Source organism: Tunturiibacter gelidiferens (assembly GCF_051013345.1).
GTDB classification, from domain to species: Bacteria; Acidobacteriota; Terriglobia; order Terriglobales; family Acidobacteriaceae; genus Edaphobacter; species Edaphobacter gelidiferens_A.
This window is the reverse complement of record NZ_CP132939.1, coordinates 2,404,686-2,520,028: the sequence shown is the minus strand read 5'-3', so window position 1 is coordinate 2,520,028 and position 115,343 is coordinate 2,404,686. Positions and strand designations below refer to the sequence as shown.

The window sequence follows — 115,343 nt, the reverse complement described above, 5'->3', positions numbered from 1 at the left end:
CCAACCCAAAATCACAGTTAAACCAATTGAATTCAATAGATTAAAACAGTATCTCACGATTAGTTATCTTCTGCTTATCTGGTTGTTTCAGCAGAGCCCAATCGGTTGTGGTTCAGGCTTTTCCGGGCGATATAGGACGGTCAGATCCGCCCCGAATCTGCATGTAGGGCACGGGTCTACGTGCGGCTCCGAGACCGAGCAGGGTTTGAAAAGCGGCCATAGGTGTCTGGCGGCGACTGTGACGGAAAACGAACTCATCTAGGTAAACCTGGAGTTGCTCGCGACTCACGCCGTGATAGGTCCCGATCAACCACTGTTGCAGGTTCCCAATGGACCGATCAGCCAGTGGCACCACCGATTCGAGCCTTCGCGAAGGTCGCTTTACCGGGGGCTGGATATGGGGAACATGCCGGAATCCCACTTGTTCAAAACGGGTGAAGCTTTTGAGCCCGTCCGCGTAGATGGTCGAACCGGAAGCCACACTTTGTTGGACAAACGCATTAAAGGTGTACGCGTCTGAGGAACGCACCTTTTTTGCTGCTGAGTATTTGTGATGGACTCTGTTTATGAGCGGAGAGTTTGGAGCAGTGGTTGGTCGTCGTGGCCGAGCGGAGATAGAGCGGCTGGCAAGTTTGTATGGGACGAGGACGAAGTGAGTTCTGCGGGAGTCACGGCATGGCGTTGAGCACGCTGAACCGCCATCTGAAGAAGCAGCAGAATCGGCAGAACCAGGCTGGAAGCAATGGCGTCGCGCAAGGTCGTTTGGTAGCGGTGGAACTGGCCTCTGCTGTGACTACAGTTTCTGCCGGTGAGTACCCCGGCGCGTTGACGGTGTTATTGTCCAACCGTCGCCGAGTAGAAGTCAGTCGCGGCTTCGATGCTGCGACGCTGGCTCAACTGGTGACTGTGCTTGAGAGGTTGTAGTCGGTGTTCGGCCTGGGCGCGGCGACGCGGATTTATCTTGCGCCGGGCGCAACCGACATGCGCAAGGGGTTCAACGGCCTGTATGGTCTGGTGCGCGATCAACTATTGTGCGATCCCTTGAGCGGCCACCTCTTTCTATTTTCCAATTCGCAGCGCAATCGTTTGAAGGTTCTTTTCTGGGATACGACCGGCCTGTGGGTGTGCGCGAAAAAGCTCGAGAAAGGCCGATTTCACTGGCCCAAGGCGGGCGGCACGCAAGGCAAAATTGTACTAAGTCACGAGGAGTTTGCGATGCTGCTGGGTGGAATCGACCTTGCGCAGACGCAGCGTCGGCGATGGTATCGCAAGCCCGTCGTCGAGGAATCAGGAAGCTCACAAATTCCCGCATAAACACTGCACAAAATGATTGTACTCAATACACAGGTCTGTTAATCCATAGACATAGTGAATGCGCCCTTCCATTCTGCGACGCCGTCAAATCCGACAACTCCTATCGCTCCATCCGACGCAGAGATCATCGAACAGCTGAAGCAGCAGTTGGATGCCACAACGCGGCACCTGAATGTGACGTCGCAGCGGCTGCAACTTTCTGAGCTTCGAGTCCAGTTGCTGGAAGATAAGCTGCGCCAGCAGCGGATCGTGAAGTACGGGCCGGGCAGCGAGAAGTTGACCAACCAGCAGTTGGAACTGTTGGAGCTGGAGCCCGGGGTCAGCAATCTGGAAGTCGCGGCAGAGGGCGAACGCGAGGTGCTGCCAGCAACGCCAGACAAGAAGAAACGCAGGCATCCTGGCTGTCAGACGTTGCCTGCGAATCTTCCTCGCGTGGAGCGAGTGATTGCCTGCACGTCCGAGCAGTGCGTGTGCGGTGGCTGCGGGCGATCGACAGCGGTGATCGGCTACGAAGAGAGCGAGCCGTTGGATGTTGAGCCGGTGAAGTATTTCGCGCTGGTGACCAGGCGCGAGAAGCGCGCATGCAAGTCCTGCGAAGAACGCGGCGTAATTGCCGCACCGCTGCCGCCTCGGATCATCGAGAAGAGCCTGGTCAGCGATCAGGTGATCATCGATGCAATCATCAGCAAATACTCGAATCACTGTCCGCTGTATCGTCAGAGCGTGATCTTGCTGCGCGATGCAGGCATCGACATCAGACGCGCAACCATCGATGGCTGGGTGATGCGCGTCGGGGAGTTACTGATGCCTCTGGTCGCGGTCATAGGCCGCGAGTTAGTCAGGGCCCGGCTATCTGTGGCAATACGGCACTCCGGGCGGCGCAGCAATCTTCGAGTTCCGCATGGGGCGCGGGCGCGAAGGGCCTATATGCTTTCTGGAAAACTTCGCAGGCATTTTACAGACCGACGCTTATGCGGCTTACGACCGTGTCGGCGGACCAAAGATGGTGCATGCCGCATGTTGGGCGCACTTAAGAAGACGCTTTGTAGAGGCGATCAAGCTCAATCAGCAGGATGTCGCCTCGACACGAATCGTGGCGCAGATGGCGAAGCTGTTTGCCATCGATGCCCAGGCACGCGACGAAAACATGAACTTCGCTGCCCGTCACGCGCTGCGCATGGAACGGGCTGCGTCGGTGCTCAGCGAGCTCAAGGCGCAGATCGAGGCTGCCAGCCGAACGGCACTCTCATCGAGCCCACTCGGCAAGGCATCTTCCTACAGCCTTCGGCTGTGGCACAAGCTCACTCGCTTCCTCGACTATGCAGAGCTGGAGCAGAGCAACAACCTTGCGGAGAACTCCATGCGCCCGGTGGCGATTGGCCGTCGCAACTGGACCCACATCGGTCACGAGAAGGCCGGACCACGCGTCGCAGCAATCCTCTCCATCGTCGAAACCTGCCGCCGACTCAAGATCCCGGCCCGTCAGTACCTAGCCGCTGTCCTGCCAGGGCTCGCCAACCTATCCATCCAGAGACTTCCACAACTCACTCCCACCGCATGGGACGCTAGCAATCTGTAACTGTCAATGTGGTTTTGCCTGACGGATACGGATCACCAGCATTCTGAGTGCTGACATCCCACTCACTGGCAGGATTTCCCGTCAGGCAATTTTCGGCAACGGTCCCATTCGTTGGATTGCTGCATTGGGAATGCAATTGCTCGACAGAACTGAACAACACGACCATCATCACTCCGAGGAATTGGAGGATTTATGTTGAAGTCATTAGAATTGCCTCGAGTCGGCCTTGGCTTCCTTAAGAAGTTGGTCGTAGCCCGAATTGAGCTTAGTTAAATTCCCTACAATAGCGATATCGATCGGCCAAACTTACTTTCCGTGCTCTCTATAGTGTTTTGTAAGTGGAATACATTTCATAAAAACTTGGTGTTCCGGTATCCAGTTTCTGAACACTCTTTCAACCGCGATGCGGGCAGTGCGACGCAACCTTCCTAAACAAGGCATGTAGACAGACATCAAAGGTTTCGTTCCTGTACAGGCAGGTCGTCGATACCTTCCTTAAACTCCTGGGAGGCAACGGAACCAGAACTAAAATAGGCCGACCAGTCAGCGGGACGTGGAGATAGCACGACTTCATTCCCCTGCTTGCGAATGAAGACCTCGGAGGTAGCGAACTGAAACTCTTTCGCAAGCCGGACTGCCTGACTACGATTGTTCAGAAATCTTGGCTGTACGCTTGGCCCAAAACCCAAAAACTAAGCCGCTATGAAGTTGAGAGATCGCCGCCTGCCGTGGTTCTCTGGAACGAGAGAGGAGAGTCTGGAGATGGCGAAGCGAGGACACGGCGAAGAGGAGATTCTGCGAGTGTTGCGGGAGGCGGAGTCTGGGGACACGGTGGTCGAGGTCTGCCGCAAGCATGGGATCAGTCAGCAGACGTTTTACCTGTGGAAGAGAAGTATGCGGGGTTGGGATTGGAGGACCTGCGACAGTTGCGCGATGAGAACGCGAAGCTGAAGCGCCTGGTGGCGGACCTGAGTCTGCACCGGCATATCCTTCAGGAGATCGTCGCAAAAAAACTATAAGGCCTCGTGCGCGACGCGAGCTGGCGGAGTGGGCGCAAGCTGCTGCCCATTCCTTGAGCCAGCGGCGGGCGGCAAGGCTGATTCCGATCGAGCGGATGACCTTGCGCTACACCCATCATCGCGATCCGCAGGAGGCCTTGCGCGTTCGTCTGCGAGAGTTGTCCGGGAGTCGTGTGCGCTACGGTACCGGCGGCTGACGGTGCTGCTCAAGCGCGAGGGCTGGCAGGTGAACGCGAAGCGGATCTACCGGCTGTACCTCGAGGAGGGATTGATCGTGCGTACGCAGAAGCGAAGAGAACGGGCGCAACGGCAACGCGTTCCGCTCGGGCGGGCAGCGCGTCCCAACCAGAAGTGGAGCATGGATTTCGTCGCGCAGAGACTGCCGGACGGACGCTGGCTTCGCGTGCTGACGGTCATCGAGCAGTTCACACGGGAGTGCCTGACGCTGTTCGCCGACAAGGCCCTCAGCGGCGAGAAGGTGGCCGCGGCGTTGGACAAGATCGTCATCCTGCGAAGCACTCCAGAGTCGATCACCGTCGACAACGGGACCGAGTTCGCAAGCAAGGCGATGGACCTCTGGGCCTACAAGAACGGCGTGCATCTGGACTTCATCCGGCTTGGCAAGCCGGTCGAGAACGGCTATATCGAATCGTTCAACGGCAAGCTGCGGGACGAGTGCCTGAACCTGGAGATCTTCTTCACCCTGGCCGACGCTCGTCGATCGCGCTTGCCAGTGGCTCGGATGGGGTCAATTAAGTGTTGATGGATCGGGACACTATAACCCGGTCTGGAGCGAGGACCCTGGGGTAAGGCGACAGCCTGAACGGTGGCATGACCAAGGATCATCCTCCCGACTCTGAGCGGGGATAGGGATGTAACTCTACGGTCATGCGAAGGATGGATGCAAACCAACCAAGCGATTGTGTATGCCGGGAGCAGGCTTAGGCGAAAGCGGGGAAGGGAAGGTCCCTCAGAAGTGCCGGCCTTGAAGCCGTACTGGGGAAAACCCACCGTACGGAATTTTAGAGAGGACGGAGGAAACAGCGGCATCATGCGAAGGCCGCTCAGCGTCTCCGTCCTACTCGGCCATTTAAGGGAGTCCCTCCAAGAAACTCCAACGCGTGAGCCGCCGAGCACACCGGGAGGAGAATCCAAATGGACGAGTATTGACCCCAGCAGGTAAAGCCGCGGGCGTGGCGGTCGGCACGGTGTTCCCGCACCGCCTGCTCGAACTCGTGGCGGGAAAACAGTTGCAACATCTGGCTGAAAATGCTCGATACTCGTGTCAAATGCGCACCTTTTCCGCGCCAGGAAAGTATCGACAAAGGTACATCTTAATACGGTCATAGACCTAGAACGATATCCGGGTATGTCTCAAGGAGTACACCCTCGAGCCGCGTCTGCGGTTTGACGTGCGTGTGTCACTGGGCCAACGAACAGATTAGCGTCCGAGGCAGGAATTCCCAGCTGGCTGAAAAACACCTCGGACATATTGAAATCAGTGTGGACAAGGATCTGTGCTACCCCTCTCTCACTTTGATGGCATTCAGGACTGGAGCGACTTTCATGAAGTTTGGACGGGCACCGACCACGTGAAGCACCTTCACAGTCACCCTCCAATCACAGAAGTTAACGTTAACTGTTCGACTTATTTATGCCGCCACAATGACGTCGCTCCAAACCACTCACGCGCAGACAGAATGCTTCCAGAAGATCTACGCTCCTATCCCAACAGAGTTGGCGCACTGCGCTACCGCCTGCCTTCGCGATCCGTATCCTCGCCTGGTCATCTTCAAGAAGCTGGCAGAGATTGTGAGTTAGTGCTTCCGCGTCTTTCGGCGGCGAAAGGAGGCCAGAAACATCATGTTCCACGTACTCTCGAATTCCGCCATTATCGGTGGACACGATCGCGCAGCCGCACGCGGCAGCCTCGGTTGCTGGGAGTGACCAGCCTTCGGATAAACTTGGGTTGAGGAAAATGGATGAAGCGTTGAGGATCTGCGACACAATGAAGTTCTGCGGTGGATTGCGATTGAACTCAATCCATTTCGGAATCGATGAGTCTGGGCGGTCGGTACTAAAGAACACAGCTTCTAGGTCGCTAAATTTCTCCTTTGCACGGACTAGAGCTCTTATGCCGTCCTCGGACGCCTTTACTTTAGATCGTGAGAAGGCCATAGCCACCCGGCGCGGTCGGTTCTGAATGCTTTTAGTAATGTGGTACTGCGAATGATCGATTGCATTGGGAATGTAAGTTAGCCTGCCCGATCCTAGTTGCTCTCCCAACTCTTTCAGCCATCTGGCGATTACAATCTTGTCAATGGGTAACCGCCAGGTTGCATCGACCATCTCTTTATTCCCGCGCCAGGTTTCATACCCTTGGATCAGGTAACAATGTGTTCCCTTGCGAGATCCGCACTTTTGGATCGACGCGACCGTGTCCCAGCCTGTGGCGAAGAGTACATCGGCGTCTGGGATGTGCTTTTCATGAGAATTGGGCACAAGAAGCATCGTTACCCGTTGATCAATTGGGTGCCACCTAATGGATGGGTGCGAGAATAGTCCACGGACTCTGGTTAGTTGGGAGCGAATAAGCTGTCGAGTTGTAATCGGCTCGGGCGGTCGATAATTGAGATAGAGAGGGTGAACAATAGCCACGGTATGCCCCCGCCGCACAAGTCTGTTTCCGTATTCATAGACGACCTTCGCCCCACCCGAAGGGGCTGACGGCCAAGAGGGCAATAGAAAGGAGATGCGCATGCTCACGAATCCAGCGGAAACACCTGGTCAGACTGGGTAGCCTTAGTACAAACAGGAGAGAAATACTGGTCGCGATCGCGACGAAGGTTTATTGCGGCAGCAAGCACGCTGAGATGACTGCCCACGCACAAGTCCGGATGAAACCGACGAAGGGATTCGGCGCTCAGCTCGGATCTTATCGCGAGCCACGATTCCCGATCTTGGACCAGGGAGCTCATAGCATCAACTAGCTGCTCCCGATTGCCTTGTTGTTTGTAGCAGGCGTGCCGAATCGCGTTCCAATTCACCGAAAGAGGATCACCAAGAGGATTGCCGATGAGGTATCCACGTTTTCCACCGTTCCCGACCTGCTCACGGGCGCCGCCGACGTCGCTGAGCACCACTGGTAGACCTGCGTAGAGTGCCTCCATCGATGCAAGGGACCAGCCTTCAAAAAAGAATCAAGCACAAACCCGTCGGCCAAAGCAAGCAATTCTGCGGGCTTTGGGCTGTAGTTACGCAGGTGAATACGTTCCCGGGCGCGCAAGCTCGCACGCAACCGCAGAATTTGGGCCAAATAGACAGGATCGTCTGCAGCACCGGCGATGAGAAGGTGGGCTTCGGGGTGTCGCGTGGCCACGTCATCGAACGCCACGACCAGTCCGTAGGTGTTCTTCTGCAGGGAATGCCGCGCGAGACATAGGAAAATGTACTCACTCTCGATGCCCCACCGCGTCCGGGCGGCATGCCGGTCTGGCGGCGTGCGATGGCAATCGTCCACGCCGTTCGGGATAGTCAGCACCCGGTCGGCGGGAAACCCCGGATTCACGGTCAAGTATTGTTGCCGAAGCAATTCGCTGACAGCTACGATCGCAGTGAGTAGGCGCCCACGCTCGGCGACGCTCGCCGGATTTGCGTCGAACAGTGAATGCATGCCGTGCAGGGTCTCAACACAAGGAATTGAGAACTGTCTCGCCGCACACAACACCCACATCGGGACGCCATGAACACTTACAACGTCCGGTTTCCAGCGTCGCAGCCAATCGGTGCCAGAACTCTCGCCGAGTTGAACGGTCTCGACTCCAGTTGCAAGCAACTGGCGACCCAGCCTCCCCGTGGGTGCGCCCCCGGGGCCGCCTTCTGGCGAAGCGTGCAAAACTGCTACAGTGACTCCGGCTCGTGCCAAACGCGTGGCGAGAAAGAACACTACTTCGTCCATCCCGCCGGTGTCGAGGCACGAGGTGGCGAGGAGGTATTTCATCCCAATTTCCCTGTGTATCGGCTCTGGGCTGCCCCCCGCAGAGCAGCTCTCGGTTCCGCTCGTACTTCCAACGACGAGCACCCCTGCACACCGTTTTCCTCTCTGTCGTACCTGCTGGGGGCATCTATTGTGCTGCCGCAGTTCAAGAACAACGGAGTTGACCAATCCGGAAGTGCAACGCTGGAAACTTCAAATTTCACCGCTTTTCTCAAAATCCTACCCACGGCACGCCGGAGCGGCTTTGGCAAGGGCAGACTGCAGCGCTGGGCAGCTAACACCAGCCCGTCAACGATCCTCAGATACCGCAAACCCCTCAATGTGATCCCCATGACATTCTACAGACCGCCTTGCCGGCTCTTTCCGAGAGCGCTCTGCAGGATGTTCCACACTTGCAGTCCCACTGCTCGTTTGCACTGGAATTTAATCCAGGGCCATGTCATCACAACCTCCCAAGACGTGCCCAGGGCGAAATCGCGCAGCTGCTCCAAAGCCTCGTTGTCATTCTCGTTGAACGCAGAACTGGCAAATCCGACCGCGTCAGAGGCCAGCAACCGGTAGATACGTCTGCGGGTACGGGTGGCATGTTGCAGCTGCGTGCCGACTTCGCGGAAGAAGTAGTCCAATGCAAGCTTTCGCTGCTCAAGATCCGCAAGGTGACTGTAGGAGTTCGACATATTCCCACAATGGCGGCGGTAAACTGCTTGGTAGGCGTTGACAAAGCCCACTGATCCCTGCGCGGCTAAGCGCAACCACATTTCCATGTCGCCAGTGTGGGTCAGCTCAGGCCGGTATCCGCCAACTTTCTTCTGTACACTCGTGCGGACAACAGCCGTCGATGCTCCGACGATGTTAGTAGCGCCACTAAGCCTTATGAATTCGGGCGCTGTTAGAGCCCGGTATTCGGTGCGCTGCGAGAGAACTCCCAGCGGTCTAACAGGAATTGTGTTGATGCCATCATCTCCGAGCTGAATCAAATTACCGAATGTGAAGGTCACTTCTGGATGCTGATCCAAAAGGCGTGATGCCCGCTCAAGCGCCCCGGGGAACAGGTAATCGTCGGCAGAGAGAAGCAGGGTGTACTCAGCAGCTGTCCACTCAATGCCCTCGTTATAGGTGTAGATATGTCCTTTGTTCACGGGGTGACGCAGAAACGTCACCCGGCTATCGATCTTTTCAAGGTCACGACCTATCTCCGGGGTACTATCGGGAGAGGCATCGTCGATAATCAGCACTCGAGTGTTGTCGAGGATCTGGCTGAGAACGCTATTCACGCACTCTCGGAGGAATTGACCATAGCCGTAGCACGGAACGATAACATCGACCGAACTCATTCGCGGGCGTCCTTTGCGGCACATTGACTGCCGTGCGACTTTAGTTTGTTACTCAGCACTTACTCCGGCTCTCTTACGTGCTTATGCCATACGCAGGCCGTGCCGAAATCAGCTAGCGCTGGCAGGCGACGTAACGCGACATCATTTTACCAGCATAGCGATTCGGTCCTGGCCCCACATCCGTACAGCACGCCAGGCAGCCAATCGCACGATGCAATGCACTGCACCAAGTACGCTAGCAGTAATGTATCCGACAGCACCCGATGCTTCCGCCAATGCGGGTCCCAGGTGCGCTCGATCATGCGGAATCCTGTCTGGGGCGCCGTCCTCGGATCCATGATCGACGAGGATAACTTCTTCGATCGCCATGGTTTGCGAAAGAAGGCTCTCCACAACCGCTCTTATACGGTGAGCGCGGTTGAATATAGGTATTGCGTACTTTGACGATCCCCTAGGCATAATGACCGGCACGGCAGAGGGAGGACCAGGAGAAACACGAGCATGGGCCGGCGCAGAGACTGACAACGTGGAAATCATTGCCAGCAAGCACCACCAAACGAGTGCGATTTGATCGAAGTAGGAAATGCCAAAGAACGCCACGACATTGACAAATAATGCCGAACCCAGGAACCAGGCGAGTAGCGCCTTGCCGGTCTCCTTTCTCCAATGCGTAAGCCTGCCCATGGACTTAAAACCCCAAACGATGACGGCAAGAAACACGGCCAAAGGAACAACCCCGGACGTCACACCGATCGCGACATACTGATTCGCATGGTCCCACATATCCGGACCCCATTGCGCAGTACTTCTTGCCCCCAGAAGCCACCATTCTCCGGCATTGCGGATAAATTGATCAACAAGATAGTAACGATGAAAGCCCGACGATCCCCCAATCAAGTCGACTCGTTGGATCAGCGCCCAGACCGGCACCTTCATCAAGATTTGCAGAAGGACAAGCGTTCCTACCAACGCCCAACGCAGGATTCGCATATGCATCCGCATGGGCCACATTGCTAGGGCTAGGATTCCGCATGCATATGCAAGCAGCGGCGTGCTGGATGCGGATGCAATGACAATGACAGTAGCAGACAGAAAGCCTATCGTCGCCATAAAGCGTCTTTTCGGCGCCTGCACCCAGAGAGCGGCAAACAAAGGTACCGAAATGGCGCCGAACGTGCCCGCAAGCAGCGGATGTTGGAAGCAGCCCATAGCTCGAGGCCTCCGAACCGCCCCTCGCGCACGATGAGTGAGGCCCGTTCAAACGCTCTTTCGCCTCCCAACAGGCTGTAGAGGTTACTCCTGTGATCTGTTCATAAGCCATCAGCGTGGCTATGATTGCGCACAGGTAAGCGAGAATCTTAATTGCCAATTGGACATCACCCTCGGTGCGTATCATCGAGCGCATCAGAAAATAGGCGCCGAGCGTCGTGTAAACCGTGCCGCACCGATTGATAATTGCTTCGCTAGAACCGCTCCACAATGTGATGTAGTCGATGGCATCGATAACCGCGAATAAAGTCACCAACGTGTCGAGGCGATTCCAAGCGCTCCCAAGGATCGCCACCCCGGATGTGAGTGCTGTGACGATAACACGGAACCACGACGCAAGGATAAGCCAGCGAAGCATCTGGAAATGAAGTGGACCCATCACGGATACTTGGTCCATGGGAATCAGAATGCTAGCAGTTAAGAAGGGAATAATTATGCGCTTTCGCGGCAAAACAAAAATCAGAATTACAGCGATCACTACCGCGCACCCGACGAGTGGATGAACGTAGCTATGATGTGCAGAAAGGTCCGGATTCATTGGTGTGACCTGCCCCCGATTTCTAACCACCGATAACTGGAGTTTCTCCGTTTTGGTTTTGCTTTGAGATTATGACCTCCCCGGAAAACTCGACCAGTGGAAGCTGGAGTTCTCTCGTAATCTAAGCGGGAGGACGAACGATGAAGAAGAACCGGTACACGGAAGAGCAGATCATCGGGATATTGAAGCGGCATGAAGCCGGGGTGAAGACGGCGGACTTATGCCGGGAGCACGGGATCAGCGCGGCGACGTTCTATAGCTGGAAGTCGAAGTTCGGCGGCATGGATGTCAGTGAAGCGCAGCGGCTGAAGGCGATGGAAGACGAGAACCGTGGTGGCGAGCTGAGTCTTCACGGCGAGGCGCTGAAGGCGGTGATCCGAAAAAACGGCTGGAGCTTGCCAGTCTAAGAGAAGAAGTTGCGTTAGTCTCGGTCGGGTTCCGGCTGAGCGAACGCACGGCCTGCAAGCGGTTGGGTATGGAGCGGTCGAGCTACCGATATGAGCCTCGACCAGACCGCAACATCGCACTGCGCGAGGAGTTGGTGAAGCTGGCGCGGCAGAAGCCTCGCTACGGCTACCGACGGTTGCATGCGTTGCTGAGTCGTCGCGGTCACGAGTTGAAACGTGAAGCGTGTCTACCGGCTCTATGTCGAGGAAGGTTTGGCTGTCCGGCGCAGGAAACGCAAGCGGCTGGTGCGGGATCGAGGTGAGCGCCGGGCAGGGAAGCAAAATTTTATGAGTGCCTTTTGTGACTTGCGCAAGCCTTGATTTCATTGGGTGCACGATTTATCCTCAAACTTACCATCTGTGAAACGTTTGCGAAACCTCCATCGAGCAAGCTCCGTGGTACTCCAAGCCTAAAAGGCCCGTGTACCCTTGCATTCTCTCCATGCAAGGGTACATAGTAGACCCTCAGGGAACTAAAATCTGTGGCCGAAAAGAACGAAAGTCTCGCGAGCGCCTATAACCGCATGTACAGTCAGGCGCACTATTTTCGGTATCATTCCTTCCTATACCGCAAATGCGTTAAATCCATCATCCGAAAAACTGGACTCCGGCGAGGGGCGCACGTGTTAGATGTCGGCTGTGGTCAAGGGGACTTTTCTGGGTTATTCGGGCATCTGGGATTTCAGGTCGTCGGAGTAGATTTTAGTGCGGAAGGCATCCGCCAAGCACAGGCAAAATACGCAGCCGACAACGTGCGATTCGAGGTAGGAGACGGCTTACGGCTCCCGTATCAAGGAAAGTTTGATGCAGTTTTCGTTCGAGCGTTGTCGCTCTATAATGTGCCGGGACTGGAAGGTACCAAAGATGTGACCGATGCCTTGCTCGGCTACCTGAAGCCAGGCGGCGTTTTGATCTTCGCCTATCCGAGCAACCAGTGCCCATGGCGGAAGCGCAGCACATGGATTTGGCATTCGCTTGCCGACACGCGGAGGTGCTTTGTGGGCTACCCTAACGCCAAAGTCTACTACACTATACGAGCACTTCCGCTGCCGTCTTTTCTGGCAGTCCTTGTCAGCAAAATGACGGGGATTGGTGGGGAACTGGTGGCGTTGATCTGCCGTGCAAGTCGCAATGCACATACAGGGCGCGTGCCCCCGAGGGCGGCGACGGGCTTCCGTGATCGTCAGAAGGCTCGATGCGCTGGCGCAACACGACGCTGGTGGGGTGAGGGGGCTTCTTCATTATCGGGCGTAACTCGTTAAGGCGTCCCGTGACGGAAATCAACCTAGGCGAAAACGATTACAATCGCCGGATATAACGGTGAAACTCCTTGCTTCATGTCTTCTGGTCGGTTGAGAAGGATAACCGTACGGTCGATCTGAACGGCGGGCTACAGGCGCAAATGCTCTTCTTGGGCCGGGACGCGAGCAGCCCGCGTCCGGTCGCGGCGGCAATTAAAATCACGAACATCGGGAAAGATAACGTGTTCCTGTTCTTCTATGGGTCGCTGTCGGCGATTGGGATCGAGCGCAGGAACCGCGTCTGATCCGTCCCAACCAGGAGTGGGCGATGGACTTCATCGTCGACGGCCTGGCAACCGGGAGGATGGTCCGCATCCTGAGCGTCGTCGATGCCTACACGCGCGAGTGCCTTGCGCTGGAGGCGGATACCAGCCTCGGTTCGGGACGCGTGACCAAGGTGCTGGAGCGGCTGATCGGAGAACGCGGCAAGCCGGAGATTCTGCGCTTGAACAGCGTACTAACACAGGAAGGAAAAGCTGGAGAGAAGAGAAGGTTCCCTAGCATCCCGTATGGGATGTTCTTGATGACGACTGTACCTCCAAGTGGCTTCCACGAGCAAGGGCTGAGCGTTCGACCATAGCGACACGAGATCTGCCGAGGGTGCGCAGTCTCCACTGTACTCAAAATGAAATCTCAACCAAGTGGAAGGCCGGATCATTATCTACGAGGTCCTCACGGCCTCGACGGCCCAGGTGAAGCGGCTCTTCCACTTGGCGCCGCTGCTTCATAGAAGCAGCGGAAGTCGGTTCCGGTCTTGATGATCCCATGGGCCACGCGAGCCATCTTGGCAGCTACGGCGACATACGCCATGCGCTTGCGGTCGGCACTCAGGGGATCACGCCGGAGATATCGTTCGAACTTGTCTCGGAAGCTGTTCTCACGCAGACGCACGGCCACGGTGGCGGCCATCCAAAAGGCGCAGCGTAGGCGGGCGTTACCGTACTTCGACAGCTTGGTGGTTCCCCGGAACTGGCCCGACTGCTGGGTCGAGAGATCGAGGCCACAGAACTTGAGGAACTGACGATGGTGATTGAAGCGACGCAGGTCACCGGCTTCGGCAAGGATCGTGAGCGCCAGGATGGGACCGATGCCCGGTATCTGCTGGAGACGTCGGAAATCGGCGTTGTCCTTGAGATGACACGCAGCTCGTTGTTCCAGCTGATCACGTAACTGACAGAGTCGGATCATCTCACCGAGCACCACTCGGAACATGGCAACTGCTTCTGAGTCCATCTCAACCGGGATACCGATCGAGGACTGAGCAGTACGGTAGATGTCTTCGAGCAGCCGCTGTTTACTGACCTTGCGTCCGACAACCGTCCACGCTTGCTGGACAAAGTCTTCCATCGAGAGGCGTGCAATCAGAGCAGGCGTGGGGAAGACCTGAAGGAAGACTAAGAGCCACTCAGAACGTGAGGCATGATAGTACCGCTCGATCTCCGGAAAGTAGAGCGGCAGGTAATGGGTCAAGAGCCGATGCTGCGTCCGTGTCTTCTCCAGCGAGATCTGAGCATAGGTCAGCGACAGCTCCTGAAAGTCATGGATCTGGTTCGTGAGCGGGTCATGGTAGTGCTGAGTCACGCCAGTCTTGAGCAGATGAAGCAGGACTTGGGCGTCCTTTGGATCATTCTTGTCCCAGGAGTTATGCATCGCTTCACGGGTACGGGCCACGGCTAAGGAAGCGATCAACTCCAGATGGAATCCTTCGCTCTCAGGAAGTGGGCAAGTGGCCGATGGTAGTTGCCGGTGGCCTCGAAGACGACCCGCACGGGATGCTTCAGGCCATGGAGGTAATCGGCAAAGAGCCGGAACTCGGCCGCAGTGTTGGGCAGAATCAGGCGCTTGCGGTTCTTCCATCCCGGCGCTTCAATCAAGACATCGTGACGCAGCTTGGCGATATTAATGGCTACCAGAACCGCTGGCGTTTGAGTAGGCTGGACAAGGGACATGGCTGGTTCTCTCCTAAGTGAAACTAGGCATACGTTCAGCTTAGGAGCCAGCCATGGCCCAGGAAGTCGGATCTCGGTCGCTACGCTCCCTCGACCCGACTTCCTGCCTTCCTCGGACTCTTCCTTCCAAGTGCTTCGTGTGGTGCTACGGCCCGGAGTTCACTTCGCGGCGCATGCTGGGCTGGGCCGAGGACTGGAAGGTCGGGCTGGTACACATCCAACCCGGCAGGCCAATGCAGAACGGGCACGTCGAGAGCTTCCACGGGCGACTGCGCGATGAGTGTCTGAACGCCAGCTGGTTCCGCACAGTCAACCATGTACGAAGCACCCTGGCTAGCTGGCGGCGCCAGTACAACTGCGAGCGCCCGCACCGCTCGCTCGACTACAGGACGCCGGAGGAGTTCCGGCAGAGAGCAGGCTATGCAGATGTGGAAAGCAGAGAACGCTTCCCACATCCGCACAGCCTCGACTACGACGGCTGCGACATAATCTCAAAGCAAAACCAAAACGGAGAAACTCCAGTTATCAGTGGATGAGAAATCAGGGGCAGACCCCGCTCACTGAACCATCCCCGTCAATTGGGTGGGCGTACTTGGCCGAAGACCCCCAAATTGGAATGCTCCTCTGCTTGAGGTTCGCTGTACTCCATCGGGATCGACATTGTATGGAGAGGGCAGTGTGGTCCATGTATCTGTGTCGTTTGCAAGATGGTAGTCGCCTGACGCCAAGTTGACGAATGGATTGGCACTCGCAACTTGATCGTGAGCTCCCGTCGGCCAGTTCCACGAGACAGAAGCGTAGTTATAGTCGTAGGTGCCGGAAGGGGTGCCGTTGAACGTATCCGTGGCCGCGTTGTAGAACAAGTTGTTCGCAATCTGCCATCCGCTCGTAGACCCGCCGCTAGGGATGGAGAGGCGAACATCACCGTTGATGAACGTATTGTTGTATATCTTCCAGTTGGTCAGATGCGTGGTTCCGGCAGAATCCATAGTCCCAAACGCGCCATTCCCACCACCAGCAGTCGTGCCAATGTTGAAAAAAACATTTCCGTAAATCTGCATGTTGTCTTCAGTAACCCCGTCACCACCAGCCATGACTAATCCGGTTCCTGCATAGCCGTTGAAATAGTTGTAACGAATAGTAAGGTTGTCAGCACCCCATATCGAAAACTGTTCTCCGTGGTGAGCACTGGAACTCCAGTTAGTATCAAAATAGCTATACTCAATAATCCAATTGTTGATATTGTCGCCAGCCGGATGAAATGCATTCTCACTTCCGTGAAAATAACAGTAGGACCACGTATTATTTATCGAAGCAAAGTCATCCGATTCATAAACACCGAACTGCTCAGTGTCCGTTCCCGGTCCCGGTGTCATAATCTCTACATTGCGAAAGGTGTTATTAGTTGCTCCTCTGGTTTGAAAGCCGATCTGAATTGCATAATTAGGGGCTGTTACTCTGAAGCCTAGATTCGATTTAGGCCATTTGGTTGCTCCCGGCGTGATTCCGTCAAGAGTGTAATAACTCTGAGTAAAAATCCAACCATTAGTCCATACTGCTTGGGTGGTCTCAAAGGTAGAGTTCCATCCAGCGATGAGATCATCCCGGTAGGGGTAGCACTAGAGGCTTTGCGAATGGTAATCAGGGTTGTCCCGCTTAGTGCGTCGGCAAACGTATGGCCGCTGCTATAGGTTCCGCCAGCCACAACATACGTATCGCCACGAACCAAGTTTGTCGGTAGCGAAGTGTAGGCATTTGTCCAGTCTGCCCCGGATCCGTTTCCAGATGCTCCAGCTGTGACATAATGATTAGCTGCTACTGCGGAGGTCGGGCTGCCGAAGACGGTTACGGCCGCCAATACCATCAGTGATGGTATGCCAAAGACTTTCTTGATCGAATTCAATATTTCACCCTCACTAAAGATGGAGTAATGGTTTGCCCGGGATTTCCGGACGCCAAAGGACGCAGTTCTGCTAAACGAGCGGGAGGCAGGGTGGGCCGAGGGCCACACTAGATGGCAGAACAAGGTTGTTAGGTGGTTAGTTGTTCGCACAGAAGTGCGAGCAGATTGAAGAATTGTTCAAAGCACCTTAGAGGGGCCCTCCAAATCAGATTCGTTAGACATATGGAGGCAGAAAGCACAACATGGTCAATTAAGCAGAAGCACGTAGGTTGCCAAACCAATAGCTAGCCAACATCGATTGGAGAACAAAGACTTAGAGTACTGATCCCGGTTTAGGGGATCGGACCATTGCGGCGCAATGTGCAAGGTGTTGCGCAAATTCTGCCAGTCGTACTGTAAAAATTGCTAGGTTTTTGACATCGAGCAATTTCGGCGCAAATTGTTTTGAAACAGGGTTGCAGGAGATTTCGAGTTCCCCAATATCGGATTTGGTAGTGATCAACACGGCCATCACGTTAATTGGTGATCTTCAATTGGCGGGATCAATACATCCAAAGTGTTAGACTAGACCCCCGCCCATAATTCGATACCTGACGTTCTGCACAGGAGCGAATGTGAGCGAGTCATACTTCCTCAAAACGTGCTCCAATACAATGAGGCTGAACAGAATCTTGTGGTTGTCGGCCCTGCCATCCTTATGTTCTTGAAGTCGATCGCGGACAAGGGAAGGCCTAAGGTACCGAAAAATCAGCGATTCTTTGCTCGCGAAAACCTCCTCCATCCAAGGAGAGGCGGAATTTCGAAACCATCCGTCAACAACATTCGTAGCAAATCCTTTCTTTTTCCGTTTCAACAGCGACTCAGGAAGGAACTGCCTGGCGACTCGCCGGTGTAGCCACTTTCTAATTCCGTACCGTACTTTAAAGGACCCGTTAAGCCTTTCTACATATTCCACGACCTCCTTGTCAAGATACGGCACGCGCAACTCCAGGCCGTGCGCCATCGAGAGCTTATCAGCGTACAAGAGCAACTCGTCCGGTAATGAGGATCGAATCTCAAGAAACTGCAACCCGCCAAGGTCGTCTACGTCCTTCATGAGAGGCCGCAACTCCCTCCAAACTTGTGGGATTTGGTCGCAACCATCGTGCAGTACACCATCCTGAAACAGGAGCGCAGGGTGACCTCTGGTAATACCGAAAACACTTGTTGGTATCGGGCCAGGGGATCTTCAATTTCCAGCGAATATGCTGACCTGAAAAAGTATTCATTGCGCTTGCCCCACGCCATCATTGCTTTGATTCGTTCCCTAATGGGCTTCGGAAGCGCTCGCCAGTAGGTCCCATACCGAACACCCAAATGACGAAGATACCCCCGAACAACTCATCAGGCCCCTGCCCCACAAGGGCCACCTTTACGTCTTGACGCGCACGCTGGCACACGAAATACATAGGGAGGATCGACGAGGTAGTGACCGGTTCCTCGAGCGCCGAAACCACAGATTCGAGGTTCTGTTCGAATTGTGTCAGGCTCATTTCTATGCCGACATTCGGTGCGCCGAAATGTGCGGCAGTACGAGCCGCGTCTGACAGTTCATCTTCATCGAAATCTTGGCCATATCCAATCGAATACGTTCGCAAGGAACCGTGGGTCCGCGATATCAATGCGAGCAGGAGCGCCGAATCGATCCCACCGCTGAGCAACAGGCCTACAGGAACATCGCTGATCAGATGTCTCTTGACTGCTTGAGTGTAGAGGTCCAGAAGGTCGGCTTCTGCTCGGCGATCACTGGGCATCAGATCAAACGGACGTGGGGCAAACTGCCACCAACGCTTTAGCGTTGGCTCCTGTCCCTCTTCAACTGTTAGAAATGTACCCGCCGGTAATTTATAGATTCCGTCCAAAATCGTATCTGGCGCAGGAACATACCTGTAACGAAGAAACGATTCGATCGCATCAGGATTGACCGAGGCCTTTCGGGGAAGCGCAGCGAGAATGGCTCGAATTTCCGAGCCAAAAAACAGCCGCCCTTCTTCGATAGCGTAGTACACGACCTTGATTCCCATTCGGTCTCGGGCGAGCAGCAATCTCCTGCGCGTAGCGTCCCAGATCGCGAGTCCGAACATCCCATTTAGTTTTCCTAAAACATCGTCAGCCCACTCTGAATATCCATGTACAATTACCTCCGTGTCGGAGTTCGTGTGAAATCTGTACCCCCTGTCCTGAAGCGTCTTGCGCAATTCTTTGAAGTTGTAGATCTCCCCATTGAAAATGACCCACACGGATCCCTCGTTATTCGTCATCGGCTGATGGCCGCCCTCGAGGTCAATTATGGACAATCGGCGGAATCCAAACCCTATATTTCTATCGAGATAAAACCCTTCATCGTCAGGACCACGATGGACCAGAGTATTAGCCATCGGGAATACATCTTCGATAACGACCCTGCGGTCGCTTGAAAAACTAAACTGGCCACAAATTCCGCACATACTTCCTCACAGATTGCCTTCTATATTCTAGAGACGCTTCGCTCACTTCGCTTTTGTTGACCTATGCTTGGAGTTCCTTGCGCCAAGGCCATAGGGCACGCTTAATTTTGCGGTGCTGCTCTGCCCGAAGATATGACACGACTTCGGGTGGCAACAGGGTTTTCTCATTACCAAACTTAGACCGGAAAAAACCTAGCAACCCAAACATGCTTCTTAAACTTGGTCGCGGGAGGCTCAGGCGGTATGCACTACGGAGACAATAGAAGAGGGTGCTGTACCCAAGCCTGTTATACTGAATACCCTCTTTGTAAGAGGCTCTCCATGAGTTCCCATGCGAATTTCCCGTGGGCCGCTGTTCAAACACTGGATTATTTGGGATCTTGCGGACAGACCAGCCGTTCATCCGTGCCGTAATCTCTGCCGCCGCATCGATACCGCCACCTTCCAACGGCATATACCCGCCGATCTCCTCGAAGCACGCTCGACGGAACAATTGGATCGCTCCGCCTACGCTGTCATTCGTGACATCGTCCGTCATGTACCGCGAACCAAAGGGGAGATAAATTGTGCCCCTGCGATGCCCAACTGGGAATCCTCGGCAAATGCAGAAATGATGTTTGCATAGTAATCAGAGCTAATCGTGATGTCGGCGTCGAGATTACCGATCAGATCGTAGGAAATATCCATCAATAAAGAACGGCTAGCATTGAACGCTTCAACTTTACTCGCAAAGCTACGGATATTTGTATGGGAGCGCCGCCTGATGAGCCGTATAAAGTCAAAGTCAATGGAATATCTAGTTACTATTTCTGATGTTTCGTCGGAAGAGTGGTCATCCACAATGACCCACATAATTGGCTTGTGCGTCTGTGCGAGGATGGACGAGATCGTCTTTTCGATGAACCTAGCTTCGTTTTTTGCCGGGGTAACTAGGACGTACCTGAGATTCGGCATAACATGACACCGTCTTTCATTGAGAATCGCTGGAGTACTTATTGATGTATAGGTGCCGCACACAGGCTAGATGCCTTTTAAGCCGCAATCGAGTCTCGCAGTTCCGAGACCTTCTGGCAAAATATAATATAGCGACTACACCCGCCCGCCAGGCATTCGCAAACCAGAGCAGCGCCCAGTAGCACCAGCAGGACAGCAGACCATGATATTTGCGCCAGTATTGGAGATCCGCACGTTGCATCTGAACATAACAGAACAACGACGCCTGTTTGCTACTTCCGCCTCCATAGTGCACTGTCTGCGCTTCGGGAAAGAAGACGATTTTCCAGCCGGCCGCCCGAAAACGACGACACCAGTCAAGATCCTCTCCGTACATCCAGAAACGATCATCGAGTGGACCCACCTGCTGAAGCGCTTCGCGCCGCACCAGCCAGAAGCAACCATTGAGGATTTCGACCTCGCGAATGGCATCGTGTTGAAAATCACCCATCAGGTATCCCGCGAAGGTCCGGGATCGCGTAGCAAACCTGTCTAGTGCGAGCGCTCGGCAGAGCTGGTTCCAGAGCGTGGGTTCCCGCATACATGAGCGTTGAATCGCTCCGTCGGACCCGACAATCTGCGGCCCCATCATGCCCACCTCTCGATGCTCCTCCAGGTATTGCAGCATGTTGCGAAAGCAATCACTTACCACAACTACGTCGGGGTTGATGAGGAAGATGTATTTCCCATGCGTAACTGCTAATGCTAGATTATTTCCTCTCGCGAAACCAAGATTAGCTCCGCTTTCGATGAACACCACATCTGGATAATTGCGCCGAATCATCTCCGAAGTGCCGTCGCTTGAGGCATTATCAACGACGATGATTTCGTGACGATACGAGGACAATTGGTCACGTAGGGAGTCGAGGCAGTCGGCAAGCATCCGCTTGCAATTCCAACTCACGATTAGAATCGAGAGCTCGGCAGTCTTCTGAACTTCTGGATCAGATCTAGTTGACACAGGCATGATTCTCCGCCGCATTCGGAGCGGAAGTCCCTCTGGAGCAAGTCACCAAAGGTACATCGGTCCAGCCAATCCCGGTTCCAGAATGAACACGCAGCAGCAAACCGGGCAATCTTTCGCCCGGAGGCGCATTGTCCTCGAGACGCGGCACTTCTACTCCGTCAATGGTTTCGAATCGAACCGATCGGCGGACTCTGAACCATCGAACTACGTCTCTGGCATTCGCAATCCACGCGCTCCTGTTCCTGATATTGTCCAGAATCCGTATGTACGTTTGTTCCCAATGTCTCTCGGGCGCGATACTCCTATCGTGCCAGTTGATCGATACAACACCGCCGCATTCCTCCACGTGGTTCAGAATGTCATTAATCCGTCGATCGGCATCGCAAGGCTTCAGGTTCAGATACCCGGCGAGGAATAGCGCCGTATCCATGATGTGAAGTGGTAATTCAAGGAGCCGAGTCGCTCCGAGCGGCTTGTACACCTGAGTCGTACCAGATCGAAAGCCCACTGTCTCGTTGTACCCCACTGTGGAGTCGTACTCGGCTCCCGCAAGTTCGAGGTTCTTCGGTGTTTCAGAATCGAAAAATAGCCAATGCATTCGCACGCCAAGTTCCCGAATGCCAGTTGCCCGGCGAATCTCATCGAGTTCCAGTCGACCTTTGATCGGATCATGCCACGCATCCAGTCCGTGAAGCCCAACCTCACACCCTGCGGACACCAGTTCTCGGAGCTGAGTCTCTATGTCGCGAGCACCATACGCCGTAGCGCGGCCTTTCGGAGCTTGGCGAGACCCCATCTGGCCCGGATCGCCCTTGAAAGGAATCACAAAGAACGTCGACTGCATACCTTGTTCATGTTTCAGGTAGCCATCGAATCGGCGCCAAAAGTCATCGGCCAGACCCAACAGAACGAATGGCAGCTTCAGAACCGCCAACCAGTTGTGGAGCATGTTCCTAATCGACATCCGTCCTTGAAGCGAGCGGATTGGAGATCGCACCAGTGCGCGGTACAGGAAACCCAGTAGAGTGCGGCCGCAATGGTGCAACCGAATTGCCGGGTGATCAACGTCGTGCGTCAAACACGCAATCATTCGGGCCCCTTCCGGCACTGACGGGATCTCAATTAGCCTGGCTCCATTGCACACGATGAGTTCACGGAGAACACGAATATGCCATTCGAGAGTCGGCAGAGCTGCGTTACAGATTGGCTGCCCTGTCGTAAGGAGAGTATCGATTTCAAAAAACAAATCATATCCAACGCCCAACGTTGTCTGGGCTCCGCCCTCTCGATATGCGGCCGGTTGCAACGAGTCCGCCTCTCGTATTGAACAGAGGCCGTTGACAGAAAATGTCGTGATTACGCCGTAGATCGGAATCCGCGTGCCTCGATACAAGAGATAACGGCAGTCCTCTCGGGATGATCCGCTGTCCAGTGATCTGACCGATGGACTATGAGCGTCACGGTTGCGAAATATTACGATGAGCCCGGCTGTTACACCTTCTAGATTGCAAGTTTCATCGCAAATCAGAACGTCGTAATGCTTTTGAGACTCGTAGCCCTCCCAAGGAGTCTTGAATAGTTCAAAGAACTCGCGGATCACAGCGAAACGGCTTTTGTCTGCAACTACGCCAATCATTGTCTAAGACTCGACGAACTCACATCTCCCTGGGATGATGTCACTAAACCTTCACTCAACGGTTACACGCGTGAGCCACTTCTTCGACCCCGTTTTTGTTAAGGAGATCACTGACCAAATCAACAAGCCGTCGTCGCTCGATACGCCAATCGTGCTCCCGGTAGACTACTTGGCCACGTTCCGTGATTGCGGAGGCGCCGACGGGATCTGCATGGACTTCCAAAATCTGCGCTGCGAGTTGTTCGGCACTCCCCGCATCGAAAAAGTGAAGAGAACCAGGCGCGAAATAATCCTGAATTCCGGGGTATTGGGAGCAACTACTGGTCTGCCTAGCGCCAGATATTCGAAGATCCGAGTCGGGGTATTAATCTTCGTGAATGCGTTTTGCCCGTTTGGAATCACGCCGACGTCACACCTCTGTATGTCGCTCACCAACTCTTCCAATTTTCTTGGCCCACAAAAGCGCACCGCTTCCTTTAGGCCTTTCTGTACTGCGTATTCCTTTACTTGTTCTAGATACGGAGTCGCCTTCCCGTATACATGCAATTCAGCCGCGGGAAGCGTCTCTCGTACTCGTGCGAGTGCATCTACTGCTAGCTTTAGCCCATTTCTCTCGACAAGAGAGCCATGGTACATAATGACGAAGGGTTCCCGCTGCGTGCGTTCCAGATAAGACGCCGCACTATGAAAAGGAAAGATCTCGTTATCAGGAGAGTTCATGACCACGTCGATCTTGTCGGGCGGGCAGCTCCTGTTGCCGAATAAGCGCTTACATCCGATGTTGACGGTGATCACGAGATCAGCACAGCTCATGCTCCACTTTTCCAGCATCTTGATCATTCGGAGTGCGGGGCTCTTCTCGTCCAAGTCGAAGATTGCCGTCATCAGTTCGGGCATGGGGTCGTGCTGATCCAGAATAACCTTCGCACCAAGCCACTTTGGGAAGAGTGAACAGAACACGAGCATATCGGGCATGTTATGCACATACACGAGATCGTAGCGCCGCTCGAAGGAGCGTCGGGTCAGGATCATAGCAGCAATGAACGTGAAAGCGAGATATTGGTAGATGTATGAAAAGAAACCCCGGCGATGGTGTTTGATCGGGATCCGTGTGATTGTGAGATGATCGATCATCTCACGCCCAGGTGAGCCTTGCTCGGTCTCGCACAGCAGATCTACGCTCATTCCTTCTGTGAGAAGCGCGTCGACTGTACGGCGAGGACGGGGGTCAGCGGGGTAAGGCGAGAATACCACCATGGCTGCGTGTTTCCCAGAGAGCCGAGGATTTGTGGTTCCCCGTCCGACACAAGTCGCACTCATATATCGCTCAGTTGCCAAGACCACCCATTCCCTCATTCCCTAACCTTGCGTGAGTGGATCTAAAACACGTGTACCAGCACGGATAACTGCGGAATCTCTCCCTTTGTCATACTCCCGATGGATCTTCATCATGTTGGAGTTCACAATCGCGCTTAACATCTCTGAGTCGTCGAACTTGCGCAATATCTCAATGTTCGGCATTACACAGTGTCCGCCGATGATGCCCGCAAAATAGTTAACGGGAGGAAAATACTTAATTTCGCTATAAAAGGAGGTTACTTCGTCATAGTCGACGCCCGCTCTGGCACAATATCTCTCTACTTCTTGCGCCCAGCCGATAAGCAGACCGAAGTACGTGGTTTCGGAGAGTTTCGCCAATTCTGTTGTCTCTGGAGAGCCAACTACCTGGACATTTAACCCAATTGATTCAAAATGCCGGACAGCACTCTCAGCTGATTCCGAATTAAGCGCTCCCACGAACTTAGTGTAGGAACGTAAGTCCTTAATCATCTGCGCGTGTTTGCCGCGGATGGGACTGTTCACAACTTCAGTTCCGGTACGGTCGGCAATCGCGCGCGTTGTTCCTACAGCAACGGTGCTATTGATCACTGTGAGACGGGGCTTGAAAAGGTCGATATAGCGAGCAGTTTCGCCGACGAAATCGCTGATTTGGAATGGATAACAAATGTGCATGACCTCTACATATGGAGGCGGTTCTACTAGTGTGACATCCACTCCGGTGACTTCAAAGTGCTCTGATATGAGTTGCATCAGGGGCGCTCCAATTTCACCAAGGCCGATTACAACGACACAATTGCTTGAATTCACAGCGTTCACCTCCTAGTGATGATGCAGCGTAGCGCGGTTTCCGGTAGTTGTTCGAAGCCAGTCACACGTATTCTATTGATTCTCGGGTGGCTGGAGTAAGTGTTGCGAGATCATGATTACTAGCAAAGCCCAGTCCCCAGCTCTGGCATCGTTGTGGGCAGCGACGCTGTTCAGGTTCGTGGCTACGCTGTCGGCAGGGCTATAAGTGCACAAAAACGTCGGTGATCTCTTGAGATGTTAATCGAGAACTAGTCTTGCTTGTGCCTCTAACAATAGCGCGAGACTCGTCGGAGCGATCGTATGCTTGCTTTGGAACATCGCGTAGCCGCCCATAGTGGCCGGTCCGTAGCTCCCTCTCCGCTTCTCGAAGCAGAATCCTATCCACGCCGTTGACACCCAATGGGTGAGGGTCTTGGACTTGATCTCTTTTTTCGGGCATCGACACTGACAGCGTGAAAAACATCTCAATGCCCCATTTCGCCATATCTGCAATGAAGGAACTGCGACTCCAGCACATTGCGTCGGCATCACAAAGCCGAGTTTCGGAATGTGCGGATTGGCTGAAATATTTGTGATCTCTCGCTTGCTATCATCAACGTATACGCCAGACTGGAAGAGTGCCAGGTCAGGCTCATATGCGTCATAGACGCGCTGATAGTCGCAATTGGCCAAAAGCACGGTCGCGTTAAAAAATTGTAAAAGGCACTTGTACTGTTCATGCAAGTGCAGACGTATAAATTCGGCTCTGTTGGGCTGATCCCACCGGAAAAACACTAGAGCCTGTTATTAACTTTGTTCCGGTTGAGTCGAAGGTGTGAGGGAGCGACGTCCATCTCGCGCAAGATGCAGTCATGGCGAGTGGAGGCGGCTATCCAAGTGATGTTGAGGAGTGGGCATTCGTGGCGCCGTACTTGGCGCTGTGCCGCGAAGATGCCCAGCAACGAAAATACAGTCTGCGGGAAGTGTTCAACGGTCTGAGATACGTGGTGCGGACCGGGGTCCAGTGGCGGATGGTGCCCCATGATTTGTCGCCGTGGACAGTCATTTATCAGCAGGCGCAACGGTGGATTCGAGCCCAATGCTTCCAGGTCATGATCGAGGACTTGCGCATGCTGCTGCGGGAGTTCGCCGGGCGCAAGCAGCAACCGACAGCCATGGTGCTGGACAGCCGTACGCTGCAATCGACGCCGGAGTCTGGTGCGCGAGCCGGCAATGACGGAGCCAAACGGCGCAAGGGATCGAAAGTTCATGCGGCGGTGGACACCCTGGGCCATTTGCTGGCCTTGCATGTTACGCCGGCCAACGAGCAAGATCGTGAGCAGGTGGAGAAGCTGGCCGAAGCGGTCCGCAGATCACCGGTGAACATCTGGAGCTGGCGGTTGTTGATCAGGGTTACACCGGAGAGGCCGCACAGCAAGCGGCGGCCTCCCGTGGCATCGAACTGGCGGTGGTCAACATACCTAGGCTAAACGCGGCTTTGTCCTCCTGCCCCGTCGTTGGGTGATCGAGCGCAGCTTCGCGTGGGCCGCACGCTTCATACGCCTCGCCCGCGACTACGAACGGATGGCGCAGACCTTGGCAGGATGGCATTATGTGGCTTTCGTCTGTCTCATGCTCGCTCACCTATACAGATTGCTGACAGAAGTTAATAACAGGCTCTAGCTTTGGCTTGTACTTATCACACATGAGAGCAATCGACCGAACGGCCGTCCTTTGGACGGAGTACGGAGGTTAGTGTCACGAACAATCGTCGAACATGGCCAGGAACGCGCTCTAAGGGAACGAGCCTAAGCAGAACCCGCATGGAGTAGACGGCGCTCGCGATTGTAGCCAACATCCCGATGCCGGTCGCCCACAAAACCGGGACAACGTAGAATCCGCCAAAAACGAGTCCCATCAGCGCGAGAAAGGCTACAGTGTTTTGCGCGTTCTCCCTCGACCACCGAAAGCCCGTCATCCAGCGGGAGATTGGATATATGAGAAACAGATGGAAGACGTAGGATCCAAAGAAGGCAATGCCGGCTCCATTCAATCCAAACCAGCGCAGGCAGAGCCAGGCGAGTGCGATAGCTACGACCGTCCAGGAAAATTCGGCCAGAAAGAATAGCTTCTGATTCCCTTTGGCCACAATGATGAAACCCATTGGCCAGGTAACCACTTGAAGCGCGTTCCCCAGGCAGATCCAGCGCAGAAGTTCTGCTGAGGCTCCGAATTTGGCTGAGTAGAACAGCATAATCACGAGCGGGGCAAAGGTGAGCGTCGCAAGCACACCCGGTCCCGCCAGAAGAAGCCCAATGAGGGTCTGTTCGTTCACCAAGCGGTTGGCTTCGGGGTGGTTGTGGATGCTGGCGGTGAGGCGCGGGTAGAAGTTGGCGCCCATGGCTCCGAGAATGAAACTAACGTATAGTCCGCCTAGCGTCCATGCGGTCTGGTAAAGCCCGGTCGCCTCAAATCCGACCCGGCGTAACACCATGATTCGCACCGCATAGGCAACCCCCATGGTCATCAAACCGCTTGCCATGAATGCTGAGCCCAGCTTTAGAAGGGCGGAAGCCTCCTGCCGAACCTGAGAGAGCGTGACATGTGCGGGCTGAGTATCGATCTTGCGACTGTACCACCAAGACGTTAGAATGCTCATGGCCGCGACTACAACGAGCGAAGGCGCCACACCTTTCTGGCCGAAGAAGTAGACCAGTGGGATGCCGGCGCATAGTCCGAAGAACGCTCCCAAAACGTTCATCTTGGCAAGGTCGGCAATGCGTCGCATGCCCTGGATCAGGGCCCCCTGCCCGCCGGACACGAGGCCGAAGAAAACGGCGATAGACAACAGGGATACAGCCGCCGTGTGTTCTGTGCTGCCAAAGGTTAACTGGGAAATCTGCCGAGAGAACGCCAGCAGCAAAGCCGCGCCGAGCAATCCAAGAATGATGGCTGTCCGTCGAAGAACCGCTGCGGTTTGAGCGATCCGGGCTTTGTCATCCGATCCTGCCGCCTCGGCAATCTGGCGGACGCCGCTGCTGTTGATGCCCATGCCGGCGATGCTCTGAGTAAGGTTCTGAATGGACCCATAGAGACCAAACAGTCCGAAGCCGGCTGGACCAAGCAGCATCGCCATGGCCTTGATGCGTACGATACCAATCACGATATTCGCCACTTGAGAGCCGCCGATCAGCGCGGAAGACTTGAGAATCTCGTGGTAGCTTTCATTCGCTTTCATCGCGATCCGGACCGCACTCGGCGCCGGCCGAGCAGGCGGAGTTTGGAGATCGCTTGGGACAGCGATGCCTGAACAGGTGCAATCAGGAGCTGCCACCTCGCCGTTATCACGGACGGTGATCGGAATCATTTGAGCAGCACGACCAGGAGTGGAGTCAGATATCAAAGCGGGGTGGGCTACAGTCATGTCCTGCTGACGACGGGACTCGAGAGTCTCCTGTGATAGCCAATTCCTTCGAGGCACTCAATAACCCAGTCCTTTTCTTCTTCCGTCATCTCGTGAAAGAGCGGGAGAATGATCGCCGAGTCCGGCAAATATTAGTGTTCGGTAGCAGTTTGCCCCAATCGCAGCGATAGGGCGCTTCGCGGTGGATGGCGATAATGCCGCGTCGCGTCGAGATCCCGCGGTCGAGCAAGCCTTGCACGAGTTGATCGCGATTAATCGGAGCGTCGTTCGTCAGCCGCACCATGTAAGACTGATAGCTGTGGCATGATCCTGCCGGTTCCTGCGGCGGCAGAAGCCATGGAATCGATCTTAGGTGCTCGGTATATCGACGCGCCATACCGCGTCGCCTTGCCAACATCTCATCGAGCTTCTTCAACTGGACAATCCCACCGCAGCCTGTAAGTCTGTCATGCGGTTGTAGCCGACTTCGCCATAGCTCTCGGCCATCACTTTACACAAACCATGGCGCGCCAGGTCCGATAACGACACGCCGTGTGTCGCGTCCGCCTCATGTACGCAGCCAAGCCGTCGTCCGCTGCGGTGATCATGCTGCCCTCGCCCGTCGTCAGCATCTTGCACGGATGAAAGCTGAAGCAACGCAATTTGCGGCGTGCGGCAGCCCAATACGCTCACCAGGTTCGGGCTCACTTGAAGATCATTGCCTACCGTCTTGCACATGGCGCGCATCAGGATGCTCCGTATCATCGCATCAATGCTCTCTCGCCGCTGCGGAATCGCACCTGCCAGTCGCTGGATTCGCTTTTTGTAATAACTTCGTTGTCGAACATCGGCTACCTACTTCGTATAGTCCACCATCAAGATCACACGCTAAACACATGCGCTGCCGCCAACAGCGCTTCAACCACACGCTGCTGCGGGGCAGCCAGGCTGGGATACATCGGTAGGGAAACAATCCTCTCTGCCGCCGCCTCGGTCACTGGAAACGTTCCCGGCCCATACCGCCGCTTCGAATACGCCTTCTGCAAATGGAGAATTCCTTCCTTTCAACGCGTTACCCCGCTCGATGGCAATGGGGGCAAGCCATAGTAGTAATCGCTGCGCCGGCTCCTCGAGCAGTTCAACACCCCACCGATTAGCTTTTTAGAGTCGAGCGCCACAACACCCCTCTGCAATTGTCTCTTTTCAGTAATTCCTTGACGCGTACGAGAATGATGCCTTCCGTCAGTTGTGTCCGCCAAGGGAAGCACCGGAGGTGAATCGACAATGATCCAATCGAACCAATCGCTCAAGCTGATCCATCAGTGCAGACAGTTTCCCCGATTGAAAGAGGTCAAGCGCGTTGGTCGGCACGCCGCATGCCGGCAGAATCCAAAAGTGTGGGCCTTCAAGATGGTAGACACTCGTTACGTGGAAGCGATCATCCTGGAGGTATTGACAAAGGCCCGTATACAGACCAAGCCCGAACATCTGCATGAGAGACGGTCGCCGCAGGTCTGTAGGCAGCTGCTTCCCCGAGCGCTGTCACGGGCTCCACCTCCGATGCGTCAATTTCCACTGCGATCGACTGCGCCATCATATCGACAGATAAAACCAAACGACAGAGATTCTTCTTCCGGAGCAGGATCCCCTCGACTCCTTCGAGCGCTCCTCGCTTGACTCGAACCCGAACGCCGCATTTCAAAAACGGATGCGGCTCTACCCGATACGGTCCGCGAATGATCCGCCGAATTGCCTCAATTTCCTCCTCCGGAATGACCGCGACTTGATCCCCGGTGCACACAATCATATGAATCCCGGGTGTCGTCACGGCTTGCAATCGACGGGTGAGCGCTCCCCGGACGAATACGTAGCAAGGGAAGAGCGGCAGTGAAACTAACTTCTTTCGATCCTTCCAACGCCGCATCGAATCATAGAGGGGCACAAATGCCTCGAATCCCTTGGCAGTCAACCCACATGCTACCGACTTCTCGTGCTGATGGCGCGTAAATAGCGCGCACCACGCTGTGTCTTGCATGTTGATCAGATTACCACTCGATGAAGTCGCCATTTTCCTTCGCTTCCCTTTCCCATGCGAATTGCATCTCATGTTGCCCATCGGGAAGGCATAGCTTCGGTTTGTGGGCTACAGCCCCTTCTTTCCCTTCGGATCGAAGCGGTTTGCCCGATTCTCTCTGGCACCGCGTCCATCCTTGCTTCCAAAACCCGTCGCGACGTTTCGGCTCGCAATTCCAAGCCTTACAAATCACACCAACGATTCGTGTTGATCGAGATATAGTCATCAATAAAACCATCGCTTGCCGGGGACATAACATCGGTCGATTCCACGCAGCGGGTTCAATTCCGCGCACGTGTCACTCTGGTCTGTTGACCCTACTTCTTCGCGAGCAATTTGAATGCCATCTGAACGCTTGGATTGAAGCTCGTCGATACATCTCCAGAAGAGCAATTGGAGGGCTATTTAGACAACCCTGCTACCCCACAACGTCACAAAAGCACATCGAGTGCCGAAAACAATAACAGCAATGGCACTGTTTCCTTGAGAGACTGGTTGCTCGAGGTGCATCGAATTGCGTTATCTCTCCAATGCGTGCCGCCAAAAGATCAGTCATTCGCACAAATCGACCACGGGAGAAGTCTCTGAAGAAGGGTCCTGACAATCGTAGTACTCCACTAACCTATTAGTGGAGCGAATAGCAGGGCAACTTTACATTTAGCAGGCGCCGCGTCCAGAGAGCATCGCTGCTGGTGTCTGCATCACGATCTTGACGTCCAGCCACAGAGACCAGATGTTTGCATACCTAATGTCCATGCGTACCATCTCGTCGAAGGTTGTACGCGATCTTCCTTCGATCTGCCACAAACCAGTCAGTCCTGGCTTTAGCTCTAGTACGCGACGTTTATGCCAAGTCTGGTATCGCTCGTATTCATAGGGAAGCGGGGGCCTCGGCCCCACGAGCGACATATCGTTCATAAGGACATTCACGAACTGTGGAAGTTCATCAAGGCTGCTCTTTCGCAGGAATCGACCGAGAGGGGTTACTCTGGGATCGTTGACCAGCTTGTAGACCCCATTCCCTTGCCCAAGATCTCCGCCACCTGCAATTAGCTTCGTCACATATTCCCGATGTATCTGTGGGTCGTTATCGGCATGCATGGTACGAAATTTGAAAAAGGTGAACTCTCTTCCGAACTGGCCAACCCGTTTTTGAGCAAAGAGAACCGGGCCTTTCGATGTCAATTTCACGAGCAAGGCAATGACAAGAAAAGCCGGAAAAAATACAATCAGCGCGAACAGGCTGCCAAATATATCCATACCCCGCTTGAGGAGGCGCCCACGTCGTTTCGAGCCGCGCTTACTGGAGATATCGGGGTAGAGAGTAACAAGCTCATCTCCATTCGATAGTTTTGCTATCTCCTGCGGGAAGACTCGGAAGACCAGTGTAAGGCGGTGATAGGCCACAGAGTTAACAGCTCGCTGCACCGCAACCGATATCTTTTGAATAATGGTGTCGACGGTTGCCGCGTCGGCTTGGCCAATTTCCGTCATGAGCAAGCCTAATGTGACGTCTTGCTCATACCAACCGAGAACATCGGTCTCCCTCGTATTTGAGGAAATTGCAGCCACCACATTCTGAATGAGCAGGCCACCTAAATCGGTCTGGAAGTCATCGCCGCTTATGAGAACAAGCATGAATTGCTTTCCGGAGCGCTCGCTTCTCCTGCGCTCGAGCCGAAGCATTTGGACGAAGATTGCTTCTTGGATCGGAGCAATCTGCAGCCGTCCCTCATAGGAGGCCGAAGAATCATCTTCGGCGGAAACCTTCTTTATCCGGGGCAAACGTGCAGGTTTCGTAGTAGCCATCCAAACCATCCTCGGTATGTCTCAGCAACTGGTGAAGATCTGACGTAGTGTCGAAACTGGATGACGCCGTCGCGCAAAGAACTGGGGTGTCAAGCGTATACGTATATTCAGCTAATCCCAAAACGACTGTCTCTTCATCAAAATCGGAGGGCACTTCACCGTGTTACGAATGCAAATATGGCGCTATGGCGCACATAGGTCATTTCAGCAGCAAGCGGCTCCACTTTGCTTCGTTCAGCCAACTTGATGCGTGTGAACACATACGCCGGGAAGACTGGAGTTTGAATGCGTACGCGCCGATCTTTCCAACGGCTCTCAGTGACAAAAGTAGGAAGGAATGCTTCGACGGATCTTGATTCGAGTTGTTTCGTTACGACCATTTCGTGACGCGGATGTGTATAGACGGCATACCAACGAGGAACATCGCTCACTTGCCACCGGGATATAGCTCGGCAACGGATTCGCTTGGCAGCTCATTCTTTCTCCTAGCCTTGTCAATCGACAATTGGGCAACGCTTCGCGACGGTGACTTACAGATTGTCACTGTTGAAGTGCCCCAATTCACTTCCAATTTCCGATCAGCACAGCGCCGTTGGAAGTAGCAAAAGACAAAAACACATGAAAGCCGGGGAAACGAGCTGTCAATTCAAATCGGACAATTCCATCCTTATGTTCTAAAGCTTAAGCAATTGGCGTGCCAGCCCACCTTGTTTCCTTCGCACAAATGAGAAACCAGCGCGGCGGCTACAACCGAAAATGTTGCAACCTTAGGAGTGCGATCCGGCAATCTTGGCTAAGTCGAGATATCTATCGGGTTAGCTTGCACGAACAGCACTTTTGAGGCAACGGATGAAGAAAGTGAAGCACCTTGCGCGGTATTGATTTGAAATAGGCGAAGCATTTTGTAATGGAAGAGACCATCCGGGGATAACACGCGGCGACTCTTCCAGACAGACTTGAGCCAAGTCTAATGTTGCACAATAACCACCTGCTCGGAATAGTGAGAAACATCCCTTACAAAGCGTTAAACAGTGTGCAGCGACCTGCATACTTAACCAATGCGTTTCACATGGAAAAAAGTAGGTCCCTTCATTGTCTGCACCATATCCGCTCTACAATGCCGGAATACAGATTGGACGCGTACCGAATCACAGAAGTGACAAAAGCACTCGGCTGACTACTCATTCGTCCCCACTCTCTCCCCGGTTCAGTCTTTAAGATTGCCGTAATAATCGTAGTACGAGCTACCGTTGATAGGAGAGTCATTCACGACTACTCCCCAAAGTTTGGATCCCACTATCTCAAGAGATGGTGCAACCATCGATTTGTCCGTCTTCCCTGAACGTATTACCATAAGTGCCCCGTCGACATACGGTAAAACCTCAGCGACGTCCGCCATGGGAATTACCGGTGCAATATCCAGAATGACCCATCGAAACGTTGCGCGAAGATTAGCCAACAGCGGAGTTAATGACGCAGATGACAGAAACTCCCCAGGCGAGGTCAGCCGTTTTTTGACACCTAATACATATAGCGAACGTCCCGCTATTTGACGAACGGATTGACTAATGGTCCGGTTGCCGGTCAGTACGTCCTCCACGCCATCCTCTTCGAACGCATAACCCAGTGCAGGAGAGATTCCGGGAGCCCTAAAATCTAGATCGACCAGGCAAGTATGATGGCCGGCATCCGCCAGGCACCAAGCGAGATTGACCGAGGTTAGAGTCTTTCCTTCGCCCGGACCTGGGCTCGTAATCAACATTGCCCCTCCGGGTGGATGGAGGGTGCAGAGTCGACGGCGTAGCATTTTATATAGCTCCGCCGCGAGCCCCGTGGGCTCCATCAAGAAGACCAGACGGGACTTTTTGTTTGGTTGGATCGTAATCACCCGGCTCCCTGGGATCAACCGCCGAGGGACGTCATCAACCGGGCCTGCCGTGTTTGTCGTATGTAGCCCTAGAGTGGAACTCATAAAATAGGCCTAACCTTGAGCAGGAAGATTACCAGCGCCGTGCATGCAATTACTGACACTACAAATGTCTGAGCCGCGATTGTCCGTCCACGGAGCAGATCCGCTCTGCTCGTAATCGGCGGGATTGTCCCAAGAACTTGGATCTTCAGTGGAAGCATCCCCCTTACTTCCTCCTCAGATCTGATCGAGCCACTAAGGAAATGGATACTTATAACAGTACCGGCTGGAATCAGGAAAGCCGCTACCAGCAAACCTGCCATGATCGGGAGGCGCTTTGGTCTGACGGGCTTCTCCGGGGTCTTGGCGGGATCCAAGACTGTGAATCGCTCCGCCTGTTGCTCTCGTTCAAGTTCCTCCGACATTCCTGCCGAGAACCTCTTGTCGAGAAGGGACTGATAATTCTGCTTAGATGACTCGTAGTTTCGCGTCAGTTTGACTAATTGGGTCTCGAGAACCGGCACAGAATCCACTTTCCACTGATAAGTTTGCATCTGTTGATTGAGCTCTGCGAGGTGCTGTTTGTGTCGCTGCAGCTCTTTGTCAATCAAAGCGAGCCGCACCTGAGTGTTCGAGTCGTACGAATCTGGCGCGGACGTTGTTACCAGTCGGGCGTCCACGTTCTTAAGCTGCTCCGTGACGGCAATGACGTCAGGATATGTATCCGTGAACTGTCGCTTCAAGTTCCAACGCTCATTTTCCAAACGACGCTTTTCCTGAAGTAGGCGCTCTCGCTCCGTGAGGGGCGCGGTCTGTATTTCCATGGATTTAACTTGGGTTAACAGGATTCGTTCTTGGTCGAGCCGGCTGATGGCATCCATGTTCGATTGCGTTTCAGCCTGCAACCGTGAAAGTGCCTGCAAATTTCCGTTGAGTTCGTCGGGCGTCGCTCCAACGTGCTTCATTTTGAACGCTTCGAGTTGGCTCTCCTGCTCTTCGAGGCCCTCTTTGGCCTGTTGCAATTCGCTTGAGAGAAACTGAGTTGTACCAAGCGCTTGTTGTTGGCGTACTTTGAGATTCCAATCAATAAAACTGGAGGCAAGTTGATTAGTTATCAGCGCTACAAGCATTCGATCATTGTCTTCGTAAGAGATGCTGAAACTACTCAATCCTTGCTCTGGTTCTGGGCTTTGCTTCAGTTCAATCTTGGTCTTCTCGCGCATGCGGTCCAACACTTCTTCTCTTGAATCCTTTTTCCGCAACTCTGGATAGAGATTGTTCTTATCAATAATCTCCTGCAATCTGGAGGAGCTGAGCACTTGTTGTGTCAAAGTGTTCATTCGCGCGTTCGGATCTATCGTCGATGAAACATACTTTTCGGGAATCTTTTGCGGATCTACCAGGATCGTGGTGGTCGCACGATAGACGTTCGGAAGCAGAGATGTGCCAACTATGCTAAGAATGGCAAGCAGGAGCGATGATAGGAACACAATATGGCCGTGCTGCTTCAACGCCCCGAGGCATTGCCTAATCGATACCGACGAATTATCTGAGTATGCTTCTTCCTGCATCTTGTCCTTAAGTTCAACTTGTAACTTTTCACTGGAAGACGCGGCCCGCACCAGGAGTCCACGTGAGTGAGAACAGCCCCAGGTTACGGGTAAATTTAGTTCCATTCGAATCGCCTACGTAGCCACGATAGGTGTACGTAGCACTAAACCCATGCCCGATACGGTAACCGTAAATGCAGCCGAAGTAGGTCTCATGATATGAACTCCCTGTCGCTAATGTGTCACTGCGGGCATAGCCTATGTCGAGGCTCAAGGTGCCGTTAGTCGTTATCCTCCTTTGATATCCGCCAGATACACTCAATTGCGACAACTGTGGTCCCAGATAAGAGGCGGTGGGCTGACGAGACGCCAATAAGTAGATTTGCGATTTGGACGACAACCTTGTACTGAATGCAGCGTTGTAGGAGAATTCCAGCTGATTGCCGCACGCAGACGTATCAAATTGTGGGCCGCCACTCAACGAGAGGGAGGTTCTCTCACCCGCTTGCCACTTGAGACCGATCCCGCCGCCAAAGCTTGCGCAATCGATGAATCCATTGATGTAGGAGCTTTGGCCATAAGCAATCACCCCGAGCTTGGATGACAATTCTCTACCGTAGCCGAAACGCTCGGTCGTTGCAACGCCGTTGTTCTCGCTCATGCCCGTGAAGTGGCTGAATGAGTTCGCCACATGGAACTCAAGTGAATCCCGTTCAGACTTTCTATAGTGGATGTCTAGATCCCCGTTGGCGTATGTTACAGTACCTGCATTCGGGAGATACGAAGCGGAACTGGAACTATTGCCAGGCACCTCTCCTACGGCGACTGATTGCTGGGGTGCAAGTAAGCGGAGTGAGTCTTGTCCATAGGTACCACGTGCGCTCAAATCCCAGCTCCATCGTTCGTTTACGGTCCCCGCAATCGTGGCAGACGCCACATTCATGGTTTCCCGAGAGTAAATGCTGGAACTGTACCCTGTAATCGTCGGTTGGTACTGAAGAAGATACTGCGTCTTGGGAGTGCTTACCTGTATCCCGAAATATGGACTCAGTATATACACCCCCGATGATGCACCGTTCCCCAGGTTGTCAGGGTTGCTGTCCCACCCACCAGCGACGGCCACACCAAGGAGCAAGTGCGTGGGCGTAGTTCTATCCATAGAAATCAACCCCGTCCCATCGAGTGCCGCGGCATACTGCATCTTCTGTTCTCCTCCCCCATTAGAGGCTTGAACTGCATCTTCAGCGTTCACACCAGACGACTCGACGGGAGGGTGGGCGCTCGTACTCGTCTGATCGTCGCTTGACGTCTGAGCAAAAAGTGAGCCAGCAAAAAGCCCAATGGATAGCCCGGCAATGAGGCGAATGCATCCCAATTTGCTCATAGTTCCTTTCCTAAGGAACGATGACTGTATCGCCGGGTTGGAGATCGATGTTCTGGTTGACATCGCCGTGTATAGCGCTGGAGTAGTTGAACTTTAGCCGCTGTAGGTCGCCTTTCGATCCACGAAGTATAAATATCCTTTTGCGATTCGCAAATGTGTTCAGCCCTCCTGCCTGAGCAATCAGCTGAAGAACGGCTATCGGCGCAATCAGGGGTATCCCCGGGTTTAGCAACCTGACCCATCACGTAGACCTGCCTGCTCCGGATATCGACCACGCTGACCGTAACCTGAGCACTCACAACGTAACTACTAAGCCGCGCGCTCAGATCCTGCGCCAGTTGATTCGCAGTCATTCCGGCAGCACGCACATCTCCCAATAGCGGCAATGAAACGAACCCATCTGGGCCGACCGTTGCGGTTTGTGAGAGATCGGCGTTCTTCCACACGTTTACACGAATGATGTCTGCCGCACCAAGGGTGAATTGAGATGTCCCGATAGCAGTCTGCGAATGGGTATTCGATGCCGTATCGGGGTGTTCGGTGTTTGACAGTCGTACAGTATTTGATCCAGCCGCAGCGACGCTTTGCGCCAGATTGTCGGTCGCTGAAAGACCTAACGCTAACAGAATTGCGAATAGTCGGATTGGACTATAGGAACGCATCGTATATGGTTGTCTAACTTCACATCGAGTAAAGAGCAAATAGATGGCCAAAGACAACGAGCCTTTTCAGACATTTGCCACCTGCTAAGCCATGGATATGTCGGTGAATAACGTGTAAGTCTGCAGTCTTTTGCGAAGTGTGCAATTGTTTGTGCGGGTTAAGGAGAGCGTACTCTTCCATGAACAAGTTGCTGGGTCTCCCAGCCTTCTCGCTCGATGACGACGTTTTTGCGGGATGACAAGCTGATAGCGCTCTGATGTTTCTCGCCCTCGGACAAGTCAAGTTCAAGCTTTCACCCTTGGAGTGCCCGGTTCGCTTTGTGCCAGTTGAGATGAGTCAAACTGGTATGGAAGGAGCAATGTATGGCGCGAGGCAAGAAGCATACAGCGGAGCAGATTGTGAACCTGCTGCGGCAGGTTGAGGTTGGAGTATCGAACGGCAAGACGTTGCCGTAGGCGTATAAAGAGGTGGAGATTGTCGAGCAGAACGTACTACCGGTGGCGCAAGGAGTACGGCGGGTGAAGGTGGACCAAGTGCGACGGCTGAAGGAGTTGGAGCAGGAGAACGCGAAGCTTAGTCGGGTGGCGTCGGATTTTAGTCTGGAGAAGTTGGTGTTGAAGGACATCGCCTCGGGAAGCCCTGAGCGACGACGCCGTGCGGTGAGCCATGCGTGTGAGGCGCATGGGATGAGCGAACGGCATGCGTGCCGGGTGCTGAAAACAGCCGAGGCTGACAAACAGCAGGCGGCGTATCAGAATAGCGGCGGGGTGGGAGGCAGCTACGGCAATAGTTTGCTCAGGAGACGTGGCGAGATGGCCGAGCGCCAGCTTCGGCGTTGCTTTGAAACGGATGGCATACGGCGTCGCCAACTGAGGGGACGTGAGAACATCTTGAAGCGCAGCTGGTTCACCTAGGCGCGTTCAGCCTGAGTCTGGCTCTGCGCAAGTTGCTTGGCGCCGGTACATCGCGAGAGTGAAGAACCGCGCCGGTGGGCTGATTTTGCGCCTCTTCTGGTGGCTCACCTGCGGATATCGGACAGATAGCGCAGTGGAGTCCCGCACTCCCGGTATCGCCACCGTTCCCGAAGCCATCCACTCCGTCAACCGCACCGATGGCCTTGCAGGAGTTCAGCGCTTGCACCACGGGCTGCTAAGAGAATGCAAGATCTCGCAAAATGAGTGCAGCAAATTGTAACTGAGTTAGCCCAATGAGAAAAAGGTATTAGCTTGGTTGATTCCGAGTTTAGCGGCCACCGCACTAGGCTCGCCAAAGCAAGGGTGAACTTCCCGGTACGAACGATGGTGTGAAAATTGCAAAGCTGTCATTACTGCGGAACAGACAGCAGCGGAGGCCGTCTTGTCGAGAGTATTTCAGGAATAGTTTGGGAGGAAGGATCGACTGGGAGCCCAACAAGTAGGTTACCCAAAAAGAATGGCTACGGTAATTTCAATCACGCTTTGGTCATTTACGTGCCTAGTCCTTGAATGCTGAGGACATATGTTCGAGATTCAAGGGTACAAACCGGTTGACGCGCTTATCGGCGACTCGCCGACGATCCATAGAATTTGCGCACAACTGCAAAAAGCTGCATTGACCGAAGTTCCAGTTCTCATCACTGGTGAGAGCGGCACCGGAAAGGAGCTGGCTGCAAGACTGTTGCATAATTTGAGCGCGCGTCGTGCCCACAATTTCCTCAAATTCAGTTGCCCAGCAATTCCCAATCAGTTCTTCGAGAGCGAACTCTTCGGACATGAACATGGTGCATTCACCGCCAAAAAATCGAACGCCGGCAAGTATGAGCAGGACGATAAGGGCACACTATTTCTGGACGAGATAGGAGAGCTAGATCTGGGGCTCCAAGCCAAACTCCTGCACGCCTTGCAAGACTTCCGACTGGTGAGATTGGAAACGGTGGATGAACGCGCAATCGACATTCGATTAATCTGCGCCACCAACCGAGATCTTGAGGTTGAGGTAGTCAAGGGTGGATTTCGCACCGACCTGTTCTACCGGATTAACGTACTTAGGATACATATGCCTGCCTTGCGCGATCGCGCCTCTGATGTACCCATCCTAATGAATCATTTCATCAGGATGTACAGCAAGCAGTTCGGGGGAACGCTCCGGAGTTGAGCTCATCCCTTATGAGGGGACTTGAGTCATACCATTGGCCAGGCAACATCCGAGAGCTTGAAAATATGGCAAAACGCTACGTCGTGTTGGGGGGAAGAGCACATCCTCTCTGTTATGAAACAACCCGAAAAGCCCTTCTCTTCAGCACCCGATGTGATTGATTTGACAACTCCTTTGCGAGTCCAGACAAAACGTGCAACCCAACATCTCGAGAGAAAAATCATTCTTGGTGTGCTTGAGGCGCATAAGTGGAATCGCAGAAAGACTGCACGCTCTCTGGATATCAGCTATCGCGCGCTGTTGTACAAGATCAAGCAAGTTGGGTTACCAGTAATCCCGTGTAGCAAGCCCACATTACAAAAGTTGTCATTGCACGATCCTGGAGAGATGCTCGGGATTGATGATTTCAGATAACCCGTACTGGTGAGGGTTTGGCATCCGGCATGCTTCTCTCACCAGTGCTTCTGCAATCCGTCCTTGGATGATATGCAAATCTGGCTTTTGAGTGTGCTGCAGGTTGGTTTTTGGTTTTCTGATCAATACGAGTGTGCAAAGTTTTGTATCAACACGGCACTCCTTGGTTAAGTTTGGACAGTCATGGGAGGAAGCGTGATAAACGTAGGAGTGATCGGTTATGGATATTGGGGACCGAACCTGGTTCGCAATTTGTTTGAAGTTGCAGAGACGCAGGTGGTTGCGGTCAGCGACATGCGTCAGGACCGGCTTGAACAAGTGAAGAACCGTTACCCGTCAGTCGAGGTCACGACGGACTTTCGGCAGCTACTTAGCAACCCGAAGATCGACGCAATTGCGATCGCGACACCGGTTCATACTCACTACGACCTCGCGCTACAAGCTCTGCAGAGCGGCAAACACGTTATGGTCGAAAAGCCGATGACGTCTTCTTCTGAGCAGGCTCTTCGATTGATCGAAGAAGCCGCTCGTCGCAACCTTACGCTTCTGGTGGATCACACCTTCGTCTACACAGGTGCGGTTCGAAAAATCAAAGCCATTGCGGATTCCGGACAACTGGGAGACATCCTCTATTACGATTCCACGCGCATTAACCTGGGCCTGTTCCAGCGTGATGTCGATGTTATTTGGGACCTCGCCGTCCATGACCTTGCGATTATTGACTACATTCTTCCGTCGGCTCCCTGTGCCGTCGCCGCGACCGGAATCAACCATGTATTTGGCGGCACCGAGAATCTGGCGTATATCACAATGTTTTTCGAGGAGAACCTTATCGCTCACGTCAACGTCAACTGGCTATCGCCTGTCAAGGTTCGGCGCACCCTGCTTGGGGGCAGTAAACAGATGATCGTGTACGACGACATGGAGCCTAGCGAGAAAGTCAAGGTCTATGACAAAGGAATCACGGTGAATGGATCTTCGGATTCGCTCTATAAGGCCCTTGTGGGTTACCGCTCCGGCGACATGTTCGCTCCCCAGTTGGACGTGTCGGAGGCTCTCAAAGTAGAGATTCAACATTTTGCGGAGTGCATCAGGACGGGAGTTGAGCCGATTACGGGAGGCCAGGCAGGACTGCGGGTTGTCCGTATTCTGGAGAGCGCCTCTCTCTCCATGAAGCAGCGCGGCAAGCTTGTCCATCTTGCGCCTGAAAGACTTCGATTGAGTCAAGGAGCCGCCTGACGATGAATGAAACTCAATTCAATCGCGATTCGTCCTGGTCAGTCAGCGATGGCTCAATTGCAGCTGAGCTGTCGTCGCTTCCGCAGCTGCCCGAGTTCAGCCGGATCGCTCCGGATGTAAAACTGGGCGACGATGTTCGCATCTTTGGTTTTGTAAATCTTTATGGCTGCTCGATTGGTGATAACAGCAAGATTGGGACGTTCGTCGAGATTCAGAAGAATGCCGAAATAGGAAGAAACGTAAAAATCTCAAGCCACACGTTCATCTGCGAAGGCGTCCAGATTGAAGATGATGTCTTCGTCGGCCATAATGTCTCGTTCATCAACGACAAATATCCCCGCGCCACCAACGCAAACGGCGAGTTGCAAACAGAAGCAGACTGGCAGGTTGTCAGGACGGTAATAAAACGCGGGGCATCGATAGGTACGAGTTGCACAATTCTTTGCGGAGTTACGATCGGAGAATTCGCCATAGTCGGGGCCGGCAGTGTCGTTACTGGTGATGTTCCTGCGAACACTGTTGTTGCAGGCAACCCTGCTCGCATTCTGAGAAAGATGGAGGAAAAATGAAGATCCCTTTTGTAGACCTGAAGTCGTTGCACAGCGAGATCAAGGACGACCTTCGTGAAGTGTTTGATCGCGTCCTAGATAACTCGACTTTCGTGTTAGGACCCGAGGTCCACAGATTCGAGCAGGAATTTGCGGCTTATTGTGGAACGGAATATTGCGTGGCAGTGAATACCGGCACTGCTGCGATCCATCTGGCTCTGGCATCTCTTGGCATCGGTCCCGGAGATGAGGTCATTACAGTTCCACATACCTTCATCGCGACTGCGGAGGCTATAACGGCAGTAGGCGCACGACCTGTCTTTATAGATATTGATCCGATCTCCTTCACAATGGACGCCTCACTTATAGAAGCGGCCATCACAAGCAAGACACGCGCTATCATTCCCGTCGATCTTTATGGCCAGGTCGCGAATATGGACCCTATCTTGGAAATTGCAAATCGTCATGGTATCCCGGTGGTTGAGGACGCCTGTCAAGCTCACGGCGCGGAATACAAAGGCCGTAAAGCAGGTTCATTCGGTGCAGCTGGATGCTTCAGTTTTTATCCCGGCAAAAATCTTGGCGCCTGCGGCGAAGGGGGCCGTGACGACCAATGACGCCGACCTCGCTCAACGCATACGTTTGTGGCGCGATCACGGATCGGCAAAGAGATACGAACATGTCTTTCCAGGGCTCAACATGCGCATGGAAGGAATTCAAGGCGGAATCCTTTCTGTGAAACTCAAGTATCTCGACCGCTGGAATGACCAACGGCGCCAGGCGGCGACAGCGTATGACAAGGCGCTCGCTGATACCGACATCGAGATACCCACCGAGATGGACTATGGCCGCCACGTCTATCATCTCTACGTCGTCCAGTCCGACAACCGCGATGCGCTGCGCCAGCAGTTGACTGAGGCCGGCATCGAATCCGGATTACACTATCCGACACCATTGCATCTTCAAGAGGCCTACCGCTTTCTTGGTTACAAGCACGGTGAATTCCCGGTGACGGAAAAGGTGAAGAGCCGTATCTTCTCGCTTCCGATGTACCCGGGCATCCACTATGAAGCAGTGGAACGGGTTGCGTCCGAACTTCGGGAGAGTTGTTATGTCAGTTGACCGTGAGCACGAAACCGTTTTGGAATCCAGGACGGTGCCCGCCGTTTTTGGAAGTAAGAAGGTTGTGCATGATTCGATCTGGGAGTGGGATTTTGCTGCACACCTAAAGCAAACCCACTCTCCGATTGAACTCCTTGCTTTGTATTCTCGATATCGAAACGAAGAAGGGCCCTTTGAGTCCCAGCTCAGGCGCGTAATATTTCGTGCCATGTGCCGGACAGCCGGACATGCTCTACAGATAGGTCCTGGAGTTGTCGTGAAACATCCAGAAACCATGGAACTTGGAGACGCTGTCTTTATAGGCGCCCAGTCGATGATCCAAGGACGTTTCGACGGAACATGTCGCATCGGCGATCATGTATGGATTGGCCCTCACTCTTACTTCGATGCCCGAAACCTGATTCTTGAAGACTACGTGGGATGGGGACCCGGAGCAAAGGTGCTCGGCTCTTCTCATGTGGGTGACCCGATCGACGTCCCTATCATCGCAACGGAGCTGAGCATCAAGCCCGTCGTGATAGGCTACGGAGCAGATATCGGCACCAATGCAACAATTCTTCCAGGCGTTCATGTCGGAGCTCATTCCATGGTTGGCGCAGGTGCTGTTGTAAATGTAGATGTTTCGGAATACGCCGTCGTGGCAGGAGTGCCTGCGCGAGTGATCCGGCATCGAAAATAGCAGCCTACAGCGCATTTATTGACATGCATCGGATTAGAGCACACGTACTAAGCGGCCAATTGATATAAGGCCAACAGCAATTAGCCGGACACCGGCAAGAGAGGATTGGATGAATTCTGTTCAAGGGACAAAGATACTTATTACAGGCGGGGCAGGATTTGTGGGGAGCACCACCGCCGACCAGCTATTAGACGCTGGGGCAGCTGAAGTACGTGTACTAGACAATTTTATCCGCGGCAACCTGCGGAACCTGGAGAGCGCAAAGAAAAAGGGTAATGTCGTCATCGTCGAAGGTGATATTCGCGACGCTGATACGGTGGATAGCGCGGTGGAAGGCGTCGACTATGTTTTTCACCAGGCTGCACTGCGCATTACTCGATGCGCCGAAGCGCCGCGCGAAGCCATTCAGGTTTTGATCGATGGCGCCTCAAATGTCCTTGAAAGCGCGGTTCGCCACAAAGTCAAAAAGATCGTGGCAGCCTCCTCCGCTTCCGTCTACGGAGATCCTTCCTATCTCCCAATGGACGAAAACCACCCATTTAACAACCGGACCCTCTATGGAGCTGGCAAGATCGCCAACGAGCAAATACTTCGCGCCTATTACGAGATGTTCAAGCTCCCTTACGTTGCGTTTCGCTACTTCAATATCTATGGACCGCGCATGGATATTGATGGGGTCTACACTGAAGTGTTGATCCGTTGGATGGATGCTATTGAGACCGGGGAATCGCCAAAGATCTTTGGGGACGGCTCGCAGTCTATGGATTTCGTATACGTGGAAGACGTCGCGCGTGCCAACGTTGCGGGCCTGGTAGCCGATGTCACCGATGAGGTTTTTAACGTCGGAATGGGGGTCCAGACGACTTTGAATGAACTCTGCCACCTGCTGCTAAAGGTTACTGGATCAGATCTCAAACCCGAATACCACGCGGCGCGGAAAGTAAACAACGTCCAGGCGCGTCGCGCAACCACCCAGAAGGCTGAGAAGATGCTGGGCTTCAGGGCGCATGTGGACCTTGAAACCGGCCTGAAATCACTAATACAGTGGCGTGACCAAACCAAATCGGAACTTACCACTGTAGGTGGGGTGCAAAATGAGTGTTCTCTCTACTCCTGTTACGGCAATGATTCCCGTCGCTCGCCCGTGCATTGGCGTCGAGGAAGAGCGAGCAGTTATTGATGTACTACGCTCGGGCTGGGTGACGCAGGGACCTCGCGTCGCCGAGTTCGAAGAGAAGTTCTCGGACTATATCGGCTGCGATCATTCGGTCGCTGTTTCTTCCTGCACTGCGGCTCTCCACTTGGCGCTATCGTCCAGCGGGATCGGGCCAGGCGACGAGGTCATCTGCCCGAGCCTTTCATTTATCGCTACAGCAAATTCGATCGCCTACACGGGAGCAACCCCGATTTTCGGTGACATCGATCTGGCAACTTACAATCTCGATCCTACCCGGCTCGAAGAGGCCATCTCACCACGCACCAAAGCTATCCTGATAGTGCATCAGATTGGACTCCCGGCAGAAATGAACGAGCTTCTGGCGGTGGCAGCTAAGCACGGTCTGACCGTGATCGAGGATGCTGCGTGCGCCATCGGCTCCGAGTACGACGGAAAGCTGATTGGCAAGCCGCTTGGCACGATGGCGTGCTTCAGCTTTCACCCGAGGAAAATATTGACCACCGGCGAGGGCGGTATGATCACCACGAGCGATGCCAAGCTTGCGGAGCGACTTCGCCGTCTCAGACAACACGCCATGAGCCTGTCGGATGTAGTCCGCCACAATGCAAAGCAGACCAGCTCTGAGACCTATGACGAGGTAGGTTTCAACTTTCGCATGACTGATATGCAGGCGGCGATAGGCATTACACAACTTGGTCGTCTGGGCAATTTCTTGAGGCGTCGGCGCTACTTGGCAGCGCGTTACACTAAAGCTCTTCAGAACCTTCCTTGGCTACAGACACCCATGGTTCCGCTTAACTGCCGCCACAACTACCAGTCCTACATGGTACGTCTGGTCGGAGACTTCGCAGCGAAGCGCGACGCGATTATGCAGGAGTTGCTCCAGAAGAATATCTCAACAAGACGCGCAATCATGGCTACCCATCGTGAACTGCCCTACCGATCAGAGCGTTGGGACCACAGCCTGCCACAAACCAACGTGGCCACCGATACAGGTCTTATTCTTCCACTCTTCCATCAGATGACCGAGTCAGATCAGGACTATATTATCGAAGCGCTCCAAGCGCCCTCGCGCTTGAGTCGGACCGTCAGCCGCCGGGAACCGTAGTGCACACGGTTCTCGGCCAAGTCTCGCAGACGAACTCGCAAGGCCTCCTGCGGATCGCGATGATGCGTGTAGCGCAAGGTCATCCGCTTGATCGGAATCAGCCTTGCCGCCCGCCGCTGGCTCGATGGGATGGCAGCTTGCGTTCACTCCGACAGCGCAGTCGGAGCGCCAACACCGCTGACGTGCGACTCGGATTGCATCAATCGCTGAACGACCTGGACGATACCCATACGAGTCTTGATGAAACTTAGGTTCCACCAGAGGCTCAAGGTATCGGCGAACGACCTCTTGCCTGCACGATGCTGTCGCAGGCATCGTAACTCAGCTTCGGGCGCACATGTCGGATGACCTTGAAGCAGGCCCGAACATACTCCAGCACGGGAGCTGGGTGTGGACTTCACGCGGAAGACGTTCGGGCAGTGGACGGCGGAAGGCTTCGCGGCCACCGGGCGCCCCGCTGAGAGACGGCTTGCGCCTCTTCGATAGCGCTGGCGGCCTGCATGTTTTCCGGTTGCAACTCGAGCTGCTTGATCTGGCGGAGGACCTTCTCGCTCTTCGTCCCGAAGAGCATGCGCTGCAACTTCTCGATCAAGAGCACCAGGCGCTCGATCTCGCTGGCCCGTGACGTGAGCGTTGCGGTGTATCTCTTATGCTGACTCATCACCGGTTCCGAGGTCCTGATGGGCGCTCTCCAGTCGATCCCCTCAAGCAGCAATCGAGAGCTGTGCACGGCTCAGCGAGACCGTTCCACTCGCCGCCTGCGGCCATACGAAGCGTCCTCGCTCAAGCCGCTTGGCCAGCAGACACTAACCCATCGCCATCGAACCAGAGGACCTTCAAAATATCGCCACGTCTGCCTCGAAAGACGAAGACGTGGCCCGATAGTGGCTGCCGTTCGAGCACCGTCTGCACCTGGGCGCTAAGCCCGTGGAAGCCGCGCCGCATGTCCGTCACCTCAGCCGCGATCCAGATCCTCGTCCCTGCCGGAAGAGCGATCACGAGCGCAGCTCTTGAGCACAGCACGAACGATCGCAGCATCAACGCTGCCTTCAAGGCTGATCCGAACTTCACCGGGAAGCTCAATGTGAATCCGCCGGAACTCGACGGAGCCACATCGGTCGGCTCAGGCCTCAGAAGCTCTTCGTCATCAGTTCCGCTGACCGGAAGCAACTTCACCCTACTCTCAGGAGTTGCTCCGAGCTTGCCGTCCCGATACAAACGCCGCGACTGAAACACCTGGTTCGCGTTGACGCCGTACTTCAGTGCAACACGAGCTACCGAAGCACCCGCCTCCAACGTCTCCTCCACGACCCGGCGACGCTCAGCCGCACTGCGACGCCTACGAGGTCCTAACCCCAACCCTCCGCTCAACTCAACGTCAACCATCCAAACATCATCATCACCAAACAAAACAATGCACACGCGGCCAAGACAGGACGTGTTTGCTTCTAAGTTGGTATGGCGACTATCAGCGAACTCGTGCTCAGCGATGATCAGCGTTTAGAACTACGAGCCATAGCTCAGTCTCGTTCTTTGCCCGCGGGATATGTTTTTCGCGCCAAACTGATTCTCCTGCTGGCCGAGGGCGCGTCCTTCGGCACCATTAGTCAGCGATTGCAGACGACCGCACCGACGATCATTCGTTGGAAGCGGCGCTTTCTTCAACGCGGGCTCGATGGTCTAGACACATTCCATCCGGACAGGCCGCAAGCGTGCTGACATCTGCTCTGCGGGGCCGCCTCTGGAAGGAAGCCGATCGATGGCTCCACGCACTGGAGTTGCTGCAAACTGGCGGCGGCGCTGGATGTCAGTAAGGACGCCGTGCATCGCGTCTGGAAAGAGGCTGGCCTGAAGGCGCACCGGCTGGAACGCTATATGGCCACCAATGATCCGGAGTTTGAGCGCAAGGCAGCCGACATCAGACTCTATCTTCGCCCGCCCCAACATGCTGCTGTGTTTCTGCGTCGATGAAAAAGACAGCCATTCAGGCGCTGGATCGACTCGATCCAGTCTCGCCGGGACGCGCCGAACGCACGGTTTCGAGTACTACCGTCACGTCACGCTTCCCTCTATGCCGCGCTGGATGTAAAGTCCGGCAAAGTAACCGGCATGACAGCAAACGGCACACTAGCGCCGACTTCCTGGGCTTTCTTCGGGAAGTCATTTCTTCCCGCCCATCCGCCACAAGATTCACATCATCCTCGATAACCCATCGGCTCACAAGACACAGGCGGTTCCCGTGTTCCTGGAGCCGAACCCGCTGGTCCGCTTTCACTTCACACCCACTTACTCCTCATGGCTCAACCAGGTCGAAATCTGATTCGCCAGAATCGAGCGGGATGTGATCGCTCGCGGTGTCTTTACCTCCGTGAGCGACCTGGCAAGGAAACTGCGCCGCTACATTAACGCCCTATTCGCTAACGCCAAGCCATCCGCTGAAAGTATGCCGATCCCTCACACACCGCATTTCGTAGTAATGAATTCACTCTGACTGCCCACTAGTTCAGTGCACCGGATGGGCTCCGTAGTGCTGGACGAGGGTATCCACGATGTACTTGCCGATAGCGAGCGACGCGGTCGCCGCGGGTGACGGCACGTTACACACATGAACCATGCCATCCGTATAAACAAAGTGGAAGTCGTCGATAAGTTTTCCAGTGATACCCAGGGCCTGGGCTCGAACACCAGAGGCTGCGGGAACCAAGTCCTCTACCGCCAGCGCCGGCATGAGACGTTGTAGCGCTCGAACAAAAGCCGCTTTGCTCCAGGAGCGATGATACTCGCCCAAGGACATCCGCCAATGCTTTGCAGCCATGGTCCAGAAGCCAGGAAACGTAGCGTATTCGAATACGTCACCGAAATCAAATGAATTCTTCAGGTAACCTTCGCGCTTCATAGCCAGCACGGCGTTTGGGCCCGCCTCAATCCCTCCCCCTATACGCCTCGTGAAGTGCACTCCAAGGAATGGAAACTCTGGGTCAGGCACAGGGTAAAGCACTCCCTTCAGATAGTGGCGCTTGGCTGGTACCATCTCGTAGTACTCGCCGCGAAAAGGCACGATCGTCAGATCGAGCTTCGCATTGGCCATGCGGCTGACGCGATCACTCTGAAGACCGGCGCAGTTTATAACCAATTTTGCCTGAATGGGACCACGTGTTGTCTCAACAACTGTATAGCCAAATGAGCGCACTAGCGCAGTAACTTCATGCGACAGGTGAATTGCCCCCACGACTAGTAATCCGCTCTGCATACTTCTTAGCCACCTTGGCATAGTCAACTATGCCCGTGCTCGGTACACGAATCCCGCGAATGCCGGTGGCATAGGGTTCAAATTCACGGATCTCTGTGGCGGTCAGCATTCGCAACCCTTTCAATCCATTCTCGTTCCCGCGCCTGTACAACTCGTCGAGTCGTGGCAGTTCGCGCTCCGACGTAGCGACGATCACTTTGCCGCAGATATCGTAAGGCACTGCGCTTTCCTGACAAAAGCGCAGGAGAGCTTCCGCGCCCTCTACGCAAAGCTTAGCCTTTAAACTTCCTGGCTTGTAATAGATCCCGGAGTGGATGACTCCACTGTTATGGCTTGACTGATGGCCTGCAACTACAGATTCTTTCTCAATGACGGCCAAGGAAATTCCGGGAAAACGGCTGGTGAGCTCAAGGCCTGTTGCCAAGCCGACAATACCGGCACCGATAATTGCGACGTTCAACTGAGAAGAGATGGCGATTTTCTAACCGTGCTCCAGGTCATTGTTGAAATGCCTGCGCTTGCCGACCATAATAGCCAAGCGGTGCTGGGAATTTCTTACCAATCAGCATAGGGCGTGTTCGAGGATGGGTCAACATGGATTTCCAACTGCGCCCGAGGTCGATATTGCTCCTTCCGACCCTCACGGTCCGTAAAGTTACCTAAATGTGAGTTTGTAACCAACCACATATTTGCCTATTCTTGCCAATATTTATCATTTTCGTGTCACCTTGAGTAAATTATTTGTGTGCAAGAGCGCAGCTGCCTTTTTCCCCTCAACAACTTGAGTGGGGTAGCAAAATAATGCAAAGTATGTGAAGACATCTTCCTATTATTTTGCTTGACACTTTTGCGGGGTGGCGATAGATTCCGTGCACTTCAGGAAGCATGGAGCAGGGTTTGGACTTGGCTTTCAGTCAAGCTAGGTAACTCAACCAAGTTACTACCTGAAAGAATTGGAATGAATTTAGCACTATTTTTTGCAATATTTTCTGTTGCAAACTGACTACGGCAGGTGGGTTTCTGCAAAGGGTTCCCGGGCTCCTATAAAGTTATTGTCTTATCACAGTCGCGGATATGTAGAGCGGATGCTGACCAATGTCGGTCAACATCGTCTTATCTTCCGCTTCGCTGGAAGGCCATGGCTTTCATTCGGGTTTTGTTGTGTTGTTGAGGAGTCCCAATGGTCGATACGGTGAAAATTTTAGCAATTAGTGAAGACAGTGACGTACGCAAGCTGATTCTTAGTGCCCTTGAATCTGAAGGCCATAAGGCCATTTGCGTCACTTCTCCTCTGGAGGCGCTCCAACTTCTCCACCGAGGATTGGTGGCAAAGGTCCTCCTGATACATGCGGCGAAGAATAGATCAAAGGACACTCTCTTCGCCCCAGCGCTTCTGCAAAACATCAGCAGCGAAAAACTGTGCATCCTCTCCGAGCCGGGAGATACGTCATGGAACAGCCATGCAGACAAGTGGAAGATAAATACAGTGCTGACAATGCCCCTCCTGAGACAGGATATCGAAAAATTGACTACTCGGCCGAGTGGCGAGACGGCGGCGTTCGCAAGCCCAATGGTCAACCCTTCGGCTAAAGTTCCTCAGTATCATATGGAAGAGTTGGACAATAACCGGTTCTTCATGGCGGCGTCGCCGACCATGATGCAGCTTTACAGGGACATCCGGGTCCTTGCTCCCGTTGACATTCCTGTATTAATCCTGGGTGAAAGCGGAGTTGGCAAGGAAATTGTGGCTATGTTGCTACACAAATACCACGCGAACTCCGAGAAACAGCTCCTCAATATCAACTGCGCTGCACTGCCCATCGAACTGTTAGAAAGCGAACTGTTCGGATACGAGACCGGAGCATTTACCGGCGCAACAAAGTCCAAGCCCGGTATGTTTGAACTTGCAAATAAGGGAACCCTTCTCTTGGACGAAATCGGCGAGATGAGCCCGCAAATGCAGGCCAAGCTCCTTCACGTCCTACAAGATGGATCATTTTGCCGTCTTGGAGCGCGCTCATCATCTCGGGTGGATGTCCGCGTCCTGGCTGCCACGAATATCAATATGCAAGATGCAATCGCGGAAAAACGCTTTCGCGAAGATCTCTATTACCGCCTCAATACTTTGACCATCACTGTTCCACCGCTTCGTGAACGTCGCGAAGAGATACCTCTGCTGATGGAGCAAATGGTTCACAGGGGAGCGTTGGAACTCGGGCAGGCATTTATTTTTTCCGACCGGATTATTGAAGCGGCCCAAGAATACCACTGGCCAGGGAATCTTCGCGAGTTACGTAACTTCGTCACTCGTACACTCATTTTGCAAGACGAAGAATCTGCCTACAATGACTTGCGGGCCAAGACGCGAACCGACAACACAGCTTCCACTAAAAATACTCGTGTGGAGGTCGCATTAAACAGATCGTCCGCCGCTGTAGGCATGAAAGGTGCGGTAAACGAAGTCAAGAATGAGACAGAGATCCGCATGCTCCAGGACGCACTGTCGGCTTCAGGCTGGAATCGGAGAAGGGCTGCAGTGAACCTGAATATCAGTTATCGCGCCCTGCTCTACAAGATTCAGCAGCACGGACTGAGCGCATAGGCGGCCGTCGAAACATCAATTTCAGTCAGACAACAAAGCCTGCTAGAGCCTGTTAGGAACTTCTCATCAAGTTAGATTATTTAGAGTCCCGTGCCCGCCTGCTCCAGTAATGGAACCGGAGATTGCGTAGCTTGAGATGTTTGTATATATGACATCGACCCAATAGGTCGCGGTGGTACGGAAATAAACTCGGTAGGCTGGCGAATTTATATGTGTCTACAAATTGCCAGCTTACCGATAGAGTTGTCCTTGTTGTGAGACCTAAGGAGTTGTCACCGTAATCTGGTTGGATGGACCACTTTCTATTCCACTTGAATCGACGCTCTTTACGGTGTACTCATAGGTAGCGCCACTGACGACGCCGGTGTCCACGTAGCTTGCGCTCGTGTCCCGCGACGAGTTTATCAATTGAAAAGCCCCAGAACCTACCATCCGGTAAATGTTGTAGCCTGCGACCGGATCCGGTGAACTGGCGGGTGCCTTCCAGCTTAGGTCAACTTGATGAGAGCCTGACGTTGCGGTTCCGCCGAGAGCCACCACAGAGGTGCTGCCAGTCGTTGAGTTGCTGCTAATGGTAAGTTTCCCTGTATCCGTTCCAACTGCGGCCGGTTTGAATTGAACTTGAACCGCCACTGACTGATTCGTATTCAGCGTCACAGGAAAGCTGCCACCGATGATGGAGAAGCCCGCGCCGCTGATCGCAGCCGAGTTCACCGTCACCGCAGAGGAACCCGTAGAGGTAAGGGTGACTGATTTTGTAACGGCCGAATTCACGGCCACGTCGCCGAAACTCAAAGAGGTAGCACTTTCCGTGAGTTGCGGACTGGCGCTCGTGCCCGTACCGCTCATGGAGACCACTATTTTGCTGTTAGTGACGGCGTTGCTGTTGATTGTGAACTGGCCGGTCACTGCTCCTGCGGTGACTGGGCTGAATTCAAGCTGAAGCGTCAACGATTGTTTTGGATTTAACGTTACCGGGAAGCTGCCCGCGACGAGTGAGAAGCCTGAGCCGGTCATGGAAGCGGAGCTAATGGTGACTGGAGAGGTGCCCGACGAGGTAAGCGTCGCAGACTTGGTCTCAGTCGAATTTACGGCCACACTGCCGAAGTTCAAAGCCGTTCCGCCTATGGTCAACTGTGGAGACCCAGTCGTTGTCTGTGGGGTAAATACGATATCGACCCAATAGTTCGTCGATTGAAAGGTGGAAGTGGGAAATCCGGTTGTCGAGTAGCGGTAGACCCCATTGCCGCCGTCGACGCCGTTGGCGAGAGCGTGAAGAGGCGCAGCATCAATCCCCGCGCTGGCAAAGGCGTTCGAGGTATCGGAGTAATGGCCTAAAGGCGCAAAGTACGAGGCGATATAAGTGGTGTTTGCCGTCACCGCGATTGGATTGGCGAAGTTGACCTGCTGCCAGCCCGATGCGGTTTCGCCCGTAAACGTCGCGCTGCCCAGGAGCACTCCGGCTTTGGACCAGATATGACCGACGTGTGTGCCGGCGTTCGTCTTTGCCTTATAGAAACGCAGTCCCGTGACTGTGCCGTTGCTGTCTGCTCTGAACTTGACGCCGACCTCGACCGCATTACCATCGTTGCTATCGACTGTCACAGGGACAGAGGTTGGCTTCATGATGGTGAGCTGTGCGCCGGCGGGCGTTGCGAATGCGATGCAGGAGCAGATTGCAAGCAGGAAGAGCCCAAGCCGGTAGCGAGTTGCCGTAGGCTGGAGGTGAGGCAGATTGTACTTTGAAATGGTGGGGGAGGTGGGTGCTGAGTTCTCTACAAAGAGAACAAGGGGCCTAAAAACAGATCTGCTAAGGATCACTATTACCTCATAATTTGACGCAAGATGTATGGTTCTGACAGCAGAGCAAAAAAGAAAGTGAGGATAGTGTTGGTGGGAACTCGTATGGTTGCACGCCGCCCGATTCGGAAGGGCTTATGGGCACAATTGGGATGATTTTGTCTTACTTGGCAACTACCATGATGCTGCCTAGGTCGCCGATTCTCATTCCCCAGCTTTCATACAAGATCAAGAAACTTCATGTTTTACGACGGACAAGACTACACGAAAGCGGGAGAGCGCGAACATCTCACTCCTCACATGTGCAGATTGACATCTCAAAAATCGGCTTTGCAATGACACCCATTGGTTACTAATTGTTACCAATTGGCTGAGCAATGGGTAACACTGTTTATATCAAAGTTATCTTTCCATAGCAACCCAGTCATGCCTACAAGAGTTCCCGGTACGCTTGGCTCGGACGCTAACCGCCTTCTAACCTGCTCACTGTAAGGTATCTTTACTTGCGTCAACGAGCCTTAGCTTACCTCTTGTGGCGCAGATGAGCGCCTTAGCCTGTTTACATCCCGTCCCCAGTTTTTATTCCACTATCGACGAAGGCAGCTGGCCCGGAACAGGCAACTCATACCTTCGCGCTGCGCGACATCGAAGATGTCTCTAACATGTGCTCGTTCCGCAAGGTTTCCGCGGCACGTTCGCCGATGATGATGCAGGAAGCCATGGCATTGCCGGTAGGCACGCGCGGCATGATCGAGCCGTCTGCAATGCGAAGATTTTCGATCCCATAGACCTTCAGTTGACCGTCTACGACCGACATCGAATCGCGCCCCATCTTCGCGGTACACGTCTGATGGTGGTAAGTGGAGGCCTCATCTCGAATGAAGTCTTCCAGTGCAGCTCCTCTCAGGTTGCCAGGCATGACTTCGCGTTTTGTGAAGGGTCGAAGCGCAGCCGAATTGCCAATCTCGCGACAAAGTTCCACGCACGCTACTGCGGCCTTCAGGTCGTCCGGGTGGGACAGCGTATTGGACTCAATCTGTATAGAGTCGTCGGGGTTGGGTCCCGTCAAGCGAATCTGACCGCGACTCTTCGGCCGCACGACGCTTCCATACATTGTCCAAGAAGCCGGTGGTGGATTAAACTTGGCGCCTGTCTCGGCACTGCAGACGGGTACTTCAATCTGACAGGTCTGCAAATCCGGAGTGTCAAGACCAGAATTGCTCTTCCAGAAGAACGTTGCCTCAGCTCCATTGTTGCGAGGAGCGAGCGGTTGCTGATACTCCCAGACACAGCCGAAAGCAGAATGATCCTGAAAGTTCTGTCCCACACCTGGAAGATGCTGGACGACCGGTATGCCTAGACGTTTTAGCTCAGCCTGATCGCCAATGCCAGAAAGCATCAACACCTTTGGCGTGTGCATCGCGCCCAACGACAGGACAACCTCGAGTCCAGCCGTGATGCGTTGGATTTTTCCGTCGAAAGCGATCTCTACACCAGTCGCTCGCTTTCCCTCTAAGGTAAGCCTGGTAACCAATGCGTGCGTGAGCACGGTCAGGTTCGGGCGGTCCATGTAGGGGAAGACATAACTTCGAAAGACGGATAGGCGCTTTCCATCGCGTACGTTCATATCGATAATAGAGGCTCCGCCGCCTCCTTCCATCATTCGTCCATTGTTGCTATCGAAAGTTGGCATCCCGATGGAACGCGCTGCGTCCACCATAGCCGGAGCGATTGGATTCGGGTCAGGCGCGGACTGCACGAAAACCAACCCGCCGGTTCCACGACGCGTGGGGTCTGGTGCTCCCTGCCAGTCTTCCACCCGGCGGTAGATGTTGAGGACGGACTCATAGTTCCATGCCGTCTCGCCGGACTCGGATGCGAAGAAATCCCAATCGTTCTTATGTCCGCGTGCCCAACCCATCACATTGATGCTCGATCCCCCGCCAAGCACCTTGCCCATACCTAGCGGCATGGAACGTCCTTTGAGGTGTGGATTGGGTTGATCCACAAAGTTCCAATCGCGCTCGCTCCCGAGGTTTTCAAACCACCGAGCCGCTTCTATCACGCTTGGCACCTCGTCGCTGCCGCCTGCTTCGGTATCCCGTGTTCGCTTTTATCCGTTCCGTTTCAATTCATCCGGAAATTTCTGCGACGGTGATGCGATCTGCTCCAGAGGAACTCCCTATTCGAATCCGCACCGCAAGCTTTAGAGTTCGCGGGATCGGGCAAGGCTCCGTTGCAAAAAACTGACGAGGCAGAGCAAATGTCAGGTGTTAGAAAGCTGATAGTGGCTGGGGACGGTGCTTTGCGGATTGCGGTCGGGTGACGGGCAATCCGGAAGTTACGCGGTTGTGCCTGTGAACTCAGGCGGGCTCAACCGGTCGATGCAACACTGGCTTGCAGTTTACTCGCCGGAGTTTCAAAGCCCAAAGTTTGTCGCGGGCGTTGATTGAGGCGCAGAGCTACCTTGTTGAGATCGGCTTGAGAGTGGACGGACAAGTCGGTCTTCTTGGGGAAGTACTGTCTTAATAGGCCGTTGGTATTTTCATTGGTGCCGCGCTGCCAGGGGCTCTGCGGAGCACAGAAGTAGACCTTTACATTCGTGTCTACCGTGAAGCTCTTGTGTTTGGCCATCTCGTGGCCTCGGTCCCAGGTCAACGAGCGCCGCAGCGTCGCAGGGAGTTTAAGCACATGCTTGCTCAGCGCGGCGACGACCGTCGTAGTGTCTTTGCTGGGCACTTTGATGAGCATGGTAAAACGCGAGTGTCGTTCCACCAGGGTTGCGATATGACTATTTTTGCTGCCTGCGAGCAGATCCCCCTCCCAATGACCGGGAATAGCGCGGTCTTCAACCTCCGCAGGTCTTTGGCTAATAGAGATGGCATCGACGATCTGACCTCGATACTGTCCCGCAGCGCGCGAGTGCCGTGAGCGACGTATAAGCCGCTTGGACCTGAGGTGCTCAACCAGCTCTTTTTTAGCACTCCGCGGGCCTGGAGGAATAAGCTGCGGTAGATGGTTTCGTGGGACACGCGCAGGCTCTCGTTGTTGGAAGAGTGGACTTTCAGCCATTTCGAAATCTGTTCCGCCGACCAGTCCAGGATCAGTTTACTGGCCACGATCGTCCGCAACTTCTCTTCGATGGCAAGAAGGCACACCTTGGGTCGCAGAGCTGAGTTCCATGCCTGACGGTCGGCTTCGCTGGCTCGATAGAGTGGCCGGCCACCGTGACGCACCACCTCCCGGCTCACTGTCGACACAGGCCGTTGCAACCCGCTTGTTATCTCCCGAATCGACGAACCGGAATGTATGGTCCGCCGCCTTGTCGCAAGTGAAAAGTGAGAGTGACAGGTTGGTCTGCGCAAATGTATGCGGCCTTCGTTGGAGCAGTAGCTCCTGGCCAGGATGGAATGCGCTGCGCTCTTGTCCCCATTAGTAATGCAGCCTTGAAGGGCTTCTTCCGGTTACGGGTTTTTAGAGCGCCGGGTTCGACCGTTGTGCCATCTCATTGTTCGCCAGCAGACCTGGCAGGAAAATATAAGTGCGTAGTAGTAGCTGGGCTGGGGTTGTGGGAATCGCATACGCGATTTCCAAGCCAGGTTTAGCCGGGCGTCATCTGCAGGCCAGAGGAGCTGAACCGCTGCCGGCAAGCAAAGGAGGCCGATAGACTTCGCCCTTCGCAAGCACGGCCCACGCCATGCGCGCCAGCTTGTTCGCCAAAGCGACACCTGCGACGTTGTAGTGAGTGCGCGAAGTAAGCTGTGCCAACCACGCACTCAGGCCAGGAGACTGCTTGTCTCGAAACTGCAGGACTGCTCGTGCCCCTTGTACAAACAACCGTCGCAAATAGGAGTTCCCGCGCTTGCTAATACCGAGTAGCTTTTGCTTGCCGCCAGTTGAGTGCTCGCGCGGAACTAATCCAACCCAGGCTGCGAACTCACGACCCTTGCGAAAAGCTGCCCCGTTGCCAATGGCTGCGATGAGCGCCGTTGCTGTAAGCGGGCCGATACCGGGAATCGCATCGAGACGTCGGCAGACTTCGCTCTCCTGCGCAGTCTTCTCAACCAGCACCTCGGCCTCTTCCAGCCGTATAGCTAACTGATCCAATTCCAGCTTCAGTTGAGCCAACAGCAACCGCACTGAGCCCGACAGCTTCATCGAGGCGTCTTCCAGGAGTCCTGGCAACATGGCATCCAGATGGCACCGTCCCTTCCGCACCGTGATCCCGCGTTCCAGCAGCAAGCCGCGAATCTGATTGACGACTGCCGTGCGACGCATCACCCATCGCTCCCGCACCCGATGCAGGGACTGAAGATCCAACTGATCATCGGTCTTGATCGGCACGAACCGCATCCTGGGTCGACCCACTGCCTCGGCAATCGCCTCGGCATCGATATAGTCGCTCTTGTTCGTCTTCACGTACGGCTTCACATACTGCGCCGGGATTAGCCGAACTTCATGCCCCTGCTCTCGTAAGGCGCGGCCTAGAAAATGGGAACCACCGCAGGCTTCCATGCCGATTCGTTCCACTCGTAGGTTCGCGGTGAAGTGCAGTAGTTGCTTGCGGGAAAACTTCTTGCGCACCACAACCTCGCCGCGCAGGTTAAGGCCAACAAGATGAAATACCGTCTTGCCGAGGTCAATGCCAATCGTGTGTAGTTCCATGGGACGCCTCCTCCGTGTGCCTCTTATATCCCAACTGCTTGCTGGGTAATGGCGGCGGACCATCCCATTAGCAATCCCTCGTGAGATGTCTTCCCGCTCGGCCAGCGTCAGCGTTCGCGGTGAACGCCGACGAGCAGCAGGAACGATAAGTGCGACCGGGTGTTACGTAAAGTCCGCGGCGCCGGGGGCGGTTTCAAATCTGGTGATTGCGAACTTCTATCGAGTTGCGCTGTTTGATGACAGCCTGTGCGACGCAGAGACATCCTTGGCGGTAATGTCCGGATTGCCCGGCAACCGCCCGGAACGCCGATCGCGTGTTCCCTGTTTTTATTTGAGCTGGATCTTCACTTTCCCTTAGTCCACCGTTAAACGCATACAGAAGGAATAAGATTTCCACATTAATTCACTTCAGTTAACGACTTTGACGTTATGTTGCGGGCAACGACCTGCCAAGACGATAGTCTCGCGATCCACAAGCTCCACGGTAAGAGCGAATCTACTTCCCATGCGCATTGAGTCTGTCGATTACACCTTTGAGCGCATCGAGCTTCAGCCCAGCTTCGCCAAGCTTGCCCGCGGCCGTTAGGCGCTGGTAATCGGCAAAGTCTTTGGCAGCCTCAGAGATGAGTACGTTGATATCTGTCGAAGGTTGGGCCGTCCCCTGGGGTGCAAGCACGGCTTGTGCTATCTCGCTCGGGTTCAGCGACGAAACTTCTCCACCAAAAAGAGACCTCAGTGCTGCCTGGAACGTAGTGCCGTATGCAAGCTTGTCCTGCAGCGCGAGCACGACCAGCCGCAACTCCGGCATGGGGCTTTGCTGAGCCTGAAGGTAGATTGGCTCCGCATACAAGAGCGCTCGTCCAGTCGGAATGACCAGCAGGCTTCCGCGCAGCACGTGGGAGCCTTGTTGATTCCACAGCGTCAATTGTCCTGAGAGCTGCGCATTCTGATCGATGCGGGCCTCGATCTGCTGCGGACCATCGATGAGTTTTGTCTTAGGGAAGTCGTAAACTACCGCTGTTCCATAGTCTGGGCCGTCGCATCGGGCGGCAATCCACCCGATCAGGTTATTCCGATTGGCAGGCGTGAAGGGCAGAATCTCTACGAATTCTTCGCCAGTGCCTCCCGGCAGCTTCATCAGTACATAGTTCGGCTGCATCATGTGAGTCGTCTGTTGACCGTTACTGTCGGTCACGGACTCCGTCGCAACCGTCCAGAGGTCCTCGCGATTGAAGAAGACCGCCGGGTTCGTCATGTGGTAAAGGCCATAGACTTCCGATTGCACTTTGAACAGTGCTTCGGGGTAGCGTACATGCCTGCGCAGGTCTGTCGGCATCGCTGAGGCGTCTTTGAAAAGACTCGGAAAGATGTTGCGATAAGTAGCCAGGATAGGGTCTTCAGAGTCGAAGACGTAGAGCGTCGTAGCCCCGTTGTACCCATCCACAACCACCTTGACGCTGTTTCGCATGTAGTTGACCGCGCTATCGCCGAGGTTGTAGTGGGTCGAATACGGATAGTTGTTCGAGACGGTAAACGCATCAATGATCCAGGAAAGCCGGCCATCGTCGCCGACCACCATATAGGGGTCCTGATCGAAGGTAAGGAACGGAGCTACTGCCGCCACGCGTTCGCGGATGTTGCGCCGCATCAGGAGCCGGCTCTGCGAATTGACGTCGTCACTGAACGGCAACTTCCCAAGATCGCCGCGGTCGATCGCCAGGATGACGCGCCGCAAGAACCCGCCCAGCGCGATGCCGCCGGTGCCTTGATAGGACGTGAGATTGTTGTTCTGGCCTTGCGGATAATCAAACTCCTGCTGCCTCGTCTTGACGTACACGTCGGTGTCGGTCAGTTCGCCAAAATAGATCTCGGGGCGCGTTACGTTCAGACCGCGCACCGTGCTCTGGACGGGCATGTTGCTCAACAATAGTGTCGGCAAACCTTCCGCCGTGAACCCATTGACCGGATTCATCGTCACTCCGTAACCGTGGGTGTAGATCAGCTTCTCGTTGATCCAGTTACGACTACTTACCGGGAGCTTTTCGACGTTTAGTTCTCGCGCCGCAAGCATCACCTGGCGCGTCGTGCCATCGAGCTTGTAACGATCGATGTCGATGTCAGGAAAGTCGTAGTAGGTGCGGATCTCCTGGACCTGACGCAGCGTATCCTGCAAGGCATGCCAGTCCCATAGCCGGATGTTCTGAAGAGTGGGCTGGTTGTTCGCCGGGTCAGCTGCTTCGACCGTTGTCTCTGCGGGAAACTCGCGCTCTGCGAAGCGATTGAGTCCGTAAGCCTGCCGGGTCATCTCAATGTTGTGGGCGATAAAAGGTTCTTCCCGAACGAGCTCGTTGGGCTTGACGATGAAGCTGCCAACGTACCAGCCGACTATCCCCAGTACGCCATAGCAGACTACGGCGGGAAGGATCGCAGCCACAATCCATCGTCCGCGTGAATGCCGAATGGCGTTGTAGGCTGAGATAACCGCACCGAGTACAAGAGCAGCGCAGACAATGAGAAGGCCATAGATCGTTACGTGTGCGTCGGTGTAACTAATGCCGTCAAAGATCGTGTGATGTTCAAGCAAGAGCTGGAACCGGTCCACATACACGTTCATAGCGAGGACAAGCAGAAGGAATGCGACCGTAATCGAAAGTCCACGCCACGGTGACGGGGCATAGGTAATCTGTCGCTTGGCAAGGGAGCGGGCACCACTCGTAATGATGAGGAACAGTACAGCGACGGCACAGATCGCAATTGCCAGCGTGAGGAGCCAGTTATTGACGAGCTGCCACGCAGGCAAGGTGAAGAGAAAGAAATTCAGCTGCTCACCAAAGATTGGATCAGCAACGCTGCCCGTCGCATGCGGTGCATACCAGAACAGCGCCAGTGTCGGCCAGTCTGCCATCAACCCCAAGCCGGTCACACACGCAATGACAATGGAGACGCAAAAGGAGATGACGCGGAGGACTGGCTGGACTGACAGGCTTATCGGTTCTCCTGCGATGACGATTGCGTGAGCCCTCGGCAGATCGGCTTCATGAGACCGTCGAATGGCCGAAAACGCACCGTACAGAATCAGGAAGGTGGTCCCAGCAAAAAACACGAAGTCCGCGATCTGCAGCCCTAGCGATTTCCAGAACACCTCGCCGTATCCAAGCGACTGGAACCAGAGAAGGTCAACCCAATACGACAATCCGATCCGTCCACAAAGGAGGACGCCTAAAGCTAAAGCAGCCAGGAAAATGATCCCGCGACGACCCCATATTGAACTTCGATGCTGCGGTGAATCTATGAAATCCGGCAATTTTCCCCCGTACTCGATCGTCATTGGACAAACATTCTGATTGTAGGCTTCTTACAGGTGCGAGCCCGCTCGCAAAACCTTCCTGTCCATAATGTTCATAGAACTTCTGTCACTTCCAGCGAGAGACTCTACTCGTCGCTGACACAGATAAACCTCACGAAAAAAAGCAATCCTTAAATTGTGAATCAGTTGGCGATAACACACCCGAGTCACTCGTTCAGCTGCCTTACGAGCCCTTCTGCGTTACGGGTTGATCGTCGGCAACCCTTCCGTTACGCGCCCGAACGGCCAACGACGGGTAAGGTGCGGGTTGCCCATGATTCGGGCACAAGACAAGAGCGCTCATTTAGGGCTTGCTTGAAGTGGCCTTGGTTGCGGCGGCGTGGCCGCGACGCAACCAAGACACCGTGGAGAGCGGGCGTTTACTGGGCGGTGTATGCGGCAGCCTTAGTGGAGCGAGCGAGGACAGCGGGTTGAAAATCGGGGTTCCCGAAGTTCCACAGGAAAAAGGTGAATATGTCGGTCCAGTCCGAGAGCTGTTGGGCGATGGTATCGGTGATACCGTGGCCCGCGTCGTAATTCACACGGAAGAGGATGGGGTTGGGTCCAGCATTGGCGGCTTGCAGGCGCGAGGCCATTTTGGCACCCTCCCAAGGATCGACTCGGGGATCGTTAGCGCCCGCAGTGACTAGCGTGGCGGGATACTTGGTACCTGGAACCACGTGCTCATACGCGGCCATCTCGAAAAGGCCCTTGAAGCCGTCTGGATCCTTGACTGTGCCGAACTCAGGAATGTTGGCCGGGCCGGTTGCGCTAGTCTCCTCACGTAGCGTGTCGGAGCTAGGCACGCCGTCTACAGCGGCGGCGAAGAGGTCAGGGCGCTCGGTGATGGAGCGGCCGATCAGGATTCCGCCCGCGGACTGGCTCCAGATGCCGAGGTGTGGAGTTGAGGTGTATTTCGCGTCGATAAGGTATTGGGCAGAAGCGATGAAATCGCGCCAGGTGTTTGGCTTGGTGAGCTTTTTGCCGGCGAGGTGCCAGCCTTCGCCGAGTTCGCCGCCACCACGCACGTGGGCGATCGCGAGCACGCCGCCACGCTCCAGCCAGGCCATGTAACGTCGGCTGAAGGCGGGCGTGAATGCGTCTCCGTAGGCGCCATAGCCGATCAGCGCCGTGGGTGCCGTGCCGTCACGAACCAGACCCTTCCTATAGACAATGGAGAGCGGAAGCGGGGTGCCGTCCAGGCCCCTGATCGTGACCTCTTCAGAGACGAGGTCAGTGGGGTCGACAGCATTCGGGACCTTCAGGTGCAGGGCAGTGAGCGAGGCGGTCCTGGAATCGTAGCGGAAGCCGTCGCCGGGCATCGTCCAACTGGTGAGGTCAATGACCGCCCCGGAAACGGAGAGCGCGGTCGCGACAGCGTTGGCGTGTTCGGCGGCAGGCAGCGGGAGGGTGGTCGGCTTGGAGTGGGGCCATACGGCAGACGGAGCACACGGCCAATACCGTTCTGCAGGCACTGGATGTAGAGCGCGTCCGAGGCCGCGTGAAGCACGTTCGTGCCGATGAACCCGCCGGAGAGAACCAGGTCGCTTGCCGGGAGTACGACCTCCGCCGCCTTGAGGTCGGGATGAGCCGCATCTACGCGCAGGATCTTGCCATTAAGGGTGCCGTCAAAGCTGACGAGGTAAAGGTCATCCCCGTGGAGCGCCTCGTCGGTCACCTTGTCGGAGAAGTCGGCGACCTTCTGCCACCCTGTATGGGTCGTGAGGGCAGAGGGCGGCCCAACGTAAATCGAGCTGTCGGGATCGACTCCCGGAGTTACGATCACCAACGCGAACTTCGATCCCGGCACCGTGAGCGCGATCGGGAAGGAGAACTCCGGGACTTCGATGTCGGGCGAGATACCCCGGCCCAGGACGACTGTATCCTGCGCTACCGGCGTGCCCAGAATATGCTGATGAACCATCGGCTTGCGGTACTTGTCGGTAGGCGGAGCATTGGGGGCAAGCTTCTCCAACTGAAGGTAGAAGAGGCTTTTATCGTCGGCGGAAAAGACTGCACCTTCGCAGCGTTCGAAGGTTTCGGGCAGTTCGCGTCCGGTCGCCGTCTCGTAAATATGGGCGGTCTTCTCTTCGGATCCGCCCGAGGATAGATCGGCAGTGACGAACTTGCCGTCGTCGGAGGGCGTGTAGTCGTCGAGCGATACGTGGGACGTGGCGGTCGAGAGCCTCGGCAGGTCGAGAAGCATGTGCTCGGGACCGCCCGAAGCCGTACGGACATAGAGACTAGCCTGATTTTCATCCCGCTTGCGCTTGCGATAGAAAAGGTAAGGGCCTGCGACCTTGACGTCGGTAATGGCAGCCTCTTCGGCGTTCATGTAGCGGGACATCTCGCCCGCAAACGCCTGCCGGCCGGGGATGCTGTCGAGCACCGCTCGGGTATAGTCGGCCTGGCCCCTCATGAAGGCGACGACCTCCGGCGACTTCTGATCTTCCAGATAGCGATAGGGATCAATGACCTGCTGGCCGAAGTAGATATCCGTGACCGGCCGGACCTGCGCTACTGGTGGAGCTGCGATGGACCTGGGAGTCTGCGCCACTGCGTGGAGGGTAAGGAAGAGGATGCCAGCGGACAACAGTGAGGTCAGCCGGCGGGGCCGGATAGGCGAATCGAAGGTCCTGAGCATGGGGAAAGTGTAAGCCTCAGAAGTCTTCGTTCTAAAAATTTAAAGTAAGAACTTGTAAAGCAAGCTTCCCGCCTGGGGGTCTATCCCGAAAAATTATGTCGGACGACGATCTGCTTGTCGAAAGCCGCACCGGACAAGCAATGCGAGTATGAGGTGGTTCCTTTGTTTCATACTGTCGTTGCTTGGAGAGTCTCGTTTCCAAGCTCGTGAGTGGTTTTGACGATCGGTGACGATAGCCGCCCTTGAGTGATCGAATCACGTACAAACTCCCGGGTTCGCAAAGCACGATCCCATGTGCTGATTACAATCAATTCTGCCACTTGATACAGTGTTATGGCTCTTCCGCACATTTGGTGATACTGCTCATTTGCTCGCAAACCCGCTAATCTGTTGCTGATTTCAGACGCCTTATAAGGTCGCAGACTTACAGCTCTGGCGACGGGCTTTGAAGTTTGCGCCTTTTTAGCGATTGCTCGGTCATCTTCACCAAAAGTCAGGAAGAGCCAGTGTTATGCCGCCACACCGTGCAACGTTATGGCTCTTCCGCACATTTGGTGATACTGCTCATTTGCTCGCAAACCCGCTAATCTGTTGCTGATTTCAGACGCCTTATAAGGTCGCAGACTTACAGCTCTGGCGACGGGCTTTGAAGTTTGCGCCTTTTTAGCGATTGCTCGGTCATCTTCACCAAAAGTCAGGAAGAGCCAACGTTATACCGCCGTTGATTTGATGGAAGGCCGAAGCTGACCAGAGTCCCATCCGCGCCGGAGGCGTGCGCGAGAAATTCGAACTTGCTCAAATGTATGGTCCGCCGTCTGACTGCAAGGGAAAAGTTGGTGGATGAAGAAAGTCTGCGTCAATGTATCCGACCTGTTGTGTGGAGAGGTGTCTCCTGGCCATGATGAGATACGCCGCGTACCTGTCCTTCGAAACCCCTCGGCCGTGTAAGGGCCATTTGAGCAAACAGGCTTCAGGTGCGCCGTTTTGACTGTTCTTTCATCCTTACTTGTCCGGTGCAGACCTCGGTGGGAGAACTTGATCTTGATGGTTACTCTTGCCTACGCAGCAGCTGGCTCTTGAACTGCCCGATAGTCCTGGCCACTCGATAGCACCGCCCATGCGATCCGCGCGAGCTTGTTGGCTGCCGCGACGATGAGCACGTTGCGTGGGGCTCTCGTTTCAAGAGCCGTCATCCACGCTCCCATGGGAATCCGCTCTCGCTTGCAGCGTAAGACCACGGCGCGTGCTCCATGGATGAGGATCTTGCGTAAGTAGCGATTGCCTCGCTTACTGATGCCGTAGAGCTTTGCTTTGCCGCCAGTCGAGTACTGCTTCGGCACCAGTCCCATCCAGGCGGCGAACTCGCCCCTTGTGGAACGCAGCGCCGTTGCCGATCGAAGCCACGATCGCTGTTGCGACCAAAGGGCCGATGCCTGGGATCTGCCTGAGCCGTAGGCATGCCGCATCACTGGAAGCGATCAGCTCCACTTCATGGTTCAGATCGACCACCTGCTGCTCAAGATCCTTCCACTCGTTCCAAAGCAGAGCGAGCAGGTTACGCATCCGCGGAGTGAGATCTTCTTCGGCGTTCTCAAGGATCTCAGGCATACGCTCGCGCAGCTTGGCCGGGCTCTTCGCGAACACTAGGCCGCGCTCCAGCAGGAAGGCACGCAACTGGTTGATCACGGACGTTCGTCGTGTGATCAAGCGGTCGCGCACACGATGCAGCGCCTGCAGATCGAGCTGGTCATCTGTCTTGATCGGCACGAAACGCATGTTCTGTCGATCGACAGCCTCCGCGATAGCTTCTGCATCCAGGAAGTCGTTCTTGTTGGACTTCACAAATGGCCTCACGAACTGAGCCGGAATGAGCTTCACGTCATGGCCCTGTTCACGCAGAGCACGACCAAGAAAGTGCGCTCCGGCACATGCCTCCAAGCCGATCAGCGAGCTCTGCAGGTTCGCCGTGAACGTGATCAGCTGCTTCTGGGTGAACTTCTTCTTCAGCAGCACCTTGCCGTTATCGCCGAGCGCCACCAGGTGAAAGGTCGTCTTGCCAAGGTCAATCCCTACCGAACGAATCTGCATATCGATGATCCTCCTTGAACCTGCCTACAAGATCTTCCACCCTACGGTGAAGTTCAAGCGGCGGACCATCTCAGTAACTCCGGCGGGCTCAACTGGTCGATGCAACACTGGCTTGCAGTTTACTCGCCGGAGTTTCAAAGCCCAAAGTTTGTCGCGGGCGTTGATTGAGGCGCAGAGCTACCTTGTTGAGATCGGCTTGAGAGTGGACGGACAAGTCGGTCTTCTTGGGGAAGTACTGTCTTAGTAGGCCGTTGGTATTTTCATTGGTGCCGCGCTGCCAGGGGCTCTGCGGATCACAGAAGTAGACCTTTACATTCGTGTCTACCGTGAAGCTCTTGTGCTTGGCCATCTCGTGCCCCCGGTCCCAGGTCAACGAGCGCCGCAGCGTCGCAGGGAGTTTGAGCACGTGCTTGCTCAGCGCGGCGACGACCGTCGTTGTGTCTTTGCTGGGCACTTTGACCAGCATGGTGAAACACGAATGTCGTTCCACCAGGGTTGCGATATGACTGTTTTTGCTGCCTGCGAGCAGATCGCCCTCCCAATGACCGGGAATAGCGCGGTCTTCAACCTCGGCAGGTCTTTCGCTAATAGAGATGGCATCGACGATCTGACCTCGATACTGTCCCGCAGCCCGCGAGTGCCGTGAGCGACGTATAAGCCGCTTGGACCTGAGGTGCTGAACCAGCTCCTTTTTCAGCACTCCGCGGGCCTGGATGAATAAGCTGCGGTAGATGGTTTCGTGGGACACGCGCAGGCTCTCGTTGTTGGAAGAGTGGACTTTCAGCCATTTCGAAATCTGTTCCGGCGACCAGTCCAGGATCAGTTTACTGGCCACGATCGTCCGCAGCTTCTCTTCGATGGCAAGAAGACACACCTTGGGTCGCAGAGCTGAGTTCCATGCCTGACGGTCGGCTGCGCTGGCTCGATAGAGTGGCCGGCCACCGTGACGCGACACCTCCCGGCTCACTGTCGACACAGCCCGTTGCAACCCGTTGGCTATCTCCCGAATCGACGAACCGGATGCAATCCCTCGTGAGATGTCTTCCCGCTCGGCCAGCGTCAGCGTTCGCGGTGAACGCCGGCGAGCAGCAGGAACGATACCTCCGCGCTGCGTCAACAGGAACCGAATAGAACCATGCCCCTTACCGAAGGCGCGCCCAATCTCATGCAACGACTCGCCCGACTTCCAACGGCGCCACATCTCGATCCGCTGCTCAGTGGAAAGCCTGTTCCGTTTTCCTTGTGCCATAAACACCACCTTTAGAAAATGAATTCATATCAGATGGTGTTGCACCGACCGGTTGAGACCGCCCCCTTAATGAGATGGTCCGCCGCTTGATCTCCACATTGAATTGGGTGATCTTGTTGGCAGGTTCAAGGAGGATCATCGACATGGAGATTCGTTCGGTTGGCATTGATCTCGGCAAGACGACCTTTCACCTCGTAGCCCTCAACGCAGCTGGCAAGGTGCTGTTGAGGAGGAAGTTCACCCAGAAGCAGCTCATTGTATTTACCGCCAACCTGCAGACCTGCCTGATCGGTATGGAGGCTTGTTCGGGTGCTCACTTCCTCGGTCGTGCTCTGAGAGAACAAGGTCACGACGTGAAGCTGATCCCGGCTCAGTTCGTGAAGTCGAACAAGAACGACTTTCTGGATGCGGAAGCCATCGCCGAAGCAGTGGACCGACAGAACATGCGCTTCGTTCCGATCAAGACAGACGACCAGCTCGACCTTCAGGCGATGCACCGTGTGCGTGATCGCCTCGTCGCCCGTCGAACCTCCGTCATCAACCAACTACGGGCCTTCCTGCTCGAGCGTGGCATGGTGTTCGCAAAGACGCCAGCGAAGCTGAAGCTGGCGATGCCAGAGATCCTCGAGAACGCAGATGCGAACCTGACCCTACGCATGCGCAACCTCGTCAGCCTGCTCTGGAGCGAGTGGAAGGATCTGGAGCAGCAGATCGTTGCGATGAACGTGGAGGTTGAACAGATCGCCTCTTCCGATCCAGCCTGCCAGCGACTCAGACAGATCCCGGTATTGGGCCTCTGGTTGCAACCGCGGTCGTAGCGGCGATCGGCAACGGAGCGGCCTTTCATAAGGGCCGGGAGCTCTCCTCCTGGCTGGGACTTGTGCCGCGACAGCACTCGACCGGCGGCAAGGCCAGACTCTTCGGCATCAGCAAGCGCGGCAACAGCTATCTGAGGAAGCTGCTTGTGCATGGTGCCCGATCCGCCGTCCTCCGCGTCAAGCGAGAACGATCGCCGTTCGGTCCCTGGCTCAACGCTCTTGAGCGCCGGTCCCCGGTCAAGGTAGTGATCACAGCCGCAGCTAACAAGCTTGCCCGTATTGCGTGGGCCGTTCTCTCGAGCGGACAGGACTATCGAGCGGTTCCCGACGCAATGACTGCCTAAGCAAGATTAGCCACATTAGCCACCACCGGCATCAAGTTCTCCAACCAAGGTCTGCACTGGATAGCTGAGACGAACGAACAGTTCCCAACGGCGTGCTCGCAACCTGCTCCCGAAAATGGTCTTCCAGCACCGTCCCGTTTATCAGGAAGAGCACGCAGCGCAACTCATCATGGCCAGGAGACACCTCTCCACACAACAGGCTGATTAGATAAGGGCGAAGACTCAAGCCGCTCCCGGTAGACTGTGTTTGGTTTAGAGACCATGGTCAGCGGGAGGAGGAGGTCCGATGATCATAGTAGGTTGTGATTTTCATCCTAGGGAGAGTCTGCACAAGTTCTGCATCGCTTGCCTGATTGATTAATCTGATAGCTGCGAGGAGATTGCGATGAAGCAGCAGAGTCTGTCGAGTCAGGGTGTGTTTGAGAAGTACGGGCGGAAGAGTCGGCGGGAGTTGTTTCTGGACGAGATGGAGCAGGTGGTTCCATGGTCTGCGCTGGAAGCCCTGGTACGACCGCACTATGCGAAGGCGGGCAAGGGACGGCAGCCGGTAGGGTTGGCGATCATGCTGCGGACTTACTTTGTGCAGCAGTGGTTCAATCTGTCGGACCCTGGGGTGGAAGAGGCGTTGTACGAGTCTGCGGCGCTGCGGCGGTTCGTTGGCGTGGACCTTGGGATTGCGCCTGCGCCGGATGAGACGACCATCCTGCGGTTCCGTCATCTGCTGGAGAGGCACGAGCTGGGCGGGTTGATGCTGGATGCGGTGAACGTGCATCTGGATGCCAGGGGCATCCGGATCGCGACGGGCACGATTGTCGATGCGACCATCCTGCATGCGCCTTCGTCGACCCAGAACGCGAGTGGCGAGCGCGACCCGGCGATGCACCAGACCAGGAAGGGCAACCAGTGGTACTTCGGCCTGAAGGCGCATATCGGCGTGGACGCGAGGGAGGGCATCGTCCACTCTGTGGCGACGAGCGCAGCCAGCGTGGCGGACTGCCACATGTTACCGGAACTGCTGCACGGCCAAGAGCGTAAGGTGTGGGGCGACGGCGGCTATCAGGGCCAGACCGACGCCATCCAAGAGGCCGCTCCGAAGGCACAGGACATGACCTGCAAGCGGACGAAGTTCAAAAACTATGTCGACGAGTTACAGAAAAAGAAGAACCGGAGTAAGTCGAGGGTGCGGGCCAAGGTAGAACATCCGTTCCGGATCCTGAAGCGCATCTTCGGCTTCGACAAAGTGAGATACAGAGGCATCGCGAAGAACCATCACCGCCTGTGCGCGAACTTCGCGCTGGTGAACCTGTACCTGCACCGCAAACGTCTGGCAGTCCTTGGGCAGTAGTGCGCCTGGAAGCCCCGGAAAACGGGCGGATGCGCGTTCCAATTAGCCCTCCAACAGCATCAAACCAACCAAAACCCGCGCATCTTCCATGCCCACTCCCTGACCCCAGAAAGTCAGACGCCTACGCAGAGGTTCCCTAGCTTTCAACAAATCGCCATGCTCGATACCGAGACTGGAGCAACCGAAGAACACAAGCTGATGCACACGAGCGGAGAAGCCGAAGGCTTCTATCGGAAGCTGGCTTCGCCCGCGATTGTGGGCATTGAAACCGTAGGAAATGATCAGTGGTTCGTGCAGCTGTTGCAGAAGTTGGGTCACGAGGTCTGTGTCGGAGACGCGGCGCAAATTCGTGCCAGCTACGTGCGGAAGCAGAAAACGGATCGTCGAGATGCAAAACACATACTGCAGCTGCTGGTGGAAGGAAGGTTTCCACGGATCTGGATACCAGACGCCGAGATGCGGGATCATCGCCAGTTGCTGATACACCGTCACAAACTGGTGCAGATACGTACTCGGGTCAAGAACGAATTGCAGCACCTCATGCTGAATTAGGGAATGCAGAAAAAGCAGAAGCTGTGGAGCACGGAGGGCCGGGCGGCGCTCGCGTGCCTACCGCTGGAGCCATGGACAGATCGACGCAGGAAGGACTTACTGAACTTACTGGCGATGTTGGATGCTCAACTCGAGAGCCTCAACGAGGCAGTGACGCGAGTGGCCAAAGGCTATCCAGGTGTGCCTCTCCTGATGAGTCAGCCAGGAGTAGGTGCAGTAACAGCACTTGCCTTTGTGCTGACCCTGGGAGATGTCCATCGCTTTCCACGTGGCAAGCAGGTCGCCAGCTACCTGGGATTGGCCCCTCGAGAGCATTCATCCGGAGCAAAGCAGCGGATGGGTGGGATCAGCAAACAAGGCAACCGGCTCTTGCGATTTCTTCTGGTGGAAGCGGCCAACATCGCGGTACGGATGCCAATCAACGTTCGCGGCTTTTGTACAACTGATCAATAAGGTCAAAGGCCTCCGGGTGCAGAGACACTGATGCGTGGATCGGCTCTCCGATTTCCAGATATGAGCCCCTGGCTGCATCGTACCCGGGCCACTTGGGTTGGTCCGGCACGTTTGGATCTCCGGTCTTTGCAAACTGAATCCAATACTGGCGCATTGCTCGAGCCAAGGCGTCCCCCGATTTATTCCTGGGGATGCCCGGTGTATCAAACAACAGGGTTAGGTCGCTGCCGTGGAACGCTCCCCACCGAGCGCCGCCGGGGCTGTCGAAGCTGAAGGTAGAGTGGTAAAGATAGGCTTTGCTCTTCTTGTTGCTCATCGATTGCGCGAGCCACCGAGCCGGAGCAGTAAAGTCCAGGTCGCTCCCGGCGCGGATGAATTCGGCAGAGGCGTCGCCGGTGCCGGGTGCCGGGTAAACGCGTAAGCCTTCCTCGGCCAGCGGACCGAGAGTGTCTTTGATCCAGCTACGGTACGCATTGGCGGAGAGGTCCGGGTTGAAACTGATCAGGTTTGCCATTTCCCGTTCAGTGCTGCCCACGATAACCGGAATGTCCAGCTCCCGCCCGCGCGCAAATAGCGCAAGCGGTTGATCGGTAACCACCCAGCCATCGACGATGGTGTCCGACGACATGTTCGTATTGATCAGCTTTTCAGCCGGGATGGAGCGCAGTTTGGCGAGCGCGTCGGTACCGTCGGCCCCGAGAGAACGGGCAACTTTTACCCCGGACTCTTCAGCGGACGCCAGATTTCCGTACGAATCATGAAGCCGCGGTTGCGGGTCAAAGGGCACGCCGCTTTGCAGGATTGCTCGATGAAACAGCCCGCGCGCTAACGGAGAAATCATTAAGATGCCTACGTAATAGCCCCCGAGGAATGCCCCCAGATCGTGACGCTATCGGGATCGCCTCCGAATTGTGCGATGTTGCGACGCACCCACTGCAAAGCAGCGATCTGGTCCAGCAGGCCATAGTTGCCGGAGGAGTGGTGTTCCGATTCAGCCGTGAGCGCAGGATGGGAGAGCCATCCCAACGCGCCGATTCGGTAATTGATGGTGACGACCACGACCTGGCCGGTTGCGGCCAGTGCGGCTCCGCCGTCATCGCCGCGGCCAATGGTCCCGCTGCCGCCGTGGATGTAGAACATGACGGGAAGGCGTTGGCTTGAACCAGGATGGGGCGTCATCACGTTCAGATAGAGACAGTCTTCGCTTGTCTTATCCGCGGGCCGAGCTTTGGATGGGTCGCCTCCCAGTTGGCTGAGCAGTCGCTGGCGAATCCTGAACCATGTGTCCGATTGCGGGCAGGCTGGACTGAGTTCCTCTGCTTTGCGAACGCCCGCCCATCGGGCCAGCGGTTGCGGAGGTCTCCATCGGAGATCTCCTACTGGCGGAGCCGCATACGGGATGCCACGGAAAAAATCAAATTGGGATACTCAGGAGATTGAGCTCCTTGGACGATGCCGCCTTCGATTGCAACAACGAGATCGCGTGATGGTGTCTGAGCTGACGCGAGCACGCAAGTGGAAGCACAAGCAAGAGCAATGATTTTGACTAGACGGATCATTTCCGCTCCGTTCGCTCAAGAGACCTGTCCCAAATTTAGGGCCTCAGTATATGCGCGACATGCTGCGCCTGGACGTCGGCCTTAGCGCTCGCCATACGTCAAGCGGGAGGCAGGATGGCCCCGTCCTGTCAGCTGTTCCGTTCGCTCGCAGGCGTGCGTCGTCGCGCCATGTACAGATTCAAACTAAACACTACCCACAATCGCGCCTCCTCGAACGCCTCTCGGCTGCATTGAAGCTTTCGAACTAACATTGTAGAGTGCGGCGTACCGTCTATCTATGCTGATAGACAATGCATCCGTATAGGGCTACGCTTAAGCCTCAAGAGAGAGGCCCAAGATGGTTCTCACGCTTCCACCCTTCTTCCCGCATAGGCGAAATCCTGACGGTTCGTTTGACTCGATTTGCCTGAAGTGCTTGCTCACAATTGCTAGCTCAAGAACTGAAGCTGACCTGGCAAAGCACGACAAGTATCACGTCTGCAATCCTTCCGTCTTGTCCCGACAGGCTTTTGATCGCGCTCGGACGCCGCGCTAACCAATCCAGCTTGGTCCATTTTTCTGAAACGAACCGCATTAGGCGATGATGATGGTAGAAATCAAATTTTCCCACCGCTTCAACCCTGACGGCATGTGGCAGTCAATCTGCCCGGAATGTTATAAAACGGTGGCAGAAAGCCGCGAAGAGGAAGACTTACGGCCAGCCGAAGGTACCCATGTTTGCCTCTCACTAAATGGGCGCTTGGTTCGGATCGACTAGCCTTCTTCGCTTGCGCGCTACGAAGAAGAACCTGCATTTCACCCGCGAACTCAGCAGACCCTGCTCTGAACGCCGCAAAGAACGTGGAGGTTAACGTGCGCTCAGAACTCATCTTTCGCGCCAGGGAAACAGTCGATAACAAGTACAAGCTATGCCAGACAACCTCAAAGGCAACTCGCCGCCTTCACATCGCCGCGAAAAACACCACAGACACCATCAACGATGTCCTTGCACGAATAGCTGGTGGCGATGAGTTTTCGCTACCTGTGATTCCCATTCTTGCGTCGTCGTAGCAAGCGTTTGTTCCAGACGAGCATCACTCAGCTAACCAAGATTCAGTATGGAGTCAAGGCAATGAACTCACTGCGCTTTAGCTGGCCGGCTGGACTTCCAAGGTCGCGCTGCGCTTGAATCAACGTCCGCGAAAAACTTTGGGCTTTGAAACTCCGGCAGCTAGACTGCAAGCAAGTGTTGCGTCGACCGTCTGAGCCGGCACTTCAAATCCACGTCGAGATCCGGCCTGATATCGGTAATGGGACGTCCGATATCGGATGGAAGAACCTTGAAGACAGTATCCGCTGTAGGGGTCATGCGGCGTATACACAGGCCACTATCTACCATCACAATAGGGATCACTGTGCTTTCGAGCAGGTTCTTCAGGTCATTCCCAAGCAGGTGCAAGGTTGAGTTGTTGCTATTCAACTCGTCGTTGACGGTGGTGAGTTCTTCATTGGTGGCTTGCAGCTCCTCTTTCGAGGTCTCCAGCTCTTCGTTGGTGCTTTGCAACTCCTCGTTTGCGGAGAGCATTTCTTCATTTGCAGACTGATAATCTTCACGGAGCGCTTCTTGTGCCCCCAGATGTTCCTTGAGCAGAGCGCGTGCGGCCTGCAATTCACGCTTCTGCTCAAGAAGCGTTCTTCGTGCAAGATCGCTTGCTTTAAAAGGCAGGCGCTGACTCGTTTTGTCATGTGTCTCGATCAGAAGTGTAGCGTCCTCGAAGAGGATGAGATAACACCGTCCCATTCCGGAAGCCGGTTCATTCATGGGAGTCACGGACAGATGCACTACACGCTTTTTGCCATTGTGTTCAAAGGCAACGTTCTTTTTCTTGATTGGAGCAGCCTTTTTCCTGGCTGAAGCAATGGCGGTGCGCAGGGCAATGGCCAACTCTTCACGGACCATATTCAGTATGTTGAGATTCGCACGCCCGGACGCAGGTTCCAGATAAGGACTGGTTCGCCCGCGAAACTGGAGGATTTCGAGGGTCTCGTTGACGATGACGCCTGGCGGAGCACACTCCCTGAGTACGATCCGGTCTGCAAGTTGCTGCAACTCCGCTTCACTCTGGCTGGCGCGGCTGATGGGCTGCGCTTTCGCTACGGGCGATGCAGTGGCCTGAATGGGAGTCCGGCTTGTCTTGAACATCCGCTGCTGACGGTGATTGCCAATCTTTTTGGAATAGATTTTGCTCTTCTTATTGAGTGGCATAAATATCTGCGGATAAGAGGCTGCGCTCTCAGCGTTTCCCAACAGCAGAAAGCCGGATGGATTCAAGGCGTAGTGCAAGGTCGAGATAATCTTTTCCTGCAACTCCGGTTGAACGTAGATCAGGAAATTCCGGCAGGAGATTAGATCGAGGTTTGAAAAAGGTGGGTCCTTGATGACATCCTGGCGTGCAAAGACACAGAGATCCCGGATCGCCTTGTTGACCCGGTATCCGCCTGCCACTTTCGTGAAGTACTTTGCGACCCGCCCAGCTGAGACATTCTTCATAGCGCTGTCGGAGTAGATGCCGGAGCGAGCTTTCGCAACTCCTTCTCATTGAGGTCTGTCCCAAAGATCTGAATGCGGAGACTAGCGGCCCTGGCACCCAGAAACTCAAGCAAGGTAATCGCCAGCGAATACACCTCTTCTCCGCTGGAACAGGGTGTGGATTGCCCGTCATTCAGGAAGCATGCATGTCGTCACTCCTCTCACCTTCGACGAAGGGCATCATGAGACGTCAGTGATCGGATGGACTCAAGAGATTACGGTCGGCTCCCGGACCTTCCAACCCCTGATCCAGAGCCAAAGGGTGAAGAGTAGTTCGCCGAAGGCCGTGATGAAAGTGAAGTCAAGGTTGGCATTCGGAAGAACGTATGGCCCCAAGCCGGCAATCATCCAGCCCACTCCAGCGATGAACAACGCAATCCCCAATATCCACGGAATATAGCCGGAGCGGTAGACCAAATAGCCCAAGAGAACCCGATGAACCCCAAAGATGATCAGGGACACGGACCACTCGTAATGGAACGAATGGAGCTGAAACCAAACCTGTGCCTGCAGCGGGCCGGAGCCGAAGAGGGTGAGGTAATATGGGGTGACGAGGAGATGGTAGACATTCAGCAAGCTAAACACGCTGCAGAGAGCGCCGGCGGCGTACACCAGCTGACACCAGGCCGTAAGCAAGGACAGCGCTCTGTTGACCGGGGCGAGCAGAACATAGAGCGCCCAGGCAATAATGACGTCACCGATGAAGCTCACGATGTAACAGAGTATGGCGACAGCAAAGAGGCCCGGGTGGGCGGAGATGTTCTGCACGGTTTCAGCGGCGTTGTTCGCAGCCACTAGCTTCGGGTAAATGGAAAACTCAGCGTAGCTGACAGGATTGAGCAGGTAGGCGAAGCCGGCAACCAGCGCTGCCTGACGCAAGGTAACGCTATCGTAGGATTTTGCCGCGGATACCGGCTTCATTGGCTTGCTCCTTGCGACAGGTTTGCGGTGAGTGGTGCTTTGGTTGAGTTCGGTAGGAATTGCGCAGTGCCACACCACGAGCAGAATCGCTGATGGTTCGAGACAGTCATGCCGCAGTGAGTGCAGGTCGCGGCGATCGGGTGACGCATGACAAAGTAAAGAAGAAATCCGAGCAAGTGAGGGAACAAGGCTGCGACCAGAACCCAGAGGATTGACCGCATATCGCGCCGCCGAGCGTCCGCAAACACGAACCCGAGACACAGAAGCCAGATAGCGAGCACGATGCCGAGCACCAAGGCAGCGCTGCCATACGCAGACATTGTCCGCAACAGAGCGCCATGGTTAGCGGTCTTGTATCCCGCAACCAACCCGATCAGCAACGCGCAGCCCACAAAGACTGAAGCCCAGAGCTGAACTGTCTTCGGAACAATACTCAAAAAGTGACGGAGTTTCATAGAGTCCTTTCTTCCCGGTTAATGCCGGCTTTCAATAACAAAGGCAATAGCGGAAACAGCAGGAAGATAAACAGCGAGGGCACAATCCAGAAAGCAAGCAGCCCCTGCCGCACCTGCATGCGCTGCATATCGAAGACAGAAGCGATCAGGCCTCCGAATTGCAGATCGACGAATGAGCCGCCCATTGTGAGTACGACGGCGGCAACGCTGATCAACACCCATCGCCGGCGGCTTGGTTGCGCGGCCTGGAGCTGCTGCGCAGGCAGCCTGAGGGACGCGAAAACCCTGGCATTGAGGGTTGGATTTACCTCGAAGGAAAAACCGCCGAGGCCCGCGATAACCCTGTTGCTGGCGCTGAGATACTCCTGGCATGGAGCACAAGTGTCGAGATGCTCGCGAAGAGATTGTTCCCTCTCAGCCGAGATGCTGCCCGCCAGACTCTCGTCGATCATGTGCTGGAAACTTTCGTGGTGGTCAGTGTTCATGCTGTTTCTCCCTCGAACTGCGGCCGCAGCGTTGCCAGCCCTCGATAAATTCTGGAAGCGACGGTAGAGACAGGCGCTCCCACAACTACGGATATCTCCTGTAGGGACAAATCTTCCTGAAAGCGCAGTGCGAGGGCTTCGCGATAGACGGGGTCCAGAGTTTGCAGCGAGCAAGCAAGCCGGTCAGCATCTTCTGTCCGCGCCGCAAGCGTGAATGGCGAAGGCTCATTGGAAGCAGGCGATGGTCGAACGCCACCGTCATCATTTGAGTCCAGACTGAACATCGGCCGCTTACGCATGGCATCGAGAGCAATATTGCGTGCGACCCTGAAGAGCCAGGGCTCAAAGCGGGACTGCCCGTCGTAGGAGGAGCCTCGCTCTAGAACGCGCAGCCACGTCTCCTGGACCAGATCGTCAACCCCGTCGCGTCTGCCCAACAGGTAAATGAGATAGCGAACAAGCCGATATTGGTACTGCTCGACCAGCGCCTCAAGAACAATGACATCTCCCTGGCGCAATCCAAGCGCGATTTGTTGCGTATCGCTCTCCATTGACGCCCTCGAAGTCAGCTCACAATCGAACATACGTGGTGTATACGAACCATGGGGCCGGAATTACGAAAAGGCTCGAATCAGCGGCGATTGGGAAATCAAAACTCGCTTCTTGCCAGTCAAACAGCTTTCTTGGCAGGATGGTCGGCTACACGGAAGCTAATCTGACGAACGCTCAGACCTCGTTATTTTTGGATTGCCCGTGATCCAGGCCCAATCGCCTTTTTAGACACGGAAGGTACCATCACAGCTTGCCGGAGCGTTGGAGTGCAGGGGCGGGCTTGCGTTTGGTTTGGGGATCATTGGCCACGATTTTCCAATGCTGACATCCACGCCTTTGGAGTTGTTCCAAATGTCCGGCGGAACATTTCGACAAAGGCGCTTGGCTGACAATAACCGACCTTGTGGGCTACTTCCTTGATCGAACATCCCGAAACCAATAACTCCACGGCTTTCGTTAACCGGACCTGTCGTCGCCACGATTCAAAGTCGATGCCGATCTCCTTACGAAACACCCTCTGGATCGTTCTGACACTGACACCTACCTCGGAACATAGAACTGCCATCGGCTTCGATTCGGCCGGATTCCGCAATATTGCTTGAGCCACAGCAAGTGCTCTCGCGTCTCGTGGCAGCGTCACAAAGGTGGGCACCGGGGAGGCCTTCTGAAGCTGAGCAATGAGCAGGTCGCGAAGGGCACACTCGTAGCGGTTCCGCACTCGAAGCTGACTGAGGCGTACGGTTTCGACGATAAGCTCTCGTAGCAGCGGAGTCACGTGCAGCACGGCGCACCGCGGGTCCAATCTCGCGGTCAGGCCTGTTCGCAGATAAAGCGTGCGCATCGAAACAGGTCCAGGCATGTGAATCCGATGGTGGGTTCTGGCTGGAATCCACAACGCAAAATGCGGCGGGATCAACCACATGCTCTGATCGGAAGATACTTCCATGAGGCCACTGATTGCGTAAATCAGTTGATCGGACCCGTGCGCGTGTTCGAACACCTCAAACCTGGAAGGGTATTCATAGGCGAGCGTCGCAACAGAAATGCCGCGCTTCGGGTCGTATTCCGTCAAAAGCGTGCTCTGTCTCAATAGAGATATATTATGGCGTAAGGGGACTCTTGCGACAATCGGCGAAGAAGCTCATCATGGTCGCATGTCACAACCGTTCGGACTCGGCAAGTACAACATCATCGGATTCGTCTCCATCGTTGACGTATCCCGCGCAAGAGCTTTCTATCGGGACACGCTTGGCCTACGGCTGGTGATGGAAGAACCGCCGTTCGCGTTGGTCTTTGACGCCAACGGCATCATGCTTCGACTTGGCATGGCTAACGAGATTGCGCCAGCGCATGGTACGGTCCTGGGTTGGCAAGTCCCGGAGATCAGCGCAACCGTCAAAGACTTGGGGCAAGCTGGAGTCAAGTTCGAGCGCTATGGGGGTATGGATCAAGATGAGTTGGGCATCTGGACATCACCTACGGGCGCTAAGGTCGCCTGGTTCAAAGACCCAGACGGAAATACTCTAAGCATCTCAGAACATCCTGAGTTGAAGGGCTGACCTCACAAGAGCTCTGATTCGATTCCTACTGTACTGGTAAGTTCCGGATCGTCGGCAAGCCGGAAGTAACGGGGAATTTTCCTGATCCGCCGGGGCTTCGGTCCCTGTCGAATCGGTTTGTTGTCACCACCTTGCAATTCCGTTTTCTTTGCGGCCTGACCTGCTTTCCCGCTGGCCCGCTCACGTGCGGTCGACGCCGCGGCGTCCATCTCTGCCTTCACCTCCTCCAACGTGTGTTGGAGCCGCAGATTTTCCTCGACGTACGCACCCGAGATTCCTCGCCATTTCGCCGTCCACTTCCTCGGGTGTGCCGCTGAAGCTGAAGGGCGCGCACAATGCGGCGTTTTCATCCTCCCTCTTTCTTGTTTGGATCACGTTAATGCGGATTCTATTCTTGTCTATACGAGCGACTGTCAACATCACCGTCCGCTCCCCAAGAAGCGGCATCAGCTCTATGAACATACGTCCCCCTGTAAGAAACTAGTTCACTCACGTTCGGTGGAGGGCGCCGCAGGGTCCATACGGCGTGGATTCACTTTATTGTTTTTGGCTTGTCAGCTTGATAGCGGTAAGGCCCGGTGAGTTGGCGAGTTACTAGGGAAAAGCTAGTTTTCGCCAAAACTCAGCCCGCAACAATTGACAGATACAATCGCAGTAAGCTGTTTTTGGCTTGGGATGGTGATCCATCGATTTTGCGATCCTTCCGTTTGTCCTGCTGGATCGAACCCTATCCGCAGGTGATCAACAGCATCATCCAGGAACAAGAGGCTTACCCCAACTGGAGGGCACTCTTGGGGTGGACTGGATTCGGCCGACGAGGACTGAGGCTGAGGAACTGCGGTGGATTATCCTGCTTTTGAACAGGCAGCTTAGAAAGAAGCATTCGTATGTCACCTCGTGGTTTTTATTCAGGGACGTCGCGCGTGCACAACCTAAAGCCGCTCTTTAGCCTTCTCTCAAGCGACCTGGCCATCGATCTGGGAACCTCCAACACACTAGTTTATGTTCGTGGCAAGGGCATCGTGGTGAACGAGCCGTCCGTCGTAGCCATTAACAAGAACAGCGGTGAGGTGGAAGCAGTGGGAAGAGAGGCCAAGAAAATGCTGGGCCGTACACCGGGCCACATAGTTGCAATTCGACCGTTGAAAGAGGGGGTCATTGCCGATTTCAAAGTGACCGAGAAGATGTTGAATTACTTTATCCAGAAAGCGCACAATCGCAAAATGTCGGTGCATACACGCATTGTGATTGGTGTGCCCGCGGAGATCACGCAGGTTGAAAGACGCGCGGTCATGGACTCAGCTTACCGCGCGAAAGCCAGCGAGGTCTATCTGGTGGACCAGGCCATGGTGGCGGCGATTGGTGCCGGGCTTCCCACCAGTGAACCCACCGGAAGCATGATCATCGATATTGGGGGAGGTACCACGGATATTGCGGTGATCTCTCTGAGTGGCATCGTCTACGCCCGTTCTTTGCGAATGGCAGGAAACCAAATGGACGAAGCCATCATGACTTACGTGAAGCAAAAATATAACTTGCTGATTGGCGAACGCACCGCCGAGCGGATCAAGATTGAAATAGGGAGTACGTTCCCGCTCGAGAAGCCGCTGACGATGGAAATCAAGGGCCGCAGCCTGATTGAAGGGGTACGCGTTGCCAACACTAACGGCGTAGACACCACCGGCTATCGCGAGACCACCACCATCACCCCCGGCGTCATGGGCAACGATCAGCCCATGATCTCCACCCGCGAATTTTGGTACTCCGCCCAGCTCGGCATCAACCTCATCTCCAAAGTCGACACCCCGCAGAGCGGCAAGCAGGTCTTCACCGTTATAGACCTCACGACCTCCGAGCCCGACCCACTCCTCTTCGAACTCCCCGAAGGCTATAAGATCGTCGATCGCACCAAAGAATAGATACGCCTGAGAATCAAACCTAAATTCGGCGCCCATGAAAGATCCTGTTAATCTGCAAAACTCAAACGCGCGTACGAACCACTACCTGCTGTACGACCGCGCCTGAATCGAACGAGGACAGGTCGAAGCACTCGTTGAGTGCATTAGCGATTTACCACTCATTTGGGGAGCCAGCACGGGCTGAAGAAACGTACGCGCGGATCGCCCTTTTCGAAGCTCCCATGACAACCACCTAAATGCCTTTCTGTTAACTAGGGCAAAGGGTGCAGTTTTGTATTGAAGAGGTACGGATCTTGAAAATCGGTCTGATCGCCTGGCTTCTTATTTAGAACGGGCTCCAGCCGCGCCGATAGAGGCTTTTTCCATTTGGTCGCCAGGGAAGCGACGTCGGAGAAGATGCGTTCCATCTGCTCAACGCTGATGTCACCGGGGAGAGGAATTGTATCCAGACCGGTGCCACAGACAGCCGAATACGCAAGAAGTGAATCGATGTTGTAGGTCGACTCAGCCCATCGTTGTGCCAAAAGCCTATCCTCCATTACCGGCACCATCAGGCCCGAGTATCCGATTTGCTTTTGTGGCACCGCTTTGACTGCGGCGGTAATAATCCGAGCCGCGGTGAGCGTCCCACTGGAGCCGAACTTCGCGCCAGTAAATGCTTCGATGGCGGACCCGATGGACACGTCTCCCAGGGGAGCAGGTGTTGGATCGACTCCAACATATGTCCAGCCCGTTTCTGCGGCGACCTTGTTGCCGATCGCGTCGGCGACGGAGGCATGTTTTGTCAGCGCCGCGGTGAGGTCGACGGTGGCGGCCTCGACATTTCCCTTGTCTTTCGCGAATACGTCATGAACGACATTCGCGCCTTCAAAACCGATAGCGAATTGCTTGCCCGCGCCGGTGTGATACGAGCCAGGAAAGAATGGCGATAGCGGCTTCAGCATGGCAGTGGCGGTGAAGTTGAACGTTCCCTGACTGCGTGGACTATGTTCGCTAACATATTTCACAAGTTCGGCGGTGTGGTGGATTGATTTCCAGTGAATGCCGTCTTCATCGGCGATGATGGTGTTGGCCTCGATGTTTGGCAAGGTCGACAATATCCGCTCCAGCAGATGCATCGTGGCCGGATCATCACTGTCATGCATCATGGCGGGACCCACATTCGGAATAAAGTTCTCCTTTACTGAGATTCGGTCGAGCTGACCAATAAATGACAGCGCCTGGTCCTCAGATAGACCCGAAACGAGCTGAGCGAGAGGTTGTGTGGTGAGCCGTAGAGACTCCACTTCGTAGCCGGAAGCCTCGAACTCAGACTTCACTCTGTGCAGCACAAGGAGAGCATCGGCAATTTGTTGCGGATAGCTGCCTCTATCGAGCCGTACAAATCCGGTGATTGCCCTGACTTTGGGGTTCGAAGACGCGGCGGGATTGGGACTGGCCTGCGCCAATACGTGGACCGACACAAGAAAAAGGACGGCAATGACAGATCGTTTCACTAAAGCCTCCTGACCGTGAAGCAACGAAGTATACCGCACTCAGTCGTTCCGACCCGTCGGGAGTGCATCGATAAAGTCGGAATAACCCGCGAGTAAAGCCGCATCTGGTGAAGGCTTGGGCGCAGCCTACACCGTTCATCCCGGCGCTGAGGTCTCCGACAGCTGCACCTCGTCCGTCAGCGGTGAGTTGGATCTCTCGGTCTACGACCCCAACGGCTTCCTGCGCCTTCAAGGGCAGCAATACCCCCGGCCAGAATAAAGCTAATCTCTGAGTCAAAACCCGTTACAACGCCTTCGGCTCTGGAGATCGCCAATCTCTGCGAAACCTGCCAGGTAACGATCGATGTCGCAACAATTCACGAAACGGCGGACGCTGATGCCTGAGAGAGGTATGGTGGCTAGCATTCTCGGTGAGTGATATGGCGATTTGTCATCAACTGAGCTTGCGTCGGATTACTTCCGAATTGCCGACAACCAGAACTTGGCCGTTCGTCGGGGTGCAGGCCTGAAATCGCATTGGGTGAGATGGTCTGATTGCGCCTACACTGACCACGAGAGCCGTTTGTCCGAACTGACACCCGGTGTGGTCCCGGCGGGCAGTGCCCCTTGGGGGCGACTCGTCGTGCTCACGGTCCTTATGGGCGTGGTAATATCCGGGGTCGTCACCTTCATGTCACGGCCCCTCGTGGAGGCTATGAAATGATGGAGCGGATTGCAGAAGCGTCGCCGTGTCCCAGGGCCAGGATTACCGGGGTCTTTTATTTGTTTTACTTTCTGACGGCGGTATGCGGCGAGTTCTTCCTTAAAGGGCTTGTTGTACATGGCGACGCCGCGGCTACAGCGAACAACATCCTGGCGCACCAGCGTTTGTTTCGGTTGGGTTTAGCAACCGGGCTCATCGCGACCGCGTGCTATGTCACTGTGACGGCTCTCTTCTATGGCCTATTTAAACCTGTGAACAGGACCCTCTCTTTACTTGCAGCGTTCTTTAGCCTCGTGGGATGCGCCATCCTGGCGTTCGCTAGCCTCTTTCGCATCGCTCCGCTTGTCGTCTTGGGAGGCAGTCAGTACTTGAGCGTATTTAACGTGGAACAGTTGCGGGCGCTCGCGTCTCTGTTTCTCGAATTGTATGGTCAGGTCGTCAACATCTGCTTCGTATTTTTCGGAGTCTATTGCCTCCTGATCGGCTACCTCATCATCAGGTCCGCCTTCCTGCCTCGAATTCTGGGTGTGTTGATGGCGTTTGCCGGTTTGGGTTGGGTGGCCTTTCTGCTACCGCCGCTCGCAAACTATCTGCGCCCCTATATTCTGCTCCTCGGCGTCATCGCGGAACTAGCGCTGATGCTATGGCTGCTTGTGATGGGCGTGAACGTTCAACGATGGAAGGAACAGGCCAACGCAGCATGAAAGCCCCGTCTATCGTCGCAGCGGTACGGCTGGGCCTCTGTCGGGAAACCGGACCTGATTCGCATGAACGCCTAATTCCGTAGCTCGCATCAGGAGGAAAGAGTATGAGCGCAGCAGTAATGATGAAACGGATTGCAGAAGCGTCGCCGCGGTTCAAGGCTAGAATGGCCGGTGGCCTTTTTTGCTCCTGTTGCTGACGGCAGCATGCACCGAGTTCTTCTTTCGCGGCAGACTGAGTTTCGCAGCGGACCTCGCTGCGGGCATCATCGAGGTCTCCTGCATGATCGCTGTGACACTGCTCTTCTATGACATCTTTAAGCCGGTGAACAGGCGCCTCTCTTTGCTCGCAGCGGCCTTCAACTTCGTGGCAGTCACGCTTGAGCTTCTTCGATTTCTGCCTCACGGCGTGAACATCGGCCTGGGATTTCACGGATTCTATTGGATCCTGATCGGCTACCTCATCTTCAGGTCGACCTTCCTACCTCGAATTTTGGGCGCACTGCCGGCGATCGCGGGTCTGTGTTGGCTGACCTTTCTGCCACCGCGGCTCGCAAGCTATCTGTCCCCTACAACCTGGCCGCCGTCCTCCTCGTGGAAGGATTGGTGATGCTGTGGCTCCTCGTGATGGGCGTGAACGTTCAACGATGGAAGGAGCAGGCCCGCGCATGAAAGCCGCCTACACCAGATACGGTCCGCCAGACGTTATCGAAATCAGCGACCTCGACAAGCCTGTTCCCAGGGACAATGAGGTCTTGATAAAGGTCCGCGCGGCCTCCGTCAATCCACTCGACTGGAAGACAATGACAGGCGGTCCGTACATCGTTCGTCTACTGCTCGGGCTGTTCACACCGAAGATCAAACAACTCGGCGTTGATGTGGCCGGCCAGGTTGAAGTGGTTGGCAGGAACGTAACCCAGTTCAAACCTGGCGACGCGGTGTTCGGCACATGCCGCGGAGCATTTGCCGAATATGCGTGTACCTGCCAGTCGGCGAAGCTCATGAAATCAGCATTGGTCATGAAGCCGGATAACGTGACGTTTGAGCAAGCCGCTGCTGCACCTGTTGCGGCGCTGACCGCGTTGCAGGGTCTTCGCGACAAGGGGCGGATTAAACCGGGACAAAAGGTCTTGATCAATGGCGCCGCGGGAGGCGTGGGGACGTTCGCCGTGCAGATCGCCAAGTCGTTCGGCACAGATGTCACCGGCGTATGCAGTACGAGGAATGTGGACATGGTCCGGTCCATCGGCGCAGATCGAGTCATCGACTACACACAGGAGGATTTCACCAAGGGCGAGCAACGTTACGACCTGCTTTTCGACAACGTAGGCAATCACTCGCTATCAGCATGCAGGCACGTGCTGAATCCCAAGGGGATATTAATCATGATCGGAGCACCACACGACGTTCGAGTGATCGATCTTCTGGCCCGCTTGATCGGAGCTCTTATGCTCTCCCCGTTCGTGAGCCAGAAGCTGATCACCTTCATCGCGAAATCGAATGAAGAGGATCTGACCATCGTGGGAGAGCTTATGGCAACGGGAAAGGTAACACCGGTCATCGACAGGCGCTACAGCTTGAATGAAATCCCCGAAGCTCTCGAGTATCTGGAGAAAGGACACGCTCGAGGAAAAGTAGCAGTAACTTTGGAACATAACAACGAAACGTAACAACGCATTGCGCAGAACTTAACTGGCCATCGGGCGTGCCCATGCCACCATAGTTTCTCCAGGATGACGGGCCACCCGCACCTTACCGGTCGTCTTCCGATTCAATCGGCCCGGAGGCGTCAGCCGACAGGTTATTGACGAGTTGCCGACCATTCGGTCTAAATCCCATTGTTGCTTCCACGGAGCTGAACGTCCGCCTGCAAAGCGCTTGCTACTGACACATGGGCTCGGATTCAGGGGGGTACACTTGGAATGGCTCCTGATCGGAAACACAAGATCAAGCCAAACCGGGGTTGTAGCGGTGGGAAAATTTGATTTCGAGCATCATTCACTCCAGAATACCCGCCGCTACTTTGCGACTATTGGACTACTACAAAAGCCCCTATAGATTCATCCAGCGTGGCGATATACTCACGGAACATTCCCACGACGCAAAGTAGGTTGGTTCGTATTCCGACTGTTGCAGTTGAATTGCTGAGACGGGTAAGTCTAGCTTCGATGTTTCCGATATCTATCATGGCTGAGGAACGCTTCTGTTGGAGAAGTTGTAGAGGGCTGGGGGTCTGCATGTGGATCACCTTCGGTCAATAGGATGCATGCTACGTGCGCCGAGTTGGCCGTCTTGCTGAAACTGACGGCGAACGTATCCAGTGACGAGCACTGATTCGACACTGATCCATCATTCAGCTTGGAGCGACAACAGGACACTAGCGCATCTTAACAACCGTTGCACGGCAAGCCTAGCGTTATTGTTGAGCAAAGTATGTCTTCTTGCTCGTTCAGGTTCACTGAACTAAGTCAGCCCATCTGAAGTTTTTCCTCTTAGATTAGATTACTGCTAAGGATTCTTGTCGAAAGCGGCGGCTGAGATCCTCGAGCATCTGGGCTTTGGATCGTCCAGCCAAAACCAACTCGGTCTTCTTGATAGTGCGTGGAAGGTAGGATCGCACGGCCGCCGGGTTGAGGCAGATCGGAGCCCGCAACCAGGGATTCCAAAACTCGGGATCGTCTATTCCGGCCGACCAGGATCGCTCCACCATGCACACGAAGCCGTTCTTGCCTTTGACCGCGGTTTCGTAACCATGCTGCCATGATCTCGCTATCCTGTGAAATGGATTCCGGGGCAGCGCTCCGCGCCAGCGTAATCTCGGCACTTCGCTCCATCAGGTATTGGTCAAGCGGGGCCATGCTCGGATACGGTGTTTTGGCGTCCTGTGCTTGCGCCTGCCACGCCGCGGCCACCACGACAACCAGCGCGAAGCTTCTTGATGCAATGGCCCTGAGAGTCTTCCGCTTCATTGATTCCTCCTGAGATAGGGGATTCCTCTTCTGCTCGCGGCCTGCGAGGCTCGCTGAGTGCATGGCGATTATGCACCATCTGAGAACAAAGAACTGCCAACTTCCGGATTGCCGACGATTGAGGAGGCGACTTTGCTCCACACATAAGAACAACCATTTCGCCACTTCAGCGAAAGCTTTGGGCGTGGCCACGTGTCACCGTTTCATGCTGCGCCTCGCCGTGGCCTGTACCGACGAGGCGCAGCACTCCAGCGCAAACAGGTTCGCTTAGCGCTTGACGATCTTCTCCAAGCGCGGATCCGACCATAGAGCAGCAAACTCCTGATCGCTATATACCCGCGCCAGGTCCGGATAGTGGCCCTCCTTTGCCCGACGCAAATATTCAAGAGCGCCGTCGAGATTGCCTTTCTTTCCATACGATTTTGCAATCAGGTAGGAGATTCGGGCGCGTTGCTCGGGGGTGGTGACCTGCGCGACAACTCCGCCATTGTCGCTGTTCAGGATATCGGCATTCAGTTCGAGCGCCCGAGAGTACTCGGTCATCGCCCGGTCCACCTCTCCGAGACCCATCCAGGCCTCCGCGATGTTCAGGTGGGCTGTTGCGTTCGATTCATCGAGAGCCAGCGCCTGCTTCAAGTGGTTGACAGAGGCTTTGTATTTCTTGTCCATCAAATCCAGGACACCGAGATTGTTAAGCGCGGCAACACTACGGGAATCGAGCTTAACCGCCTGCGTCAAATGCTTGCGGGCAGCGCTCTTGTCACCGAGTTGGAATTCTGCAATGGCCAATTTGTCATATAGCATGGAGTTTCTCGTATCGCCCTGGACTGCTGTGTGGTAGTAAGCGACGGCGGATGCGTAATCCTTATGAATGCGCGCCTGGTCTCCCTTTTGCTCAGCCGTCTTCGCAATAGTCGACGACATCGGCACATCCGGAAGAGATTCTGTCCTCGCCTGTACGGCAGCGAAAACCATCAGGTTTGCGACTAAAAGTGCTTTTAGAAGTCCTTGCATTTTGCACCTCTTTTCGATGAGGCGACCCTCCGGAGGTGGGCGAATGATCGTGCCGCTTCGAACAGTTTGCTCATCACTTCGACTCCAGTAGAGGCCCGGCATCTTCCGCTGACAACGCTACGGCCGCTACTACACCGTTTTGCGTCAAGACTAAGTAATGAAAAATGGGCTGCAAAGACGCTAAGCGTCTCCTTTCTGAAGGCTTGCGGGCGACCTGGTGGAAGAGAAGAGAGGAGGTTAAATGCCGTTACAAGGCATGGAGTAGCTCTTATAGATACCGTTAAATCGGCCAGGAACAATGCCCCGTCGCTAACATCGGAGCGGCGCGACAATCTAAGTTGACAGGGAACGGTGATTAAGATGGCGCCGATAAGTCTAGAATCAGTCGACTTAGAGCAAGAGCGCGCAGAACTGAAGTGTGTGCTCGACTCCAGGGAATTCAGTCGTTCTCCCACGCTGGCTCGCATGCTTTCCTATCTGTGCGAGAAGCAGTTCGCCGGAGAGGCCGACAGAATCAAAGAGTATACGATTGCGGTCGAGGTTTTTCGGCGCGGCGATTCGTTTGATCAGGACTCCGATTCAATTGTGCGGGTAGAAGCCAACCGGCTGCGCAAGCGGCTGGCCGAGTACTACGCTCAGAGTGGCTCGACGCGACCTCTAAGAATCACTATTCCGGTTGGGCAGTACGTGCCGCGGTTCGAGACGGCCGGAGCATCCGTTCAGGAGCGCCTGGCGAGCACGTCGCTTCAGCCCGCCAACCCGCTGGGAAATCCGTCGGGCCAACCAGTCAAGTATTTCAAAGGTAAACATTGGACCTGGTGGCTAGCGGCAGCGCTTTCGACGATGTTGGCGGGCACCGTAGGAACCTGGCTTATCTTTCGGCATGAAGCCCGAGTTTCGTCCGTTCAATCCAGGGCGCCAACCGCCACGGAAGGGGCTACCGAGCAGATCGGACCGCCAGCCGGTGAAGAGATTCGAATCCTCGCCGGCACAACACGTAGCTTTGTCGATCACGCCGGCAAGTTATGGAGCGCTGACAAGTGGTTTACAGGAGGCAATGCCGTTAGAAGTTCCGTGCTGCACATTTGGCGTACAGAGGAGCCAGGTTTCTACCGAACCAGCAGGCAGGGACAATTCCGCTACGACATTCCACTCAAGAGAGGAGTTTACGAGCTGCGACTTCATTTTGCGGAAACTGCTTTTGGTCCCGAATCAACAGAAACCGGTGGGGAAGGCAGCCGGCTGATGACGATCCGAGCAAATGGAAAGACGCTGCTCGCCGACTTAGATGTTGTTGCGGATGCCGGCGCCAGCCGAACTGCAGACGTAAAAGTCTTTCCGGATATAAGACCGGGGCCGGACGGAGTTCTCCATTTAGAGTTCGCCGGCGAGGATGGAATGCCGGCGATGGTTTCAGCTATCGAAATTCTGCCAGGAGCACAAGGCCACATGCGGCCCGTTCGTGTTCTGGCACGGCAGTCTCCTTACTACTCCAACGACAGCCACTGGTGGAGTCCGGACGATTATTTCGAAGGTGGGCAGCTGGCAGTGTATGCAGAGCCTGTCACAGGTACCGACGATCCCGAGCTTTACGAAACGGAACGGTGGGGAAACTTCTCCTACGCGATTCCAGCGTCTCCGGGAAGATACTCTATAACGCTCCACTTCGCTGCGCGCCGCGCGCCCTCGGGCGAATCGTCGATCGATGCGGCGCTGAGCAGAATGCAGGTTAGTCGCGTATTCAATGTGTTCTGCAATGGCAAGGCTCTCCTTCAGAATTTCGACTTATCGAAGGAGGCGCATCCATCGGATGTAGTGATCCGAAAGTTTTCCGGCCTCGAGCCGAATGCCCAAGGCAAGTTCCTGCTGGCTTTCGTTCCAGTCAATGGCTACGCATCCGTAAGTGGAATTGAATGTCTTCCCCAATAAGGTCCAACTGCGGCTCGCTGAGGAAACAAGTTGATGTGAATGGAAACACCATCAACATCACGAGTTCCGAGTGGATTGTCGGCAAACCGCACCTTACGCTCGGGGAGGGATTCCCGTGATCCGCCAGGGACCACGTGACGGACCCGAGAAACCTTGCCACAAGCCGACTTACAGGGACTTACTCGCCGATGAATTTTGCGGTGGCCTTGGAGTTCGATTTTCGAACTTTCCTGCTCTTCACCTGACGGTCGGATGTTCGCGGGTACGTTACGTCTGGAAAGTCATCGAAATTTCGCAGTTGCGGTCTTTCTGCTGGCTGTTAAGACGGTCTGGGAACACCGAAGACAAAAACCCGAAAGCCCTGCGGCGAAAATCTGTTCCTCGACCATTCCACGCGGCGTCCGCTGTTCTGAAGCGACGAAGGGCAACGTGCCTTTGTAATTCAGCCTGATCGTCAAATCGAGGTCGTCGTAGCTGACTTTTGCGGTGATGGAACTATCGGTGTGGCCCCCTTCCTCGATCAGGCGCAGCAGTTCGCTTGTGCTGGTTTCGGCGCGCGCGGCATCGGCCGCGTTCAACTGCCATAGCTTGGCTTGCTCGCGAAACTTGGTGTCAAAACGTGAAGGGGTTTTGCCGTCGTCGGGCTCCAATACCATGACATTGGTGCGGCGTTCCCCGATAAGGAAAACCAGATTGAGCAGCACGCAGACCACCACTGCGATCGACAGAATCGAATCAGTGAAGGCGTTCGTCCAAGGGGGTAGCAGAGCGAAAAACTCGGGATACACACGTCGGCTTAGCGCAAAGAGCAGCGAGATGCCGATGATGAACGTGTTGCGCATCGTCATGGGTCGCGACATCACAATCTGGATCCCACCCACCAGCATCGAAGAGCCGTTGAAAACCAACGCGGCGCCGATGATGGGCAATGGCAGTGCGAGGAGTGCGGCGCCGACCTTCGGTACGCATGAGAGCAGCACGAGCCAGCCCGCAATTGCATAGGCGATATATCGACTCGTCGCGCCAGTGACTTTTTGGAGTCCGACAAGGCTCGGCGCGGCACTTATCCCGGGCGTCGCCACGCATCCTCCGGCAACACAGGCGATGCCGTCCGAGAGAACCCCGAGCGGATGCTGTCCAGGTCAGGTCGGCGCCAGGATGCGTCATTGATCCTCTGGCAGGTCGTGATCACACCGATGACGCGCAGGCCCGAGGCCAATGCTGCAATCGCGAACGGCACCATCAGCGACGGTTCAAAGCGGTAGGACAGAAACCGAGGGTCAGGCAGCCCGAACCAGGGCCTCGAATCGATGGTCGCGACGTCTTTGCTCGTCAACATTCCTATCGCGACTGCGACCGCCATCCCCAATGCGAGACCGATCAGGCCGCAGAGCAGACGGGGAAGACCCTTGCCCCACACGCCCAGCCCCACCATCACAGCAAGCGTCAAGGCGGCGGCCCCTATATTGCGGGGAAGATTCGGATCGTGCAGGTTAGAAATTCCAAGAAATCCGCGCACTCCGATGAGGCCCAACTCCACACCTACCGCAATCACAATAAAGCCAGAAACAACCGGAGGGAACACCCTGCGCATCCGGGGCAGCGCCCACGCGAAGATCGCCTCTACAAAGCCCGCGAACGCGATCATTCCGCAAACCAGCCCCAGTCCGCCACGATGCGCCGCCTCAAGAGCCGCTGCGAAGTAAATTGCCGAAACCACCGGCGGCGCCAGGTATCCTGACCCCACCGGACCGAGCCGATGCGCTTGCAGCACCGTAGCCAGCGCAATAGCGATCATGCCCAGCCCCACCGCGTGCGATGCCACGGCGGAGGAAGCTCCTGCCGCTTGGGCGATCAACGCAATGAACACCAAGTAGGGACAGATCACAGCGACATGCTGCGCCCCCAGAAGAATCAGATGCGGAAGTGGAGGACGTTCATCCAATCCGTAAATCAGATCCGGAGGCCGCACACGCTGGTCGCGCCGGGGTGGCTCGGCGGCAACTTTCGGCGACGGATCAACTGACGGCGTGCCCATGAGATTTATCTGTCCTGGACGTACGCTAAGCCGATTAGCTGGAATGACGAAACAACTGTTGCGATTCTTCGGACTCGCACAGATGGGATTTTGAGTAGGCTGGACGCGTCGCTATAGCTCTCCGGGGCGATGCGACCCCTTCAGCTTCACTCGGGCCGGTCGGAACTGACGCGAAGCCATGCTAGCACCACTTCCCCGGCAAAACGCAACCTTTCTCTAAAAGGGGGCTGCAGTGGCAGGGTTTGCGCGCAACCCGGTGGCTTGGTGAGGCCTCGCACTCTGTGCGAGATCTGAATCGAATCGCTTTTGAGTTATGCAAGCCTGTAGCAGGTTGGCCCCACTCAACCCCGTTGTTGGCTTTGTATGAGGTAGCTTCGTTTTCGGTCCCGCTGCACCACGGCGGCTTGCTTACCTTTGGCTTGAGTCGCCGAAATCACTCCATTGGACCAGATAACCTCACTCATTGAAGATTGCTGAATACGGTTAGTCCTCACAAACGCCGTTTGCGACTAGAGCCTTAGCAAGCCGGAGGGCCCGATATCCCCGTCGCCATGTCGACTTTCGGTACTGATCGCCTCCTCGGTGAGTGACTCGGCGGAGATTTTTCACCAACCAATTGACCAAAGGCTTCTTAGGTTCCGAATTGCCTGGAATAGCCGGACGGCTGCGCCGTCACATCAAGTTCTAGACGGCCTTGCGGTGAATCGCTCAGTTCGCTTGCCGATCCGTAACACTTCGGTACCACGTTAAATAGATGTGATTGTTCGCGGGAAATGAGGCGTTCTCCCGCATAAAGACGACTCTGGTACAACAACTTTGGCCCGTTCTTGTTCTTGTAATCGTTCTCTCTTCGCCGGTTCTCACAAGGCGTCGATATCGCCGCCATCTCGCGAGAACCGCAGATGGGATATACTCTCAGCAATTAAAAGGCCCTGAAACGGCCCCTCTTGAATCGAGACATCAATCATGCTCGATAGGGCACGGTTGAAAAAGACTGCATCGGCTCTCATTCCGCCGTTGCTCACGAAAATTGCGGGTTTCGCTGAGGTTCCTAACCTATGACGGTTCTACAGGCGCGGAAGTTCATAATCATGACGACGCTCTCAGTGACTGGCGCGGCATTTGCCTTTCTCTTGCTCGCTTCCGCTACAGGCTATCCGTTAACTTTTGAGCAGAGCCTGCGTATCCTTGAAATCATCCTTCCAGTATTTCTTGGGTATCTGGCTAGCGCTTCGGTTTTCGGTTTCCGGAGCAGGTCCGGATTGGCCGATGTGAGATTCCGCAGTAATGTTGCCGGCATCTCGGGCTTACTCGTTCGAGGCCCCATCGTCATTCTGGGCATTGCGCTCGTCGCAGACTTCGTCGCATTTGGGATATCAAACAGGCCAAACGGAGTTCCTGGAACAGGCATAAGTTTTGACATGTTTGCCGGAAGCATATCGACAATTCTGGGATTGCTCGCCGTAACTACCAACTTTGCCGTCGCCTATCTTTTCGGGAGCGAAGGGTAATGAGCGCCACAGATTGTCATCGCAGCTTGCCAGAGTGGGGCTTCTTGCAGTCGTGATCCAGTTAGAACGGCTGGAGTGACGAAGACCTGACCATGACGCACGGATAAAGCATCTAGCAAAGGATAACTCTCATGCTACCCAGTCATGCCGAACGTCGAGGTCGCGTTGGACTACTGTGGGCGCCTCTATTGTTCTATTGTGCATGTGTGCCGGCCCAGCAATCAGAACGCCCGAATGTTTTCCAGGTGCAATTACCGGAGGATGCTAAAGACATTCTCAACAGTCAAAGCACAGGGTCGCCATCAACCTCGGATTCCCTGCCGCCATTGTTATCGAAATACGGATACAAGATAACATCGGATCACCCTTTTGCCTGTGGCCGATTTGCTGGCCATTCGCTAAAATGCGCCAAAATCATTCCTCAACAACAGGTAACGGACTTACCGGATTATCTGCTGTCAGAACTGCGAACTATTGTGCTCCTGCCGCCTTACCCCGCACCAGTGCCTACCCTAAGCAGGCATTCAGAAGACTTGATCTCCCGGAGCAATGAAACACGGGTTCCTTCAGATGAGCGCACCTATCTGACTACATACAGCAATCGCGAATTGCCCACCGCAAACTTTCGTTGGATGAAACTCAGCGACGTTCTCGAAGGACAAAAAGTCTTAACTGTCTGGCAACGTCTAGCCGCAGAACGTATTGTATTCGAATGCGAAGGCAGAGATTGCAATGAGTTGGTTCACGCTTGGGCTGAGACTTCCGGACTGAGATTGGAAGGGTTGGCAACCTGCGAAGTGCTGCTGACTGAACAACGACACGTAACCCCGCCTACCCGCTGTGAGCCGATTGCGTTGAAAATGCATGATCAATGGTTCATAGTGGGTGCTTACCGATTGGAATATATGTTTTACAACTATGCTGGGAGGCCAGATTTTGTTATAGCGCTTCACTACCTCGATTGGAACAATGGCAGCCAGGTGCCGAACAAGATTGTGCAAGCGATGATGCGTGCACTTTCCAGTCAGCCGCTGGCATTGAGAGTCTCGAGCACCGCCGATGGAGAGATTGTAGGCGTAGCAGATTATAGATTCGATCGTGCACTGCAACAATTTATTCTCGTTACCGTCCGAATCAAGTTCTCAGCGCCGGCGTTGCTCGGCAGAATCCAAGTCGATCCGAAGGTCACGGTAGCGAGCACTCTCTATGTGAGCCGTCAAAACTCGTCAACCAATTCCGATTGGCATCTTCCTTCAGATCAGGAAAATGCAGCCTATGTAGATCGACTCCGCGACAACGTTCATCAACAGCTTGACGGCCTGTGCGACACGCCACATTGGCAACAATCAGAGGGGATGATCGCGGAGTTCTCCTGTCACTGATTCTGGCACAGGCGAATAATCCGGTTCGCCGCAACAGCAAAGCCGATCGGTCGATCGTCAACGCAAGGAACGACAACCCTGACGGCGCACTGCTCTCTTCCCTCCGTCATGAGGGGCTAACTGAGCGCGGTCGGGAGCACAGTTGGCGAAAACAGTCGGATAACCGGCCAACGTCCGTTTATGCCAACAATTGCAAATCGCTTGATCTGGTGCAGGTGAGAGGCGTGTTGTATTATTCTTCAGCCGGTTTCTTCTTACTCCAGCTTGAGCAAGCGTGTTCAGTTTTGCCTTCCATCTGTGGTCCCAGTGACCAATGCGGGGGTTCCTGCAGGGTAGGACGGCAACAGAGTCGACGAATTGGGCAACCGGATAGATGAACCCATGGTAGGCCGCTCTGCACCGCGCCAAGCTGAAGTCGGAATTCTGATCGGACGCATAAGATCGCTGGGTCGTGAAGAACATGACGATCGGCATTGAAGCGCCTCTCACGACCACACCTGAAAATGGGCACCGATTGGCCAGTTAACAGGGCAAATCACTCATTGAAAGTTGGTTACGCGCGAATCTCAGGATTACTCCCCATAAACGCCGCAGGATCCACGAATATTTGAATTTCCGAGCGGCGGTCAAGACAGACGTGGGCACGGCTGCAGCAGCCCACACTGACGGGAGTAAGGTGCGGATAGCCGGTCAGGACTAAGCCGCTGGCGCGGCGGATGGATCGTGGTGGTGTGACGAGAGGAGAACGGCGGGGCTAGCGTTGTTGGTTATAGGAAGGAGGATCCTATGACCCCACTCCGTCGACGCATGCTGGACGATCTCCTGCGGCGCAACTATTCCCCTGATACGATCCGCGGCTACATCCGTGCTGTGCAGCAGTTTGCCGAGTACTTTCACCGTTCGCCCGAACAGATGGGTGGCGAAGAACTGCGCCGCTATCAGCTTTACCTGCTTCACGAGAGGAAGTTTGCGCTCGGCACGGTGGAGAACAACATCTCGGCTCTGCGGTTTCTTTACAAGAAGACGCTGAAGCGGCGCGATTTGGCTTTCGACGATCTGCCTTTTCCCAAGCAGCCGCGCACCTTGCCAACCGTGCTCAGCCAGGACGAGGTGACGCGACTGATCGAGGCGGCGGCGAACCGCATGCATCGCATGCTCCTGATGCTGCTCTACGCCACCGGCATGCGCCGCACCGAAGCGTCTCTGCTGAAGGTGAGCGACATCGACAGCCAGCGCATGGTCATCCACATCCACCGGGGCAAGGGCATGCGCGACCGCGATGTGCCGCTGACGCCGAAGATGCTCGAAGCGCTGCGCGACTACTGGCGCTGGAAGAAGCCCCGCGTCTATCTGTTCCCCAGCAAGAGGAGCGCAGCCGGCAGCGATCAGCCTATCTCCGATAAGACGGTGTGGAACGTCTGCCGGGCGGCGGCCACCCGCGCGGGCATTCAGAAGAAGCTTGGCCCCCATACGCTCCGGCATTGCTTCGCCACGCATCTGCTGGAAGGCGGAGCCGACCTGCGTACCATCCAGTTGCTGATGGGGCATGAGCGACTGGAAGACACGACCATCTATCTGCACCTGTCCCAGCGGCATCTGCATGCCGCCATCAACCCGCTTGACCAACTCACGATCCGCAACATGCAGGAGAAGCGACTGGGATGACGCGGCCACCTTTCGAGGTGGCCGATGTGATCCGTACAGCAGGCAGCAGGTTTCGAGAACGTGCGTCGTTGACATGGCCGCAGGCGAAGGTGCTCGACGCCATCGCCCGTTGCCGCACGGCCGCGCTCGGGGGACATCGCGATCAGTGCTCCAACTGCGGCCATCAGGCCATCTCTTACAACTCATGCCGCAACCGGCACTGCCCCAAGTGCCAGACCAACGCTCGCGAACAGTGGCTCGCCAAGCGCCAGCAGGAGCTGCTGCCCGTGGGCTACTATCACCTGGTCTTCAGTGTGCCGCACGCGCTCGTGCCGCTGATGTGGCAGAACCAGCGGCGGCTCTTCGCTCTGCTGTTCGAAGCCAGCGCAGCCACGCTGCTCGAAGTCGCAGCCGATCCGAAGCATCTCGGCGCTCAAGCCGGTTTACTCGCCGTGCTGCATACCTGGGGACAGACCCTGCAGCCTCACCCGCATGTCCACTGTGTCGTGCCCGGCGGCGGTCTGTCGCCGGATCACAGCCACTGGATCTCTTCGCGCCCTCACTTCTTTCTGCCCGTCAAGGTCCTCAGCCACGTCTTCCGCGGCAAGTTCCTTGCTGGACTACGACGCGCTTTTCATCGCGATCAGTTGCGATTCTACGGCGAGTGCTTGCCGCTGACAGAAGAGAAGAACTTCGCCGCTTTTCTGCGTACTCTGTTCCAGCAGGACTGGGTCGTCTATGCCAAGCCGCCCTTCGGCGGGCCGGAGCACGTCCTTCACTACCTGGCCCGCTATACCCACCGCGTCGCCATCTCCAACCACCGCCTGCTCTCGGTCTCAGATGCCGCGATCAGCTTCCGCTGGAAGGACTACGCGCATGGCAGCAAGCATCGCACCTTGACGCTCTCGCCGGAGGAGTTCCTGCGCCGCTTCCTCCAGCATGTGCTGCCCAGAGGCTTCCCCCGCATCCGCTACTTCGGCTGGCTGACCAACCGCTCCCGTGGAAGTCTGCTTCCGCTCTGCCGCTACCTGCTCCACCAGCCGCCGCCGGCAACAGATGCGCCCTCCTCCACCCAGCCAGCCACATGGCCGTGCCCTCGCTGCCAAGGCCCCATGTATCTTATCGAGCGACTTACTGCCGCTCAGATCTTCTTCGCCGAAACTCGACCTGTAGGTGCCTATGACACGTCCTGACCTCATGTTTAACCGGACCCTTGCACCTGCCTCTGGCGATGCTCCCTGGACGTGTGTTCCACGCCTCGGACAAGGCCGTCTTGCCAGGGCGACCAACCGTACTCTGTCGCCTGCATGCCTATCGGATGCCCACTCTCCATGCCCCCGGCTCGCTATCTGCATCGCTTCTCATCAGCCACTCCAATCAGCAGCGCGATCATCGGTAGCGATCGGCCCGGCGGTGTCCTGACTGTGGCTGATCGGCACGATCCAGGTGCGGCTGACCAGCCCGACTGTAGGCTTCAGTCCCACCACGCCGTTCACTGCTGCGGGGCAGGTGATCGACCCGTCGGTCTCTGTGCCAATCGCGGCTTTCACTTCGCCCGCGGCTACTGCGGCGGCGCTGCCCGCGGAAGAGCCGCACGGATTGCGGTCTAGCGCGTAAGGATTACGGGTCTGACCGCCCACCGCGCTCCAACCCGAGGTCGAGGCGTTGGACCGAATGTTCGCCCATTCGGACAGGTTCGTCTTGCCTAGGATCACAGCGTCGGCTATGCGCAGTCGTGCGACCAGCGGCGCATCACGATGCGTCACGTTGCCGAGCAGGGCCATGCTGCCCGCCGTGGTAGGGAGTGGGCCGTCCGCCTCAATATTGTCCTTAAGCAGGATCGCGTAGCCGTAGAGTAACCCGCGCGCTTTGCGCTGCCGGTCGATGGCGCGAGCCTGATTCAGCGCGGTGGGATCGAGTGAGGATCCACCGCCTGCACTCGCGAGATCGCCGCCTCGGTTGCGGCCTCAGCACTTGGAGCGGAACTTGAAGCAGAATTGGAAGCAGCGGCAAGCACTGCGAGCAATACAGCGATGATCACTCTATCTTCTTCCCTCTCGGTAGTAGTATATGAAGATTTTCGGTAGGTGCACGAAAAAGGCGCCAAGTTCGACCTGCGTCTCTTACAACGGGCTTAATACCTACCAGGAATTGAATGATGATACGAGTTTGTCTACAGTTAATTCCCTAGTGGTCGGCAAACAGGAAGTTATCCAAGCGCCAATTTCTACATGCCGGATTGCCGTCACTCGGGAGTGACCGTAACTTCCTACGACGTATCGAACTAATTCTGACCGGGAAATGTTCATGTGAACGTAATCCATTTAAGTGGGGTTATAGCTTTTGAAGCCTGCATTGGTCATTCCGCGTTGCGCCTCGGGGTTCTTCATGAATGTCTCCCAGACGAAGGCGGATCGCGCGTTTTCAGCCATGAGCATGATAATGCCAGTGTCGATTCCGACGATGTCGGTGTCATACCATTTCTTCAATGGATTGAAGGCATCCACGAAGCCGTAGCGGCTCCAGGCCTGAGGGTAATGGGTTCTGATGTTTTTGAGGACACGGATGGTGGCCTCGGGCAGAAATGGAAGCGAGCCTCCGGGGGCCGCGGGAACCACGGTTCCATCGATTGGACCCATGGCCGGTGGGCCGCCCCAGATTACGTAGCCTTTGTCGGAGTCGGAGGCGGTGATGCCCCAGAGGTCGTCGCTGTAGTCGGGAAAGCTTTTGCCCAATTCGATGCAAAAGCGCCGGTGAACTTCGGTGGCGGTGGTCGAGTTCTGAAAATAATCCGCGTACTTGTCGCGCTTGTGCCGAAAGTCGAACCAGGCCTGGGAGTACTGGTGCACGAAGAGCGGGGCGAAGGAGCCGATGTAGCGCAGGCCGTCATATTCGAAGGTGGTTCGTTTCCAAGCCAACCACGCCTCGGGCCGCAATGGGTGAGAGGAAGAACCCATTCCTAGCAGATAGATCATCATCAGTTCGCTGTAGTAGTCCCACTTGTACGGCAGGAAGCCCATCTCAGGTGTCCAGCCCATGGAGAGCAGGGTGGTGTCTTCTGAGAGCCAGGTCCAGTCCACCCGGTCGAAGATTGCCTGTGCCAGTTCGATCATGTCGCGATCCTGAAAGTGCTGGCGGCAGGTGAGGATGCCGCAGAGCAATAATGCCGTGTCGACAGAAGAGACTTCGGAGTCCCAGATTCTTTCGCCAGTATTGATGTTGGCGAAGTGATAGAAGAATCCGCGGTGCGTCGGCAGCTTCCTCCAAAGAAATACGAGTGTCGCGATGATGCGAAGGCGCGCGTCCTGGTGAGAGATGTAGCCGCGTTTTTCTGCGATGCAGATTGCGGTCAGGCCGAAGCCGGTGGACGCGACGCTTGCGACGACACCGGTGTCGTTTATGTGGACGTTGCAGCGATCTTTGATCAATCCCGTCTGCGGATTGGCTTGCTCCCAGAAGAAGAGGAAGCTGCTGCGTTCAAGGTCGTCCAGAAACTTATCATCCTCAGGCGAAAGGGCGGTTGGAGGAGGAGGTGCTGATTCCTTACCCCGTCTGTCAGTTCGTTGCGCCGGCGCCTGCGCCCAAACAGGAAGCGGTTTCCATTGAGCAAATGGCAGAGCCAATGAGACACCAGCCATCTGGCGCAGCAGCCGGCGCCGGGAAGTTAATTCTCGATGTCATCTGCGCTTTTATCTGCGCTCATTCAAGCCATCCGCATTCGTCCGGGAAACCGATTCTGGCGACACATGTATTGAATAATAGATGCACAAATGCGCCTGTAAGTGCAGTCCCCGGGCAGCACGTTCTCCAGGTTGTGCGTCGAAGTATTTATCGGTGCTGAATGACGGCAAAGAAAGTTGTCTGGACGATCATCGCAGTGGCGGCAGCCGTGGTGCTTGGGTTGTTCCTGCGCACGAACCGGTTGAGATCGATCAACGTGCGGCAATCAATGCCGATTGAAGGAGCAGTGATCCAGCACGATGCCGACACGAAGAAGCAGGTGCCAATAGCAAATGTTGTGATCACAGCATCGGATAGCGTGGCGAGCGCCACGACCCGATCTGAAGCCTCGGGCTATTTCAAGCTGGTCCTGCAAAAGGAGTGTTGTCCGGGAAGCCGATTACGGTCAGCTTCCGGCATCCGTCCTACGAACCACTTGATATGAGTGTGCAGACAGGAAGGTTGGAGATTAAGAATGCGCTTTATGTCGCCGCAATGATTCCGATCCCTCCTAAGACCATGGCTGGACCCAGCCATCCGGAGGCGGTGGTGACCAATATCCGGGTGAGATATACGCTCAATTCCCGGACCGAAACGAATGTGGGCAGCGCAGTCAAGACCTTTCAGGTTGTGAATACGGGAAACGTGCCCTGCAATCATCAGGCTCCGTGTTCACCGGATGGGAAATGGAAGGCCGCTTCTGCTTCGGAATCGCTGGATGCGGGAGCGGACAGTACGTTCAGCAATGTAAGAGCCTCCTGCATCGCGGGGCCGTGTCCGTTTACGCGGATCGATTCAAGCGGTTTTATTCATGGCGGACGCAACATCACTGTTTCGGTCCTGGCCTGGTCGGACACGGCGACCTTCCTGATGGAGGCTGAGGTCTATCACTCGGCAATCGATTCCAATGTCCGGCAGTTGTACCCGGTGATCTTTGGCCGAACTCTGAACTTTACGCTGCCCCCCACTCAGGAGGGCGTGAGCCTTGAGGCGGAGATCGACGGCTCTCCGATGGTATTCCCGCTGGGGCCGGCGCTCAATTTGAGCTGGGCTACATGCACTGTTCGAACTGATACGGCAAAAGAGAAGACCACAGTGTATGGCTGTGAACTTAAGCCGGGATATCGGTTCTGATTCGCGACAGGCGTGAGTGCCACTTGAGATAGTGGATCTGCGAGCTGGATTTTTGAGGGAGCATCGTTGCCATACGCAGACGACGCTGACCTAGTATGAACAAGGTCAGCGTGCATCGATCCACCTGAAGAGTAGATTCCATTCTGATCAGCAATTCACCCGATGGGCGGTGGATTACGGGCGCCCAGAATGGTGGTGCGAGTTCCGCTAAATGCGCATGTGTTGACTGAATTGAACCTGAACTCCCGGATCGTCGGCAAACCGGAAGAAACCGCTATCCGGCAGCGATAATAAGAAAGTGACCTTTATCGGAGTAGTCAATTCAATTGAAGCCATAGAATTGCGCCTCACGCCGTTGCGCAAGCAGTTGGCTGCGCATCCACTGTATCCACGGATTCGCACGCTCGGTCACGTCCGCCTTTTCATGGAGTCGCATGTCTTCGCGGTATGGGACTTTATGAGTCTGCTGAAAGTACTACAGCGGACGCTGACGTGTGTGGATCTACCTTGGGTGCCGACGCCCTTTCCTGTGAGCCGGCGCTTCGTCAACGAGATTGTCCTGGCCGAGGAGAGCGACGAATATCAGGGGCGTCCCATCAGTCATTTCGAGATTTATCTCGAAGCGATGGAGCAGGTGAAGGCAGATACGCGTGCGATTCGCCACATAATAAGCTGCGCTCGGGCGGACGCTGACAGGCTTAGTTTCGAAGGAGTTCCGGTAGCTGCCAAAGAGTTTGTCGAGACTACCTTCGGAGTCATTCACAGGGGCTCGTCTGCTGCCCAGGCCGCGGCCTTCGCGTTTGGCCGCGAGGATGCGATTCCGGACATGTTTCGATCGCTGGTACGTCAGCTAAACCAGGAGATGAGTGGAGAACTCGACCAGTTCGTCTGGTATCTGGAAAGGCATATCGAGGTTGATGGTGACGACCATGGACCGCTGTCGTTGAAGATGGTTGCCGACCTATGTGATGACGACCCTGCACTTTGGGAGGAGGCCTCCCAAGCTGCCGAGGAGGCGCTTCGTGCGCGGCTTAAGTTGTGGGATGGTGTGCTGACGCAGATAGAAGCGAGCTAGTCGGTGTCGAGGCAGGAAAACTGCGAGCTTTGAAGCAGAATAGTCACAGCGAATAGGATTCCTTCCGGATTGCCCGTGACTCAGGAGTTACGCTCTGCACGGTCATCTGTCCGACAAGGCGACTATTCGGCCAAGTCCTCTGCGTTCCATGCTCGATGAGCGCATTGGCGATTTATCACCAAATGAGATTGGCAATGCGATCACTTCCGAGTAGCGACAACACATCCGAAACGAAGCATTCCCTCAGGAAACCGAATAATATTTCGAGGACGGTCCCGTCTCGAGGCGTACCCATGCCAAACCGCAAGCTGAACTCATCTGCCATCGTCAATATCGAGGATCTTCGGCGGCTGGCCGAGCGAAGAGTCCCCAGGTCGGTCTTCGACTATCTCGACGGCGGCGCCGACGCCGAAGTCACGCTGGCGGAAAACTGCCGCGCCTTTCGCGATGCGACATTTCGTCCGCGCAGCGGTGTTGCGGTTTATGACTGCAAGACGACCGTGAGCGTGCTCGGCCACGAACTCGCCTTCCCCGCCATCCTTGCTCCCGTCAGCTACATCCGTCTGATGCACTCAGACGGGGAGGCAGGCGTGGCCCGCGCAGCCGGCCAGGCAGGTACGATCTACACTGTGCCAACAATCTCCGGCCACAAGCTCGAGGACGTAAAGACCGTCTCCACCGGCCCGCTCTGGTACCAGTTGTATCTGCTTGGAGGTCGCCAGGCAGCCGAGGGCGCCATTGACCGGGCACGCCGCGCCGGCTACTCCGCACTGGTGTTAACCGTCGATACTCCCATGGCAGGCAAGCGCGAACGCGACCCGCGCAACGGCATGAAGGAGCTCTTGGCGCCCGCCCTGCTGCCAAAAGCACGCTTCCTTCCTAACATCCTCGCGCATCCCCGTTGGCTTGCTTCCTTCTTGCTCGATGGCGGTGTTCCCAAACTGGAGAATGTTGTGATTCCAGGAAAAGGTCCGATGGACCTGATCGATGTGGGAGCCGCGCTTTCTCACGCAGGAGCGAGCTGGGAAGACCTGCGATGGATACGCGAGATGTGGCCGGGCCCGATTGTGGCCAAGGGGGTTCTTACCGGCGATGATGCCCAGCGTGCTGTAGATGAAGGTGCTGCAGCGGTGGTTGTTTCGAACCACGGCGGACGGCAGTTGGACTCCGTCTCTCCGTCGTTGCATGCACTGCCTGAGATTGTGGAGGCGGTAGGCGGCCAAGTCGAAGTCCTGATGGACGGCGGCGTGCGCCGGGGCAGCGATATCGTTAAGGCGATTTGCCATGGCGCTCACGCGGTGCTGATCGGACGCGCTTACGCCTATGGACTTGCCGCGGCGGGAGAGGCCGGCGTTGCTCGCGCAATCAAGATCCTGAAGGACGATCTCGATCTTACCCTCACCCTGCTCGGATGTCCGTCAATCGATCAGCTCGACGAAACGTATCTCGGCGCCGCACACCGCCGATAAACCACGATTTCAGAGAACGACCCGCAACAGGGCATTCATTGGGCGACATGCGCCAGAATCCGCAAAAGATCTCGCGCAAATTTCGTTTTCGGGGGATGGTGGAGGATGCCAAAGAGCGGGCACGCGGGGACACGGATACTCAGCTTTGCTGAAGGAAGCACATGCCCAAACTCCTGGTTATGGACGAATACGGGCAAACCGGAGGTAATTCTCGACTGGCGAGAACAGAGCAAAGCACTCATCGTGGAGCCATTGGTTCGCGTTCCGGGAGGATGGTCGGCAACCCTTCCGTTACGCGCCCGAACGGCCAACGACGGGTAAAGTGCGGGTTGCCCGTCATACGACCGAAACATGGTCGAGAACGTTATCGAAAGCACACCGTTCTTTGCAGAGGGATTCCACCAAGCCGATCAAGCTGTCGTGGCGCGACTAAGAGCAATGAAGGCGTGGCCAGACTACGAGGCTCTGCCAGTAATTTTTCTATATAGGCACGCAGTTAAGCTTTGCCCTGAAAGGCATCGCGTGGAACGGCGATGAAATCGCAGGTAGGTTGGACAAGCCGTTCTTTGGACGCCTTTAGTTCACTAAAGCTCCGCGAGAGCTCGATGCACCATACTCACGGAAATGGCTCCCTCACCAACCGCCGAAGCAACCCGCTTGACGTTGCCGGAGCGGACATCGCCCACTGCGAATACTCCCGGTAGGCTGCTCTCCAGCATGAAAGGTGGGCGCGAAAGTGGCCAGAGAGGACTTCGATCCGGGTCAACAACCAGTGGCAAATCACGTCCGGTGAGGATAAAGCCCTTCTCATCAAGAGCGACTCGGCCCCGAAGCCAGCTTGTGTTAGGTGAGGCGCCAGCCATGATGAAAAGGTGATGTGCCTTGACCGAACGCACCTCTCCGTTCAGCGTGTTGACCCAACCCACTTTTTCGAGAGCGCTCTCGCCCCCAAGGTCGGCTAGTTCGGAGTTGCACAGCAGTTCGATAGACGGATTTACGGAAATTCGCGCGATGAGATAGTGGGACATCGATTCGGATAACGTGGCCGCTCGCACAAGCATATATACCTTGCGTGCGTGCTGCGAAAGGAAGACTGCAGCTTGACCAGCCGAGTTGCCGCCGCCCACAACAATGACCTCTTCGCCCTGGCACAACTGAGCTTCAAGAAAGGTGGCGCCGTAGTGAATCCCGTGCCCCACGAAGCGGTCCAGGTTCACGGTCGTTGGCTTCTTGTAGTAGGCGCCAGTCGCAATGACAATAGTCCGTGCGAAGAAGACAGTACCATCGTTCATGACGAGTTCGTAGGGGCGATGTTGGCACCTAAGTTGAACAATCGATCGTGCCAACGCCATCTTCGCTCCAAACTTCTGTGCCTGCTTGGTGGCGCTTGTAGCGAGCTCCTGACCGGAGATCCCGGTTGGAAATCCCAGATAATTCTCTATCTTTGAACTGGAGCCCGCCTGCCCCCGGGGGCGTGGCTTTCTATAACGAGAGCATCTATTCCCTCCGAGGCCGCGTATACCGCTGCTGCCAGGCCTGCAGGGCCCGCACCCACGATGATCAGATCGTGAAGCGAACTATTGTCGATATTGTCGTTAAGTCCGAGGGAATCCGCCAGCTGTGAGGTTGACGGATTTCGCAAAACCATCGTCCCGTTGCCAATCACGATCGGGATTTCGGAGACAGCGATTCCAAAGCGGTCGAGAAGGTTCCGATAAGCGTCGTCCACATCCAAGTCGATGTAGGAGAATGGATGACCATTTCGGCTTAGAAATTCCCGAAGGCATAGAGTCTCTGCAGAGTGTCGTGAGCCAATGACGACGACATTGCCCAACTGTCGGTCTATGAGCATAAGCCTTCGCAACATAAACGCACGCAAGAGGATTTCACTCAGACTTGCATCGTGTGCCACAAGAGTGCGAAGGTCTTCGGGTCGAACCTCCAGGATTTCACCTGCTTGTATAACTCGGGCCTGCACTACAGTTCGTTGCCCTGCAATCGAGCCCGCCTCACCGGTGAACATTCCTGGGCGTAAGATCGTGACCAGCCGTTCGCCGTTGATAGTTGGCTGAACGATTTCCAAGCTCACGGATAAGAGGATGAAGCACGGCCTTCCCACTTCTCCCGGCCGATACAGAATCTCGCCAATCTCCACCCGGCGCACCCGTCCGTACGGCCGCGCACGATCTATCTCGACCTCAGTAAGGACCGGCCACATCTGGTTCTCGGCATTGGCCTCAGCGGAGATCCGCTTCTGTTCGCTTAGGAGTCTTGCCTCTTGCAATCCGATAGATGCCTCATTGGCCGCTACGTTCAGAAGAAGGCTTTCGGTCTTCTCAGGAAACCTGTCCGGTTAGAACCCAGGACGATCACCCCGATTTCACCGTGTACGCCCAACTGCGCGGGGACGATCGCAATGCCTTCGACTGCCAATTGGTTACGTAATTGCGGGAGAGACCCTTGAGCGTAGGCAGCCAGTGGGTCGCCGAGCATATTGCGGACTTCCTGGGCCGACAGGTTGATTTTGCTGTCCTCGGCGACTCGGAGGATCTCCACTGGCACCACGCCAAATGCGTCGCTCAACCGCGCGTAAGCGAAATCCAGGGTGAGCATACGGAGGAGTACATCCAGAAGAGTTTGAACAATTTGCGATGGTTCACTGCCGCGCCAGATACCAGGCAGAGCGAGCAGGCTTGTTAGATCGTTGATGCATCGCTGAAGGCGCTTGATCTCCTGGGCTGGATCTTCGAGCTGCACTTCCATGTCAGGCCACCCCAGGTGAGCCGCTCCGACGAGACCGACGCTCGCGAAATTCACGCAGGAATTCGTCTGGCGGCACAAAGAAGGCATTTTTGTGAAGGATGCCGCCGATGACGACCATCGGATGGGTCCGCAAGATGTCAATGATGGCGTCTGCTCCAAACTTGCCGAGATCGTAGGTACAGATAACTGCGTCTTCGTGCCGAAGCCAAACCTCATTTACCCGCGACTCGAACTCAATCACATCATCCACATGCGATCCGCTTTCAACAGCCCAATCCATACGACAACAAATGCGCCTTAGCGGGAATCCTCCGGTGCCATCGTCGCTGACCAACTGCTCGAACGCCGAAATCATGCGATCTGCATCGAAACGGCCTTCCGGAAGGTAGACGTCGGTATCGGTCCGAATCTCCAGCTGTCCGCTTTGCTCCGCAACCGCGGTATCAATGCCCGCGGCCGTCAAGCGTTGCAGGTGGTCCTGACGCTTATCTCGATCAACAATGTGAATTGCTTTATGGCCACACTGGAATCCGTCTTTTATGAATGGAAGCAAGACCCGATACTCTTCGTCAGGGCTGTTGAAGAAAGCGCAGACATGACGCGGTTGGTCGATCTGGGAACCAGCAAAAGGAATGGGGGCCGCGATCTTCTTCATAGCATCTCCCTCGACAGCAACGCCGCAATGCCTCCATCTGCAAAGAAGTATTCGAGGCTGCTCAGGTTGATCAATGTGGTCAATGATAGGCCCAACTTGGCCGCATTGACCACATTGATGTGCGGTACCCTTCAATAACGAAAGCTCGATCGTTATCGTTCACCGATAATCGCCTGCTAGATAGTGCGATCGTAGAGTTGCTGCTGGTAACTCTTGACCCATTCTTCTGACGAAGGAGGAAAGATGTTGAGAAACTTTCCTTCGCGAGAAGGGATCACTTCAATCATCTTTGCGATCATGTCCTTTGGATCGAGTCTGCCCTCTGGTTTACCGAGCAGCCCGTCGACCACTTTCTTGAAGGCATCGCGCTTGATAAAGTTCACGTCATCGTTGAGCCAGCGCAGACCGGCTTCCACCACAGTTTCGTTGAAACCCGTAAGGTAGGGTCCGGGATTGATTGTTTGGACCTGAATTCCGAAGGGTTTCAACTCCTCGTACATCGCTTCAGCGATAGATTGCACGGCATGCTTGCTTGCTGCATACGCGGGAATTGGTGGCACCGTGAGCAGTCCAACAACTGAGGAGGTGAATACTACCTTTCCCTTAATGCCCGTGGCCACCCAGTTCCTCACTACGCGCTGCGTAAAATCCAAAGCCGAGAAGACATTTGTTTCAAAATTCTCCCGCACCAGATCAACGGGAATCTCGGACATGGGTCCTCCCTCGCCGATGCCAGCGTTGTTCACCAGAATGTCGAACTTCAATTTGAGTGCATGTGCCACGTCGTACTTGTCGAGCAAGTCCAACTTCTCGACTTGTAGTGTTTTGAGGCCGAGCGAGCTGGCTTTTTCCCGCATAGCTGTCACTTGTGGCCAGGTCTGAACAGCTGCTATTACACTGTGCCCTTTTTGTGCCAATCCGAGAGCGGTTCCTTCACCAAATCCGGAGCCTGCTCCGGTAATCAATATTTCCTGCATGTGAGTGATCTCCCTTTTCTTTTAGCTAGGCCTTCAATGCTGATTCACCGCTTTGGGCGACTGCATGATCTTGAGCTACCTGGCCTCCGGACACGCCGATGCTTCCGATGATTTGCCCATCGGCGTGCTTAAGGGGATTCCACCGGCAAACGTTACGAGGTTGCCATTGGTGAGCTCGATTCCATGCGCATCTGCCCCTGCTTTGCTGTAGTTGTCAAGCGTCTGCGTTTCCATTTCGAACAAGGCCGATGTCTTCGCTTTCTTAATGGCCACATCGATCACTCCAAGCCATGCTCCATCCATGCGATGAAATGCTTTCAAGTGGCCTCCCGAATCAAGGATTGCGATGCAAACTGAAATTCCGAGTTCGCCCGCTTTCAATATGGAAGCCTTCATGACCCGCTCCGCCTGCTCTGCCGTAATTTGCATGCCCTCGCTCCTTTGGGGTCAACTAGACGACTCGGCGACCATAATAGCAAGGGCGGCTAATACGTAGTTTCAACTTGAAATCCTTTCCACTACTCGTGCGTTCGCGCACGGTAAATTCATGGTTAGCCAGTATTATCTTCGACGAGTAGCAGAAGTATTAACTCTATAAGGACAATTCTCGGCCGGTAGTTCGCTAGTATTCTTCGGGGCTCGCGAGAAAACAACAGGAGCTAAGTATGGCAAGCAAAAAGACAGTCGTTGTAACCGGCGCCTCGCAAGGCATGGGAGCGGCCGTTGTCCGGGCCATAACCGGGGAGGTGCTGCACATGGACGACGGTGCGCACGTGGGCCGCTGGTAAGCGGTAAAGGTTTGCAGCTGACCGGTGCAGATCGTCGGCTGCAGGACCTTGGCATTCAGCTCCCGGTCGCCCCGACGCCGTTTGGTCCTTATGTCGAGACGGTGCAGACGGGCAACCTCCTCTTCTTTAGCGGGATGCTCCCGGTGGTAGACCACAAACCGAAGTATGTTGGTCGACTGGGGAAAGAACTCGATACCGCGGCTGGACGAGATGCCGCCTATACCGCGGCTTTGGGCGTGCTCGCCGCGGCCAAAGAGCATCTGGGCTCGCTCGATCGAGTGACTCGCGTCGTCCGGCTCGGAGTGTTCATCGCAACCTCAGGAGACTTCTTCGATCAGCCCAAAGTCGCGGACGCGGTCTCGGACCTGTTTCGAGATGTCTTCGGCATCGAGAAGATGGCGGTTCGGCTCGTGATCGGCGTTGCCAGCCTTCCACTCGGGATGCCGATAGAGCTTGATGTCATCTTCGAAGTCGCGGAGTAAATCGGAGGATGTATGCATACGAGAAAATCGATCCTTCGAACGCTGGCGACCACAGCGATCGTGTTCTGCATCAGCTTGGGCATGGTTGCCCAGAAAAAGGACAAGGCAATGGAACAGCAGGTATTTTATCGCACAGTAACGGTCGATGGCCTCTCCATTTTCTACAGAGAGGCGGGGCGGAAAGACGCTCCCACCATTCTTTTGCTGCACGGTCTTCCGTCGTCGTCGCGTATGTTTCAGCCACTGCTAAAACGGCTTGCAGATAACTACCACCTGGTTGCGCCCGACTATCCGGGCTATGGACACAGCGACTGGCCCGACCCAAAGCAGTTCGATTACACCTTCGATCATATCGCTGCCGTGATGGACGGTTTTACACAAGCGCTGGGTTTGTCGCACTACACGCTTTACATGCAGGACTACGGTGGGCCGGTTGGCTTTCGCATGGCACTGGCACACCCGGAGCGGGTGCAGGCTCTTATCGTCCAGGATGCAGTCGCTCACAACGAAGGCCTTGGGGCGAACTGGGCAACACGGAGGGCATTCTGGGCGGACAGACCTGCTCATGAAGAAGCACTGCGCAAAAATCTGCTGTCGCTTGCAACCACGAAGACGCGCCATATCGGAGACGATCCTAAGATTGAACTCTATGATCCAGATCTTTGGACCGATGAGTACGCCTTTCTGAACGCGCCGGGGCAGGCGCAGATTCAAAGCGACCTCTTCTATGACTACCGGACGAATGTGGATGCTTATCCAAAGTGGCAGGCGTGGCTACAGAAGACGCATCCAAAACTTTTGGTCCTCTGGGGCAAACACGATCTCTCGTTCGATCTCGGCGAGCCGGATCGATATCGCAAGGACGTGCCGAACGCGAAGGTCTACGTTCTTGAAGCAGGGCACTTCGCGTTGGATACCAAAGCAGATGAGATTACGGAGCTTATAAGAGACTTCATGAAAACATAGAAGTAAACATCGCCGTTCGCACCGCTTTTGCCCATCACTGCGGGGCGGCACTACCTCGCCACAACTTTAAGCACCCTTGCGGGGAGCATTATCTCGGATGCACGAACGTTAACTTCCGAGTTGTCGGCAACCCTTCCATTACGCGCCCGAACGGCCAACGACGGGTAAGGTGCGGGTTGCCCGTTAACCGCCCACAACCCAGAATCTTGGACGCTTCTCCGACGGCGCTACTCGATAGGCGCATAGAGCTTTGTCGCTAACTGGGCTCTACAAGAAAGTGCCCTTCGCAGTGTTGATTCAAATCATCGTGTTACATTTGCTAACACCTCATCCAATCCTTTCGGTCCCCGCATCTTTCTTGCGCCGGATGCCGATGAGCGGCGCAAGAATGCGCTTCGCGCTCTCCCTCCTGACCTTGCGGCCAATCTAGTTCCACGCCCACAACCCAGCAACCCGAGTTGAGTACGGGATCTGGAGGGTTTTCACCTCCTCCGTCCCTGCAACGTTTACCACGGATGGGCTCGTGTAGATCACCGGTACGGTTCTCCGCATGTCGTTTGCTGGCTTGCAGCTGGCATTATGCGAATTCTCGTTCGTTGAAATCCTGTTTGCCTCGCGCCAAAGCGAAAGCCGGTTCGCTCTGGACCGTGCAATCGGCCAGAAACACCGCAATCTAGGTTTGGCGACACACTTGCCTCAACGTGTTACGTAGGGCAATGAAGCAACTCGCCTGAACGAACAGCGAGGGAATCGGGAGCACATCGGCATGAGCACCTTCAGCAACCCGCTCACTGAATATTCTCCTCAGATGGAAGCTTCGGAGTTCTCTTCCGAGATGCAATTCGAGCAGGATGCCGGGAAGGTGTTTAGCGAAAGCGAAGAGCTGGAACTAGCTTCTCGCTTCTTAGAAGTGACAAATGAACAAGAATTCGAATATTTCCTGGGTGATTTGATCGAGCGGGCCGGGATATCACTTGGAAAATTTGTTGATCTTCCCTTGGGCCAATCAGTCGCGAGCGTGCTGAAGATGGCAGCGCGTAAGGTGTTGCCGGCAGCTGCAAGTTCCTATGGGAATGATCTAGCAGGTTCACTCGGTGCGAAGCTTGGCACCGGGCTGGCGGCCATTGCGGGTAACACGCTAGGCCTGGAGTTGGAGGGTTAAGCCCCGAGGACGGCGAACTCGAAGCAACGAAGCAATTCATCAGGTTCGCTGGTCAAACAGTTAAAAACGCGCTTGAAGCAGTTCGTCCCGAGGACTCTACAGTCAGGGCGAAAGCAGCAGCTGTAGAGGCGGCCCGTGCGTATGCTCCTGGCTTGGTGACTATAAGCCAGCCAGCTAATCAATCAGGCGAACCCACGCGCCGGGCCGGACGATGGATTCGCCATCACCACACGATTACGTTGATCGGGGTTTAAGGCACGGACAGGAGAAAAACATGGCGCACAATATCGACCGCACTCAGGTTGGATTCGCGGGGGAGATGGAGAACTATGAATTCCCCTCGGGTGAAACAGTATTCAACGAAAACGAACAGATGAATCTTGCTGCGGAACTGATGGAGGTATCCAGCGAGCAGGAGCTGGAGTATTTCCTGGGTGATCTGTTCAAAAAGGCAGGGTCGGCTGTAGGCAGCTTCATTAATTCCTCGACCGGCCAGGCTCTCGGAGGCTTACTGAAAGGGGCGGCAAAGCAGTTGTTGCCGATGGCCGGGCAAGCCTTGGGCGGCTATCTCGGAGGCCCGACCGGCGCACAGATTGGAGGGCAGCTCGCTCAACAGGCCAGCGGTATGTTCGAGGCTGAAAATGAGGAACATGAGTGGGAAGCCGCAAATACTTTTGTCAAACTCGCGGGTGAAGCCGCCAAGAATGCAGCGAAATCTCCTGCGACCGGAGACCCGCAGGCGATCGCGAGGACTGCACTTATCGAGGCAGCCAAAATACACGCTCCCGAATTTGTCAAGTCATTTGCCAATGGAGCTTCCAGACCCGAAGTAGGAGGCGCGTCTTCGACGGACAAGAAGACGGGGCGCTGGGTGCGACACGGTCAGCGGATCATTCTACTTGGAGTGTAGTCGCCATGCCCATCCCACCGTTTGCGTCATGGATGCTGGAGCAGGAGGCAAGGGCGCTTCTGACTCGTCTCGGTCGGGTGAAGCCCCTTGCCCTGCAGGAATCCATGCTGCCCGCAGCGGGGCTTCTGCCTCAGACAGCAACCGCAATCGAGAATTTCCTTACGAACGGACGACAGCATCTGCGCTTGCTGGTCGACAGCTTTCTGAACTGGCTCAGATCTCCGAAGGCATCGGAGAGCAGCGCTGAACTTGCCCAACGAGAATTCACGATGTTACGGCTCAGGTTCAACGCGGTGATCACACACTTTGACCTGTTTGACAATGTGATCACTCAACGCAGCGAAAGCGAAACCGGAGTTTGGCTGTCTGGTCTGGACGTTCTGTCGGCAGATGCTCTTTATCTTCGTGGCCACTTTTATGAAGCAAAGCCAATCGTTTGTTACCTCGATCGAGGTGTGGGTGCGTCAATACGGCGTGCGCGGACACGCTTACCAGGAGGAGGCTTGAATCCCATCAGCATCATTCGAGTTCCGCGGGAAAGAATGGTGGGGAGTGGTATTGCATCTTCGCTCATACATGAAGTCGGCCACCAAGCGGCTGCACTGCTTGATTTAGTGGAATCGTTTCGGCCTCTGTTGCACGGTCGAGGGCTCGGTAATCGAGTCGAGTCTCTCGCATGGCAACTCTGGGAGAGATGGATCTCGGAAATCGTCGCCGACCTGTGGTCTGTGGCTCGCGTCGGGGTGGGTTCAACAATGGGGTTGATGGGGGTGGTGAGTCTCCCGAGGGCATTCGTTTTTCGCCTGAACCCGGATGATCCACACCCCACTCCTTGGATACGAGTGAAGGTGAGTGCAGCTCTTGGGAAGGCGCTTTATCCTCAACCGATGTGGGATCAACTTACGGATCTATGGGATTCCTATTACCCGGTTGACCGTATACATGAAGATCAACGCCAAGTCCTCTTGTTGTTGGAACGGACGATTCCAGGGCTTGTTGCGATCCTTCTGCACCACCGTCCAGCAGCACTAAACGGCCGCTCGATCGTCGAAGCTCTTGACACGGACGAGTTACAGCCGGCTAGGCTGCGAGCTCTGCTTCAAGGATGGCGGACGATGCCCGACCAAATGTACAAGGCTCGGCCCACCTTAGTCTTCGCAGCATTAGGCCAGGGACGGGCAGACGGAAACATCAGCCCTGAAGAAGAGAGCACAGTTGTCGGGAAAGTGCTGACCCACTGGGCGGTGCGGAGCACCTTGCAAGCGGCGGCGGGTTGTGAAGTAAAACAATCGCTTCCGCTACATGCAGAAACTCCATCTAGCGCGATGGACAGATTACGAGGAAAAGGAGCACACCATGGATAGGCAGGAGACACAAGGGCTAGTCAGCGTCTTTGGACGCGTTACCCATACCGGAGGCACAAGTCACATAAGCGGCGCAGAACTGCAACTGCAGTTCCGCCGCCAAGCAAAAGGGCGGGGCGGGGCGGGTGAGCCCTATGCCCTGACCACCGAAACCGATGCCACAGGCAAGTACGAGTTCGGCAATGAACTGGAGCCGGGCACATACGTAATAAGGTGTAGAGCATTTGGCAAATCGCGTGAGCACGAGGTTCACATCACGAAGGAATCCGTACCCCAAGAAATCAACTTCGACTTGGACCTGGAGCTGCGTCTCACAACTCATGCGTACACCCAAGAAGGGAGACGCTCCTGCCAGTGATCCGAGGAGTAGTCGGGAGGCGTCTGGTTGTTCGTGCTGAATCCGCTATTTCTCCGGAGCATATCGAGTTGATTGAGTGGAGTCATCCTCGGAGTGATGGTTTCGTCCAGCTCAGACCTGATGAAGTGGAGCTCGTATTCGCCCATGCAGCGCCAGTGCGTCTTGAGGTCACTGTGATTGGAATTACCACTCCTTCCGATGTACACCCAAAGGCGACTGCCCACGCGGAGATCACCGTCTCAGACCCTGACATCCAGATGATCGGCGGGCAGGTCGGAGTCACACTGCACCGCACTTCTTCAGATCCAACATTGGATCAGGCCCTCTGGGTGGCTATCCGTGATCGCACCCAAGCCATTTCGTTCAACCGATATCGTGAATTCCTTAATCGTGTTCTTATGTGGGAAGAAGGCGAAATCCTGCCAGAACCCATCGAAAGGCGGATGAGAGATCTTGGAGCTCATCTCCATGGGGTCACGGCATATGACTTTCTCAAATTCGCAACTGAAGCATTCCTTTTACTTGAATGCGGAGTGAGAATCGGCCGCCGTGCGGAGCGCGATCGCTTCGATCCGGGCGAAGGTACAGAACGGTTGGGTGAACCCTTCACTCGCGAACAGATGGCAATGCGGTTGAGAGAATATCTGGGAAATTCTTCACAACTTCCGTATATCACCCGTGTCGTCGAGGCCGCGTTCCCTGCATTGGAAAAGAAAGGTTGGTCTGATCGATTGGTCACCTCACGCATCAATGAGCCTTGTCTAATAGAGCTGTTCCATACTTATTGGCTGGAAGAAGGGATGCTAATGCAGACGATGAACGCTATTGCCCTGCGCTTCCAGAATGTTCGGATGTCATCGGATCGCGATCCACTAACAAACATGGAGC

103 protein-coding genes and 14 pseudogenes (2 of these 117 cut by a window edge) are annotated in these 115,343 nt (G+C 55.2%); 53 read left to right on the top strand and 64 right to left on the bottom strand.

Translation table 11 applies throughout. From position 1 onward, the window contains the following. A pseudogene (locus tag RBB80_RS12415) lies at nt 1–44 on the top strand (IS1595 family transposase); its annotated part reaches 162 nt to the left of the window's first position; the annotation flags it as partial. A 68-nt stretch (nt 45–112) separates the two neighbouring features. Here RBB80_RS12415 and RBB80_RS12410 read toward each other — a convergent pair. Further along, entirely contained in the window at nt 113–568 is a 456-nt protein-coding gene (locus tag RBB80_RS12410) for a transposase (protein WP_433969642.1), read from the bottom strand. Between the two features lie 107 nt (nt 569–675). Between RBB80_RS12410 and RBB80_RS12405 the strand changes: the two genes are divergently transcribed. From RBB80_RS12405 to tnpC, 3 genes and pseudogenes are all read left to right on the top strand, one after another. Beyond that, nucleotides 676–924 (top strand): hypothetical protein, encoded by a 249-nt coding sequence (locus RBB80_RS12405; protein ID WP_433968471.1) that lies wholly within the window; start codon nt 676–678, stop codon nt 922–924. 3 nt (nt 925–927) lie between these two features. Then, entirely contained in the window at nt 928–1,314 is a 387-nt protein-coding gene (gene tnpB, locus RBB80_RS12400; RefSeq protein WP_433968469.1) for an IS66 family insertion sequence element accessory protein TnpB, read from the top strand. Nucleotides 1,315–1,368: 54 nt separating this feature from the next. Beyond that, nucleotides 1,369–2,893, top strand: a pseudogene (gene tnpC / locus RBB80_RS12395) (IS66 family transposase). Nucleotides 2,894–3,345: 452 nt separating this feature from the next. On the opposite strand, the gene RBB80_RS12390 reads toward tnpC, so the two are convergent. Continuing rightward, entirely contained in the window at nt 3,346–3,582 is a 237-nt protein-coding gene (locus RBB80_RS12390) for an antitoxin (RefSeq protein WP_433968468.1), read from the bottom strand. A gap of 13 nt (nt 3,583–3,595) precedes the next feature. Here RBB80_RS12390 and RBB80_RS12385 point away from each other — a divergent pair. From RBB80_RS12385 to RBB80_RS12375, 3 genes and pseudogenes are all read left to right on the top strand, one after another. Further along, nucleotides 3,596–3,745, top strand: a pseudogene (locus RBB80_RS12385) (hypothetical protein); the annotation flags it as partial. 29 nt (nt 3,746–3,774) lie between these two features. Continuing rightward, on the top strand, nt 3,775–3,912 hold the full coding sequence (locus RBB80_RS12380; protein WP_433970158.1) for a hypothetical protein: 138 nt from the start codon (nt 3,775–3,777) through the stop codon (nt 3,910–3,912). Between the two features lie 199 nt (nt 3,913–4,111). Next, on the top strand, nt 4,112–4,675 hold the full coding sequence (locus RBB80_RS12375; protein ID WP_433968467.1) for a DDE-type integrase/transposase/recombinase: 564 nt from the start codon (nt 4,112–4,114) through the stop codon (nt 4,673–4,675). Between the two features lie 301 nt (nt 4,676–4,976). Here the strand turns inward: RBB80_RS12375 and RBB80_RS12370 are convergent, their stop codons facing one another. The 5 genes from RBB80_RS12370 to RBB80_RS12350 form a co-directional block, all read right to left on the bottom strand. Further along, nucleotides 4,977–5,201 carry a DUF4372 domain-containing protein gene (locus RBB80_RS12370; protein ID WP_433968465.1) on the bottom strand — a complete coding sequence of 75 codons (225 nt, stop codon included), beginning with the start codon at nt 5,199–5,201 and terminating at the stop codon, nt 4,977–4,979. A 346-nt stretch (nt 5,202–5,547) separates the two neighbouring features. Further along, entirely contained in the window at nt 5,548–6,423 is an 876-nt protein-coding gene (locus RBB80_RS12365) for a glycosyltransferase family 4 protein (RefSeq protein WP_433968463.1), read from the bottom strand. Between the two features lie 532 nt (nt 6,424–6,955). Beyond that, entirely contained in the window at nt 6,956–7,870 is a 915-nt protein-coding gene (locus RBB80_RS12360) for a glycosyltransferase family 4 protein (RefSeq protein ID WP_433969640.1), read from the bottom strand. 377 nt (nt 7,871–8,247) lie between these two features. Continuing rightward, on the bottom strand, nt 8,248–9,243 hold the full coding sequence (locus RBB80_RS12355; protein WP_433968461.1) for a glycosyltransferase family 2 protein: 996 nt from the start codon (nt 9,241–9,243) through the stop codon (nt 8,248–8,250). A gap of 141 nt (nt 9,244–9,384) precedes the next feature. Further along, nucleotides 9,385–10,452, bottom strand: coding sequence for a glycosyltransferase (locus RBB80_RS12350; protein WP_433968459.1), 1,068 nt, complete (start codon nt 10,450–10,452; stop codon nt 9,385–9,387). Between the two features lie 738 nt (nt 10,453–11,190). On the opposite strand from RBB80_RS12350, the gene RBB80_RS12345 reads away from it, so the two are divergent. The 4 genes from RBB80_RS12345 to RBB80_RS12330 all read left to right on the top strand — a co-directional run bounded on the left by RBB80_RS12345 (nt 11,191) and on the right by RBB80_RS12330 (nt 13,377). Next, entirely contained in the window at nt 11,191–11,457 is a 267-nt protein-coding gene (locus RBB80_RS12345; RefSeq protein WP_433968457.1) for a transposase, read from the top strand. A gap of 521 nt (nt 11,458–11,978) precedes the next feature. Further along, nucleotides 11,979–12,758: a class I SAM-dependent methyltransferase gene (locus tag RBB80_RS12340; protein ID WP_433968455.1), complete on the top strand. Its 780-nt coding sequence runs from the start codon at nt 11,979–11,981 to the stop codon at nt 12,756–12,758. 68 nt (nt 12,759–12,826) lie between these two features. Beyond that, complete coding sequence (locus RBB80_RS12335) at nt 12,827–13,042, top strand: hypothetical protein (protein WP_433968453.1); 216 nt, start codon at nt 12,827–12,829, stop codon at nt 13,040–13,042. Continuing rightward, a complete protein-coding gene (locus RBB80_RS12330; protein ID WP_433969639.1) occupies nt 13,039–13,377 on the top strand; it encodes a DDE-type integrase/transposase/recombinase in 339 nt (112 codons plus the stop codon). Before RBB80_RS12335 ends, RBB80_RS12330 begins: the two co-directional genes overlap by 4 nt. Nucleotides 13,378–13,469: 92 nt before the next feature. Here the strand turns inward: RBB80_RS12330 and RBB80_RS12325 are convergent. Further along, nucleotides 13,470–14,746, bottom strand: a pseudogene (locus RBB80_RS12325) (IS110 family transposase). Nucleotides 14,747–14,799: 53 nt separating this feature from the next. On the opposite strand from RBB80_RS12325, the gene RBB80_RS12320 reads away from it, so the two are divergent. Next, nucleotides 14,800–15,282: an integrase core domain-containing protein gene (locus RBB80_RS12320; RefSeq protein ID WP_433968452.1), complete on the top strand. Its 483-nt coding sequence runs from the start codon at nt 14,800–14,802 to the stop codon at nt 15,280–15,282. Nucleotides 15,283–15,303: 21 nt separating this feature from the next. Here RBB80_RS12320 and RBB80_RS12315 read toward each other — a convergent pair whose 3' ends face one another. From RBB80_RS12315 to RBB80_RS12280, 8 genes are all read right to left on the bottom strand, one after another. Then, on the bottom strand, nt 15,304–16,122 hold the full coding sequence (locus RBB80_RS12315; protein WP_433968450.1) for a hypothetical protein: 819 nt from the start codon (nt 16,120–16,122) through the stop codon (nt 15,304–15,306). 1,086 nt (nt 16,123–17,208) lie between these two features. Then, complete coding sequence (locus RBB80_RS12310; RefSeq protein ID WP_433968448.1) at nt 17,209–17,745, bottom strand: asparagine synthase-related protein; 537 nt, start codon at nt 17,743–17,745, stop codon at nt 17,209–17,211. A gap of 190 nt (nt 17,746–17,935) precedes the next feature. Next, nucleotides 17,936–19,135 carry an asparagine synthase (glutamine-hydrolyzing) gene (gene asnB / locus RBB80_RS12305; RefSeq protein ID WP_433968446.1) on the bottom strand — a complete coding sequence of 400 codons (1,200 nt, stop codon included), beginning with the start codon at nt 19,133–19,135 and terminating at the stop codon, nt 17,936–17,938. A 534-nt stretch (nt 19,136–19,669) separates the two neighbouring features. Next, on the bottom strand, nt 19,670–20,089 hold the full coding sequence (locus tag RBB80_RS12300) for a glycosyltransferase family 2 protein (protein ID WP_433968445.1): 420 nt from the start codon (nt 20,087–20,089) through the stop codon (nt 19,670–19,672). A gap of 16 nt (nt 20,090–20,105) precedes the next feature. Next, nucleotides 20,106–21,095, bottom strand: a complete 990-nt coding sequence (locus tag RBB80_RS12295; RefSeq protein ID WP_433968444.1) for a glycosyltransferase family 2 protein — start codon at nt 21,093–21,095, stop codon at nt 20,106–20,108. Further along, nucleotides 21,079–22,059, bottom strand: a complete 981-nt coding sequence (locus RBB80_RS12290) for a hypothetical protein (protein ID WP_433968443.1) — start codon at nt 22,057–22,059, stop codon at nt 21,079–21,081. The genes RBB80_RS12295 and RBB80_RS12290 overlap by 17 nt, the downstream gene beginning before the upstream one ends. An 837-nt stretch (nt 22,060–22,896) precedes the next feature. Then, nucleotides 22,897–23,988, bottom strand: coding sequence for a glycosyltransferase family 4 protein (locus tag RBB80_RS12285; protein WP_433968442.1), 1,092 nt, complete (start codon nt 23,986–23,988; stop codon nt 22,897–22,899). Between the two features lie 102 nt (nt 23,989–24,090). Next, the gene (locus RBB80_RS12280) at nt 24,091–24,879 is read right to left on the bottom strand and encodes a hypothetical protein (RefSeq protein ID WP_433968441.1); all 789 of its coding nucleotides are present in this window, start codon (nt 24,877–24,879) and stop codon (nt 24,091–24,093) included. An 851-nt stretch (nt 24,880–25,730) separates the two neighbouring features. Between RBB80_RS12280 and RBB80_RS12275 the strand changes: the two are divergent. Then, nucleotides 25,731–26,541: pseudogene (locus RBB80_RS12275) on the top strand (IS5 family transposase). 16 nt (nt 26,542–26,557) lie between these two features. Here RBB80_RS12275 and RBB80_RS12270 read toward each other — a convergent pair. The 12 genes and pseudogenes from RBB80_RS12270 to RBB80_RS12215 form a co-directional block, all read right to left on the bottom strand. Next, nucleotides 26,558–28,096, bottom strand: a complete 1,539-nt coding sequence (locus RBB80_RS12270) for an O-antigen translocase (protein ID WP_433968440.1) — start codon at nt 28,094–28,096, stop codon at nt 26,558–26,560. Nucleotides 28,097–28,367: 271 nt separating this feature from the next. Continuing rightward, nucleotides 28,368–28,658 (bottom strand): DegT/DnrJ/EryC1/StrS family aminotransferase, encoded by a 291-nt coding sequence (locus tag RBB80_RS12265; protein ID WP_433969637.1) that lies wholly within the window; start codon nt 28,656–28,658, stop codon nt 28,368–28,370. A 35-nt stretch (nt 28,659–28,693) separates the two neighbouring features. Beyond that, on the bottom strand, nt 28,694–29,008 hold the full coding sequence (locus RBB80_RS12260; protein ID WP_433968439.1) for a hypothetical protein: 315 nt from the start codon (nt 29,006–29,008) through the stop codon (nt 28,694–28,696). A gap of 134 nt (nt 29,009–29,142) precedes the next feature. Further along, the gene (locus tag RBB80_RS12255; protein ID WP_433968437.1) at nt 29,143–29,307 is read right to left on the bottom strand and encodes a DegT/DnrJ/EryC1/StrS family aminotransferase; all 165 of its coding nucleotides are present in this window, start codon (nt 29,305–29,307) and stop codon (nt 29,143–29,145) included. Nucleotides 29,308–29,699: 392 nt separating this feature from the next. After that, entirely contained in the window at nt 29,700–30,296 is a 597-nt protein-coding gene (locus RBB80_RS12250) for a UpxY family transcription antiterminator (protein ID WP_433969636.1), read from the bottom strand. 696 nt (nt 30,297–30,992) lie between these two features. Continuing rightward, complete coding sequence (locus RBB80_RS12245) at nt 30,993–32,144, bottom strand: sugar transferase (protein ID WP_433968435.1); 1,152 nt, start codon at nt 32,142–32,144, stop codon at nt 30,993–30,995. A gap of 155 nt (nt 32,145–32,299) precedes the next feature. Continuing rightward, a complete protein-coding gene (locus RBB80_RS12240) occupies nt 32,300–32,575 on the bottom strand; it encodes a transcription termination/antitermination NusG family protein (RefSeq protein WP_433968434.1) in 276 nt (91 codons plus the stop codon). Nucleotides 32,576–33,351: 776 nt separating this feature from the next. After that, complete coding sequence (locus RBB80_RS12235) at nt 33,352–33,906, bottom strand: tyrosine-protein kinase family protein (RefSeq protein ID WP_433968432.1); 555 nt, start codon at nt 33,904–33,906, stop codon at nt 33,352–33,354. A gap of 206 nt (nt 33,907–34,112) precedes the next feature. Next, nucleotides 34,113–35,624: a GumC family protein gene (locus tag RBB80_RS12230; protein ID WP_433968431.1), complete on the bottom strand. Its 1,512-nt coding sequence runs from the start codon at nt 35,622–35,624 to the stop codon at nt 34,113–34,115. 28 nt (nt 35,625–35,652) lie between these two features. After that, entirely contained in the window at nt 35,653–36,987 is a 1,335-nt protein-coding gene (locus tag RBB80_RS12225) for a hypothetical protein (protein WP_433968430.1), read from the bottom strand. A 10-nt stretch (nt 36,988–36,997) separates the two neighbouring features. Then, complete coding sequence (locus tag RBB80_RS12220) at nt 36,998–37,219, bottom strand: hypothetical protein (RefSeq protein WP_433968428.1); 222 nt, start codon at nt 37,217–37,219, stop codon at nt 36,998–37,000. 52 nt (nt 37,220–37,271) lie between these two features. Then, nucleotides 37,272–37,649: pseudogene (locus RBB80_RS12215) on the bottom strand (polysaccharide biosynthesis/export family protein); the annotation flags it as partial. Between the two features lie 363 nt (nt 37,650–38,012). Here RBB80_RS12215 and RBB80_RS12210 point away from each other — a divergent pair. From RBB80_RS12210 to RBB80_RS12165, 10 genes and pseudogenes are all read left to right on the top strand, one after another. Then, a pseudogene (locus RBB80_RS12210) lies at nt 38,013–38,366 on the top strand (transposase); the annotation flags it as partial. A gap of 256 nt (nt 38,367–38,622) precedes the next feature. Then, a complete protein-coding gene (locus RBB80_RS12205; protein ID WP_433968427.1) occupies nt 38,623–38,844 on the top strand; it encodes a hypothetical protein in 222 nt (73 codons plus the stop codon). Nucleotides 38,845–39,147: 303 nt separating this feature from the next. Next, the gene (locus RBB80_RS12200; RefSeq protein WP_433968426.1) at nt 39,148–39,783 is read left to right on the top strand and encodes a sigma 54-interacting transcriptional regulator; all 636 of its coding nucleotides are present in this window, start codon (nt 39,148–39,150) and stop codon (nt 39,781–39,783) included. 114 nt (nt 39,784–39,897) lie between these two features. Further along, nucleotides 39,898–40,197: a helix-turn-helix domain-containing protein gene (locus RBB80_RS12195; protein WP_433968425.1), complete on the top strand. Its 300-nt coding sequence runs from the start codon at nt 39,898–39,900 to the stop codon at nt 40,195–40,197. A gap of 195 nt (nt 40,198–40,392) precedes the next feature. Further along, nucleotides 40,393–41,436, top strand: coding sequence for a Gfo/Idh/MocA family protein (locus RBB80_RS12190; RefSeq protein WP_433968424.1), 1,044 nt, complete (start codon nt 40,393–40,395; stop codon nt 41,434–41,436). Nucleotides 41,437–41,438: 2 nt separating this feature from the next. After that, nucleotides 41,439–42,005 carry an acyltransferase gene (locus tag RBB80_RS12185; RefSeq protein ID WP_433968423.1) on the top strand — a complete coding sequence of 189 codons (567 nt, stop codon included), beginning with the start codon at nt 41,439–41,441 and terminating at the stop codon, nt 42,003–42,005. Next, nucleotides 42,002–43,106, top strand: a pseudogene (locus tag RBB80_RS12180) (DegT/DnrJ/EryC1/StrS family aminotransferase). Before RBB80_RS12185 ends, RBB80_RS12180 begins: the two are co-directional and overlap by 4 nt. Then, the gene (locus RBB80_RS12175; RefSeq protein ID WP_433968422.1) at nt 43,096–43,785 is read left to right on the top strand and encodes an acyltransferase; all 690 of its coding nucleotides are present in this window, start codon (nt 43,096–43,098) and stop codon (nt 43,783–43,785) included. The pseudogene RBB80_RS12180 and the gene RBB80_RS12175 overlap by 11 nt, the downstream one beginning before the upstream one ends. Before the next feature lie 109 nt (nt 43,786–43,894). Next, nucleotides 43,895–44,965: an NAD-dependent epimerase/dehydratase family protein gene (locus RBB80_RS12170; protein ID WP_433968421.1), complete on the top strand. Its 1,071-nt coding sequence runs from the start codon at nt 43,895–43,897 to the stop codon at nt 44,963–44,965. Continuing rightward, a complete protein-coding gene (locus RBB80_RS12165; RefSeq protein ID WP_433968420.1) occupies nt 44,910–46,070 on the top strand; it encodes a DegT/DnrJ/EryC1/StrS family aminotransferase in 1,161 nt (386 codons plus the stop codon). Before RBB80_RS12170 ends, RBB80_RS12165 begins: the two co-directional genes overlap by 56 nt. Nucleotides 46,071–46,467: 397 nt before the next feature. On the opposite strand, the gene RBB80_RS12160 is transcribed toward RBB80_RS12165, so the two are convergent. The 3 genes from RBB80_RS12160 to tnpB (RBB80_RS12150) are packed head-to-tail and all read right to left on the bottom strand — an operon-like array spanning nt 46,468 to nt 47,456. Then, a complete protein-coding gene (locus tag RBB80_RS12160) occupies nt 46,468–46,731 on the bottom strand; it encodes a transposase domain-containing protein (protein WP_433968419.1) in 264 nt (87 codons plus the stop codon). Between the two features lie 43 nt (nt 46,732–46,774). Then, nucleotides 46,775–46,870: an IS66 family insertion sequence element accessory protein TnpB gene (tnpB, locus tag RBB80_RS12155; protein WP_433969634.1), complete on the bottom strand. Its 96-nt coding sequence runs from the start codon at nt 46,868–46,870 to the stop codon at nt 46,775–46,777. Then, nucleotides 46,854–47,456, bottom strand: coding sequence for an IS66 family insertion sequence element accessory protein TnpB (tnpB, locus tag RBB80_RS12150; RefSeq protein WP_433968418.1), 603 nt, complete (start codon nt 47,454–47,456; stop codon nt 46,854–46,856). The genes tnpB (RBB80_RS12155) and tnpB (RBB80_RS12150) overlap by 17 nt, the downstream gene beginning before the upstream one ends. 72 nt (nt 47,457–47,528) lie before the next feature. Here tnpB (RBB80_RS12150) and RBB80_RS12145 point away from each other — a divergent pair, with 72 nt between their 5' ends. The 3 genes from RBB80_RS12145 to RBB80_RS12135 all read left to right on the top strand — a co-directional run bounded on the left by RBB80_RS12145 (nt 47,529) and on the right by RBB80_RS12135 (nt 48,390). Continuing rightward, nucleotides 47,529–47,789 carry a helix-turn-helix domain-containing protein gene (locus RBB80_RS12145; RefSeq protein WP_433968417.1) on the top strand — a complete coding sequence of 87 codons (261 nt, stop codon included), beginning with the start codon at nt 47,529–47,531 and terminating at the stop codon, nt 47,787–47,789. A 102-nt stretch (nt 47,790–47,891) separates the two neighbouring features. Continuing rightward, the gene (locus tag RBB80_RS12140; RefSeq protein ID WP_433968416.1) at nt 47,892–48,041 is read left to right on the top strand and encodes a hypothetical protein; all 150 of its coding nucleotides are present in this window, start codon (nt 47,892–47,894) and stop codon (nt 48,039–48,041) included. A 205-nt stretch (nt 48,042–48,246) separates the two neighbouring features. Next, the gene (locus RBB80_RS12135) at nt 48,247–48,390 is read left to right on the top strand and encodes a transposase (RefSeq protein ID WP_433969632.1); all 144 of its coding nucleotides are present in this window, start codon (nt 48,247–48,249) and stop codon (nt 48,388–48,390) included. Between the two features lie 183 nt (nt 48,391–48,573). Here the strand turns inward: RBB80_RS12135 and lhgO are convergent. Further along, nucleotides 48,574–49,744, bottom strand: a pseudogene (gene lhgO, locus RBB80_RS12130) (L-2-hydroxyglutarate oxidase). Between lhgO and RBB80_RS12125 the strand changes: the two are divergent. Further along, nucleotides 49,661–49,891, top strand: coding sequence for a hypothetical protein (locus tag RBB80_RS12125; protein WP_433970156.1), 231 nt, complete (start codon nt 49,661–49,663; stop codon nt 49,889–49,891). The pseudogene lhgO and the gene RBB80_RS12125 overlap by 84 nt on opposite strands. 609 nt (nt 49,892–50,500) lie before the next feature. Continuing rightward, a complete protein-coding gene (locus tag RBB80_RS12120) occupies nt 50,501–51,922 on the top strand; it encodes a sigma 54-interacting transcriptional regulator (protein WP_433968414.1) in 1,422 nt (473 codons plus the stop codon). Between the two features lie 261 nt (nt 51,923–52,183). On the opposite strand, the gene RBB80_RS12115 is transcribed toward RBB80_RS12120, so the two are convergent. The 9 genes and pseudogenes from RBB80_RS12115 to RBB80_RS12075 all read right to left on the bottom strand — a co-directional run bounded on the left by RBB80_RS12115 (nt 52,184) and on the right by RBB80_RS12075 (nt 67,714). After that, nucleotides 52,184–53,743: a DUF4082 domain-containing protein gene (locus RBB80_RS12115; RefSeq protein WP_433968413.1), complete on the bottom strand. Its 1,560-nt coding sequence runs from the start codon at nt 53,741–53,743 to the stop codon at nt 52,184–52,186. 601 nt (nt 53,744–54,344) lie between these two features. Further along, nucleotides 54,345–55,787 (bottom strand): GMC family oxidoreductase, encoded by a 1,443-nt coding sequence (locus RBB80_RS12110; protein ID WP_433968412.1) that lies wholly within the window; start codon nt 55,785–55,787, stop codon nt 54,345–54,347. A 308-nt stretch (nt 55,788–56,095) separates the two neighbouring features. Next, nucleotides 56,096–56,794, bottom strand: coding sequence for an IS30 family transposase (locus RBB80_RS12105; protein ID WP_433968411.1), 699 nt, complete (start codon nt 56,792–56,794; stop codon nt 56,096–56,098). A 540-nt stretch (nt 56,795–57,334) separates the two neighbouring features. Beyond that, the gene (locus RBB80_RS12100; protein WP_433968409.1) at nt 57,335–58,387 is read right to left on the bottom strand and encodes an IS110 family transposase; all 1,053 of its coding nucleotides are present in this window, start codon (nt 58,385–58,387) and stop codon (nt 57,335–57,337) included. Between the two features lie 496 nt (nt 58,388–58,883). Continuing rightward, complete coding sequence (locus RBB80_RS12095; protein WP_433968408.1) at nt 58,884–61,715, bottom strand: UPF0182 family membrane protein; 2,832 nt, start codon at nt 61,713–61,715, stop codon at nt 58,884–58,886. 398 nt (nt 61,716–62,113) lie between these two features. Beyond that, nucleotides 62,114–63,055 carry a prolyl oligopeptidase family serine peptidase gene (locus RBB80_RS12090; protein ID WP_433968406.1) on the bottom strand — a complete coding sequence of 314 codons (942 nt, stop codon included), beginning with the start codon at nt 63,053–63,055 and terminating at the stop codon, nt 62,114–62,116. Continuing rightward, nucleotides 62,995–64,377: a hypothetical protein gene (locus RBB80_RS12085; protein ID WP_433968405.1), complete on the bottom strand. Its 1,383-nt coding sequence runs from the start codon at nt 64,375–64,377 to the stop codon at nt 62,995–62,997. Before RBB80_RS12085 ends, RBB80_RS12090 begins: the two co-directional genes overlap by 61 nt. Before the next feature lie 1,058 nt (nt 64,378–65,435). Further along, a pseudogene (locus tag RBB80_RS12080) lies at nt 65,436–66,465 on the bottom strand (IS110 family transposase). 88 nt (nt 66,466–66,553) lie between these two features. After that, nucleotides 66,554–67,714, bottom strand: a complete 1,161-nt coding sequence (locus RBB80_RS12075; protein WP_433968403.1) for an IS30 family transposase — start codon at nt 67,712–67,714, stop codon at nt 66,554–66,556. A gap of 143 nt (nt 67,715–67,857) precedes the next feature. Here RBB80_RS12075 and RBB80_RS12070 point away from each other — a divergent pair. From RBB80_RS12070 to RBB80_RS12055, 4 genes and pseudogenes are all read left to right on the top strand, one after another. Next, nucleotides 67,858–68,876: pseudogene (locus tag RBB80_RS12070) on the top strand (IS110 family transposase). A gap of 385 nt (nt 68,877–69,261) precedes the next feature. Then, nucleotides 69,262–70,221, top strand: coding sequence for an IS5 family transposase (locus RBB80_RS12065; protein WP_433964127.1), 960 nt, complete (start codon nt 69,262–69,264; stop codon nt 70,219–70,221). A gap of 156 nt (nt 70,222–70,377) precedes the next feature. After that, nucleotides 70,378–70,773 (top strand): IS110 family transposase, encoded by a 396-nt coding sequence (locus RBB80_RS12060; protein ID WP_433968401.1) that lies wholly within the window; start codon nt 70,378–70,380, stop codon nt 70,771–70,773. A 3-nt stretch (nt 70,774–70,776) separates the two neighbouring features. Next, a complete protein-coding gene (locus RBB80_RS12055) occupies nt 70,777–71,226 on the top strand; it encodes a transposase (RefSeq protein ID WP_433968400.1) in 450 nt (149 codons plus the stop codon). Here RBB80_RS12055 and RBB80_RS12050 read toward each other — a convergent pair. After that, nucleotides 71,192–72,627 (bottom strand): annotated as a pseudogene (locus RBB80_RS12050) (carboxylesterase/lipase family protein). The gene RBB80_RS12055 and the pseudogene RBB80_RS12050 overlap by 35 nt on opposite strands. 1,010 nt (nt 72,628–73,637) lie before the next feature. On the opposite strand from RBB80_RS12050, the gene RBB80_RS12045 reads away from it, so the two are divergent. Further along, nucleotides 73,638–73,835: a DNA-directed RNA polymerase subunit omega gene (locus tag RBB80_RS12045; RefSeq protein ID WP_433968399.1), complete on the top strand. Its 198-nt coding sequence runs from the start codon at nt 73,638–73,640 to the stop codon at nt 73,833–73,835. 160 nt (nt 73,836–73,995) lie between these two features. Here the strand turns inward: RBB80_RS12045 and RBB80_RS12040 are convergent, their stop codons facing one another. The 7 genes and pseudogenes from RBB80_RS12040 to RBB80_RS12010 form a co-directional block, all read right to left on the bottom strand. Then, a complete protein-coding gene (locus tag RBB80_RS12040; RefSeq protein WP_433969631.1) occupies nt 73,996–74,349 on the bottom strand; it encodes a PAS domain-containing protein in 354 nt (117 codons plus the stop codon). Between the two features lie 729 nt (nt 74,350–75,078). Beyond that, a pseudogene (locus RBB80_RS12035) lies at nt 75,079–75,449 on the bottom strand (CheR family methyltransferase); the annotation flags it as partial. 112 nt (nt 75,450–75,561) lie between these two features. Further along, on the bottom strand, nt 75,562–76,275 hold the full coding sequence (locus RBB80_RS12030) for a DUF4386 domain-containing protein (RefSeq protein ID WP_433968397.1): 714 nt from the start codon (nt 76,273–76,275) through the stop codon (nt 75,562–75,564). After that, entirely contained in the window at nt 76,272–76,730 is a 459-nt protein-coding gene (locus RBB80_RS12025; RefSeq protein WP_433968396.1) for a zinc ribbon domain-containing protein, read from the bottom strand. Before RBB80_RS12025 ends, RBB80_RS12030 begins: the two co-directional genes overlap by 4 nt. Further along, the gene (locus RBB80_RS12020) at nt 76,727–77,215 is read right to left on the bottom strand and encodes a zf-HC2 domain-containing protein (protein ID WP_433968394.1); all 489 of its coding nucleotides are present in this window, start codon (nt 77,213–77,215) and stop codon (nt 76,727–76,729) included. The genes RBB80_RS12025 and RBB80_RS12020 overlap by 4 nt, the downstream gene beginning before the upstream one ends. Then, the gene (locus tag RBB80_RS12015) at nt 77,212–77,766 is read right to left on the bottom strand and encodes an RNA polymerase sigma factor (RefSeq protein ID WP_433968392.1); all 555 of its coding nucleotides are present in this window, start codon (nt 77,764–77,766) and stop codon (nt 77,212–77,214) included. The genes RBB80_RS12020 and RBB80_RS12015 overlap by 4 nt, the downstream gene beginning before the upstream one ends. A 299-nt stretch (nt 77,767–78,065) precedes the next feature. Further along, on the bottom strand, nt 78,066–78,332 hold the full coding sequence (locus RBB80_RS12010; RefSeq protein ID WP_433969630.1) for a helix-turn-helix domain-containing protein: 267 nt from the start codon (nt 78,330–78,332) through the stop codon (nt 78,066–78,068). A 589-nt stretch (nt 78,333–78,921) separates the two neighbouring features. Between RBB80_RS12010 and RBB80_RS12005 the strand changes: the two genes are divergently transcribed. Continuing rightward, entirely contained in the window at nt 78,922–79,326 is a 405-nt protein-coding gene (locus tag RBB80_RS12005) for a VOC family protein (RefSeq protein WP_433968389.1), read from the top strand. 2 nt (nt 79,327–79,328) lie between these two features. Here RBB80_RS12005 and RBB80_RS12000 read toward each other — a convergent pair whose 3' ends face one another. Continuing rightward, nucleotides 79,329–79,547, bottom strand: coding sequence for a hypothetical protein (locus RBB80_RS12000; protein WP_433968388.1), 219 nt, complete (start codon nt 79,545–79,547; stop codon nt 79,329–79,331). Nucleotides 79,548–80,213: 666 nt separating this feature from the next. Here RBB80_RS12000 and RBB80_RS11995 point away from each other — a divergent pair. After that, a complete protein-coding gene (locus tag RBB80_RS11995; RefSeq protein WP_433968386.1) occupies nt 80,214–81,245 on the top strand; it encodes a rod shape-determining protein in 1,032 nt (343 codons plus the stop codon). Between the two features lie 251 nt (nt 81,246–81,496). On the opposite strand, the gene RBB80_RS11990 is transcribed toward RBB80_RS11995, so the two are convergent. Beyond that, nucleotides 81,497–82,741, bottom strand: a complete 1,245-nt coding sequence (locus tag RBB80_RS11990; protein WP_433968384.1) for a DUF711 family protein — start codon at nt 82,739–82,741, stop codon at nt 81,497–81,499. A 115-nt stretch (nt 82,742–82,856) separates the two neighbouring features. Between RBB80_RS11990 and RBB80_RS11985 the strand changes: the two genes are divergently transcribed. The 4 genes from RBB80_RS11985 to RBB80_RS11970 all read left to right on the top strand — a co-directional run bounded on the left by RBB80_RS11985 (nt 82,857) and on the right by RBB80_RS11970 (nt 85,815). Continuing rightward, nucleotides 82,857–83,000 carry a phospholipase domain-containing protein gene (locus RBB80_RS11985; RefSeq protein ID WP_433968383.1) on the top strand — a complete coding sequence of 48 codons (144 nt, stop codon included), beginning with the start codon at nt 82,857–82,859 and terminating at the stop codon, nt 82,998–83,000. A 440-nt stretch (nt 83,001–83,440) separates the two neighbouring features. After that, on the top strand, nt 83,441–84,148 hold the full coding sequence (locus RBB80_RS11980) for a DUF4386 domain-containing protein (RefSeq protein WP_433968382.1): 708 nt from the start codon (nt 83,441–83,443) through the stop codon (nt 84,146–84,148). 181 nt (nt 84,149–84,329) lie between these two features. Next, nucleotides 84,330–84,755 (top strand): DUF4386 family protein, encoded by a 426-nt coding sequence (locus tag RBB80_RS11975; RefSeq protein WP_433968381.1) that lies wholly within the window; start codon nt 84,330–84,332, stop codon nt 84,753–84,755. 58 nt (nt 84,756–84,813) lie between these two features. Continuing rightward, entirely contained in the window at nt 84,814–85,815 is a 1,002-nt protein-coding gene (locus RBB80_RS11970) for an NAD(P)-dependent alcohol dehydrogenase (protein ID WP_433968380.1), read from the top strand. Between the two features lie 822 nt (nt 85,816–86,637). Here the strand turns inward: RBB80_RS11970 and RBB80_RS11965 are convergent. Together RBB80_RS11965 and RBB80_RS11960 are read right to left on the bottom strand one after the other, a co-directional pair. Then, nucleotides 86,638–87,114, bottom strand: a complete 477-nt coding sequence (locus tag RBB80_RS11965) for a hypothetical protein (protein ID WP_433968379.1) — start codon at nt 87,112–87,114, stop codon at nt 86,638–86,640. A gap of 267 nt (nt 87,115–87,381) precedes the next feature. Beyond that, nucleotides 87,382–88,128 carry a tetratricopeptide repeat protein gene (locus RBB80_RS11960; RefSeq protein ID WP_433968378.1) on the bottom strand — a complete coding sequence of 249 codons (747 nt, stop codon included), beginning with the start codon at nt 88,126–88,128 and terminating at the stop codon, nt 87,382–87,384. A 465-nt stretch (nt 88,129–88,593) separates the two neighbouring features. On the opposite strand from RBB80_RS11960, the gene RBB80_RS11955 reads away from it, so the two are divergent. Continuing rightward, nucleotides 88,594–90,057 (top strand): malectin domain-containing carbohydrate-binding protein, encoded by a 1,464-nt coding sequence (locus RBB80_RS11955; RefSeq protein ID WP_433968377.1) that lies wholly within the window; start codon nt 88,594–88,596, stop codon nt 90,055–90,057. A 281-nt stretch (nt 90,058–90,338) separates the two neighbouring features. On the opposite strand, the gene RBB80_RS11950 is transcribed toward RBB80_RS11955, so the two are convergent. Together RBB80_RS11950 and RBB80_RS11945 are read right to left on the bottom strand one after the other, a co-directional pair. Beyond that, on the bottom strand, nt 90,339–91,139 hold the full coding sequence (locus RBB80_RS11950) for a solute carrier family 23 protein (protein ID WP_433968376.1): 801 nt from the start codon (nt 91,137–91,139) through the stop codon (nt 90,339–90,341). Continuing rightward, nucleotides 91,121–92,095 (bottom strand): solute carrier family 23 protein, encoded by a 975-nt coding sequence (locus RBB80_RS11945; protein ID WP_433968375.1) that lies wholly within the window; start codon nt 92,093–92,095, stop codon nt 91,121–91,123. Before RBB80_RS11945 ends, RBB80_RS11950 begins: the two co-directional genes overlap by 19 nt. Before the next feature lie 1,091 nt (nt 92,096–93,186). On the opposite strand from RBB80_RS11945, the gene RBB80_RS11940 reads away from it, so the two are divergent. From RBB80_RS11940 to RBB80_RS11925, 4 genes are all read left to right on the top strand, one after another. Beyond that, complete coding sequence (locus RBB80_RS11940) at nt 93,187–93,606, top strand: hypothetical protein (protein WP_433968374.1); 420 nt, start codon at nt 93,187–93,189, stop codon at nt 93,604–93,606. Nucleotides 93,607–93,812: 206 nt separating this feature from the next. Continuing rightward, a complete protein-coding gene (locus RBB80_RS11935) occupies nt 93,813–94,988 on the top strand; it encodes a hypothetical protein (RefSeq protein ID WP_433968373.1) in 1,176 nt (391 codons plus the stop codon). 807 nt (nt 94,989–95,795) lie between these two features. Further along, nucleotides 95,796–96,653: a tyrosine-type recombinase/integrase gene (locus RBB80_RS11930; RefSeq protein ID WP_433965123.1), complete on the top strand. Its 858-nt coding sequence runs from the start codon at nt 95,796–95,798 to the stop codon at nt 96,651–96,653. Then, the gene (locus tag RBB80_RS11925; RefSeq protein WP_433965122.1) at nt 96,650–97,825 is read left to right on the top strand and encodes an IS91 family transposase; all 1,176 of its coding nucleotides are present in this window, start codon (nt 96,650–96,652) and stop codon (nt 97,823–97,825) included. Before RBB80_RS11930 ends, RBB80_RS11925 begins: the two co-directional genes overlap by 4 nt. A gap of 171 nt (nt 97,826–97,996) precedes the next feature. On the opposite strand, the gene RBB80_RS11920 is transcribed toward RBB80_RS11925, so the two are convergent. The 3 genes from RBB80_RS11920 to RBB80_RS11910 all read right to left on the bottom strand — a co-directional run bounded on the left by RBB80_RS11920 (nt 97,997) and on the right by RBB80_RS11910 (nt 100,685). Beyond that, a complete protein-coding gene (locus RBB80_RS11920; protein WP_433969628.1) occupies nt 97,997–98,536 on the bottom strand; it encodes an amidase family protein in 540 nt (179 codons plus the stop codon). Nucleotides 98,537–98,956: 420 nt separating this feature from the next. Then, a complete protein-coding gene (locus RBB80_RS11915; protein WP_433968372.1) occupies nt 98,957–100,255 on the bottom strand; it encodes a glucoamylase family protein in 1,299 nt (432 codons plus the stop codon). A gap of 205 nt (nt 100,256–100,460) precedes the next feature. Beyond that, nucleotides 100,461–100,685, bottom strand: coding sequence for a hypothetical protein (locus RBB80_RS11910; RefSeq protein WP_433968371.1), 225 nt, complete (start codon nt 100,683–100,685; stop codon nt 100,461–100,463). 51 nt (nt 100,686–100,736) lie between these two features. Between RBB80_RS11910 and RBB80_RS11905 the strand changes: the two genes are divergently transcribed. The 3 genes from RBB80_RS11905 to RBB80_RS11895 all read left to right on the top strand — a co-directional run bounded on the left by RBB80_RS11905 (nt 100,737) and on the right by RBB80_RS11895 (nt 104,030). Continuing rightward, nucleotides 100,737–101,486, top strand: a complete 750-nt coding sequence (locus tag RBB80_RS11905; RefSeq protein ID WP_433968370.1) for a hypothetical protein — start codon at nt 100,737–100,739, stop codon at nt 101,484–101,486. 298 nt (nt 101,487–101,784) lie between these two features. Next, nucleotides 101,785–102,561 carry a DUF3050 domain-containing protein gene (locus tag RBB80_RS11900; protein ID WP_433968369.1) on the top strand — a complete coding sequence of 259 codons (777 nt, stop codon included), beginning with the start codon at nt 101,785–101,787 and terminating at the stop codon, nt 102,559–102,561. A gap of 293 nt (nt 102,562–102,854) precedes the next feature. Beyond that, a complete protein-coding gene (locus tag RBB80_RS11895; RefSeq protein WP_433968368.1) occupies nt 102,855–104,030 on the top strand; it encodes an alpha-hydroxy acid oxidase in 1,176 nt (391 codons plus the stop codon). 584 nt (nt 104,031–104,614) lie between these two features. Here RBB80_RS11895 and RBB80_RS11890 read toward each other — a convergent pair. The 6 genes and pseudogenes from RBB80_RS11890 to RBB80_RS11865 all read right to left on the bottom strand — a co-directional run bounded on the left by RBB80_RS11890 (nt 104,615) and on the right by RBB80_RS11865 (nt 108,821). Beyond that, on the bottom strand, nt 104,615–105,442 hold the full coding sequence (locus RBB80_RS11890) for an NAD(P)/FAD-dependent oxidoreductase (RefSeq protein WP_433969627.1): 828 nt from the start codon (nt 105,440–105,442) through the stop codon (nt 104,615–104,617). A gap of 26 nt (nt 105,443–105,468) precedes the next feature. Then, complete coding sequence (locus RBB80_RS11885; RefSeq protein ID WP_433968367.1) at nt 105,469–106,314, bottom strand: Crp/Fnr family transcriptional regulator; 846 nt, start codon at nt 106,312–106,314, stop codon at nt 105,469–105,471. Between the two features lie 29 nt (nt 106,315–106,343). Beyond that, on the bottom strand, nt 106,344–106,793 hold the full coding sequence (locus RBB80_RS11880; RefSeq protein ID WP_433968366.1) for a hypothetical protein: 450 nt from the start codon (nt 106,791–106,793) through the stop codon (nt 106,344–106,346). 1 nt (nt 106,794) lies between these two features. Next, nucleotides 106,795–107,448, bottom strand: a complete 654-nt coding sequence (locus RBB80_RS11875) for an MEDS domain-containing protein (RefSeq protein ID WP_433968365.1) — start codon at nt 107,446–107,448, stop codon at nt 106,795–106,797. A 176-nt stretch (nt 107,449–107,624) separates the two neighbouring features. Further along, entirely contained in the window at nt 107,625–108,425 is an 801-nt protein-coding gene (locus RBB80_RS11870) for an SDR family oxidoreductase (RefSeq protein ID WP_433968364.1), read from the bottom strand. A 25-nt stretch (nt 108,426–108,450) separates the two neighbouring features. Continuing rightward, a pseudogene (locus RBB80_RS11865) lies at nt 108,451–108,821 on the bottom strand (GlcG/HbpS family heme-binding protein). Between the two features lie 403 nt (nt 108,822–109,224). Here RBB80_RS11865 and RBB80_RS11860 point away from each other — a divergent pair. The 6 genes from RBB80_RS11860 to RBB80_RS11835 all read left to right on the top strand — a co-directional run. Then, complete coding sequence (locus RBB80_RS11860; RefSeq protein WP_433968363.1) at nt 109,225–109,695, top strand: RidA family protein; 471 nt, start codon at nt 109,225–109,227, stop codon at nt 109,693–109,695. Between the two features lie 12 nt (nt 109,696–109,707). After that, the gene (locus tag RBB80_RS11855) at nt 109,708–110,661 is read left to right on the top strand and encodes an alpha/beta fold hydrolase (protein ID WP_433968362.1); all 954 of its coding nucleotides are present in this window, start codon (nt 109,708–109,710) and stop codon (nt 110,659–110,661) included. Nucleotides 110,662–111,427: 766 nt separating this feature from the next. Further along, nucleotides 111,428–111,823, top strand: a complete 396-nt coding sequence (locus RBB80_RS11850; RefSeq protein WP_433968361.1) for a hypothetical protein — start codon at nt 111,428–111,430, stop codon at nt 111,821–111,823. A 274-nt stretch (nt 111,824–112,097) separates the two neighbouring features. Further along, nucleotides 112,098–112,733 (top strand): hypothetical protein, encoded by a 636-nt coding sequence (locus RBB80_RS11845; protein WP_433968360.1) that lies wholly within the window; start codon nt 112,098–112,100, stop codon nt 112,731–112,733. Nucleotides 112,734–112,738: 5 nt separating this feature from the next. Then, entirely contained in the window at nt 112,739–114,097 is a 1,359-nt protein-coding gene (locus RBB80_RS11840; protein ID WP_433968359.1) for a hypothetical protein, read from the top strand. A gap of 426 nt (nt 114,098–114,523) precedes the next feature. Next, a protein-coding gene (locus RBB80_RS11835) for a hypothetical protein (protein WP_433968358.1) crosses the window boundary here: on the top strand, nt 114,524–115,343 show its 5' portion. The gene runs 20 nt beyond the window's last position; only the first 820 of its 840 coding nucleotides appear in the window; the start codon lies at nt 114,524–114,526; its stop codon lies off the right edge, out of view.

Bases quoted from the DNA above. Each gene is read 5' to 3' on its own strand.
- RBB80_RS12200 (WP_433968426.1), top strand. From the start codon at position 39,148: ATGTTCGAGATTCAAGGGTACAAACCGGTTGACGCGCTTATCGGCGAC.
- RBB80_RS12315 (WP_433968450.1), bottom strand. From the start codon at position 16,122: ATGACACCGGGACCGGGAACGGACACTGAGCAGTTCGGTGTTTATGAA.
- RBB80_RS12040 (WP_433969631.1), bottom strand. From the start codon at position 74,349: ATGCTCTCCGCAAACGAGGAGTTGCAAAGCACCAACGAAGAGCTGGAG.
- RBB80_RS12085 (WP_433968405.1), bottom strand. From the start codon at position 64,377: ATGCTCAGGACCTTCGATTCGCCTATCCGGCCCCGCCGGCTGACCTCA.
- RBB80_RS12290 (WP_433968443.1), bottom strand. From the start codon at position 22,059: ATGTCGATTAGGAACATGCTCCACAACTGGTTGGCGGTTCTGAAGCTG.
- RBB80_RS12175 (WP_433968422.1), top strand. From the start codon at position 43,096: ATGTCAGTTGACCGTGAGCACGAAACCGTTTTGGAATCCAGGACGGTG.
- RBB80_RS12285 (WP_433968442.1), bottom strand. From the start codon at position 23,988: ATGGTGGTATTCTCGCCTTACCCCGCTGACCCCCGTCCTCGCCGTACA.
- RBB80_RS12230 (WP_433968431.1), bottom strand. From the start codon at position 35,624: ATGCAGGAAGAAGCATACTCAGATAATTCGTCGGTATCGATTAGGCAA.
- RBB80_RS11840 (WP_433968359.1), top strand. From the start codon at position 112,739: ATGCCCATCCCACCGTTTGCGTCATGGATGCTGGAGCAGGAGGCAAGG.
- RBB80_RS12095 (WP_433968408.1), bottom strand. From the start codon at position 61,715: ATGACGATCGAGTACGGGGGAAAATTGCCGGATTTCATAGATTCACCG.
- RBB80_RS12120 (WP_433968414.1), top strand. From the start codon at position 50,501: ATGGTCGATACGGTGAAAATTTTAGCAATTAGTGAAGACAGTGACGTA.
- RBB80_RS12030 (WP_433968397.1), bottom strand. From the start codon at position 76,275: ATGAAGCCGGTATCCGCGGCAAAATCCTACGATAGCGTTACCTTGCGT.
- RBB80_RS12020 (WP_433968394.1), bottom strand. From the start codon at position 77,215: ATGAACACTGACCACCACGAAAGTTTCCAGCACATGATCGACGAGAGT.
- RBB80_RS11940 (WP_433968374.1), top strand. From the start codon at position 93,187: ATGACGACGCTCTCAGTGACTGGCGCGGCATTTGCCTTTCTCTTGCTC.
- RBB80_RS12300 (WP_433968445.1), bottom strand. From the start codon at position 20,089: ATGCCGAATCTCAGGTACGTCCTAGTTACCCCGGCAAAAAACGAAGCT.
- RBB80_RS12355 (WP_433968461.1), bottom strand. From the start codon at position 9,243: ATGAGTTCGGTCGATGTTATCGTTCCGTGCTACGGCTATGGTCAATTC.
- tnpB (WP_433968418.1), bottom strand. From the start codon at position 47,456: ATGGTTGACGTTGAGTTGAGCGGAGGGTTGGGGTTAGGACCTCGTAGG.
- RBB80_RS11945 (WP_433968375.1), bottom strand. From the start codon at position 92,095: ATGGGCACGCCGTCAGTTGATCCGTCGCCGAAAGTTGCCGCCGAGCCA.
- RBB80_RS11855 (WP_433968362.1), top strand. From the start codon at position 109,708: ATGCATACGAGAAAATCGATCCTTCGAACGCTGGCGACCACAGCGATC.
- RBB80_RS12265 (WP_433969637.1), bottom strand. From the start codon at position 28,658: ATGGCGCGTCGATATACCGAGCACCTAAGATCGATTCCATGGCTTCTG.
- RBB80_RS12005 (WP_433968389.1), top strand. From the start codon at position 78,922: ATGTCACAACCGTTCGGACTCGGCAAGTACAACATCATCGGATTCGTC.
- RBB80_RS11925 (WP_433965122.1), top strand. From the start codon at position 96,650: ATGACGCGGCCACCTTTCGAGGTGGCCGATGTGATCCGTACAGCAGGC.
- RBB80_RS11850 (WP_433968361.1), top strand. From the start codon at position 111,428: ATGAGCACCTTCAGCAACCCGCTCACTGAATATTCTCCTCAGATGGAA.
- RBB80_RS12405 (WP_433968471.1), top strand. From the start codon at position 676: ATGGCGTTGAGCACGCTGAACCGCCATCTGAAGAAGCAGCAGAATCGG.
- RBB80_RS12250 (WP_433969636.1), bottom strand. From the start codon at position 30,296: ATGCAAGACACAGCGTGGTGCGCGCTATTTACGCGCCATCAGCACGAG.
- RBB80_RS12160 (WP_433968419.1), bottom strand. From the start codon at position 46,731: ATGAGTCAGCATAAGAGATACACCGCAACGCTCACGTCACGGGCCAGC.
- RBB80_RS11970 (WP_433968380.1), top strand. From the start codon at position 84,814: ATGAAAGCCGCCTACACCAGATACGGTCCGCCAGACGTTATCGAAATC.
- RBB80_RS12225 (WP_433968430.1), bottom strand. From the start codon at position 36,987: ATGAGCAAATTGGGATGCATTCGCCTCATTGCCGGGCTATCCATTGGG.
- RBB80_RS12010 (WP_433969630.1), bottom strand. From the start codon at position 78,332: ATGGCAGTTCTATGTTCCGAGGTAGGTGTCAGTGTCAGAACGATCCAG.
- RBB80_RS12260 (WP_433968439.1), bottom strand. From the start codon at position 29,008: ATGCGCGCCATGTGCAAGACGGTAGGCAATGATCTTCAAGTGAGCCCG.
- RBB80_RS12100 (WP_433968409.1), bottom strand. From the start codon at position 58,387: ATGGAACTACACACGATTGGCATTGACCTCGGCAAGACGGTATTTCAT.
- RBB80_RS11955 (WP_433968377.1), top strand. From the start codon at position 88,594: ATGCTTTCCTATCTGTGCGAGAAGCAGTTCGCCGGAGAGGCCGACAGA.
- RBB80_RS12295 (WP_433968444.1), bottom strand. From the start codon at position 21,095: ATGCCTGTGTCAACTAGATCTGATCCAGAAGTTCAGAAGACTGCCGAG.
- RBB80_RS11875 (WP_433968365.1), bottom strand. From the start codon at position 107,448: ATGAAGAAGATCGCGGCCCCCATTCCTTTTGCTGGTTCCCAGATCGAC.
- RBB80_RS12090 (WP_433968406.1), bottom strand. From the start codon at position 63,055: ATGCCCGGCGACGGCTTCCGCTACGATTCCAGGACCGCCTCGCTCACT.
- RBB80_RS11870 (WP_433968364.1), bottom strand. From the start codon at position 108,425: ATGCAGGAAATATTGATTACCGGAGCAGGCTCCGGATTTGGTGAAGGA.
- RBB80_RS12060 (WP_433968401.1), top strand. From the start codon at position 70,378: ATGCTCGATACCGAGACTGGAGCAACCGAAGAACACAAGCTGATGCAC.
- asnB (WP_433968446.1), bottom strand. From the start codon at position 19,135: ATGTGCGGAATTTGTGGCCAGTTTAGTTTTTCAAGCGACCGCAGGGTC.
- RBB80_RS12055 (WP_433968400.1), top strand. From the start codon at position 70,777: ATGCAGAAAAAGCAGAAGCTGTGGAGCACGGAGGGCCGGGCGGCGCTC.
- RBB80_RS11995 (WP_433968386.1), top strand. From the start codon at position 80,214: ATGTCACCTCGTGGTTTTTATTCAGGGACGTCGCGCGTGCACAACCTA.
- RBB80_RS12365 (WP_433968463.1), bottom strand. From the start codon at position 6,423: ATGCTTCTTGTGCCCAATTCTCATGAAAAGCACATCCCAGACGCCGAT.
- RBB80_RS12245 (WP_433968435.1), bottom strand. From the start codon at position 32,144: ATGGCTACTACGAAACCTGCACGTTTGCCCCGGATAAAGAAGGTTTCC.
- RBB80_RS12235 (WP_433968432.1), bottom strand. From the start codon at position 33,906: ATGTTGATTACGAGCCCAGGTCCGGGCGAAGGAAAGACTCTAACCTCG.
- RBB80_RS12310 (WP_433968448.1), bottom strand. From the start codon at position 17,745: ATGAAGGACGTAGACGACCTTGGCGGGTTGCAGTTTCTTGAGATTCGA.
- RBB80_RS12125 (WP_433970156.1), top strand. From the start codon at position 49,661: ATGGCCTGCAACTACAGATTCTTTCTCAATGACGGCCAAGGAAATTCC.
- RBB80_RS12195 (WP_433968425.1), top strand. From the start codon at position 39,898: ATGAAACAACCCGAAAAGCCCTTCTCTTCAGCACCCGATGTGATTGAT.
- RBB80_RS12270 (WP_433968440.1), bottom strand. From the start codon at position 28,096: ATGAAAGCGAATGAAAGCTACCACGAGATTCTCAAGTCTTCCGCGCTG.
- RBB80_RS12350 (WP_433968459.1), bottom strand. From the start codon at position 10,452: ATGGGCTGCTTCCAACATCCGCTGCTTGCGGGCACGTTCGGCGCCATT.
- RBB80_RS12075 (WP_433968403.1), bottom strand. From the start codon at position 67,714: ATGGCACAAGGAAAACGGAACAGGCTTTCCACTGAGCAGCGGATCGAG.
- RBB80_RS12065 (WP_433964127.1), top strand. From the start codon at position 69,262: ATGAAGCAGCAGAGTCTGTCGAGTCAGGGTGTGTTTGAGAAGTACGGG.
- RBB80_RS12025 (WP_433968396.1), bottom strand. From the start codon at position 76,730: ATGAAACTCCGTCACTTTTTGAGTATTGTTCCGAAGACAGTTCAGCTC.
- RBB80_RS12360 (WP_433969640.1), bottom strand. From the start codon at position 7,870: ATGGACGAAGTAGTGTTCTTTCTCGCCACGCGTTTGGCACGAGCCGGA.
- RBB80_RS11880 (WP_433968366.1), bottom strand. From the start codon at position 106,793: ATGGAAGTGCAGCTCGAAGATCCAGCCCAGGAGATCAAGCGCCTTCAG.
- RBB80_RS11845 (WP_433968360.1), top strand. From the start codon at position 112,098: ATGGCGCACAATATCGACCGCACTCAGGTTGGATTCGCGGGGGAGATG.
- RBB80_RS11930 (WP_433965123.1), top strand. From the start codon at position 95,796: ATGCTGGACGATCTCCTGCGGCGCAACTATTCCCCTGATACGATCCGC.
- RBB80_RS11895 (WP_433968368.1), top strand. From the start codon at position 102,855: ATGCCAAACCGCAAGCTGAACTCATCTGCCATCGTCAATATCGAGGAT.
- RBB80_RS12015 (WP_433968392.1), bottom strand. From the start codon at position 77,766: ATGGAGAGCGATACGCAACAAATCGCGCTTGGATTGCGCCAGGGAGAT.
- RBB80_RS12145 (WP_433968417.1), top strand. From the start codon at position 47,529: ATGGCGACTATCAGCGAACTCGTGCTCAGCGATGATCAGCGTTTAGAA.
- RBB80_RS12170 (WP_433968421.1), top strand. From the start codon at position 43,895: ATGAATTCTGTTCAAGGGACAAAGATACTTATTACAGGCGGGGCAGGA.
- RBB80_RS11965 (WP_433968379.1), bottom strand. From the start codon at position 87,114: ATGAAGCGGAAGACTCTCAGGGCCATTGCATCAAGAAGCTTCGCGCTG.
- RBB80_RS12320 (WP_433968452.1), top strand. From the start codon at position 14,800: ATGGCCCAGGAAGTCGGATCTCGGTCGCTACGCTCCCTCGACCCGACT.
- RBB80_RS12165 (WP_433968420.1), top strand. From the start codon at position 44,910: ATGATTCCCGTCGCTCGCCCGTGCATTGGCGTCGAGGAAGAGCGAGCA.
- RBB80_RS12345 (WP_433968457.1), top strand. From the start codon at position 11,191: ATGAAGAAGAACCGGTACACGGAAGAGCAGATCATCGGGATATTGAAG.
- RBB80_RS11980 (WP_433968382.1), top strand. From the start codon at position 83,441: ATGATGGAGCGGATTGCAGAAGCGTCGCCGTGTCCCAGGGCCAGGATT.
- RBB80_RS12105 (WP_433968411.1), bottom strand. From the start codon at position 56,794: ATGGCTGAAAGTCCACTCTTCCAACAACGAGAGCCTGCGCGTGTCCCA.
- RBB80_RS11960 (WP_433968378.1), bottom strand. From the start codon at position 88,128: ATGCAAGGACTTCTAAAAGCACTTTTAGTCGCAAACCTGATGGTTTTC.
- RBB80_RS12185 (WP_433968423.1), top strand. From the start codon at position 41,439: ATGAATGAAACTCAATTCAATCGCGATTCGTCCTGGTCAGTCAGCGAT.